The sequence below is a fragment of the Enterococcus faecalis genome (assembly GCF_029024925.1).
Classification (GTDB): Bacteria; Bacillota; Bacilli; order Lactobacillales; family Enterococcaceae; genus Enterococcus; species Enterococcus faecalis.
Map to the genome: position 1 here is coordinate 2,524,774 of NZ_CP118962.1, position 115,343 is coordinate 2,640,116.

The 115,343-nt window shown below is 38.4% G+C and carries 100 protein-coding genes, 1 pseudogene and 1 other annotated feature (2 of these 102 only partly in view); of the genes and pseudogenes, 25 read left to right on the plus strand and 76 right to left on the minus strand.

The genetic code is table 11. The features are described from left to right. Both PYW42_RS12570 and PYW42_RS12575 read right to left on the minus strand, forming a co-directional pair. Nucleotides 1-1,349 carry the 5' portion of an FAD-dependent oxidoreductase gene (locus tag PYW42_RS12570; protein WP_002410928.1) on the minus strand. The gene continues 301 nt to the left of window position 1, outside the view, so the window shows 1,349 of its 1,650 coding nt (coding positions 1-1,349); it begins with the start codon at nt 1,347-1,349; its stop codon lies beyond the left edge, outside the window. Next, nucleotides 1,350-1,664 carry a rhodanese-like domain-containing protein gene (locus PYW42_RS12575; RefSeq protein WP_002370047.1) on the minus strand — a complete coding sequence of 105 codons (315 nt, stop codon included), beginning with the start codon at nt 1,662-1,664 and terminating at the stop codon, nt 1,350-1,352. A 168-nt stretch (nt 1,665-1,832) separates the two neighbouring features. Here PYW42_RS12575 and PYW42_RS12580 point away from each other — a divergent pair, with 168 nt between their 5' ends. Then, complete coding sequence (locus PYW42_RS12580; protein WP_002355063.1) at nt 1,833-2,093, plus strand: metal-sensitive transcriptional regulator; 261 nt, start codon at nt 1,833-1,835, stop codon at nt 2,091-2,093. Nucleotides 2,094-2,138: 45 nt separating this feature from the next. Here the strand turns inward: PYW42_RS12580 and PYW42_RS12585 are convergent, their stop codons facing one another. Together PYW42_RS12585 and PYW42_RS12590 are read right to left on the minus strand one after the other, a co-directional pair. Then, entirely contained in the window at nt 2,139-3,398 is a 1,260-nt protein-coding gene (locus tag PYW42_RS12585) for an MFS transporter (protein ID WP_010709062.1), read from the minus strand. Nucleotides 3,399-3,495: 97 nt separating this feature from the next. Beyond that, nucleotides 3,496-4,704, minus strand: a complete 1,209-nt coding sequence (locus tag PYW42_RS12590) for a pyridoxal-phosphate-dependent aminotransferase family protein (protein WP_002355061.1) — start codon at nt 4,702-4,704, stop codon at nt 3,496-3,498. Between the two features lie 171 nt (nt 4,705-4,875). Between PYW42_RS12590 and PYW42_RS12595 the strand changes: the two genes are divergently transcribed. Further along, a complete protein-coding gene (locus PYW42_RS12595; RefSeq protein WP_002380909.1) occupies nt 4,876-6,501 on the plus strand; it encodes a PucR family transcriptional regulator in 1,626 nt (541 codons plus the stop codon). Between the two features lie 117 nt (nt 6,502-6,618). Here the strand turns inward: PYW42_RS12595 and allE are convergent, their stop codons facing one another. The 6 genes from allE to sylA all read right to left on the minus strand — a co-directional run bounded on the left by allE (nt 6,619) and on the right by sylA (nt 13,270). Further along, entirely contained in the window at nt 6,619-7,404 is a 786-nt protein-coding gene (gene allE, locus PYW42_RS12600) for a (S)-ureidoglycine aminohydrolase (RefSeq protein WP_002384779.1), read from the minus strand. 21 nt (nt 7,405-7,425) lie between these two features. Further along, a complete protein-coding gene (allC, locus tag PYW42_RS12605; RefSeq protein WP_002389333.1) occupies nt 7,426-8,649 on the minus strand; it encodes an allantoate deiminase in 1,224 nt (407 codons plus the stop codon). Nucleotides 8,650-8,830: 181 nt separating this feature from the next. After that, nucleotides 8,831-10,195 (minus strand): allantoinase AllB, encoded by a 1,365-nt coding sequence (gene allB, locus PYW42_RS12610; protein ID WP_002388999.1) that lies wholly within the window; start codon nt 10,193-10,195, stop codon nt 8,831-8,833. After that, complete coding sequence (gene allW / locus PYW42_RS12615) at nt 10,196-11,692, minus strand: allantoin permease (protein ID WP_002389278.1); 1,497 nt, start codon at nt 11,690-11,692, stop codon at nt 10,196-10,198. 594 nt (nt 11,693-12,286) lie between these two features. Further along, the gene (locus PYW42_RS12620) at nt 12,287-12,799 is read right to left on the minus strand and encodes a GNAT family N-acetyltransferase (RefSeq protein WP_002389138.1); all 513 of its coding nucleotides are present in this window, start codon (nt 12,797-12,799) and stop codon (nt 12,287-12,289) included. Nucleotides 12,800-12,817: 18 nt separating this feature from the next. Then, on the minus strand, nt 12,818-13,270 hold the full coding sequence (sylA, locus tag PYW42_RS12625) for a transcriptional regulator SylA (RefSeq protein WP_002383314.1): 453 nt from the start codon (nt 13,268-13,270) through the stop codon (nt 12,818-12,820). A gap of 192 nt (nt 13,271-13,462) precedes the next feature. Between sylA and PYW42_RS12630 the strand changes: the two genes are divergently transcribed. Continuing rightward, on the plus strand, nt 13,463-14,155 hold the full coding sequence (locus PYW42_RS12630) for a hypothetical protein (RefSeq protein ID WP_002389084.1): 693 nt from the start codon (nt 13,463-13,465) through the stop codon (nt 14,153-14,155). Nucleotides 14,156-14,318: 163 nt separating this feature from the next. On the opposite strand, the gene PYW42_RS12635 is transcribed toward PYW42_RS12630, so the two are convergent. Continuing rightward, nucleotides 14,319-15,980, minus strand: a complete 1,662-nt coding sequence (locus PYW42_RS12635) for a SulP family inorganic anion transporter (RefSeq protein ID WP_002410925.1) — start codon at nt 15,978-15,980, stop codon at nt 14,319-14,321. A 176-nt stretch (nt 15,981-16,156) separates the two neighbouring features. Between PYW42_RS12635 and PYW42_RS12640 the strand changes: the two genes are divergently transcribed. After that, the gene (locus PYW42_RS12640) at nt 16,157-17,224 is read left to right on the plus strand and encodes a choloylglycine hydrolase family protein (protein ID WP_002389236.1); all 1,068 of its coding nucleotides are present in this window, start codon (nt 16,157-16,159) and stop codon (nt 17,222-17,224) included. Between the two features lie 103 nt (nt 17,225-17,327). On the opposite strand, the gene PYW42_RS12645 is transcribed toward PYW42_RS12640, so the two are convergent. From PYW42_RS12645 to PYW42_RS12655, 3 genes are read right to left on the minus strand one after another with little or no spacing between them, the layout of a single operon-like run. Then, on the minus strand, nt 17,328-18,740 hold the full coding sequence (locus PYW42_RS12645) for a glycoside hydrolase family 1 protein (RefSeq protein ID WP_002389285.1): 1,413 nt from the start codon (nt 18,738-18,740) through the stop codon (nt 17,328-17,330). Beyond that, nucleotides 18,733-19,560, minus strand: a complete 828-nt coding sequence (locus tag PYW42_RS12650; protein WP_002410924.1) for a PTS transporter subunit EIIC — start codon at nt 19,558-19,560, stop codon at nt 18,733-18,735. Before PYW42_RS12650 ends, PYW42_RS12645 begins: the two co-directional genes overlap by 8 nt. A 9-nt stretch (nt 19,561-19,569) precedes the next feature. Continuing rightward, on the minus strand, nt 19,570-20,034 hold the full coding sequence (locus tag PYW42_RS12655) for a hypothetical protein (protein ID WP_002389032.1): 465 nt from the start codon (nt 20,032-20,034) through the stop codon (nt 19,570-19,572). 111 nt (nt 20,035-20,145) lie between these two features. Here PYW42_RS12655 and PYW42_RS12660 point away from each other — a divergent pair, with 111 nt between their 5' ends. Next, a complete protein-coding gene (locus PYW42_RS12660) occupies nt 20,146-20,898 on the plus strand; it encodes a helix-turn-helix domain-containing protein (RefSeq protein WP_010709058.1) in 753 nt (250 codons plus the stop codon). Nucleotides 20,899-20,944: 46 nt separating this feature from the next. Here PYW42_RS12660 and PYW42_RS12665 read toward each other — a convergent pair whose 3' ends face one another. Then, nucleotides 20,945-22,153, minus strand: coding sequence for a chloride channel protein (locus tag PYW42_RS12665; RefSeq protein WP_002389736.1), 1,209 nt, complete (start codon nt 22,151-22,153; stop codon nt 20,945-20,947). 205 nt (nt 22,154-22,358) lie between these two features. Between PYW42_RS12665 and PYW42_RS12670 the strand changes: the two genes are divergently transcribed. After that, entirely contained in the window at nt 22,359-23,534 is a 1,176-nt protein-coding gene (locus tag PYW42_RS12670; RefSeq protein ID WP_264526552.1) for a restriction endonuclease subunit S, read from the plus strand. Between the two features lie 37 nt (nt 23,535-23,571). Here PYW42_RS12670 and PYW42_RS12675 read toward each other — a convergent pair whose 3' ends face one another. From PYW42_RS12675 to PYW42_RS12700, 6 genes are all read right to left on the minus strand, one after another. Beyond that, nucleotides 23,572-24,501, minus strand: a complete 930-nt coding sequence (locus PYW42_RS12675) for a site-specific integrase (protein WP_002389366.1) — start codon at nt 24,499-24,501, stop codon at nt 23,572-23,574. 83 nt (nt 24,502-24,584) lie between these two features. Continuing rightward, nucleotides 24,585-25,778, minus strand: a complete 1,194-nt coding sequence (locus tag PYW42_RS12680; protein WP_142431025.1) for a restriction endonuclease subunit S — start codon at nt 25,776-25,778, stop codon at nt 24,585-24,587. An 8-nt stretch (nt 25,779-25,786) separates the two neighbouring features. Continuing rightward, nucleotides 25,787-27,379: a type I restriction-modification system subunit M gene (locus tag PYW42_RS12685; RefSeq protein ID WP_002365303.1), complete on the minus strand. Its 1,593-nt coding sequence runs from the start codon at nt 27,377-27,379 to the stop codon at nt 25,787-25,789. 22 nt (nt 27,380-27,401) lie between these two features. Beyond that, nucleotides 27,402-30,389: a DEAD/DEAH box helicase family protein gene (locus PYW42_RS12690; protein ID WP_002389370.1), complete on the minus strand. Its 2,988-nt coding sequence runs from the start codon at nt 30,387-30,389 to the stop codon at nt 27,402-27,404. A gap of 173 nt (nt 30,390-30,562) precedes the next feature. Next, nucleotides 30,563-31,468: an EcsC family protein gene (locus PYW42_RS12695; protein WP_002389386.1), complete on the minus strand. Its 906-nt coding sequence runs from the start codon at nt 31,466-31,468 to the stop codon at nt 30,563-30,565. A gap of 33 nt (nt 31,469-31,501) precedes the next feature. Then, nucleotides 31,502-33,175 carry a PucR family transcriptional regulator gene (locus tag PYW42_RS12700; RefSeq protein WP_002410920.1) on the minus strand — a complete coding sequence of 558 codons (1,674 nt, stop codon included), beginning with the start codon at nt 33,173-33,175 and terminating at the stop codon, nt 31,502-31,504. A gap of 127 nt (nt 33,176-33,302) precedes the next feature. On the opposite strand from PYW42_RS12700, the gene PYW42_RS12705 reads away from it, so the two are divergent. The 5 genes from PYW42_RS12705 (at nt 33,303) to mafR (ending at nt 39,870) form a co-directional block, all read left to right on the plus strand. Next, a complete protein-coding gene (locus tag PYW42_RS12705) occupies nt 33,303-34,169 on the plus strand; it encodes an oxamate carbamoyltransferase subunit AllH family protein (protein ID WP_002365307.1) in 867 nt (288 codons plus the stop codon). Further along, complete coding sequence (fdrA, locus tag PYW42_RS12710) at nt 34,147-35,694, plus strand: acyl-CoA synthetase FdrA (protein ID WP_002389423.1); 1,548 nt, start codon at nt 34,147-34,149, stop codon at nt 35,692-35,694. Before PYW42_RS12705 ends, fdrA begins: the two co-directional genes overlap by 23 nt. Further along, on the plus strand, nt 35,681-37,105 hold the full coding sequence (locus PYW42_RS12715) for a YlbE family protein (RefSeq protein WP_002355045.1): 1,425 nt from the start codon (nt 35,681-35,683) through the stop codon (nt 37,103-37,105). Before fdrA ends, PYW42_RS12715 begins: the two co-directional genes overlap by 14 nt. A gap of 43 nt (nt 37,106-37,148) precedes the next feature. Next, nucleotides 37,149-38,330 carry a hypothetical protein gene (locus tag PYW42_RS12720; protein ID WP_002359110.1) on the plus strand — a complete coding sequence of 394 codons (1,182 nt, stop codon included), beginning with the start codon at nt 37,149-37,151 and terminating at the stop codon, nt 38,328-38,330. A gap of 91 nt (nt 38,331-38,421) precedes the next feature. Next, on the plus strand, nt 38,422-39,870 hold the full coding sequence (gene mafR / locus PYW42_RS12725) for a global transcriptional activator MafR (RefSeq protein WP_002389485.1): 1,449 nt from the start codon (nt 38,422-38,424) through the stop codon (nt 39,868-39,870). A gap of 5 nt (nt 39,871-39,875) precedes the next feature. Here the strand turns inward: mafR and PYW42_RS12730 are convergent, their stop codons facing one another. The 8 genes from PYW42_RS12730 to gst all read right to left on the minus strand — a co-directional run bounded on the left by PYW42_RS12730 (nt 39,876) and on the right by gst (nt 49,282). Then, a complete protein-coding gene (locus PYW42_RS12730; RefSeq protein ID WP_002389393.1) occupies nt 39,876-42,428 on the minus strand; it encodes a cation-transporting P-type ATPase in 2,553 nt (850 codons plus the stop codon). Between the two features lie 149 nt (nt 42,429-42,577). Further along, a complete protein-coding gene (gene sstT / locus PYW42_RS12735) occupies nt 42,578-43,840 on the minus strand; it encodes a serine/threonine transporter SstT (protein WP_002389468.1) in 1,263 nt (420 codons plus the stop codon). 128 nt (nt 43,841-43,968) lie between these two features. Continuing rightward, nucleotides 43,969-44,352: a potassium channel family protein gene (locus PYW42_RS12740; RefSeq protein ID WP_002355036.1), complete on the minus strand. Its 384-nt coding sequence runs from the start codon at nt 44,350-44,352 to the stop codon at nt 43,969-43,971. 102 nt (nt 44,353-44,454) lie between these two features. Continuing rightward, nucleotides 44,455-45,195: a tRNA pseudouridine(38-40) synthase TruA gene (gene truA, locus PYW42_RS12745; protein WP_002367386.1), complete on the minus strand. Its 741-nt coding sequence runs from the start codon at nt 45,193-45,195 to the stop codon at nt 44,455-44,457. A 111-nt stretch (nt 45,196-45,306) separates the two neighbouring features. After that, nucleotides 45,307-47,088 (minus strand): hypothetical protein, encoded by a 1,782-nt coding sequence (locus PYW42_RS12750; RefSeq protein WP_002389438.1) that lies wholly within the window; start codon nt 47,086-47,088, stop codon nt 45,307-45,309. A 151-nt stretch (nt 47,089-47,239) separates the two neighbouring features. After that, complete coding sequence (locus PYW42_RS12755; RefSeq protein ID WP_002389466.1) at nt 47,240-48,166, minus strand: anti-sigma factor; 927 nt, start codon at nt 48,164-48,166, stop codon at nt 47,240-47,242. 2 nt (nt 48,167-48,168) lie between these two features. Further along, the gene (locus PYW42_RS12760) at nt 48,169-48,633 is read right to left on the minus strand and encodes an RNA polymerase sigma factor (RefSeq protein WP_002355030.1); all 465 of its coding nucleotides are present in this window, start codon (nt 48,631-48,633) and stop codon (nt 48,169-48,171) included. A 139-nt stretch (nt 48,634-48,772) separates the two neighbouring features. After that, nucleotides 48,773-49,282 (minus strand): DinB family glutathione transferase, encoded by a 510-nt coding sequence (gst, locus tag PYW42_RS12765; RefSeq protein WP_002389448.1) that lies wholly within the window; start codon nt 49,280-49,282, stop codon nt 48,773-48,775. Nucleotides 49,283-49,613: 331 nt separating this feature from the next. On the opposite strand from gst, the gene PYW42_RS12770 reads away from it, so the two are divergent. Next, a complete protein-coding gene (locus PYW42_RS12770; RefSeq protein WP_002410918.1) occupies nt 49,614-51,017 on the plus strand; it encodes a dicarboxylate/amino acid:cation symporter in 1,404 nt (467 codons plus the stop codon). Between the two features lie 70 nt (nt 51,018-51,087). On the opposite strand, the gene PYW42_RS12775 is transcribed toward PYW42_RS12770, so the two are convergent. Both PYW42_RS12775 and rlmH read right to left on the minus strand, forming a co-directional pair. Then, nucleotides 51,088-55,632 (minus strand): polysaccharide lyase family 8 super-sandwich domain-containing protein, encoded by a 4,545-nt coding sequence (locus PYW42_RS12775; RefSeq protein ID WP_080004761.1) that lies wholly within the window; start codon nt 55,630-55,632, stop codon nt 51,088-51,090. A 582-nt stretch (nt 55,633-56,214) separates the two neighbouring features. Then, nucleotides 56,215-56,694 carry a 23S rRNA (pseudouridine(1915)-N(3))-methyltransferase RlmH gene (rlmH, locus tag PYW42_RS12780; RefSeq protein WP_002355021.1) on the minus strand — a complete coding sequence of 160 codons (480 nt, stop codon included), beginning with the start codon at nt 56,692-56,694 and terminating at the stop codon, nt 56,215-56,217. A 400-nt stretch (nt 56,695-57,094) separates the two neighbouring features. On the opposite strand from rlmH, the gene PYW42_RS12785 reads away from it, so the two are divergent. After that, nucleotides 57,095-58,393, plus strand: coding sequence for a S1C family serine protease (locus PYW42_RS12785; RefSeq protein WP_010709051.1), 1,299 nt, complete (start codon nt 57,095-57,097; stop codon nt 58,391-58,393). Between the two features lie 46 nt (nt 58,394-58,439). Here the strand turns inward: PYW42_RS12785 and ytpR are convergent, their stop codons facing one another. From ytpR to pepA, 4 genes are all read right to left on the minus strand, one after another. Next, the gene (ytpR, locus tag PYW42_RS12790) at nt 58,440-59,060 is read right to left on the minus strand and encodes a YtpR family tRNA-binding protein (RefSeq protein WP_002361057.1); all 621 of its coding nucleotides are present in this window, start codon (nt 59,058-59,060) and stop codon (nt 58,440-58,442) included. Between the two features lie 210 nt (nt 59,061-59,270). Further along, nucleotides 59,271-59,726 carry a universal stress protein gene (locus tag PYW42_RS12795; RefSeq protein WP_002385249.1) on the minus strand — a complete coding sequence of 152 codons (456 nt, stop codon included), beginning with the start codon at nt 59,724-59,726 and terminating at the stop codon, nt 59,271-59,273. Between the two features lie 147 nt (nt 59,727-59,873). Further along, nucleotides 59,874-60,188: a thioredoxin family protein gene (locus PYW42_RS12800; protein WP_002355015.1), complete on the minus strand. Its 315-nt coding sequence runs from the start codon at nt 60,186-60,188 to the stop codon at nt 59,874-59,876. An 11-nt stretch (nt 60,189-60,199) separates the two neighbouring features. Further along, nucleotides 60,200-61,276, minus strand: coding sequence for a glutamyl aminopeptidase (gene pepA / locus PYW42_RS12805; protein ID WP_002389404.1), 1,077 nt, complete (start codon nt 61,274-61,276; stop codon nt 60,200-60,202). A 306-nt stretch (nt 61,277-61,582) separates the two neighbouring features. Here pepA and PYW42_RS12810 point away from each other — a divergent pair, with 306 nt between their 5' ends. Both PYW42_RS12810 and PYW42_RS12815 read left to right on the plus strand, forming a co-directional pair. Continuing rightward, complete coding sequence (locus tag PYW42_RS12810; RefSeq protein ID WP_002355012.1) at nt 61,583-61,924, plus strand: PepSY domain-containing protein; 342 nt, start codon at nt 61,583-61,585, stop codon at nt 61,922-61,924. Nucleotides 61,925-62,242: 318 nt separating this feature from the next. Further along, nucleotides 62,243-63,898, plus strand: a complete 1,656-nt coding sequence (locus PYW42_RS12815) for a peptide ABC transporter substrate-binding protein (protein ID WP_002389392.1) — start codon at nt 62,243-62,245, stop codon at nt 63,896-63,898. A gap of 66 nt (nt 63,899-63,964) precedes the next feature. On the opposite strand, the gene PYW42_RS12820 is transcribed toward PYW42_RS12815, so the two are convergent. The 7 genes from PYW42_RS12820 to PYW42_RS12850 form a co-directional block, all read right to left on the minus strand. Then, nucleotides 63,965-64,801 carry a PTS system mannose/fructose/sorbose family transporter subunit IID gene (locus PYW42_RS12820; protein ID WP_002396861.1) on the minus strand — a complete coding sequence of 279 codons (837 nt, stop codon included), beginning with the start codon at nt 64,799-64,801 and terminating at the stop codon, nt 63,965-63,967. Next, nucleotides 64,773-65,546: a PTS N-acetylgalactosamine transporter subunit IIC gene (gene agaW, locus PYW42_RS12825; RefSeq protein WP_002365326.1), complete on the minus strand. Its 774-nt coding sequence runs from the start codon at nt 65,544-65,546 to the stop codon at nt 64,773-64,775. Before agaW ends, PYW42_RS12820 begins: the two co-directional genes overlap by 29 nt. Nucleotides 65,547-65,570: 24 nt before the next feature. Next, entirely contained in the window at nt 65,571-66,722 is a 1,152-nt protein-coding gene (gene nagA, locus PYW42_RS12830) for an N-acetylglucosamine-6-phosphate deacetylase (RefSeq protein ID WP_002386286.1), read from the minus strand. Nucleotides 66,723-66,767: 45 nt separating this feature from the next. Continuing rightward, complete coding sequence (gene agaV, locus PYW42_RS12835; protein ID WP_002389436.1) at nt 66,768-67,244, minus strand: PTS N-acetylgalactosamine transporter subunit IIB; 477 nt, start codon at nt 67,242-67,244, stop codon at nt 66,768-66,770. Between the two features lie 26 nt (nt 67,245-67,270). After that, nucleotides 67,271-67,708: a PTS sugar transporter subunit IIA gene (locus tag PYW42_RS12840; RefSeq protein WP_002389445.1), complete on the minus strand. Its 438-nt coding sequence runs from the start codon at nt 67,706-67,708 to the stop codon at nt 67,271-67,273. A gap of 146 nt (nt 67,709-67,854) precedes the next feature. Beyond that, nucleotides 67,855-68,949, minus strand: coding sequence for an acyltransferase family protein (locus PYW42_RS12845; protein WP_002411426.1), 1,095 nt, complete (start codon nt 68,947-68,949; stop codon nt 67,855-67,857). 86 nt (nt 68,950-69,035) lie between these two features. Then, complete coding sequence (locus tag PYW42_RS12850) at nt 69,036-69,851, minus strand: carbohydrate deacetylase (RefSeq protein WP_002411425.1); 816 nt, start codon at nt 69,849-69,851, stop codon at nt 69,036-69,038. A gap of 144 nt (nt 69,852-69,995) precedes the next feature. On the opposite strand from PYW42_RS12850, the gene PYW42_RS12855 reads away from it, so the two are divergent. Then, complete coding sequence (locus PYW42_RS12855) at nt 69,996-70,748, plus strand: MurR/RpiR family transcriptional regulator (protein WP_002365331.1); 753 nt, start codon at nt 69,996-69,998, stop codon at nt 70,746-70,748. Nucleotides 70,749-70,816: 68 nt separating this feature from the next. On the opposite strand, the gene PYW42_RS12860 is transcribed toward PYW42_RS12855, so the two are convergent. Both PYW42_RS12860 and PYW42_RS12865 read right to left on the minus strand, forming a co-directional pair. After that, nucleotides 70,817-71,368, minus strand: coding sequence for a DNA-3-methyladenine glycosylase I (locus PYW42_RS12860; protein WP_002389459.1), 552 nt, complete (start codon nt 71,366-71,368; stop codon nt 70,817-70,819). 76 nt (nt 71,369-71,444) lie between these two features. Next, nucleotides 71,445-72,221 carry a peptidase C39 family protein gene (locus tag PYW42_RS12865; protein WP_002372856.1) on the minus strand — a complete coding sequence of 259 codons (777 nt, stop codon included), beginning with the start codon at nt 72,219-72,221 and terminating at the stop codon, nt 71,445-71,447. A 216-nt stretch (nt 72,222-72,437) separates the two neighbouring features. Here PYW42_RS12865 and PYW42_RS12870 point away from each other — a divergent pair, with 216 nt between their 5' ends. Further along, nucleotides 72,438-72,800, plus strand: a complete 363-nt coding sequence (locus PYW42_RS12870; RefSeq protein WP_002354999.1) for a hypothetical protein — start codon at nt 72,438-72,440, stop codon at nt 72,798-72,800. A 119-nt stretch (nt 72,801-72,919) separates the two neighbouring features. Here PYW42_RS12870 and thiT read toward each other — a convergent pair whose 3' ends face one another. The 3 genes and pseudogenes from thiT to PYW42_RS12885 form a co-directional block, all read right to left on the minus strand. Next, nucleotides 72,920-73,495 carry an energy-coupled thiamine transporter ThiT gene (gene thiT, locus PYW42_RS12875; protein ID WP_002354998.1) on the minus strand — a complete coding sequence of 192 codons (576 nt, stop codon included), beginning with the start codon at nt 73,493-73,495 and terminating at the stop codon, nt 72,920-72,922. 162 nt (nt 73,496-73,657) lie between these two features. Further along, entirely contained in the window at nt 73,658-74,311 is a 654-nt protein-coding gene (locus tag PYW42_RS12880; protein WP_002411424.1) for a PepSY domain-containing protein, read from the minus strand. A gap of 76 nt (nt 74,312-74,387) precedes the next feature. After that, nucleotides 74,388-75,172, minus strand: a pseudogene (locus PYW42_RS12885) (hypothetical protein). A gap of 233 nt (nt 75,173-75,405) precedes the next feature. Here PYW42_RS12885 and PYW42_RS12890 point away from each other — a divergent pair. Then, complete coding sequence (locus PYW42_RS12890; RefSeq protein ID WP_002354994.1) at nt 75,406-76,140, plus strand: class A sortase; 735 nt, start codon at nt 75,406-75,408, stop codon at nt 76,138-76,140. 47 nt (nt 76,141-76,187) lie between these two features. Here the strand turns inward: PYW42_RS12890 and PYW42_RS12895 are convergent, their stop codons facing one another. From PYW42_RS12895 to rpsO, 8 genes are all read right to left on the minus strand, one after another. After that, entirely contained in the window at nt 76,188-76,418 is a 231-nt protein-coding gene (locus PYW42_RS12895; protein ID WP_002385239.1) for a hypothetical protein, read from the minus strand. A gap of 88 nt (nt 76,419-76,506) precedes the next feature. Next, a complete protein-coding gene (locus PYW42_RS12900; RefSeq protein WP_002387365.1) occupies nt 76,507-76,977 on the minus strand; it encodes a low molecular weight protein-tyrosine-phosphatase in 471 nt (156 codons plus the stop codon). A 40-nt stretch (nt 76,978-77,017) separates the two neighbouring features. Continuing rightward, on the minus strand, nt 77,018-77,587 hold the full coding sequence (locus PYW42_RS12905) for a TetR/AcrR family transcriptional regulator (RefSeq protein ID WP_002354991.1): 570 nt from the start codon (nt 77,585-77,587) through the stop codon (nt 77,018-77,020). A gap of 177 nt (nt 77,588-77,764) precedes the next feature. Then, nucleotides 77,765-79,183, minus strand: a complete 1,419-nt coding sequence (locus PYW42_RS12910) for a CHAP domain-containing protein (protein ID WP_002411423.1) — start codon at nt 79,181-79,183, stop codon at nt 77,765-77,767. Nucleotides 79,184-79,514: 331 nt separating this feature from the next. Beyond that, nucleotides 79,515-80,024, minus strand: a complete 510-nt coding sequence (gene mreD, locus PYW42_RS12915) for a rod shape-determining protein MreD (protein WP_002354987.1) — start codon at nt 80,022-80,024, stop codon at nt 79,515-79,517. Next, nucleotides 80,021-80,881: a rod shape-determining protein MreC gene (gene mreC / locus PYW42_RS12920; RefSeq protein WP_002383273.1), complete on the minus strand. Its 861-nt coding sequence runs from the start codon at nt 80,879-80,881 to the stop codon at nt 80,021-80,023. Before mreC ends, mreD begins: the two co-directional genes overlap by 4 nt. A gap of 181 nt (nt 80,882-81,062) precedes the next feature. After that, complete coding sequence (pnp, locus tag PYW42_RS12925) at nt 81,063-83,177, minus strand: polyribonucleotide nucleotidyltransferase (RefSeq protein ID WP_002367402.1); 2,115 nt, start codon at nt 83,175-83,177, stop codon at nt 81,063-81,065. 186 nt (nt 83,178-83,363) lie between these two features. Next, nucleotides 83,364-83,633 (minus strand): 30S ribosomal protein S15, encoded by a 270-nt coding sequence (gene rpsO, locus PYW42_RS12930; RefSeq protein WP_002354983.1) that lies wholly within the window; start codon nt 83,631-83,633, stop codon nt 83,364-83,366. A 279-nt stretch (nt 83,634-83,912) separates the two neighbouring features. Between rpsO and def the strand changes: the two genes are divergently transcribed. After that, on the plus strand, nt 83,913-84,476 hold the full coding sequence (gene def / locus PYW42_RS12935) for a peptide deformylase (protein ID WP_002354981.1): 564 nt from the start codon (nt 83,913-83,915) through the stop codon (nt 84,474-84,476). Nucleotides 84,477-84,522: 46 nt separating this feature from the next. Here the strand turns inward: def and PYW42_RS12940 are convergent, their stop codons facing one another. From PYW42_RS12940 to PYW42_RS12950, 3 genes are all read right to left on the minus strand, one after another. Further along, complete coding sequence (locus PYW42_RS12940; RefSeq protein ID WP_002361040.1) at nt 84,523-85,299, minus strand: HAD family hydrolase; 777 nt, start codon at nt 85,297-85,299, stop codon at nt 84,523-84,525. A 9-nt stretch (nt 85,300-85,308) separates the two neighbouring features. Beyond that, on the minus strand, nt 85,309-85,962 hold the full coding sequence (locus tag PYW42_RS12945) for a DNA alkylation repair protein (RefSeq protein WP_002389498.1): 654 nt from the start codon (nt 85,960-85,962) through the stop codon (nt 85,309-85,311). A gap of 71 nt (nt 85,963-86,033) precedes the next feature. Continuing rightward, on the minus strand, nt 86,034-86,837 hold the full coding sequence (locus tag PYW42_RS12950; RefSeq protein ID WP_002365340.1) for a formate/nitrite transporter family protein: 804 nt from the start codon (nt 86,835-86,837) through the stop codon (nt 86,034-86,036). 323 nt (nt 86,838-87,160) lie between these two features. Between PYW42_RS12950 and rpsD the strand changes: the two genes are divergently transcribed. From rpsD to lepB, 3 genes are all read left to right on the plus strand, one after another. Continuing rightward, complete coding sequence (gene rpsD / locus PYW42_RS12955) at nt 87,161-87,772, plus strand: 30S ribosomal protein S4 (protein ID WP_002365342.1); 612 nt, start codon at nt 87,161-87,163, stop codon at nt 87,770-87,772. A gap of 159 nt (nt 87,773-87,931) precedes the next feature. Beyond that, nucleotides 87,932-88,480 carry a biotin transporter BioY gene (locus tag PYW42_RS12960; protein ID WP_002354975.1) on the plus strand — a complete coding sequence of 183 codons (549 nt, stop codon included), beginning with the start codon at nt 87,932-87,934 and terminating at the stop codon, nt 88,478-88,480. A 61-nt stretch (nt 88,481-88,541) separates the two neighbouring features. After that, the gene (gene lepB / locus PYW42_RS12965; protein ID WP_002385230.1) at nt 88,542-89,078 is read left to right on the plus strand and encodes a signal peptidase I; all 537 of its coding nucleotides are present in this window, start codon (nt 88,542-88,544) and stop codon (nt 89,076-89,078) included. 54 nt (nt 89,079-89,132) lie between these two features. On the opposite strand, the gene PYW42_RS12970 is transcribed toward lepB, so the two are convergent. The 11 genes from PYW42_RS12970 to PYW42_RS13020 form a co-directional block, all read right to left on the minus strand. After that, on the minus strand, nt 89,133-93,035 hold the full coding sequence (locus tag PYW42_RS12970) for a WxL domain-containing protein (RefSeq protein ID WP_002411422.1): 3,903 nt from the start codon (nt 93,033-93,035) through the stop codon (nt 89,133-89,135). A 494-nt stretch (nt 93,036-93,529) separates the two neighbouring features. Then, nucleotides 93,530-97,789 (minus strand): WxL domain-containing protein, encoded by a 4,260-nt coding sequence (locus tag PYW42_RS12975; protein WP_010731667.1) that lies wholly within the window; start codon nt 97,787-97,789, stop codon nt 93,530-93,532. Next, entirely contained in the window at nt 97,776-98,138 is a 363-nt protein-coding gene (locus tag PYW42_RS12980) for an LPXTG cell wall anchor domain-containing protein (RefSeq protein WP_002389481.1), read from the minus strand. Before PYW42_RS12980 ends, PYW42_RS12975 begins: the two co-directional genes overlap by 14 nt. Nucleotides 98,139-98,503: 365 nt before the next feature. Continuing rightward, complete coding sequence (locus PYW42_RS12985) at nt 98,504-99,115, minus strand: YktB family protein (protein ID WP_002359064.1); 612 nt, start codon at nt 99,113-99,115, stop codon at nt 98,504-98,506. Between the two features lie 34 nt (nt 99,116-99,149). Next, a complete protein-coding gene (locus tag PYW42_RS12990; protein WP_002386268.1) occupies nt 99,150-99,707 on the minus strand; it encodes a GNAT family N-acetyltransferase in 558 nt (185 codons plus the stop codon). Nucleotides 99,708-99,792: 85 nt separating this feature from the next. Further along, nucleotides 99,793-101,013 (minus strand): peptidase T, encoded by a 1,221-nt coding sequence (pepT, locus tag PYW42_RS12995; RefSeq protein ID WP_002410998.1) that lies wholly within the window; start codon nt 101,011-101,013, stop codon nt 99,793-99,795. A gap of 21 nt (nt 101,014-101,034) precedes the next feature. Continuing rightward, nucleotides 101,035-102,678 (minus strand): peptide ABC transporter substrate-binding protein, encoded by a 1,644-nt coding sequence (locus tag PYW42_RS13000; protein WP_002359061.1) that lies wholly within the window; start codon nt 102,676-102,678, stop codon nt 101,035-101,037. A 49-nt stretch (nt 102,679-102,727) separates the two neighbouring features. Next, nucleotides 102,728-102,973 (minus strand) — a binding site (T-box leader). Nucleotides 102,974-103,254: 281 nt separating this feature from the next. After that, nucleotides 103,255-104,208 (minus strand): siderophore ABC transporter substrate-binding protein, encoded by a 954-nt coding sequence (locus tag PYW42_RS13005; protein WP_002370087.1) that lies wholly within the window; start codon nt 104,206-104,208, stop codon nt 103,255-103,257. Nucleotides 104,209-104,246: 38 nt separating this feature from the next. Continuing rightward, on the minus strand, nt 104,247-105,002 hold the full coding sequence (locus PYW42_RS13010) for an iron ABC transporter ATP-binding protein (RefSeq protein WP_002354962.1): 756 nt from the start codon (nt 105,000-105,002) through the stop codon (nt 104,247-104,249). Beyond that, nucleotides 104,999-105,964 carry an iron chelate uptake ABC transporter family permease subunit gene (locus PYW42_RS13015; protein WP_002371665.1) on the minus strand — a complete coding sequence of 322 codons (966 nt, stop codon included), beginning with the start codon at nt 105,962-105,964 and terminating at the stop codon, nt 104,999-105,001. The genes PYW42_RS13010 and PYW42_RS13015 overlap by 4 nt, the downstream gene beginning before the upstream one ends. Then, the gene (locus PYW42_RS13020; protein WP_002354960.1) at nt 105,961-106,908 is read right to left on the minus strand and encodes an ABC transporter permease; all 948 of its coding nucleotides are present in this window, start codon (nt 106,906-106,908) and stop codon (nt 105,961-105,963) included. Before PYW42_RS13020 ends, PYW42_RS13015 begins: the two co-directional genes overlap by 4 nt. 184 nt (nt 106,909-107,092) lie before the next feature. On the opposite strand from PYW42_RS13020, the gene PYW42_RS13025 reads away from it, so the two are divergent. Then, the gene (locus tag PYW42_RS13025) at nt 107,093-107,545 is read left to right on the plus strand and encodes a YueI family protein (protein WP_002389410.1); all 453 of its coding nucleotides are present in this window, start codon (nt 107,093-107,095) and stop codon (nt 107,543-107,545) included. Nucleotides 107,546-107,726: 181 nt separating this feature from the next. Here the strand turns inward: PYW42_RS13025 and PYW42_RS13030 are convergent, their stop codons facing one another. From PYW42_RS13030 to gshAB, 3 genes are all read right to left on the minus strand, one after another. Next, nucleotides 107,727-107,828 carry a putative holin-like toxin gene (locus PYW42_RS13030; RefSeq protein WP_021164441.1) on the minus strand — a complete coding sequence of 34 codons (102 nt, stop codon included), beginning with the start codon at nt 107,826-107,828 and terminating at the stop codon, nt 107,727-107,729. 331 nt (nt 107,829-108,159) lie between these two features. After that, complete coding sequence (locus tag PYW42_RS13035) at nt 108,160-108,261, minus strand: putative holin-like toxin (protein WP_075551663.1); 102 nt, start codon at nt 108,259-108,261, stop codon at nt 108,160-108,162. Nucleotides 108,262-108,450: 189 nt separating this feature from the next. Then, nucleotides 108,451-110,721 carry a bifunctional glutamate--cysteine ligase/glutathione synthetase gene (gshAB, locus tag PYW42_RS13040; protein ID WP_002389492.1) on the minus strand — a complete coding sequence of 757 codons (2,271 nt, stop codon included), beginning with the start codon at nt 110,719-110,721 and terminating at the stop codon, nt 108,451-108,453. A 170-nt stretch (nt 110,722-110,891) separates the two neighbouring features. Here gshAB and PYW42_RS13045 point away from each other — a divergent pair, with 170 nt between their 5' ends. Together PYW42_RS13045 and PYW42_RS13050 are read left to right on the plus strand one after the other, a co-directional pair. Further along, entirely contained in the window at nt 110,892-111,392 is a 501-nt protein-coding gene (locus PYW42_RS13045) for a cysteine hydrolase family protein (RefSeq protein WP_002372831.1), read from the plus strand. Nucleotides 111,393-111,790: 398 nt separating this feature from the next. Next, nucleotides 111,791-112,687 carry a YitT family protein gene (locus PYW42_RS13050; RefSeq protein WP_002389477.1) on the plus strand — a complete coding sequence of 299 codons (897 nt, stop codon included), beginning with the start codon at nt 111,791-111,793 and terminating at the stop codon, nt 112,685-112,687. Between the two features lie 50 nt (nt 112,688-112,737). On the opposite strand, the gene PYW42_RS13055 is transcribed toward PYW42_RS13050, so the two are convergent. From PYW42_RS13055 to PYW42_RS13070, 4 genes are all read right to left on the minus strand, one after another. Then, complete coding sequence (locus PYW42_RS13055; protein ID WP_002354951.1) at nt 112,738-113,136, minus strand: VOC family protein; 399 nt, start codon at nt 113,134-113,136, stop codon at nt 112,738-112,740. 119 nt (nt 113,137-113,255) lie between these two features. Next, nucleotides 113,256-113,741 carry a cupin domain-containing protein gene (locus PYW42_RS13060; RefSeq protein WP_002381091.1) on the minus strand — a complete coding sequence of 162 codons (486 nt, stop codon included), beginning with the start codon at nt 113,739-113,741 and terminating at the stop codon, nt 113,256-113,258. A 159-nt stretch (nt 113,742-113,900) separates the two neighbouring features. Next, nucleotides 113,901-115,229, minus strand: a complete 1,329-nt coding sequence (gene ftsY, locus PYW42_RS13065) for a signal recognition particle-docking protein FtsY (protein WP_002385216.1) — start codon at nt 115,227-115,229, stop codon at nt 113,901-113,903. A 2-nt stretch (nt 115,230-115,231) separates the two neighbouring features. After that, nucleotides 115,232-115,343: the end of a Cof-type HAD-IIB family hydrolase gene (locus PYW42_RS13070; RefSeq protein ID WP_002354948.1), read on the minus strand. 716 nt of this gene lie beyond the right edge of the window; only the last 112 of its 828 coding nucleotides appear in the window; its start codon lies off the right edge, out of view — the gene reads right to left on this strand; the stop codon is at nt 115,232-115,234.

The following is a 115,343-nucleotide window of genomic DNA, read 5'->3' on the forward strand; positions in this document are numbered from 1 at the left end:
TTTTCACTCAATCCTTCTGCAAGGTTCATCGCTGCATAGCCTAACATGTTCACAGGATCTTTCGCTGAACCAAACGGCGGCGCATAGGTAAACTCTAATTCAGGCAAATCAAAAATAGTTAACTGTCCTTTAATAGCGGTCGCAAGAATATCAATCCGCTTATCTACGCCCTTGGCCCCAATTCCTTGTGCGCCATAAATTTCCCCTGTTGTAGGATGGAAAACTAATTTTAACTGAAGATCTGTTGCGCCAGGATAATACCCCGCATGGTCTTTTCCACTGATATGCACAACAGCTGTTGTTAGTCCAGCAGCTTTAGCAGCCCGTTCGCTTAAACCAGTTGAAGCGGCGGTTAAATCAAAGACTCGCACAATGGCGGTCCCAATGCTTCCTTGATTTTTTCTCTCTAACCCAGCAATCACATCCGCTACTTGACGTCCTTGGCGATTGGCGGGAGAAGCTAAAGAAATCAGCGCATCTTCTTGAGTGATTTGTTGTTTCACTACAATAGCATCCCCAACCGCATAAATATCGGGTTGATTCGTTTGATAGTGTTCATCAACAACAATACCGCCACGTAAACCAGTTGCTACACCTGCTTCAACTGCTAAGGTATTTTCTGGTTGGACCCCCACCGACAAAATGGTTAAATCAGAAGCTAATGTTTGACCGTCTTCTAAGCGAATCACTTGCCCTTCTTCTTCAAAAGCAACCGCAGATTGTCCCGTAATTACTTGAACATTGTTTTTGCTTAATTCAGCTTTGACAAAAGCGGCCATTTCTTCGTCTAATGGCGGTAAAACATGAGGCGCTTTTTCCACGAGAGTGACTTCTAATCCGCGTTTTTGCAAGTTTTCTGCCATTTCCAAGCCAATGAAGCCTGCGCCAATCACGACGGCTCGTTTTGTTTCTGGTGTCAAGGCTGTCATAATTTGATCTAAATCAGGAACATTTCTTAATGAAAAAACATTTTTGGCTTCTGCCAATCCTGTAATTGGTGGCACAAAAGGTTTCGCCCCTGGTGATAAAATTAATTTGTCATAGTGTTCTGTTAAAATTTCTGTTTCATGTTTCACTGTGATCACTTTTTCTATTGGATCAATCGCCACGACTTCATGGTGAGGACGAACATCTAAATTAAACCGTGCCTTTAACGCTTCGGGTGTTTGAACAAGCAGTTGCTCTCTTTCTGCGATTTCGCCAGAAACGTAGTAAGGCAAACCACAGTTTGCAAATGAAACAAAAGGGCCTTTTTCCATGACAACAATTTCAGTATCTTCCATTAAGCGACGTAAACGTGTCGCTGCTGACATGCCACCAGCCACGCCTCCGATAATTACAATTTTCATTTATTTTCCTCCTTTAATTTGACCAAACCATTGGGACATCCCGCCACGAACGTTAATCACGTGATAGTTTTTTCTCGCTAAAATTTTGGCCGCATTTTTACTGCGCATGCCGGACTGGCAAATCACATAGACTTCGTTAGCGGATTTGTTGTAGGCGGGAATTTTGTTAAGTGGGACATTAATCGCTTGTGGAATATGCCCTGCGCGGTATTCGCTAGGTGTCCGGACATCTAATAACGTTATCTCTTTAGATAAACGTGACTGCAATTCCTTTGTTGAAATACTTGGCGTTTTTTTAAACAATTGAAATAACATCTTTTTCTCCTTCTCTTATATACCTTACGGGGTATATTTAACATGAAAAAGTTAGACTTGTCAACTGAAGAGATTTCTGCCATTTTTAGATTCAAAGAAAAGATAGTTGACAAAAATACCTCGTGTAGGTATATTTTAAACCAATCACTACTCTTAAGGAGGAGCAAAATGACTGAAGAAAAAAAGAAAGTGCTGAATCGTTTACGCCGTACAGAAGGTCAAATTCGCGGGATTCAAAAAATGATTGATGAAGAAAAAGAATGTATCGATGTTATCACTCAGTTGAGTGCGGTCCGTTCTAGTATTGATCGCGTAATGGGGATGATAGTTGCGGAGAATTTAAAGCATTGCTTTGAAAATCCTGAAAAAGATCCTAAAGAACAAGAAGAGCGATTAGCACAAGCGATTAATATGATTGTCAAAAAGTAAAACAACGCAAACTTATTCAATGAAAGATAAGTTTGCGTTGTTTTTTTATTTATTAGACGAATCTGCCCCGCGTTTTTTTAAATTGACAAGCATAAAAAGAATCGTGCCAATTAGTAAAATCACAACGGCGATATAAAAGCCCATGACTTTCGAACCCGTTGTGTCAGAAATTTTCCCAGTCAAAGCTGGGGCGATCACAGATGACATCATGCCGAAAAAGTTAAACACGCCCAAAGTAGTGCCAATTCCAATTTTTGGTGCATTTTCACCTAGCCAAGAAATAATAATCGGTTCTACAGCTAATTTTCCTAAGAACCCATACATAATTAAAGCAATTAATAACAACGTCGCATTACTTACTTGTACAGTTAACAAGAGCATGGCTGTTGCTAAAAATTCTAAAACAACGATGAATTGAACTTTTTTATGCATGTACTTATCCGCCAACCGACTAAAAAATAACGCTCCTGGAATAGAGGCAAATGCGACCAGCGAAGAGGACAATCCAATTGCTGCTCCTTGGAAACCACGTTCGGTACTTAAAAAATTAGGTAACCAAGTCACAATCATATAATATGCATAACAAGTGCCAAAATATAAAATATACGCAAATAGCATATGTGGCGCAAACAGTTTTTTAAAGGGCACTTTTTCTTTTACCGCTCCGTTATCTTTTTCATCAACAACGGTTGGCTGAATCAAGGCCATGTCTTCTTTATGATTGCGAATAATCACTTGAAAAGCCACTAACATACAAATAATCATAAAGGCGGAAATGTACATCATCACTTGCCAAGGCAATCCTTTTTGGGCAACTAAATAACTAGATAAAATCATCCCTAAACCTGAACCAACGGCTGAACCACTGTTGACAATAGCTGTTGCAAAACTTTTTTTGGCTTGAGGAATGTTTTGCGACGTCAACGAGTAAGCCGAGCCATAGAAAGAACCACATCCTAAACCTGCCAATAAGCTACCTAAGTAAATTGTTCCAATCGTTCGGGCTTGGGCAATCAGTAATGCTGCCAGCGCAAACAAGATAAAGCCTGGAATTAATACACGTTTTTTCCCAATTTTGTCTACCAAGAAGCCTGCAGGAATCTGCATGACTACGTAACCGAGAAAATAAAAGCTAGAAATGGACCCTAGGGCCGTATCGGAAGCGTTACCATTTAGAGACGCGCGAATTTGTGGATAAACGGGAGAAAGCGCGGAACGATAAATCCAGATTGTTACCCAGCCCATACATAGTAAAATAACGATTTTTTTCCAATAAGCCAACGAACTTTTTGTCTTGTCTGTCATTTTCTTTTCCTCCACCAATCATTTTTTTGGTTAACGTTTCACAAGGAACAAAAGCACTACGCTTTTTTACGTAGTGACCTTTGTCCTACCTTCTTTTTTAGTTTAAATACTCAGCCAATGCATGAGTACTACCGCTACCGCCTTCAAATTGATAACCTTGGTGTTTCAATACAGTCTCAAAGGCACTTAAGAAATGCAACACATTGTCTTCGCGACTGCTGTAACCCATATTACCGACCCGCCAAATTTTTCCTTTTAAATCACCGAAGGAAGAGGCAATTTCAACTTTAAAATGATCCAATAATAAGCTCCGCACTTTTTCACCATCAATTCCTTCTGGAATGACCACAGGAATGACTGTTGGTGTTTTTGTGTCTAACTTCCCGAAAATTTCTAAGCCCATTTTTTGCAGACTTTCAACTAAAATACGATCGTTTTTCCGATGGCGTGCGTAGACATTTTCCATGCCTTCTTGAAGTAACAAGCGCAGCCCTTCATGTAGCCCATAAATCATTGTAGTCGCTTCTGTATGGTGATTTAAGCGCTCTGGTCCCCAATATTTTTCTAATTGCGATAAATCCAAGTAGTTACTTTGAATGAACCGTTCATTCCGCGCATCCGCGCCAAGCCCTAACTCTTTTTGGTAACGGCCCGCCAGATAATCGGCTACACGTTGGTTGTAGGTAATTAAAGAAAGGCCTGAAGGTACGCTGACACATTTTTGAGTGCCTGCTACCGCAATATCAATCTTCCAATCATCGACCTTTGTTTCAACACCGCCGTAAGTCGCCACCATATCTACTACAAAGAAAATTTCATTTTCCCGACAAAAGGCGCCAATTTGATCCAGTGGTTGCATTTGTGCATTCGCCGTTTCGCCGTGGACCATCGCAACAATTTTTGGTTGATGTTCTTTAATCGCTTCAATCACCGTTGTTTGTTCAAACGGTGCGAGCCAGTCCTTTTCTAAATAAATGACTTCGGCCCGGGCGCGTTCGCAAATTTCACCTAATAAATAAGCAAACCGGCCATACGCAGGCACAAGCACTTTGTCGCCTGGCTCAATCAACGCAAATAACCCCGCTTCCAAGCCTGAACGTGACGTGCCATCAATGGCAAAGGCTTGTTGATTCTTTGTGGCAAAAGGTACTTTAATCATTTCCCGAACTTCATCCATAATTTGTAGAAATTCTGGATCAAATTGCCCTAAAATTGGTTGACCCATTTGACGAAGTACCGATGGATGGGCTTCGACTGGTCCCGGCGTCATGATTGTTCGCCGTACAAAATTTGGTTGTTGATACATAGTAATCCCTCACTTCATTTTTAATTCTTCTCTTTTATTATCTTTGGAAAAACCCAGAAATTCATTGTTCAATTTGCACTATTTTGACTTTGTTTTTTAGACATATTCAATAACTATCTTTTGTACTCCTTTTTATTCTTCGCTATACTATAAAAAAAGGAGGTTGTTGTGATGAAAATATTAGCTGAGGTCTTGGCTTTACCAAGATTTTCTGACTTACAATTATTATCGTCTCACTCAAACTTAACACAGCCCTTGGAAAGTGTAGAAATCACGGAAACACCTGATGTGGCTGATTTTATCCCTAAAAATGTCATGATTTTAACAACGGCAATGATTTATAAAGATGATCAAGAAAAATTGAAACCTTTTATTGACTCGCTAAAACAAGCAGAGTGTACGGCTTTAGGAATCAAAGTTGGGCGGTTCCTTGACGAAATTTCACCAGAAATTGTTGCCTATGCCAGTGCCGTTGATTTGCCCCTGATTAAAATTCCTAGCACACAGCCACTAGGCGGGTTGTTGCATGAAATTGTTGGCTATCTTCGTGATAGCAAAACCGAGCAGATGTCTGTGGCATTTGACATCCAAAAGCGTTTTTCAACATTATTAATGCAAGATGTTGATGCTACGCGTTTCATCGCTGAATTTGCGAAAATTTTAAATGCGCCAATTATTTTATTAAGTCCTTGGCAACAGGTGATTGCCCACTCGAATTATTTTTATGGCAATCAAAAATCGGCGGAGTTTTTCATCGAACAATTATCAAAAGACCACTTTCAACAATTGGCACAAGAAAAGAAAATCTTTCGTTTACAGGATGAGCGACAAGAAAACATTCAAGTAGCTGGCTTTCCAATTCGTGTGAACGATTATTTTCCCTATTATCTATTGGTCTTATCTCCTGAACAGATTCCTTATCCTATTTCTGAATTTGCCATTGATCAGGCCATTTTAGTTTTGACTTTTATGTTATTTAAAAACCAGAAAATTGCTGAATCTTTTGAGCATCTCAAAACAGACTTTTTGGACCGCTTGCTTGATACACATCAAGAAGCGCTGAGTAAACATCAAAATTGGTTGGAACTTTGGAAAAATTATCGTTTAATCAACAGTGATTATTATCAATTAGCGATTGTCTACGGCGTGACTAAACCAGAAAATGAAACCCATATTCGTTATCAGCAAGCGGAAGGGCAACTAATTTTCCAATGGCTCAAAGAACAATTGCCGGAAATCCTGCCAGATGTCGCCTTGTTTAAATTAAAAAATCAAAATAAAAGTATCTTGATTTTTCAATCTAAAAAAAATGACCATTTGATGATTTTGCAAAACCTCGCTGAACGTTTGCAACAGGCTTTGCCTATTACCATTCGCTTTGCTTTAGGCAATGCTTATGAAAACCTAGAAGATTTGCCTAATTCTTATATTGAAGCTTCCTCGACATTAGAGGCTTCTTTACACGCTCAAAAACCAGCGACTGTGCAATTGTTCCATCCCAAAGGCCTAGCTGGACTTTTTGAAAAGATTGGCACTGAAGATGTTGAATACTTTTGCCAGCAACAATTGAAAGAGTTGGCCTATCCGACGGAACCGACGTTACAAGAATTACGAAAAACCTTGAAAGTTTTTTTAGATTTCAATTGCGAAATTACTAAAACGGCCAACGCTCTTTATCTTCACAGAAACACCATTAAATATCGCATGAATCAATGTGAAAAATTATTAGATACCTCTATTCAAGAGCCTGAGACGAGTTTACTCTTACGGGTAGCGCTAGAACTTTCAGGAAAATAATTAACAGGAAAATAGCCGAATAAAAGTAACGTCTACCAAGAAGAAGGACTCTACCGTTCACCACTGCGTGTTCAAATCCTATTGTTCCGAGGTCATTACTTTACATTCGGCTTTTCTTTATAATTCTGGTTCACGATTGGCATCTTTGGAATAAACGTACATTAGCGGTTCTTCACGACCAACCGCATAGGCTGCTTGTGGCACATAGGCACTCATGAAAATATAGTCCCCTTTTTCCACTGGATACCATTCATTGTCCAAATTGTACATCCCTTGGCCACTAATTAAATACGCACCATGCTCTTGGACATGCGTTTCAATATAGGCATGACTAGCGCCTGGTTCAAAAGATAAGATATGCATATTCATATCAAAGTCAAACTCTTTCGGCAATAAACTCCAAAGTAAAACGTCTGTCATTCCTTCATATTCTTCGGGTTGTTGGTCATGAATTGACCCAACCACTTTATAAGGTTGATGGCCTGCCAACGGCTGATAGCGTTTTTTATATAAGAAAACTTCTGTGTCCGCTTCCTGTGCGTTCGCTAAATACATTTTCATTTCAGGCGTAAAGTAGGCGTAGCCCCCGGCTTCAAGTTCATGAGTTTCTTGACCATCTGAAACGCGCAAACGACCGTCAATGACATAAACCAACGTTTGAATCCCGTCGCCACCAAAACCAGTTGTTTGTTGACCATTTTTATGAAACGTAGCAATGTAATCCACAAATGTCGCACCTAATTTAGGCGATCCCAAAATGGAAATATCGACATTTTCAAAACCAGGTACTGCATTTTGCACCAAACCATCATGGGGAATAATGGCGTAATTGTCTTTTTTTATCACAGCTCTTGATGTTAACAATTCTTTTTGGTAACCAACTCGATTATTTTTATAACCCATCACAATTCTTCCTTTTCTATCTTATTTATACGCTAATTCATATAAGGTATCTGCTAAAAGCTTGACGCCTTCAACCAAATCTGGAAATGCCGTTGCTTCTGCTGGATTATGACTAATCCCACCAATACTTGGCACAAATATCATCGCTGTCGGGTAATGGGGCGCAATAATTTGCGAATCATGCCCAGCACCACTATGCATCATACGATACTGATACTTGCCTTCTTTGGCTTTTTGTTCAATAACTTCTACAATTGCTTGATTCATCGGTACAGGGGCTTCATCCATCCAGCGGTCAATCGCAATCGTCAAGCCTAATTCTTGAGCAATTGTTTTCATCCGTTCTTCTAATTCACCGGTAAAATGTCGTAAAAAAGCAGCGTCGGTATGACGGCAGTCAATTGTAAATTCCACTTCTCCAGGCACCACGTTGACTGTATTGGGTTTCGGAATAACTTTGCCGAATGTTAAAACTAACGGATCCCCAATTTCGTTCGCACGATCAATGGCTTCTGCACAAATTTTAGCAAAGCCATATACCGCATCATGACGGTAACTCATTGGCGTAGTGCCTGCATGATTGGCTTGCCCTTTTAAGTTAACCGTGTAGCGACGTTGCCCTACAATACTATGAACAACACCGACTTGGAGCTTTTCGTTCTCTAAAATATTGCCTTGTTCAATATGAATTTCGACAAATGCTTCAATGTCCTCACGTCTAGTTTGCTCCTGCCGAAAATCAAAGCCTTGGCGATGCATCTCATCAACAAACTTTTTGCCTTCGTTGTCAGAGATGTCGACTACTTCTTCACATTTGGCTTCACCAACGACATTTTTGCTTCCCCAGAAAACCGTTGGAAAACGACTCCCTTCTTCTTCAGCCATGGAAAGCACTTCTAAAGAACGCCGTGGTTTCCCATATTTATCTAATAAATATTGAACAGCCGTCATGGAAGCAATGACACCATATTGACCATCTAATGTCCCACCATTAACTACTGTGTCGATATGTGACCCAGTTAAAATCGTTTCCTGAGGAAATTCCGTTCCTGCCACTCGACAAAACAGATTCCCGACTTCGTCAAATTGCGTTTCCAGTCCAAACGCCTCAGTTTGGCTTTGCACATACTTTTGTGCTGCCAACCACGAATCTGTATAAAGTAAGCGTGTCATCCCTCCTTCAGGATCACTCCCAATTGCTGACAACTCTTCGATTCTTTGTTTTAAAACTTTTTCCAAGTCCATCACAAAACCTCCTGACTGATTACACTCTGATTGTAAACGTTTCCCTAGTCATCTTCATTGTACTTATCAAACAAAATTAAGCCTTTTTTTGTGCAAAACAACCAACGAACATCCTCTAACTCGTGGACAGAGGCGCTAATTCAATCACGCTTCTGTCCCTTTCCATTTCTAAAATAGGTGTTTAATTTTTGATAAATACGCCGTTAAACGCCTCGGTTACCCCAGTTTCTTGTGCGTAAATTGTTTTGCCTCTTAAAATTGTTTGAATCACTTGGGCCCCAATTTCACGACCAATGTAAGGACTAATTTTATTTCGATATTCTAAATCTTCTGCTTTTAAGATATACGGCGCATTAGGTTTAATTAGTACAAAATCGGCATCCTTACCAATGCTGATGCGGCCCTTTTGTGCTAAGTGATAACGGTCAGCTGGGTTTGCTGCAATCATATCCGCGAATTGTTTCAAGGATAAACCACGTTTTTGGACGGCTTCATCGAATAACACATCGACGTTATTTTGAACACCAGAAATGCCGCCCCAAGCTTCAAAAGCATTGGTTGTATCTTTTAAGTCTGGCGTACAAGGAGAATGGTCAGAGGTTACAAACGCGATGCCGCCTGTTTGCACGTGGTTCCATAATGCGGCTTGTTGGTCCGCGTCACGAATCGGCGGCGAACATTTGACAACTGGACCAATGGCATCAAGTTCATCCGTGGTAAAATATAAATAATGCGTACATGTTTCACAAGTCACATCTACCCCTTCTGCTTGGGCTTTTAAAACTTCTTCCACGCCTTCTTGACAAGCCACATGACAAATATGAATCCGACAACCTGTTTCTTTGGCAAATAAAATGGCTTTTTGAATCGCTTCAACTTCGGTAAACACAGGACGTGTAGCTACATATGCCGCTAAAGTCGTTTCACCATTTTGATAAGCTAACGCGCCTAATTTATCCGTAATTGGCGCATTTTCTGCATGGATTGCTAGCACTTTACCAGTTTTGGCGACTTGTTTCATTCCTTCATATAGCGAATAATCGTCGACATTTTGAAAATCTCCTTCAATTGAACGATCGCCGCACGTTCCTAAAAAGCATTTATAGCCGGAAACGCCTCCTTCATCAAGTTCCTGAATCCCGCCAGCCAAGTTGGTCGGGACTACGCCGCCAAATGACCCTACATCTACTTTTAGTTTATTTTCTCCTACCTTGTATTTGATCTCAAGAGAGGTCTTATCCACGGTTGCTGGAATCTGATTTAAAGGCATTTCCATAAAGGTCGTCACGCCCCCTTTGGCACAAGCGGCCGTTCCTGTGACATACCCTTCCCATTCATCGCGGTAACCACCACCAGGATCGGTAATATGAACATGAGCATCCACCATCCCAGGACTAACGACCAAACCCGTCGCATCAATCACACGTTCTCCCGACAAGTCTTGCCCGATCGCTACGATTTTTCCTCCTTGAACGGCGACATCCGTAATGACTTCTCCAGTTTCTAAAATAACTAACCCGTTTTTAATCACTAACTCTGCTTGCATTTATTTTCCCTCCTGATAAGCTGTTTCTTTCACTTTTTTTGAATCCCAAGTCCATTTTTTTAACACTAAGTACAGCACAAAACCTGTGGCAAAGCCCACAAACCACGAAATATCAGCAATGATTTTAACCTGTGGAATAAATTGACCACTTAAGGAAAGAACCAACGCCAGAATAGTAGCGACATACGCCGGCTTGTTTAATCCGTAAAAAGGATTGGCTTCCTCTTTTTTGTGTTTATCTACGTATAAAGCATTTAAATTAATTTGTTGCTTTTGAACAAAATAATAATTCGCAATCATCACACCAGCGACTGGTCCTAAAACAGCCCCAATTGCGTTCAGAAAAATAAAAATACTATCGGCGTTTTCCATCAGTTTCCAAGGCATAATGAGAAAGCTGATAACACTGGCAATCATGACGCCTTTTTTATACGTCATTTTTTTAGGAAATAGCGCCGCCAATTGATAACCTGCCGGAATGATGTTCCCCGTTGCATTCGTTGAAATAGTCGTTAATAAGAAAACCGACATGGCTAAGACCACCACTGCCACATTATCTAAACGATCAATAATGTTTAAAATATTCCATTCCTGAATCCCAAAATACAACGAACCACCTAACAGAATAACCACACTGGAAAAAGCGAAAATCCCATAACCAACAACTAAACCTGCTGTTTGCCCCACAACCTGAGCACGGGTCGAGCGCGCATTCTTAGTAAAATCCGCCACACTCGCACCAGGCGCTGACCAAACGGCCACAACCGAGTTAAAAATAATCAGATACGCCACAAGTGGATTGACTGAACGAATCGCACCAGAAACTTGATAGGACAAAATTGGTGTTAAACCGCCCCCAGCTCGAATGGCCCAAATCGTTAATCCAATAATAACGACATAAATCAACGGACTTAAAATGGCGGTAAACCGGTTCAAAATTTTGCTACCACCGAAACCTATTGCCACATTTAAGAGCCAGAAAAGAGTAAACGCCATTAATTCAGGTAGCCTGAGACCAAAAAACTGGAATGATCCACCAATTTCTAAAAAGTTCGGCCAAAATTTCCCGAGAATAATTAATAAAGCCAGCGATCCTGTAAATGTTTGCAGACCAAACCAAGCAATCGCGGCCACACAACCTCTTAAGAACCCTGGCAGTTTTGCCCCGAGACTGCCGTAAGTAGACTGTAAGTGCATCGCAAAAGGAATGCCATATTTAGAGCCAGCCACGCCATTCAAATTCATGAAAGTTGCTACAATGAATGAGCTTAACACAACTGCCAGCATAACTTGCAGCGGCGATAAACCTAAGAAAATAAAGCCGCCCACTGCTGCATAATTCGGGATATTATGAATCGAACCCATCCATAATGTAAAAAAATTGCGCGCGCCCATTGTCCGTTGTTTCGGGCTACTTGGCAACAAATCCTCATTGTAGCCACGTGCTTTCATCGCTGTTTCTTCTTGAGCTGTTACTCGAGACACATTTTTCTCCACGACAAACTCTCCTTTTTATTAAAAATTTTTTTCTATTAAAACACCCTGCCTTCTCTTTTTTGTCACTTTTGCACAAACATGCGTACTACTCTCATCACACAAATTGTAAGCGCTTTTTATAACAAGAATCATTAGTTAACCCAACTAAATAACAAACGATTCTTTGTTCACTTTGAACGAAAAAATAGCAACCTTTTTTATATCGTCCTCTCACTCTAGAAAGTAAGAAACAAATCTTTTTATTCACATATTATGTACAAATTCTCTTTTCAAATGCTAAAATACGCTTATTATTAAAAATGACATAAATAAATTATACAGTTAAATGAAATCCAACACAACATTTTTTAATCAAAAACACACAAAACAGATAAACTGAAGTGGATTTTCAGGAAGAGACCCATCCTGAAAAAAGACACTGACAAAAGATTTTTCTCACAAGATTGACAATTTTTCACAGATTCAAAATCTTCTTTTTCAATTTTTACGTTTTAAAAAATAACATTTTGAAAATAAAAAAATGCTTAATTTTAATCAAAAAAATAAACAAAGATTTCTGATTTTATCAGAAATCTTTGTTTCTAAATTTTCTTGCTATAATTCCTTTAACAAAATAAAATCCGTCTGTTCATCGTCTCCCATAAAAAATGAATGTTGACTGTAATAGCGGTAGCCAATCGTTTTATAAAATGCCCGCGCCGCATCATTGTGTTCCCAGACACCTAGCCACAGTGCTTTTTTACCAAATTCACGAGCTTTCTCTTCCGCCAGTTCTAACAATTGTGTCCCCAGCTTCTTTCCTTTAAACGCAGGCAAAATATACAATCGCTCAACCTCGAGCTTTTCTGGCCCCATCGGTTCCGTTTGTGCCCTCTCACGATTTAATTTCATGTAGCCAGCTAATTGATTATCGACAAAGATAAAATAAAAGTCAGAGTAGGGATTAGCCAATTCCTTTTGTAATTTTTCTAAATTGTAGGCTTCTACTAAATAGGCTTGCATATTTTCTGGGGTATTATATGGTCCGAAAGTATCTGTATAAGTTTCAATGCTGATTTCTTGTAACGCTGGTGCATCTTCTATTGTTAATTGTTTTATTTCTCCCATCGACCAGTCGTCCTTTCCTTAATAATTTCGAGTGTTCCCTTTTTTGACAAATTCCCAATCTTCGCTGACATTTTTACGCATCCGGACTAAGTACTCTGCCAATTGTGAAATTTCCACTTCTGACAAGCCTTGCAAAGCAACTTGATTCGAGTGTTGATTTTCGCGCACAATGATTGGATAAACGTTTTTCCCTTTTTCTGTGGCATAAATCCGCTTAATTTTTTTGTTGCTTGCATCTTCTTGACGATAAATAAAGCCTTGTTCTTCCAAACGCTTAATCGCCCGCGCCGCTGTGGTTCGATCAACTTTAATCAGTTCGGCGATCTTTTCTTGGATAATTCCAGGATTTTCACAGACCCTGACCAAATAAAGATATTGTCCTCGTGTTAAAGATAATTCCTTAAATTCAATATTACTGATTGAATCTAAGGCCCGCGCAATCATGCCAATTTCTCTTAAAATATCTGTCACTAGGACACTTCCTTTCGCTAATATTTTATGATTGTCATTACTTTAACTTATTTTTGTTGCAAATGCAACAAAAATAAGTATAAAAACTACAGATTTAAACAATTTGAGCATTTGTGAAAATAAAATAATTATTCCTTTTGTTATATTAACAAGTAAGATAAAATTAGTTATAGCGTCTATAGGAGGAATAGTATGAAAAAATTATTTTGTGTTATTTTAGTTATTTTTTTAACAGGTTGTAGTTCTCAAAAAGCGAATGAACCTAAAAAACAAGAAAATTCTACCAATCATACAACATCAATGAAAAGCAGTACTAATCATTACAGTTCTAGCACAGAAACAAGCTCTAATAATAAACTAAAAAAAACTTCAGAAAGTGCCAGTACCGCTCAGGCTTCGGCAAAGTCTAAAAATGAAGTATCCACAAATGTCGAAGAAGCAAATTCTTTAGAAGCAACACCTTATGCTGTCGATCTTAGTAGCTTAAACAATCCACTAGTATTTAATTTTAAAGGAATGAATGTGCCAACTTCAATTACGTTAGAGAACTTAAATTCAACACCAACTGCTACCTTCCGAACTAAATTGTTTGGGGCTGAAAATGATCAAGTGAAAGAAGCCATTAATAAATATGAGCTATCTATAAATACAATTCCTACAAAAGAGATTAGAATATTTTCAGCGGCCGATAACAGTATTCGCACCGTTAAAGTAAATACAGAATTAATTTTAGGAACTAATATTTCTTCAAACGATGAACAAAATAGATCGGGTACTTTATACTTATTCAACAATAAAAATGGTTCGATATCTTTAATCACTCCTAACTACGCAGGCAATGTTACGGATGATCAAAAAGACGTTATGCTAGAAGTAATTCAATAAATAACCAAAAAAATAATAAAGAGAAAACTTCATACTTAGAAGTTTTCTCTTTATTATTTTTTAGGAACTCCTCTAGAAACTCGTTTTAGTCCCCACTTATTTTTCTTATTTCTTCATCCATTAAGCACGCAATAGAAGATAGAACATTTCATTTGAAAATGAATTATTGTTCTGCAACATGCACCGTTTGTAAAAATTCTGCGACTGAGAAATGGTATTCTTTCTCTTGATTTCCTTGAATGGTTCGAATCATTTTTTCAACTTCTGGTTGCAGAGCGGCAAATTGAACTTGTTGTCCACGACCTTCTGCTGCGAGACAAAACTCTTCTAAAATATCTAACGCCGTACTATCAATGCTAGGAACTCCTCGCATTGATAGTACTACACCACTTTTTGTTTCCAATTGCAGTAACGTTTGTTTCAAACGTTCAGAAGACATGAAAAATAACGGGCCACTCAAATAAACCACCACCCAATTTTCCGTACAATCGGTCGGTACTAGCCCCATTCTTGACCAATCAACTTCCTCAACATTAATCGTAATCACGGCACTTTTCGCAATGAAAAACAGGCAACCAGCTAAGACCCCTAAAACAATCGCTAAACTCAAGTCAAAAATAACGGTCGCTACCATCGTTAAGAAGAATAAACATAAGGCTGTGTGGAAACGTTTCTGGAAGAATTCTTTAATCACCGACCATTCATTCATTCGCCACGCTGTCACCACTAAAACACCAGCTAACGCAGGCATGGGAATTTTAGACATGACTGGCGATAAAAGCAACATCGATAACAATAAAAAGACTGCATGAAAAATACCCGCTAAACGTGTTTGCGCACCAGATTTAATCACTACGCTCGTGCGAGCAATCGCTGCTGTCGCAGGCACGCCACCGAAAAATGGCAAAATTAAGTTGCCAATTCCTTGTGCCACTAGTTCCTGATTACTGTCTAATGGTTTCCCTGTCATGCGACCAGCCGAAGCGCCACAAAGCAAACTTTCAATCATACCTAACATAGCAATGCTAATCGAAGGCACCAAAATATCCTGAAACGCACTTAATTGAAGCGAACCAAGTTCCAAACGTGTATCACTAAAAATACTTGTCGGAATTTTCCCTACAGTGGCCACTGGCAGTTGAAAAACCACTGTTGCTAAAGTAGCTAAAATAATCATCACCAATGAAGCTGGTATCATCGCATTCCACTTTTTCGGAAAGAACACTAATCCAAGCACCACTAAAATCGACATAACCGTCGTTGATATACTTAAATCAAAGCCCAATGAACGATAACTGCTGATTTTCTCAATTAAATTGTGTCCTTCTGAACGAACCCCAAAGAAATTATCAAGCTGCCCCAACGCAATAATAATAGCAATTCCTGAAGTAAACCCGGTAATGACCGGTGACGGAATAAAAGAAGTCAAGCTCCCTAAACGCAAAATCCCTGCCAAAAGCAAGAAAATTCCCGCCAAAAAGGTGGCCAACAAAATCCCTTGCATGCCATGCACTGCCGCAATTGACATTAAAATAGCTGCCATCGCACCTGTTGGTCCTGAAATTTGATAAAACCCACCTGAAAGGCTCCCAATCACAATTCCAGCGATAATCGCCGTGATCATGCCAGCTGCTGCAGTGGCGCCGCTGGAGACCCCAAACGCTAACGCTAACGGCAACGCGACGGCTGCGACAGTCAAACCTGCCAAGAAATCTTTTTTCAATTTTTTTTGATTATACCCTTTAAATTCATCCCTTATCATTTGTGTGTACTTTTTAAACATTCGCATCCTCTTCTCATGAAATTTCCATTCTAAAGATATCATATTTTCGGAAAGATAATAAGGTGTTTTGTGAAGGAAATCGCTAAAAAATTTTTTTCACCTCATTTAGACAAAATTGTCTAATATTTTAGGAATTTAGCCACCGCTGTTTCCTAGAGTATGATATGCTTAACTAGTAAACAGGCTTCACAAACTTACATTAATTGGGGGAAACTATTATGTGTACAGGCATCAAGATTATTTCCAAAACAAATGATATTTTTTATGGACGTACGATGGATTTTACGTTTGATTTTTTTGGCAACGAAGATCCAATTGCACCAAAAATCCCTACTCTAATTGCTCAATTTCCAAAAGGTACAGTTCTAAACAGCCAACTAAATCCTTGGACGGCAAAATATGCCTTTATGGGACTAGCAATGTCAGGCACAGATCAACCAGCGAACGATGGTAAAACCGTCAGCCTTGCTATCACAGATGGTATCAACGAAGCCGGCTTATCTGGTGATATTCAATATTTAATGGAATCTTCAACAGCACCTGCTGAAAGTTTAGCAGATCGTGGTTTAACACCTCATATTGCAGAAGAAGTTCTCGCTTATATTTTGAGTAATTTTGAAAGCGTTGACGAAGTAAAAGTAGCTTTTGAAAAAATCGGCCTGTTAGATCAAAAATTCCAACTTGATTCATTGGGGGAAGTTCATTTTACCTTACACTGGACCATTAATGATAAAAATAATAATAGTATCGTTTTGCAACCAACAGATAACGGAGCGTTCGTCATTTATGATTCGATTGGCGTAGTCACAAACAGCCCAGAATACAATTATCATTTAACCAATGCACGAAACTATATCGGAATGCGCAACTACGCTATTAAAGAACCTTACACTTTAAAATCAGGCGCAACACTTGAACCAATTGAAGGTGGGACTTCTTACGGACTATTAGGAATCCCAGGAGACTTCACTTCGCCGTCACGCTTCATTCGTGCGTTATACTATTCTGACAATCTCCAAGAATTTGATAGCTCTGAAGGGATTATGCAACTCTATCGCGCCTTCCAAACAGTGATGATTCCTCGGGGAATTGGCCATTTAGGTCAAAGTAATTCTCTGTCTGATTTCACACATTATTGGTCAGGGTATGATGTGACTAATCTAACCATGTATGTCCAACCAGAAAGTACTACCTCATTTACAAAATACACTTTGGATCCAGCTTTAACAGAAGTTACTACTTTTGCTGTTTCTAACGAGCTACTACTAACAGATTTAAATCAATAAAAACACAAACAACGTCTCTGACCAGGTAATTGGTCAGAGACGTTGTTTCGTTCATGCGTTTAGTTGTTCAGTTATTTTATCATACCACTCCGGAAAATAGAGCTTACAACTCTGCACCATTGGACTCAATGATCTTTTGATACCAATAAAAAGAGGCTTTCTTTTTTCGAGCCAGCGTCCCCTGACCTTCATCATCTAAATCTACATAAATCAAACCATACCTTTTACCAATTTCTCCAGTTGAAGCACTAATTGAGTCGATGGCACTCCAGACGGTAAAACCAATTACTGGCACACCATCTAAGACAATCGCTTGTTTCACTGCCAGCAAATGTTGTTGTAAATAATCAATGCGATAATCGTCATAAATTTCACCATTTTCTGAACAATGATCAACTGCTCCTAAGCCATTTTCAACAATCATAATTTCTTTCTCATATCGTTGATACAAACGATTTAAACTAATCCGCAGTCCTAGTGGATCCACTTGCCAGCCCCATTCAGATTGCTCTAAAAAGGGATTTTTCCCTCCTGTTGCCATATTTCCTGCTGCTGTTTCTGGTGCAGTAGTCCAACTCATATAATAACTTATACTAACAAAGTCCACTACACCTTCTCGTAAGTCTTGTTCATCTTCTTCTGTAATAGCTAGTTGGACACCCAGTTGCTCCAACATTTTTTTAGCCCACGGAGAATAATATCCTCGAATCTGAATATCACCAAAATAATAGGTTTCCTCATCATCCATCATTGCTTGAAAAACAGATTCAGGGTGACAATTGTGCGGATAAGTCGGGCCATACATAAGCATTGTTGCAAAACGATAGTTACTTGAATATTTCCGACCTAATTGAACCGCTTTTGCACTTGCTACTAACTGATGATGCGCCATTTGGAAAATTTCTTGATAATTTTCTGTATGAATCCCAGTAGAAAAATAAGGCATATACGTAATAACATTAATCTCATTAAACGGAATCCAATAGCGGACACGATCACTGAATCGTTGAAATAGCGCTTCACAAAAGCGTAAATAGAACGTAATGACTTGGCGATTTTTCCACGAACCATATTTTGTCACTAAATTTTCTGGTAAATCAAAATGTGAAATCGTTATAATTGGTTCGATTCGATGACGCTCTAACTCGTCCAAAATTTTTTCATAAAATAATAAACCTACTTCATTAGGCCGTTCCTCTTCTCCAGTTGGAAAAATGCGTGACCATTGGATTGAAAATCGAAGACTTTTAAATCCCATATCAGCGAACAGTTGGATATCTTTTTGATAACTTTCATAAAAGCCAATCGCTCGATGAGAAGGATAGTATTGATTTACATCCACTTGTTGAGTTATTTGACGTTTCTCCCCTTTTTTACAACGCAAAGCCAAATCTAAATTACTCAAGCCTTTTCCGTCACGGTTATAGGCACCTTCTACTTGAGTAGCAGAAATTGCACCACCCCACAAAAAATCATTTGGCATACTGCTCAATTGTTTTTTTTCTCTGCTACTCATTTTCTTGTTCTCCTGTCGCTAAGGTCTGCTCTTCTTTCACTGCTCGTTCATCAGCCATACGGAAAAACGGATAATATAACAACGTCAGAGCAATTACCACAGCAATCATTGCCAACCCAAAGCGAATGCCGCCATAGAAAGTTTCTGCAACAACTGGTGGTGTCACCCAAGGTAATTCAACCGTTGGATTATAGTAATTTAAGAAACCAACTTTATAGAATAAATGTAACACCAAACCACCGACAGCTGTTGAACTTACCAACGGAATAAAGAAAATAGGGTTCAGCATAATCGGAACACCGAAAATCAATGGCTCATTAATATTGAAAATACTTGGTACAACACCTAATTTACCAAGGGATTTGTATCGTTCTGATTTTGCTCTTAACATACAAAAGGCTAAACCAATCGTATTCCCAGTTCCGCCAACCATAATAATACTAGAGAAAAACATAATTTCTGGATAAGGCAACGCTTGACCAGCAATAAATGCATTAATATTAGCTAAAAAGACTGGCGCCATCACAGCAAAGAAAATATTAATAATTGGACTTGGATGAATACCAAAAAACCATAATAGATTTGCTAGTGTAAAGACTACAATAACCGTCATTGGTGATTGACCTAATGATGCAATTGGTTTACTCACTAACTCGGTTAAAAAGCTCATCGCATCCCCCGAACCAGTATATGTGAAAATAGCTTTGACTAATAAAGCTACCACAAAAATTATCATGGCTACAAAGGTTGGACTTAACGAATCTGTCACCATCGTAGGAACGGAATCAGGTAATTTAATTCGTAAAAATTCTTTTTTCATTAAATAACTTTATAACATAGTTACACCTAAACCGACTAGAATAGCTACAAAAATCCCGTCAGTCCCAATTGATGCTGTTTTAATGACAATTGTTTCTTCTCCTCCTAATTTAACGGCAAACTGTGGTACCAAGATCAAGAAAAATGCCAAAGATAAAATAACACTAGTGATGGGATTTTGTTTTTCCATCTTCGCAGTTTCATACGCAATGGTACAAACAATGTAAACAGCGTACAAGTCACTGGTCATAGCAATGACTTCTTGAATGATTGGAGCTAACCCAATGGATGTTAAAAATTCTTGCCAAATTGGAATAGGAAAATTCCCTACAATTGCGATAAAAGCAACCCCTAAAGAAACGGGTAAAACAGCCATCATCCCATTAGTTAGTGCTTGAATGACCTTACTTTTTTGCATTCTTTCAGCGATTGGACCAATAAACTTTTCTAAAAAACGTTGAAACTTATCAAACATACAATTCTCTCCTCTTTCTAATTTACGTTGAGTATACACCTTAAAGTTACTTCAAGGTAAAGCGGTTTTATAAACTAATTTTGTGTTATACTAAAATTGAGGTGAATGCTGATGAACCAAGACCATCTTTACTCGCTAGAAACGATTGCTTCCTTGTTGAAAATTCCTAAGTCCACATTGCGCTATTGGGAAAAAGAACGGTTGATTCATTCTGTTCGAGGCGATACAAATGATTATCGACAATACACAACAGAACAGCTGATTGCTATCTGTGAAATCAAGTTTTATCGCGACTTAAATTTTTCCATTAAAGAAATTAAAAACTTATATACCAATCCATTATCAGATACCCAGAAATTACTAGAAAATGCACGTCAAGATTTAGAAGAACGCATTACACAGTTAAAACAAATTCACAGAAACTTAATCACTTATCAACAAAAATATGAAGAAGTCAGCCAACTACAAGAGGAAGTCTTGAAAGAAGAAATACCGCCGTTTAAAACTCTTTACTATTTCCACCCTGCAAAAGCAGAAAATCTTTTGCTTTACTTGAATGATCCAAGTATTTTAGGCTTTGTTTTATCACCAGATGAACAAACTATTGAACATTTTTCAACGACTAATAAAGACAGCGCCGCTTTCCCTTTAGCCTTACATTGGGAATTCGATGCTTCTAAAAGCTACTATAGTCAACTGATTCGTATAGAAGAAAGTAGCAATCAGTTGCAGCCACAACAAATTCAGAAAAATCTAATTTACTTAAAAGAACAAGGCTATCAAGTCCATCAACTATTGGGCCGCTATCTGCTTTCAAAAAAACATCAAGATTACTATCAACTATGGTTTGAGTGTTCTAATTAGAAAAACGTCAAATCGGCTTAATCCCCTAAGTCGATTTGACGTTTTTCTAGTTACTCTTAATAATTTTATTTTTCAATAGCCATTGTAAAAATAACACAAGAACTACAACTGGCCAAAGCGTGATTGGGAAAAAGAGCCCCACAAAAATGCCTGGTACAAGAATCGTCCCTAAAATCTGGGTTGTTAAACTCGTAGCAAAAATTGCGACAACAAAAAGCGAGTCAATTGTTGGGAAAAATTGTGCGACCGCAAACCCGATTAAAATAGCTGAAAAAACGACGGGAAAAATATCGCCACCTATCCAACCTGTCTGTAAACAAACTTGTAAAAATACTAGTTTCATTATCGCAGCGATTACCAAGATATACCAGGCTTGTTGACTACCAAAACTAGGAACTAAATGCATAAAAGATTGTCCTGAAAATAGTAATCTTGGCATTAAAATAACAAAAAGAAAAATACAGGCTGCGCCTAAACTTACCAGTATGTTTTGCTTTTCTTCAAAAGGTTGGCATATTTTAGCCAGAGCAGCTTGCAACCATTGATAGGCGTTACCAATCACAAAAGCAGTTAATAAAGCGGGTAAAATCAGCCATAACGAAGCCATTTCAACTTTTCCAGTTCCTAACTTCGTAATAAACGATGGTTGTCCCACCAATTTCATTAAAAAGGTAAACACCACCAACCCGTTCACAATAAATAACCCGTTCATCACTTGTTTCAGTTTCTTTTTATCTACAGGAGCGAGCATCGTATCGTAGCGCTGAACAAACTGTTGCGGATGCAGCAAGCGCTGGATTTTTGTCCAAAATGTTTGCTGTTCTTGCTCGTCATAATGAAAATAAAGGTACCGTAACTTATCAGATTGCCAGACTGACAACGAAATAATCGCTCCCAACAATGCGGCTTCAGGACCGACACCAGCCCCGAAAATTAAAATTACCAAGGCGGCCAATAAATTTCTAAACACACCTGAATAATCGACCGATTGTTTCGCCTTCAATTCTGTCAGAGCCTCATGCGCCGTTTGTGGTATTTGCCCGAAGCGTTTCTTCAGATAACTCAATACCAACGCTCCTAGCACACACAAGACAAAATAATAGAGAATTGGCCATTTCATTTGCGCTGGCAACACCTCCCAGAGCAGAGTCGTTAGCTCTCCTTCAATGATTAAAAACGCTCCTGAAATTCCCGCGATGATACTACTTAAAAATAACCCACTGACGATAATTGTCCACATTTTTCTGTTACGCATACTTCCTCCAAATGATAGTTGTTTCTTTTATAGTAGCAGATAGTTAGTGGTTTGTGTTTGAAGATTTTGGGAAGGATTTATTTTTTTGAAAAAATTGAGGTTATGAAAAGTTATCGTTTTACATTATTATTATTTGAATTTGTTGTTTGTATTTACGCTGATAGGTGTTTGGGAACTGTGTAAGCTTTCTGGTGTTATTGAGAAATTGTCTGGTGGTGCATCTATCAAACCAACAGACTATCTCGAAGATGGGATTCGTACGATTCCAAAGGGAGCTGTTAATGCAACTGGGATTGCAGATTTATCTGGCAGCAAATACATTAGTGAAGACTTCTTTGAAAAGAATATAACTAGCCACGTTCACACAAACAATCTCGTAACTTCTTTAAGAGACCTAGTTCCATCGGCTCCGAATATGGGGAGAATCGTTCGTATTGAAGGAGATGAAGAACAATTTTTGATGCCACAAGGTGTGTATAAATTGGAGTTATTTGAAGGCATGGATGGAGATTTTCTTATCTCATTCTCCAATAGCGATAAGTATAGAAAGATCATTTCAGCAGAAAAAAACGGCTCAACGCAAGTCCATATTCGTAATGGAGAGTTTCTAAATATTGATATTAATCTTCCTTCAAAGTATGAGCAAAAAAAAATTGGTGCTTTCTTCAAACAACTAGATGATACTATCACTCTTCATCAGCGTAAATTAGAACAGCTAAAAGAGTTGAAGAAAACATATCTGCAAGTAATGTTCCCAAGAAAAGATGAACGAGTGCCGAAGTTACGGTTTGCTGATTTTGAGGGGGAGTGGGCGCAGCGTAAGTTAGGGGAAATATCTACTCACCGTAGTGGAACAGCAATCGAAAGGTACTTTACTGAAGATGGAAAGTATAAGGTTATTTCTATTGGAAGTTATGGAACTGATAGTAAATATGTTGATCAAGGTATTAGAGCTATATCAAATGAGATAACGAATGCTAGAGTAGTTCATAAAGGTGAACTGACAATGGTGCTTAATGATAAAACATCAGATGGAGCAATTATAGGCCGATCATTGCTTATAGAAAGTGAAGAAGAATATGTGATCAATCAACGTACTGAGATTATTTCCCCAAAGGATGATTTTAATGTTAATTTTGCATATACGACTTTAAATAATACGTTTCGTCAAAAGGTAAAAAAAATTGTACAAGGCGGAACACAAATTTATGTAAACTATCCAGCTGTAAAAAATCTAATGTTAGACTTTCCAAGCTATAAAGAACAAACAAAAATTGGAACTTTTTTCAAACAGTTCGACGATACAATCACACTTCATCAAAATAAATTAGACCAATTAAAAACTTTGAAAAAGACTTACCTTCAAAACATGTTCATCTAAAAAATAACTCCCCGCAATCCGCGAGGAGTTGTTTGTCTTACATCAACATCGCCAAATGGCGCATAATTTTATCGTTATCCTGATTCTCTAATTCCTGAATAATATGCAAATAAGTTTCTTGCGTAGTTGTCATACTAGAGTGGCCTAACCGAGTTGCTACACTGGCAATTGAAACACCAGCAAATAATAATAGCGAGGCATGTGTGTGGCGTAAACTATGGACAGTAATCACTGGAATCTGCGCACGTTTACATAAGACTTTTAAGCGACTATTAATCGTAGAATTAAAGACACGTCCTCTCACAAAAATTGGTTCCATTGGTGGCATATTTCTTATCAATTGAGAAAATTGCATTGCCGTTTGCCAGTCAATTTGTACTTTGCGTTTAGAAGATTCATTTTTTGTTGATTGGAAAAAACCAGTGGGGTTCTTATAATTCCATGTTTTTTCAATAGTTATTTTTTGTTTAGAAAAATCAAAATCTTTTGGCGTTAGCGCCAATGCTTCGGAAAAGCGTAGGCCCGTTTTAACTACCAATAAAATAAACCAATCCCAGTTTAGTCGCTCGCCTAACTCTAATTCTTTCAAAAGAGCTTGAACTTCAAACTGGTTTAAAAATTTTGATTTTTTAGGACGTGGTGCTTTTCCTTTAATGACAATTTTTCGTGTTGGATTTTTTGAAATAAGTCCTTCATCGACTGCATCTAAAATTGCTCCTTTTAATTGATGATGAAAATCCATGGTTGTCTGCCGTTCGTGGGTTAACGCGTAGTCATTTAATAACTGCTGATACCGTTGCCGATCCAAATGTTTTACTTTTAAACCAGGTGCCAACTCAGCAAGCCGCTGTTCCGCAATATAATATTTTTGCAACGAGATATCCCGAATCGCTCCTACCTTATATAGCTCCACCCATTCACTAAAATACTCATGAAATAACTGCTCTGTTCTCTTTCTCTTAACCAAAATAAAACCTCCTTGATAATTGTTGATGAACGAATCATCTTTTTTATTATCTCGGAGGTAGGAAAGTGTGTAAATATTCAGTTTTATATGAACATATTTTGGAGATAGGATTTTTTTAGGGATTTTAGTTGGTTGAGTTTATTTTGATTAAGAATAATGGCATCGTCTAAATGTGTAAATAAATCACCTATTTTTTGTTGTTCGTCTTTATTTGGGATATTAATTAAAGCTTCTTTAATATCGTTTGAATTAATGCTTTCAAATGTTGATCCAGTACTATACCTAGTCCAATAACCACTATCTTTCATTTTTCTGAGTTGTTGAAAAATAAAATCATTTCCTTTAACTGCTGCCACCCCACGTCCTAAAACTACATTATAGTCAGTTTTCCCAATTTCTCCTACTGGAGCACGAACGCTTAAAATTAAATCACCTTTTTCTGCTTTTTTTGTAACTTGAGTAGTCCAAATTCTTGGGACAACTTTATTATTTTTCATATCTGAATTTCCTTGTACTAAAATGTAGTCATCTGGATTTTCTGTATAATTTTCGGAGTTTGGAGATTGTCCCATGATTATTGAAAATGTTTCCCCTAACTTACACAGTTGCCAATCATCCTCAAAATCAGCAAATCTCACCCGAGGAACAGTCTCATCTTTCTTTGGAAACATCAGTTGTAGATACGCTTTCTTCAACTCTTTCAACTGATCCAACTTACGCTGATGAAGAGTGATAAGGTCATCAATATCTTTGAAAAATTGACCAACTTTGCGTTGCTCATCAATATTTGGCACTGGTATTTCTATATCCATGACTCTGTTTTTTGAAATGTTGTATCGTGAAATACCTTGTGCAAGAAATATGAATTTTTTACGAACGTTAGGCGAACGTAGCATGAAGGCCATGTAGTATGGAGCCAATTCTGTAACTGGACGATAGCCAAAACAGAAGCTATTCAAGTACACATTCGCTTCATTACCAAGCCATACAGACGACATCCCTACCTCTTCAGGCGTTTCCGACGATGTGGTAAAGAATATGTCACCATACTCCACCTGGTTTTGCTTAGCGTCTATTTCAACACTCTCAGTCATTTTCAAGTCAGTTATTGGATTACTAAAAACATTGATATAAGTTACGAACGTAGCATCACCGTGCCCAAAGTCCTCTTTCGTTTTTCCGGTCAGCCCAGTGAATGTGTCCCCCAATTCTTCAACCTTACGATGTTCCCAATCTTCACTAAACCCACGAAACCGGAGCCGAGGGACTTTTTTCATCTCGTCCCTCATCCTCCAAACACCTCTTTCGTAGCATCTATCAGCGCTTGGGTTTCTTCCGTTACCACTAGATCATCAAGCATAGCTAATAACTCAGCTTCTACTTTTTTTATTTCCTCGTTAGTATTTTTAATATCGTTGTTTAGCGCCACTAAATCAACAGGTGGCTCTTCTTCGTATGTGTCAACATATCTAGGGATATTCAAATTATAGTCATTTTCTTTGATTTCATCTAACGTTGCGAGATGTGAATATTTCTCTATTTCTTTGCGCTGAACAACAGTATCGACAATTTTATCGACATCTTCTGGGCGCAAATGATTTTGTTTTTTTAATTTTTCAAATTCTCGACTTGCATCAACAAATAAAATATCAGAAGCCGTACGATTTTTTCTTAAAATCAAGACACAAACTGGAATAGATGTATTCAAGAATAATTTATCTGGGAATCCAATCACTGTTTCAATTTGGTGTTTGTCAATCAACGCTTTTCGAATACGACCTTCTGCGGCTCCTCTAAATAATACGCCGTGAGGTAAAATAATCGCCATTCGGCCATTGTCTTCTAAATGGTATAAACAATGGAGTAAAAACGCATAATCCGCTTTGGTTTTCGGCGCAATACCATATTCACGCCAACGAGGATCATCTTCACGATCTTTATTGTTCCAATGAGCTGAGTAGGGCGGATTTGCCATAACCGCATCAAACATTCTTGGATTATCTTTCCCATCTACTACGCCATCTGGCCAGTCACTTTCAAGTGTATCCGCATGATTAATACTAATATCATTGTACTCTACACCATGCATCATTAAGTTCATTCTCGATAAGCGATACGGTGTGGCATCTTTTTCTTGCCCAAAATATTTAATCATACCTCGCTTATGTGAATTTTTCATATAGCTAGCTGTTGTTAACAACAACGACCCCGAACCAACCGTTGGATCATAAATTGAAAAACTTTCCTCTTCCTCACGACCAGATGTTAAAATTCGTGCCATTACGTTAGAGATTTCTTTCGGTGTATAGTATTGACCCATATCAGAAGCCAAGACTGTTGCAAATTGAGCAACTAAATATTCATAGATATCTGATACTGTATCATCACTACCTGACAAATCAAATTCTGGTGAAGAAAGCAGCTCAATCATTGAAATCATGACACTAGCACGAGCTTGTGCATTCGCGCCTAAATCGGCACTATCAAAGCGCATACCATCAAAAATCCCTTCAAAATCGCCTTTTGCTTCAAAGGCAATTTGCTGATTGAAATGACCAAATGTATCAGTCATCATCCCAATATTAAAACGATCTTCATCGATTGCTTTTTTCCAATCATCAAAAAAATCATTTGGTTGAATCGCATAACCTAAGTTTTTTTGCATATATTCTAATGCTTTTGAGGGATTCTGTGCATAAATGTTTTCCCAAGTTTCTCCCCGTGTGACATCATCTAGCCAACGTGTTGCTTTTTCTGATAGGTATTTATAAAATAAAATACCAAAAATATAATCTTTATATGCTGTCAAACCAATTTGTCCACGTGTTTGATTCAACATCGCCCACATCTTCGTTTGTTGTTCTTGTGATAAAGCCATCGTATTCTGTCCTTCTTTCTAATTATAATGAATTGAAAAATTTCATTAGGGCTTCTTCAAACTCGGCGGCACCAAAAAAGTCAATATTTTCTTCTTTTTCGATTTCACGAACTAAATCTGCCAAATTAGGATTATCAATGAGTGTGTGACCAGGTAAAAATAAATCAAATGCCTCAACTACTCGATTTCCATTTACATCTTGGTCAGCCGCCCATCGCCGAATTTTCAATTCTCGAAGATTTGTCCGTCTTTTCTTACGCTCTTGTTGAAGCGTTTCAGTAGTGAAGTGTTCCGTAATTTCACCAGATTCAATATCATCGACAATTTCATTAATTTCTTGACGACTTTCATCATCCATTGGAGTAATATGTTTATCAATCGCTTCTCGATTATGCTCTGTTTTTTCATCCATAAAGTTATTTAACAATTCAACTAACATATCATAGTCAATAATTTCATGGTCAAAAAATTCAATTCCTATTTTAATTTCAGTTAAATCGGGTCGTTCTGATTCAGGTAGTTTTTCTTTAGTATCATATAATCTCGCTTGTAACGCGCCAAATTCGTCAGTATTGGCAATATCTAAGCGAATCATTTCACCAGTTGGTTCATTGTTATCATCTAAAACATCAATCTCGGTTCCTAACTCATATCCTTGCTGAATCAATTGTTGAATCTTACTCTGCGCTGGAAAAGCCAAGTTGACAAATTCTCTGATATCATTAGTTCCACGAGGCACTTGGCTAAAATCATCCCCTGCTAGTTCTTTTAAACGAGCAATTGTTCCTTCTAATTCTTGGATTTGATGACTTTGTGGTTTAGCTAAAATATCATCATTTTCTAAATCTTTAAGTTCTTGATTTCCAGCTTCTTCTTCCGCTTCTTGTAATGTATCGTTTCCGCCTCGTGTATAGATACGCAATGCATTTTCTACATATTCTTTCATTGCATCGCCTTGGCGATAGAAGCGAACTTTTCCATGTGGTTTACTGTCACGGTTCAGCGTCCGATTGGTGCGCGACATCGCTTGAATCAGCATACCTTCTTTAAGCATTTTATCCATATAAATCATGTTAATAAATTTTGAATCAAAACCTGTGAGCAGTTGATCTGAAACAATCACTAAATCTAAACGCTCTTCTTCTTTTCCTTGATTGTATGGTTTCTTACGAGCTAGTCGTTTAGTAATATCAATCATATACGCACGTGCTGGGTCTTTCGCAGAAAGAATACTTGGTACATTGAATTTTTCTGTGTAAGCCTTAATTGCTTTTTTTAAAGCTTCATTTTGCTCTTTTGTACCATTTTTATTTGATTCATCCGTTGAAAAAGTCATGGTTACATTTAAGTGCGGTGCTTTTTCTTTAAAAATATTGTAGTAATGTACTACTGCTTGTTTACCAGAGACTGCTAACATTGCTTGAAAAGTATTTTCTTTTCGGATCCCACCTATTAACGGTCCGCTAGAGGTTTTTTTCCAATTGTCCAAAATGTCTTGAACGACTTGACGACGGTAAACATCACTTTGATAGACTTCTTTTTCATATTCTTGTTCAGAAAAATCACTTTCTGCATTTTCAACGACCCAATGAGGCTTGAAATAAGTGACGTCAAAGCCTAGAACATTGCCATCACCAATTGCATCTTTAATGGTATAGGTATGCAATCGTTTCCCAAAAATATCATGTGTTGAAATGTCTCTTGATGTTGTCACATCGTTAATTTCATCACTATAAAAATTGGGCGTTCCAGTAAAGCCAAACCATGTTGTTTTCTTAAATGCTTTTTTTATTAACTGAACAGATTCACCGCTGGCACTTCGATGCGCTTCATCCATGATAATGACATTCCACTCATCATTTGTTAGACCATTTTTCACCGCTTTTGTTAAACCTTGAACAGAAATTAGTAAAATTTGTGAAGCACCTTTATGTTTTAGTTCTCGTTTAAGTTCACGGCCATTAACTTTTTTGATTCGTTTTTTAAAGTGCATATACGCAAAGTCTTTAAAGTTTTCTAATGTCTGGTCAATTAAATCGACACGATCAACAATAAACAAAACGTTGCGAACTCTTGGCGCAGAAGCTAATAATTGAGCAACTTTAAAAGAGGTCACCGTTTTACCTGAACCCGTCGTATGCCAAATATAACCGCCTTCTTTTTCAATTAGGCCACTGGATTCCATTTCTTTCATACGTTGTAAAATGCCTCGTGTTGCTTGAATTTGATAGCTACGCATAACCATCAAATTATCATTTGATGCATCTGGAATCATATTGACAGTGACTAACCGATGTAATGCAGGAATCCCCATGACTTGGTGAGCAAATTCAAAAGCATCTGTAATATCTTTATTTCTTTCATCACGCCAGCCAAAAACAAATGTTTTATTATAATGTTCAAAGGCATTAGGTCGTGCAAAATAATGCGCTGAGTGTTGACTTAAAATAAATTGGACTTGTACAAAAGCAAATAAGCCCTCATATAATCCATCGCCATGATAGCCTTTCAATTGTTCAAATGCATGCCATTGATTTTGTAAATGTTCATCTTTTTCTTCGATATGCGCAACAGGAATTCCATTAATCAATAACGCTAAATCAATAATTCTCTTGGATGTTAAACCTTTAGGTAAATTATTAAACATTACTTGGCTAACAACCTCATAACGTGAACGACCACCAGCCACATCATCTGAATAAAAAATTTCAATTTCTAAACTTGATCCATCATCCCGAACAAGCGGAATTGAGCCAACACCACCTGCTCCAACCAATAATAATTGAGCATCGTAAGGTGTTCGAATACGTTGTAATTCTTGGAGAATCATTTTGAATTCATTATCAGATAACGGTGTACCATTTAATTTATGTGCATTTGTTTCATTTAATACATCGTGCCAATGCTGCTCTAACTTTTTAATACTTACATTCGATAAGTCTTTACGATAAGTCCAACCCTCAGACTCAAGCTTTTTTATTAACGCTTCTTCAAATTTTGCTTCTGCCAATTAAATACTTCCTCTCGCTTTTAATGAGAACAAATTCTGTAAATAAAGCCTTTTCTCTCGCTCTAACAACAAGAACTTACGCTGTCATACAGTGTAAGTGTAATGAATTACCCCAACTTTTTCAATAAAAAATGGAATCTTTATTGAAAAGATTCCATTTTTTATTGATTAAATTATCCTTCTTGTATAATCGTTTCTTTTAGCTTTATATATTCGGCTTCTGTCAAAATCTTTTTCTCAAATAAGGCATGTGCTCGCTCTAGTTTACTAAAAATATCGTCCGCATGTTTAGTTGTTTCTGTTTCAGGTTGTTCTGAAATAACTTCAAAATCGGCTTCTAAAATTTCTAGATCTTTTTCTGCATCTTCTTGAGTATAGCCTATGTTTTTACTTAATTCATCCTTTAACCTCATAGCCATTGGTTTCATAGAGGCATAATTAATGCCGCCGGAAACAACGCCGCCTAAAACGGGAATTGCTTTAGAAACACCTTTCGCAAAAGTTGCTTTTGTTAATTTCGTCCCAAAAACAGCTAATATTTTTTTCAATATTGGATAATAGAAAGTTTTCATTAGCGCCTTCTGCGGGATTTTCTTTACAGCTTGGATAGATAAACGTTTAGACAAAATCCGAACGACCGAACCAGCTGACGTTACCCCTAACATGATTCCCAAGTATAAAATCAGTGTATTTTTGGCTTCTTCTGTCAATTCATCTTGATTGTTCCATAAATCATGGTAGCCATAAATATAAGAAATTTCTTGCGCTAATTTCAAAGAATAGCCATAGAATTGCGCAATATCTGCGGGAATGGTAGCTGCCATAGCCAGACCACCTGGAATTCCTGTCGCAAATGAAATTGCGCTCGACTGCATAACTGCTTGGTTAATACATTTTTGGGCAGCTCGGTCTAGTTCTTTTTTTGATAAGACTTTTTCTGGTCCGTCATCAAATAATTCTTGTACATTGTCCACTTTATCTTGAAACATTTTTGTCAAAAAAGCATTTCGATTCACTTTGACACCAGGTAATTTTAACGACTCATTCACTACTTTCAACGCTAATACTTCTTCTTCCAACTGTAGGCCTCCTATTTTTACGCATAAATTCTCTTACAGTGTACTCCTTTTATCTTTCAAAAACAACGCCACTTCCAGCGCCAACAAGTCCACTTCCTTATCAAAATCCAACAGCACTAGCTGTTCAATTTTCTCCAATCGTTGTAACAAAGTATTACGATGAATAAAGAGCTTTTTGGCTGTTTGAGACAAGTTTCGTTTTGATTGAAAATAGACATTCAGTGTATGGACAAAGTCTGTATGTTGCTGTTGATCACTTTTCAGCAATGGTTGAAGATATTTTTTTCTGAGGGTTGCTTGTCCTTCTGCTAAAAAATAACGTTGCAATGTCTGTCTAAGATGAAAATTCGCGTAGGAAGCAATCCTCATTTCAGGTTTTTCTGCAACGAATTGGCGTTGAAAGGCTAAAACGTCAATCGCTTGTTGATACGATTCATGAATCTGGGTCAGACCTTGAATCTTAGGTCCTATTGTTAGGAAAAGTTCCACATCTTCTTGTACTTTCATTAACTGATTTATACTACTTTGTGCTAGGCGTTGCATCATTTTCAGATAATCGCCTTCTTTTTCAGGTGGATTTTCAACTAATAAGACAAAGGAACTGTCAATTTCAATACAAACAATTTTTTGTTTGTCCCCTAAAATAACTTGGTTTAACTGGTTACCTAAAATAGACATTCTTTCTTGCCTTTGGCGTTCATTTAAAGTTAATGAAATTAGCAAAATAGCATAGGGCTTATCTATTGCCAAGCGATAATATTGTTGAAATTGTTGGAAAACAGCTTGATCCCTCTTTTCATGCGCAATCAGCTTAAAAAATAATTCGTTTCGTTGTTGGTATTCTTCAAATTTCCGTGAGTATTCCAATTGCAATTGTAAAAGTAAGTAATGAGCTGTGATTTTAAAATGAGCCACGTCGACTGGTCGTAATGGGGCCAAGGTGTTCCAGACGAGCAAATAATATAAAATAACATTTTTCTTTTTAATTGGATAAATTTCAATTGGCACCACTTGGTTCTGGAGTTTCAACTGTAAATGAATCGGTTCTTGATAAAAGCGTAATGATGGATGACTTTGTTCAAGTAATTGTTTTTGGAACTCTGAGGTTTCTTGTCTATCTTCTAAAATGCTAGAAATACGAATTGGATTTTTAGGCAAGTCAAAAAAATTAACTCCTTCAAAGTGGTCATTCAATAACAAGACAGGATTTTGAATGGTTTCTGCTAGATCCTGCAGCAAATGAAAACTGCTACTTCCCGTTTCTAAGATTTGGTAAATTTTATTATGCAATGCGGTTTCTTGCGCATTCATGTCAAATTGTTCTAACGTGACACGACTTTTCAACACGTCAGCAATTTGCGAAAAGGTGTAATTGTAAGGAATTGCTAAAATAGGAACGTTCATTTCATCTGCTAATTTGATTAGGTCTGGTGGAACTTCTTCAAAATAACGTTGGGTTTTAAATCCTAAGGCAGCACAATGGTGTTTGGCTAGTTCTTTCAAAAAATTTTTCTGTAATTTCCGATCATCTTTAAATATGTACCCTGTCGTTAACAGCAGCTCACCTGCTGTTAACCAATCTAAAATATCAGGATTTTCTAAAATATTGACTTTTAAAATCGGTTGGTCCTGATTTTTATGTCCTGCCACTAAGGTAATGCCAGGCAATTCTTCTAACGTTAATAAATCACTCACTTTTAACATCATTTATCCTCCCAATGTACAAATTGTCCATTCAAACTTGTAAATCAATGTCATTTTTAGCAATTGTTTAGCGTGCTGGATTCTTTTATTATGAAGTCGTGAAAGCGCTATTAAAAAGGAGGTCGTTGGAATGACAAAAATTTTAGCTTATGACCAAACGATTTTATCGAAACTCCCTCATCAAACATTGACTAGTTTGCAATGTTTTACGCACGCTATTAATTATGGTCATGTAGACACCCAAGAAATTCTCTTGACCATTTCAACGCATCCCGAACATATAGCACCTAACACGATTATACTCGATGAAAAAAAACTTAGCCATTTCGCTGATTTACCTGTCCAAATTGAGCCCCTGTTTATCCGGTTAGGCCGACGACAATTAACCCTAGCCGATGCCCAAATTTGGCAACCAACGCCACTTTATTTAACACCCAGTAAAACAAAAATAGCTATTTTTTTAACGTATATTCAGCAAACTCGTTTCAATCCTTGGCAAGCGCTTTTTCCTGCTTCGTCGTCAACCTTTCTTTTTGATTCTTATAGTCGGACCCAGATTCAAAAAGAAATGATTCATTTTCAACAGGCTTGGGAGCAAAAATCTTTTAAAATAGCTCTTGATTGTTTAACGAAGATTTTGGGATTGGGGATTGGTTTAACTCCCACTGGCGATGATTTTATCACAGGATTACTTGCTAGTTTTTCTGCATTACAGCAACTTCCCTCGAATTTCCAACAGCTGGCTGTGCTAGCCAAGGAACGAACGAATGCGGTCAGTTATGCGGAAATCCATGAAGCAGTGAACGAACGGTTTTCTCAACTAGTTCAGCGTGTTTTTTTATCAATTGAAAGTGGAAATACAAACGAAATGGCTCAAGCGGTTTCAGCTTTAGAGGAGGTGGGCTCAACTTCAGGAAGCGACATACTTTGCGGCATTATTTTTGGTTTAAAACTATTTTGTGAGGAGAATAATCATGACAATTCAAACAGTAATTAAAGAGAACGCCTATTTTGATTCAGTTACTTTAATGACCATTTCAACACGAGCCAATGAACTGGCTGGAGTTAAAACTGCAATGATTGGGATGGGAACCGACATGAATCTTGAAGTGATTCGGAATGTTGGTTTATATACACCCGCCTTGGATCATGTTACAACGGGTGATTTATTAATTGTTTTAGATCTTGATGACCAAGCGAACTCAGAAGAAATTTTACAGCAAGTCGACGAGTTATTTACAAAGAAAAAGAAAACCGCTTCTTCTGAAGTAACCTATAAGACGTTAGATTCAGCCCTTTATGAAGAGCCTGATGCCAACTTAGTTGTAATTTCTGTCAATGGAAAATTTGCTGCACGAGAAGCGCATAAAGCTTTAGATCAGCAAAAACACGTCATGCTCTTTAGTGATAACGTGACGGTTGACGAGGAATTAGCGTTAAAACAAAAAGCACACGAAAAAGAACTGTTTGTGATGGGCCCTGATTGTGGAACAGCGATTATTAATGGCGTCGGGTTATGTTTTGCTAACGAGGTACGTTCAGGAGATATTGGAATTGTCGGCGCTTCTGGTACAGGCAGCCAAGAAGTTAGTGTCCAAATCCATAAATATGGTTATGGGATTTCACAATTAATTGGTACTGGCGGCCGTGATTTGTCTGCTGAAATTGGTGGGCTGATGATGCTTGACGGACTGGATGCTTTAATGGCTGACGAACAAACTAAGGCAATTTTGCTTATTTCTAAACCGCCTGCTCCAGAAGTAACAGAGAAAATTTTAAAAAAATTAGCTGTTTCAACTAAACCAGTTGTTATTTATTTTATCGGCAGTGAACAAACGGAACGAAAAATAGACAACGTCACTTTTGCTACTTCTTCTCTGGATGCAGTTCAAAAGGTGATTCAATTTAGTCAAACACAGGAAGCGGAACCCAGCCTCTATCAAAATCCGACAGGCGCAACGTTAACAGCTATCCAACAGCAACAAACCCCTTCTCAAAAATTTGTTCGTGGGTTGTTCTGTGGTGGCACTCTTTGTGATGAACTTTTATATGCTTTAACAGAAGTCTCTGATGATGTTTATAGTAATATTCATAAAATTCCTGAACGACAATTAGCAAATCCTGACCACAGCCAAGCACATACATTGATTGATTTCGGTGATGATCGTTTCACAGAAGGCCGCCCACATCCAATGATCGATCCGACTTCTCGGATTACTCGCATTCTTCAAGAAGCCAAAGATCCTGAAGTGGCAGTTTTAGCGTTAGATTTTGAATTAGGTTATGGTTCTCACGAAAATCCCGTTGGTGTGTTAGAAGAGGCGTTAAAGGAAGCCAAAGCAGATGGTCGTGAGTTAGCCATTATTGGCTATGTTTTAGGGACCGAAGAAGATCCACAAGATATTCATGAACAGCGGAAAATTTTAGAAGATTTAGAGGTTCTCGTTGTCGACAGCAGTCATCAACTTTGCGAAGCCACCAAAACTTTTGTAAAAGGAGCGAACGAACATGAGCAGAAATGATCTTTTTAAACAGCCTTTAGATACGATCAATGTAGGCATTGACTTTATTCATGAAGATATGAAAAAACAAGGGATTCCTTCACATCAAGTAAATTGGGCACCGCCAGCCAATGGTGACCCAGAGCTATTAAAATTATTGGATCAATTAAAAAATCCAACACTTTATGAAAAAATCCAACAAGCCAACGAAGAAGCGGTTACCCGCATTATTCAATCAAAACCTATTTTAGTAGGATTTGATAAAGCAATTAATGTCATGCCCGATATGACTGAAACGACCATTTTACATGCTGGGCCACCCATTACTTATGAAAATATGTGCGGACCGATGAAAGGTGCCGTTCAAGGAGCGCTTGTTTTTGAAGGATTAGCAAAAGATCTAGCTGATGCCGATCGGGTTGCTCGTTCTGGCGCAATTACGTTTTCTCCTTGTCATGAACATGATGCCGTTGGTTCCATGGCTGGCGTGACTTCTCCGAACATGTACGTTCATATTATCAAAAATGAAACGTACGGCAACACGGCTTTTACTAATTTAAGTGAACAATTGGCGAAAGTTTTACGATTTGGTGCAAATGATCAATCCGTCGTGGATCGCCTGATTTGGATGCGCGATGTTTTAGGTCCATTACTTCATGATGCCATGACTTTTTGTCCAGAAGGCATTGATTTACGCTTAATGCTTTCGCAAGCCTTGCATATGGGCGATGAGTGTCATAATCGCAATGTAGCTGGAAGTACGTTGTTAGTCCAAGCATTAACACCTTACATGGTTCAAACTGATTTTTCTCGTGAACAATTAAAAGAAGTATTTGAATTTCTTGGCAGTTCTGACTATTTTTCTGGTCCAACTTGGATGGGTGCCGCTAAATGTGCGTTAGATGCTGGGCATAATGTGGAGAATAGTACAATTGTCACCACCATGTGTCGCAATGGGGTCGAATTTGGAATTCGTGTCAGTGGGATTGGTGGAAATCACTGGTTTACGGGGCCTGCCCAACGGGTGATTGGTCCGATGTTTGCTGGTTACACACAAGAAGATGCTGGTTTGGATATGGGCGATAGTGCTATTACAGAAACGTATGGTGTTGGCGGATTTGCTATGGCAGCTGCACCAGCAATTGTCCCATTAGTTGGCGGAACAGTGGCAGAAGCATTGAATTATTCAAAAGAAATGCTGGAAATTACTACGAAAGAAAATCCCAATGTCACGATTCCTGTTTTAGATTTTATGGGGATTCCTTCAGGCATCGATGTCTTAAAAGTCTTAGAAACAGGGATGCTGCCTGTCATTAATACTGCTATTGCTCATAAAGAACCGGGGATTGGTATGATTGGCGCTGGATTGACTAATCCGCCAGCAAATGTCTTTAACGAGGCACTAAAAGCTTTAGTAGCTAAAATAAACTAATTTCAAAAACTTAGTAAAATGTCATTTTTTTTGGAGCGATCATATGAAAAATAAATCGATCAATTACGAAGCCGTTTTAGCTCTTGTTGTAAAAATTTTTTTGGGAATGTTCCTGTATTGGATCATGAATGGCTTTCGACATGTGTCTAACTTTTTTCCTTACAATGACGTAGTTACCAAAGTGAATCAGCAGGGATTTTACAAATTTATCTATTTTGTTATGAACTTCACGGAAGGGGAATTTTACGGTGGACTTTTTACAACGCTTTTCTTACTAATCGGCGGTCTGATTGCTTGGCAACTTTATCGGAAAAATTCAAAATGGCAGGGATTTGCAATTGCTGGTGGTTCTGGTGCTTGGCCTTGGGTACTTGCTTCTCAGCTACTTTCCCTCTTTTTAACTATTTATGTTTTTGATTTTACACGCTTTTTTACAAAAGAAGTGTTGTGGTTACCAACGTTTATTGTGGTGGTCGGCACGCCGCCAGCTTTAACGCTCGTTTATGGTCCTGGCTGGAAAAAATTAGGAACGATTTCTCTGTTGAGTGCGCTTTTCACCTTTCCGTTTGCCAATTGGCTGAATGCGCAATTGATGCCCCTTTTAAATGTACCTGGGACAGTTTCCAACGTTACCACAATGGCTTTTGTTGGCTGGATTGTTTCAGCCATCTGTCATCAACTTCCTTGGATGGTTCCTTCTGTTGCACCAATCGCTCAGAAGCGGCAAAAACAACCTAAAATTGAAAATACGCAAACCTTTCAATGGTCAATACGACGCACTTTTGCTGACTTCTCCGAAGCTTGGTTTTATGGAAATGAGTTAGTTGGAGGTTTGGTAATTCTAGGCGTTTTAACAGATTGGTTTGTCAATATTAATCATATTACAAATGGTTCTGGCTTGGTTCCTGACATTTTAATGGGACAAATGATTGCTTCGGCTGTTGGTGTTTTTCTTTATCGAAAACATTTCGCTGAAGAAGGTTGGTATCCAACGTTTATGCCACTGGTCAGCATTGTTCCTGGTGTGATTTTAATGATGGGTGGTGGCTTTTGGCTTTCCCTGACCATCGCCGTTTTAGCAGGAATTAGTGCGGCCCCTGTCGGTAGCTATATTGCTAAACGATTACCTCCGTTTGTTCCTGGTGCTGTCGGCTTTGTATCAGGAATGGCTGTTGTAACCATTTTATTGTCAGCCGTTTTGCATACATTTGATATTTTTGTATAGTGGATAAAAAGAAGCGAATGACGATTCGCTTCTTTTTTTAATTGACCAATCCCCTTTTTATCCGTATTCTTAAGCAAAAGGAGGTTTTGCCATGTACTCCATGTTAAAACGTGTGATAACGGAAAAAGATTTGCTTCGGCAAATTCGTTTGTTGGAACAGTTGTTAAATGTTCCTCAGCTGACAGCCAAGCGTTTAGCCACGCAAATCCAAACGACAGAGCGAACCGTTTTTTCGGATTTACAGTATATTCGCAGTCAATTACCCGCCGACTGGTCCATTGAAACCGATAGCAGTGGTATTCGGTTACGTAATCAGGGGAATGCGCAAACCAATGAGCTTTGGTCATTATTTTTACCTCAATCCATTAGTATTCAGCTATTAAAAGAACTACTATTTACGAAAGAGTTAGTGACAACTTCTTTTTTGAGCACTAGTGGTGTTTCTTATGAAACTTTGAAGCGACATATCAAAAAAATGAATCTGGCCTTACGTGATTTTCATTTAACGATTCAACTAACCACGACGACCATTCAGCTAATCGGGGCAGAAAGCAATATTCGGATTTTTTATCACCGTTTGTTGGTGCCTTTTACTCATAATAATTATTTTTTTGACGATTATTCTATTCATGAGGAGCATTATTTTCAATTTTTGAAACAAGTTTACAGTAGTGAGTTGACGGTGGAAACGGAAGAAATTTTTGGCGCTTGTTGGTTTTTTATTAACACGATTCGCAACAAAACCAATTGCCGAGTGAGTCAATTTTCTTTTGATTCAAAAGATGTCTTGTTTCAACTTTATCAACCGTCCTTGGCAAAGCTTTATGCTTCTGAAGGCATCTATTTGCAAGGAGAGGAAAGTTTTTTCGCCTTCTTTTGTTTCTTAGAAAGCTGGAATTACGATAATGTCTATGGCGAAACGTTGGCTTCTGCGCTCCACACTCATTACAGTCAGCTGCGAAAGTCGTTACAGCAGTTTGTCACTAATTTGTCCACTGAAGAAGCCCGGCCTGATTTAATCCAAACAAATTTATTGGATAATCTGTTATTGTTATTCATTAAATATACCGAGTCCCCAACACTTTCTGAGCAATTTCAATTGGAATATCAAGAATTAATGACTGAACAAGCCGCGGAGGACCTTGCGTTATCAAAGAGCAACCAAGAACTTTTGGAGATTTTATCTCGCTACACCACGATTGAAGAACCAACTTATTTTCTTAGTTTGGCTTCTTTGTTAGAAAAACAAGCCAGTTATTCTATTCAGGCGCAAACGATGACTGCCTATTTCCTCTTTCAAGGGGAACCTGCTTGGAAAGCTTTTTTACAACAAGAATTAGCTGCTTATTTAGGTACTCGTGTGAAATTACAAGCTATTGAATATGTGGAACTAAGCCAGTTGACGTTAAATGAAGCCGACATAATTATTTCCAATTTCCCCTTGGATCATCTTGATCTTCCTGTCTTTTATCTCTCTTTAATTCCAACAAAAAATGAACTCCGCCGACTAGCAGAGCTCACTCTTCATTCTTATTTTTAAAGGAACTAGCGAGGACATTCGCTAGTTTTTTGGCTTTCTTTCGTCATGAATCGTTTGGTTATATATTTTTCCCCTTCAACAAGGAAAAACAGACTCACAACATGGACGAAAATCATTGCTAATTGAAGGCCATTTAAAGAAGTTGTGCCAATTAATTGCTGCGCTACTGGCCAGTAAACTACTAGCGCTTGCAGTAAAAAGAGGATTCCTAATGAAGCAAACAACACTTTATTTTGGAAAAAGCCTGTGCTTAACGACGGATCAACCAACTTACGACAGTTGATCATATACGCTGCTTGCGCTAAGACGATACTTTGTAAGAGGAACGTTTGCTGTAAGGCTTGGCCCTCAAATTGTAACGCCATGAGGTAACCTGGCACCATAATGAGTACCGACACATAGACGATTCTAAAAATACTGTACTTTGTTAAAATGCCTTCGTTGACATCTCTTGGTGGTCGTTTCATGGTATCAGCACTCGCTTTTTCAAAACCTAATGCATAAGACAAAGTAATCGTAGTTACCATGTTTACCCATAATATCTGGACAGGTGTCAACGGTAGAGGATGATTCATTAAAAGCGCCCAGACAACAATTAAACCTTGTGCTAAAGAGGTTGGCAAGAAGAAGGTAATCGTCTTTTTCAAGTTATCAAAAATGCGGCGTCCTTCTTTCACGGCTTTAGCAATCGTATGGAAATTATCATCTGCCAAAACCATATCTGCGGCTTGTTTGGTTACTTCACTTCCTTTAATTCCCATGGCAATTCCGACATCGGCTTTCTTTAGTGCTGGCGCATCGTTCACGCCATCGCCGGTCATCCCGACAATTTCACCATTGTTTTGTAAAGCCGTGACAATTCGTAATTTATGTTCTGGCGTCGTTCGTGCAAATACATCAACTTTTTGAACGTGCTGAGCTAATTCTTCATCTGACATAGCATCAATTTCTAATCCTTCAAGGACTTTTTTCGTATGCTTTAAACCAACTTGCTCGCCAATGGCTTGCGCTGTATCTTTATGGTCTCCGGTAATCATTTTGACGGAAATACCTGCTTCTTGAGATTCTTTGACGGCTTGAATGGCACTTTCTTTTGGCGGATCGATGATGCCTGCCAGTCCAGCAAACGTCAATCCTGACAATGTTTCATGTGTCAGTTCCTGTTGTGACGTAACTGTCTTATAAGCGAAACCTAATACCCGTTGTCCTTTTTGCGCTAATTGCGCAGCTTGTGCTTGCCAAGCACCTTTTTGATTATCAGATAACGTAGAAAGTTGTAACAATACTTCTGGCGCACCTTTGACATAAATAATTGAACCTTCTGCTTGCGGATGGCGAGTGGCCATGTATTTATAACTTGAACTAAACGGAATTTTCTTTTCTACAGGGCGTAAAGACAGTTGATCCTGATCGACATATTGTAGTAAAGCTAACTCGGTAGGATTCCCCTGCAAGTCGGCGATTTTTTGTTGGTCTTGTAATTTCAATTCTTGACAGTTGGCCATAATCTCTTTGACAATGGTCATTTCTTCAGTCACTACATCCATTACCGTCATTTCATTTTTAGTTAGCGTTCCTGTTTTGTCTGAACAGATAACTGTCATTGAGCCTAATGTTTCAACGGAAGGCATGCCTTTAATAATCGCATTTTCTCTAGCCATCTCATGAACACCCATCGATAAAATCATCGTTAACACAGCAGGTAAGCCTTCTGGAATCATTGCTACAATTAATGCAATCATCGCAGAAAATAAGAGGCTCCATTCCATGCCATGACGAAAAGTGGTAAAGAAAATTAGGAACAAGATCAAGACCATAATCCCTTGGAAAATTTGCTTGTTTAATTGGTGCATTTTCCGCACGAGCGGCGTTGTTTTTTGATCTACTGACTGCAACGCGTGATTAATTTTTCCAACTTCAGTGGAATCTCCTGTTTCTACTACAACACCTAAGGCCGAACCTGCTTGGACAAGTGTTCCTGAAAAAGCCAAATTCTTTTGATCGCCTGTTGGCAATTCCTCATTCAAGAAACCGGTAATTTTCTCCACGGCTTCTGATTCGCCTGTCAAAATTGATTCTTCAATCATCAGATTATGAACATCAAATAAGCGCAAATCTGCTGGGACTACATCGCCAGCTTGTAACGTGACTACATCTCCCAGAACCAATGTTTCAGAAGAAACGGTTGTTTTTTGTCCATCAATTAGAACGACTGCCTCTTGGCCCATCATCTGTTTCAGGCCGTCTAATGATTCTTCTGCTTTACGCTCTTGCCAATAACCGACAAAGCCATTGACAAGTACCACTAGAAAAATGATACTTCCTTCGACCACTTCGCCTGTGGCAAATTTTAGAATTGCGGCAGCGAGTAAGACCACCATTAGTAAATCTGTAAAATGTTTGGCTAGCTTTTGCCACGTTTTCAGTTGTTGTTTTTCTTCAATTTTATTTGGACCATTCGTTTGTAAACGTTGCTGACGTTCTTCGCTAGAAAGACCCGTTTGCTTCGTCTTAGTCTGCTCGATTACTTTTGTTGAGGAAAGTTGATACCATTTCATTTCGTGTACCTCCTATTTACTTGATACCTTTATTATAGAGAGGATTTTCTTCACAAAATGGTCGATAATTTCAGTGGCCCCTGAAAAAAATGGGGCCGAGATTATTAAAGAAAGGAACAACCCGCATTTTAGCGGGTTGTTCCTTTCTTTTAAATATTTTCTTGTTCGACCACCAATTGACTTTTGCCAATTAACGCTTTGACATCAATAATTTCACCATTTTTACGTCGGTCTGCTAACTCAACTGAGGTGGTAAACAACAAGTCACTAGAAGAGTTCAACGCTGTTTCAATGGAATCTTGGACTACGCCGACGATAAAGCCAACGCCGACGACTTGCATGGCAATATCATTGGAAATGCCAAACAAACTACATGCAAGCGGAATTAACAACAAGGAACCACCAGCAATTCCTGAAGCCCCACAAGCAGAAACAGCGGCGATGATACTCAACAATAATGCTAAATAGATTGGCACGGACATGCCTAATGTGTGGACTGTCGCCAATGTCATAATGGTAATCGTAATGGCTGCGCCGCCCATATTAATCGTTGCGCCTAGCGGAATAGAGACCGCATAAGATTCTTCATTTAAATCCATTGCTTTCGCTAATTCCATATTAATGGGAATATTGGCCGCAGAACTGCGTGTAAAGAATGCGGGAATCGCACTTTCCTTTAATACAAAAAAGACTAACGGATACGGATTTTGCCGAATATTCCAAAAAACAATCGCTGGATAAACGACTAAAGCAACCACGGCCATCGTACCAATTAACAATAATAGTAACTGACCATACTTGGCTAACCCTGCAATGCCTGTTGTTGCCACCGAATGAAACACCAAACCTAGAATTCCAATTGGCGCAATGCCGATAATCATTTGAACGACCGTGGTAATCCCTGTTGAAAGATTGGCAATCACATCCTTGGTAGCGACCGAACTTTGACGTAACCCAATACCGATTAATGAGGACCAAAATAAAACAGATAAATAATTGCCTTCAATCATCGCTTGAATCGGATTTTGGACAACGCTTGTTAACACATTGCTTAAAACATCACTAAGTTGCGTTGGGGCTGCTTGCGCTTCCTGCGCCGCCTCCAAGACAATCTTAACGGGAAACAGATAGCTTGCCGTCACGGCAACAACAGCTGCCAAAAATGTCGCTAACAGATACACAACTAAAATTGATCCAACATATGTTTTCGCCCCAGCCTTTTGTTGGGCTAGCGACGCAATAATTAAGACAAAAACTAAAATCGGCGCAATTGCTTTTAAGGCGCCCACAAACAATTCACCAAGAACGCTGATGAAGGTCCATTCTGGCACCAAGAAACCCAAGGTGGTTCCAATCACAATCCCTATCATGATTTTTTGAATTAACGATAATTTCCGAATCGCTTTGACCATTCACTTCACGCTCCTTTAAAATAAAATACAGTTTGGGACATACTACCATAATTATTAAGATAAAAAAAGAGTGTTTCTCAAAAAACTTTCATTTTTCGAGAAACACTTGGTCAACTCATCAATTTCGTCTATTTTTCTGAAGACTTTTCCGCTGAATGTTCTTTGTTTTTATGGTGATGGTGGTGATGACTTTGTTTAGAATACAAGTAGGATTTTGCTACGACCGAAATAAACATAGCCATAATCCCCAAGCCTACTGTAGCATAAACCATGGTGAAAATTTTTCCCAAGTCAGTAACTGGATGCACATCTCCATAACCAATCGTGGTTAACGTCATGAAACTTAAATATAACGAATCTAATGGCGACAATTTTTCCACTGTTGAATAAAAAATGGTCCCACTCAACAACGTGGTTGCCAGTAAAAAGAACAAGGCACGAGTGTCTTCTTTTTTTAAGATACCTAAAAAAGATGAAAATAATTTTTTGACAGAAATAAGTAAAGATAGCAAAAAAATGACCTCTTTCTATTGTTAATCTCTTCTTAACGTTAGCACTTTTTAGATGAAGTTCAACTTTTTAATTGGTGTGGTTAAAGAAAATTTATTTTTTTGTTATTTATAATACACTTCATCTAAAAACAATCCTTGTGCAGGAGCCGTTTCACCTGCGCCTTCTCGGACTTTTGTTGCGAATAATTCGTCAATTATCGCTAATTCTTTGGTGCCTGCACCAATTTCTAAAAGTGTCCCAACGAGGATGCGGACCATTTTATGCAAGAAACCATTGCCCACAAAAGTGAACTGTAACATTTCGCCGTTTCTTTCAATCGTAATCTTTTCAATCGTTCGAGTAGTCGATTTTTTTGTTTTTTTCAATGCTGAAAAACCAATAAAATCATGGGTCCCTATTAATTTTTGGCAAGCTTGTTCCATTTTTTCTTGATCCAACGCTTTGGGAAAGTGAAAACTATGATACCGTTCAAAGGCATTAGGAATTGGGCTATTCCAAACATAGTAGCTGTATTGTTTGCCTGTGGCGTTATACCGTGCATGAAAACGTTCAGGCATTTCTGTAACTTCTTTAACAACAATATCGCCAGGTAAATATCGATTTAAAAAGGATAACATTTCAGTTGTTGTTAGTGAACTAGTCGTTTTAAAATTCGCTACTTGACCACGTGCATGTGTGCCGGCATCCGTTCTGCCTGAGCCAATAATTTCAATCGGTTCACCCGTCATTTGTGTTAAAATACTTTCAATTTTCCCTTGAATCGTTTTCTCTGAATTACCTAGTCGTTGCCAACCTAAGTATCTTTTACCATCGTATTCAATGGTTAATTTTATGTTGCGCATGGGCGAAGCTCCTTCGTATTCTTTTTCTCTCTTATCATAGCAGAAATAAGTGGATTTTTCTTCTTTTCCAAGAATAAAACACCTCTTTTCTATAGAAAAGAGGTGTTTTATTTAGTTTAATCCTGCAATTTTCAATTCTTCAACATTCGCTGCTTTAGCATTTTCAGTCACTACGGCTTTAAATGTCACTTGGTCGCCCTCTTTTAAGAATAGCGCCAGCGGACTGTTATTAGTTGTTACGCTAAAAATGGTTTTTTCATCTTCTAGTAAAAATGAAACTACCGTTTGCGCTTCCCCAGCTACTACTGAGACACGAGCTACTTTACCTTGCATCGTTTTCAAGTTGGCTTTGTCTGTATTTTCATTGTTACTTCCTTTGGTTACTAACTCAATTCGATAAGCGTCTAATGCGCCTTGTGCCGTGTCTGCATCAATCACAATATCATTATCTACGGCGTTTATATAGACATATTTTTTGAAAATCCCTTTACTGTCCATTAACGAAACAATCCACGTTGGCACGCCATCAATGTTATAAAGGACTGGCATACTAGCTTTCCATTTCTTTTCTGGATAAATTTTTGAAGCGATAGAAATGGCGCCATCACTATCCATAATGCCGACTTTAGTATCACGATAATACGTAACTTGACCTGTTCGGGCATTGATTAAGGAGTAACCTAAAGCGGAATCTTGGTCTTTTTCACTACTTGTAAAGTCCGTAAAATAAAGCAACTGGTTCCCTTCCTTGTTCATCATCGGCGTAATTTGTCCTGATGCATAAATACCATTTTCAGTTGGAATTTTGACATCTTTTTTGGCACCAAACATTGTCTGGTTCCACCAGCCTTGACTGTAACGACCAAAGAATTCATTTAAGCTATTCGCCGCTGAACTAGTAATCGGCGCATCAACGAAACTTGGGGCTTTTTGACTGTCATAAACGTTAACTTCTCCTGTTGTAGCATTCAATACTGCCGTTTTAAATTCATTATAGTGCATGCGACCAGAAACCCCATACTCTTTGTAAAGCGTTTGAATATAGTAAGGATTCCCTTGGTCGTCCAGCTCTAAATTGATTGTGCCAGTTGCTGCATAACCTGGATAAGCGGAATAAATTTTTCGTGCGGCATCTTTGCCAAAGTAAGCTGAAGGAGTATAAACAATTGGTTTTTCTACAAATTCTGGCTGTGCGTTGATATCTGTCGCACTAATGATGAAATAGCCAGGTACTTCCCCCAGTTTTAGCCATTTAAAGAAGCCATTAAATTCGACTGTTGCTACATAAACATACTCGCCATTGACAACTTGTGCCGTTATACCATCCAAAGTAAACATATTGGAATTGGGAATGACGGAAAATTTTTGTAACATTTTTCGTTTCGCCGTTTGTGGTGCAATCGCAATGGGTGTTTCTTTCGCCGAAGTTAAAACTTCAGCTTTTTCTTCCGTTTTTAAAGGAATCGTTTGATAAATTTCATCAATAGAAGAGATTTTGGTAATACTACTGACAATAGTCAACAAAATCATTGCCAAAACGGCAACACCCAAAATTTTGCCAGACCAGTCTTTGTTAGCCGTTTTGTTGGTATTCTTTCCTACTTCTTTGCGGCCCTTTTGGATACCAAGAACTTCGACTTTACTAGCTAAGCGTGTACTTAATAACACCCCACTAGCAATCACTGCGCCAATCAGATTAATCCATAACACGGTTGAAAGATTTTTACTTGGCAAAGTCACAAATAAAAAGATACCTAACAAGAGCAATTCCATCGCCATTAATAGAATGGTCCCCTTACTCTTTTTCCCTTTATTCGCTACAATTTTGGCGCCATTCGCAACTAAGATCCCGATACCAAAAAATAACGTTAACCCAATAAAATTAAAAAACATTCACTTGCCCTCCTCATAGATAAGTAAAAAAAGTGCTCCCACGCATTGTAGAAGCACTTCCTGTGATCCATTCTATTATAACGTTTTCTATTTTTACTGACAATATCGTTGAAGCAAAATCAGTCGGAAGGCTTAGAGTTCTGAAAAACGTTTATTTCTCTGGCTGAATATAGGGAACGATAGGTGCCGTTACGCCAATTGAAGCACCACGAACAAAAGGTTCATTTTGTAAGGCTTTGAAATTTTTGGTTTGTCCGGTAAGCATGACTCCCCAAATAGGTAATTTTTCGACTTTTTTATTTTTATTTTGTTGGATAAACTTTTGGCCTTCTTGGTTGTCAGCAAACATGGGGGATTTTTCTAAGGTTTCAAAAAAGTGTTGCTTGTCGTTTTCAGGATCAAATATTTCGTTGTGATCGTCCATGCTTAATTGAAAACCATAAGGCAGCGTACCAGAAGGACCTTCTGCTTCATTAACCGTTTCGGAGTAAACATAGAGCCAAACTAAGTTGACATTGCTCGGTAACATTTTGCGGACTTCTTCATATGGATAAGGTTTATCAAAAGAAATCGCCACTTCCGCTACTTGGTTTTCCATTTTATCTAATTCACTTAATTCGTTTTTGATACCACCATAGTAATTGGTAATCGCTGGGTTATAAAAAGATGCTACTTTCTGCTTGGTTTGTCGGTTGTATTCATAAAAATTCTTAGAAGAATAATAGCTACCAGGATAGACTTCATTCCAGTCAATCGAATTTCTGAAAAAGCTATATCTGCTACGTAAATTACTCCACTCCACCGTGTAACCATCAATATTTTTTGAACGATTGGTCACAACTTCGCCCCCAAAAGGCGAACTATTAGCAATTACTTGGGAATCTAATTGAGTGTTTGGTGAAGCAATCATTTCTTGATCATTAATTACTTCTAGTAGGGTATGATAGTTTTTCGTCGAAAGTTTATCCATTCCCACAAAAAAACCGACAAACAATACAGCAAAACTAACAACGGTTATGGCACCAATCACGATAAATTGTTTTCTTTTCGCTTTACGAATACTTTTTTTTAAATCCACTTCTATTCCTCCAGTTCTTTTTTTAATTTTTGACGTGTGCGATACAATTTTTTGCGAACATTTTCAACAGATAATTCTAAAATCAACGCAATCTCGGCATACGATAATTGATAATAATATTTCAAAAGTACTAGTTCTTGTTCCTCATCTTTTAAGGAATCGATCAATAATAATAACTCTTGCCCTTCCATTTTTTCTATTGATTGCACAGGATGGCTGTTTGCCACAAAAGTGCGTTCTCGTTTCTTTTTTCGATACATCGTAATGTAGTAATTAAATGTTACTCGGAAAAACCACGGGCGTAGATTTTCTGATGTAATTTCAGGTAATATTGAAAAAATCGTTGTATACGTTTGCGACACTGCATCTTGTGCATCTTCAAGACTTGCTCCTCGGCGAATCAAGACTTGGATGACTTCTTGCCCCAAAGAAAATAGTACTTCGTCAAAATTTGCCTCCTTTTTCATCTGATTTCTCCTTTCACTTATACAACGTTTCAACTAGGGAAAAAGTGGACAGTCCTTCGTTCATTATTTTTATGTATTTTTTCTCTCAATAAAAAATACTCCTGCTTAGGCAGAAGCATTTTTTGTTTTTGCTTATTTATCATTTTCCAATGACTAATCTTCGTGTATAAACGGCTTGCCCAGAATGCATCACTGCATCATCAATCACTGAAACTAAACGCACTTGTCTAGTCACCGGCGGGGTCCAATTTTTATCAATCACGTCTGACAATTGTTCTTCTTTGATTTGGTCTAAATAGCTTTTGGTAAGTGCCACACTGGCAGCCAAATAGTCACTAAGCAATTGCTTTTCTGCCACCACGACTTTCGCCGCTTCCTCTGGTGTGTGATGCCAGTCTTCTGTTTCATCTGGCAAATCCAAGGCAAATTTTTCTGTCCAGTGTTGACTAAGCCATAACGGATCACTATGATTAAGTGCGGAAATTTGTAGGTCTAATTCTCTGGCTGTGTGCCACATCAGCCAAGTAACAGACTTGATTAATGGTGCGGGCATCGTGTTTGCTTCGGCAACGGTCATTTGCGCAAGTGTTTCTTCAAAACGTTCGTGCGCTCGGTCAAGGGTTTCACTAGAAAGTTGAGTGACTTTCATAAAAATACCTCCTTTGTGTTGGTGCCTGTTCTTTCGTTTCTATTTTCTATTATACTGCAAAAGAATACGTTGTAGTTCTTTTTTGGCTGCGGTATCTGCGGAAAGGGTAAAGATCACTTTCTTTCTTCAAAATAACACCCCCCTAAGTAAAAAAGAATTGACAATTCTCGTAGTTTCCCTTAGTATGTGGAAAAGTACCTTTAAGATAGTCCGAGAGGCTAACAAGGCAAAGTTCTGTAAAATTCTGTATTTTTGTATAGTGAATGATACGAGATGTCTTGCCCTTTTTTTGTGTGCAAGGCTTTTTTTGCGCGGTGCTTAATCAATTTATTTGGGAGGCAACAAAGTGGAAAAGAAAAAACGTGAAGTGAAAGGTATCTCATTTACCAAAAAAATGGTGATTTCATTGGTGGGAGGGTTAATCGTTGGGCTCGGCTTTTTATTTTTAAGAGAGCACCTTGTTCGCAGCAATCAAGGCGCTGTGTGGCAGACAATCAATCAGATTCTTTTCCAAGATATTTCAGACCCTGAAAAAGGACAATCTGCGATTGGGCTTTTCTATATTATTGGTCAACTATTTATCAACGGCCTACAATTAGTGATTTTGCCGATGGTCTTTACTTCAATTACTTTAGCCATTTGTCATATTACCGATACGCAAAAATTAGGACGAATTTCCTATAAAACAATTTTTGGCTTTTTATCGATGTCACTGATTGCTCTATTAACGGCAGGAATTGTGGGCTATAGCGTATATTTAACTGGCGCTTTTAATGTGTCGTTATCTGAAACGCTAGCTCCTGTCGAAGTAAGTACGAGCGGCAACCCATTAATGGTGATAGTCAATGCTGTCACGAAAAATATCGGTTCTGCATTTAGCGACAATGGTGCGATTTTAGCTGTTGTTGTGTTGGCAGTGATTACTGGTTTATGTATTAATGCATTAGGGGATAAAATTCGTGTTTTCAAAAAATTAATTGAAGAAGTCAATGCGATGGTCACGTTATTTTTAACCTTTGTAATTACTAAATTTGCTCCTATTGCCGTCTTTATGTTGTTAGTTCGGACGTTTGCTTCTTACGGGATTGATTATTTAAAACCAGCGTTAGTCTACGTCGTAACAACGACAGCGACGCTCTTAGCCTTTTTGATGATCGGTTACCCATTATTTATCTTATTTGCGACAAAATTAAATCCTGTTCCTTTTATTAAAAAGATTATGAAAGTTGTGGTCTTTGGATTTTCTACTTCTTCTTCGGCAGCCACTTTACCGTTAAATACAAAAACAACGGTTGAAGAGTTAGGTGTCGACAGCGATGTTGCCGCCTTTGTCTTGCCGTTAGGAATGACTATTAATATGAACGGCACAGCGATTATGCAAGTAATTGCGGCTATTTTTGTGGCGGGCGTAGCTGGTTATGAAGTGACACCAGCTAATATTGCCTTGATTGCCATTTTAGCTTTAATGTCATCTATTGGTACACCGGCGGCACCTGGCGCTGGCGGAATTATCCTTTTCACTATTTTAACTGGTTTAAACTATAACAATGAGATTGCGATTGCGACGTATTCATTGATTTTAGCCATTAATCGTCCAATCGAAATGCTCGTTACTAGCCTAAACGTGGTTGGTGATAGCGCCACTGCGATTTATGTCGCACATTCGGAAGATTTGTTGGATGAAGCCACTTATCTGACTGATGTCGCTGACTTGCAAAATGCGGAAGCGGAGTAATTAATGAAAAAGCAGACTTCTTGTATGGAAGTCTGCTTTTTTATTATGTTTTTAGTGAATCCGTAATTTTTTACTTCTTCGATTTACTTTTACGAAAAACTAAAAGACACCCACTGGCGATAACTAGAAGACCAATAATCACAAGCGCGATTGATTTCTTTTCTCCTGTGCTCGGTAAAAATTGGCTAGCTTTTCTGAAACCACCTTGGCTTGATGGCTTAACTTGTTTCGTACCAGTTTGATCAACTCCTGTACTAGTATTTAAGTGTCCATTATTCCCCCCATTTTTTTGCTCCTTTTTATTTTCCCCACTATTTTTCAATGTTAATTGCTTCACTGCCGAACGTAACTCTGTTTCTGCTTGGTCTACTTCTGCTTGCGTTGCTGTTGTTTGATCTGCCACAGTTTGTGCTTGTTTCAATGCTTCGCTGTAGACTTTCCAGCTGCTTGCGGTGTAGTCTTTTTCTTGGTGTTTCTCGTTTTCTTTGATGATTTTCAACAAGTTGGTTTTATCTACTTCTTTAGTTGGCACTTTTACCAATTGCTTCACTGCCGAGCGTAGTTTTGCTTCTGCTTGGTCTACTTCTGCTTGCGTTGCTGTTGCTTGATCTACCACAGTTTGTGCTTGTTTCAATGCTTCGCTGTAGGCTTTCCAGCTACTTGCGGTGTAGTCTTTTTCTTGGTTTTTCTCGTTTTCTTTGATGATTTTCAACAAGTCGGTTTTATCTACTTCTTTAGTTGGCACTTTTACCAATTGCTTCACTGCCGAACGTAACTCTGTTTCTGCTTGGTCTACTTCTGCTTGTGTCGCTGTTGTTTGATCTGCCACAGTTTGCGCTTGTTTCAGTGCTTCGCTGTAGGCTTTCCAGCTACTTGCGGTGTAGTCTTTTTCTTGGTGTTTCTCGTTTTCTTTGATGATTTTCAACAAGTTGGTTTTATCTACTTCTTTGGTTGGTACTTTTACCAATTGCTTCACTGCCGAGCGTAGTTTTGCTTCTGCTTGGTCTACTTCTGCTTGCGTTGCTGTTGTTTGATCTGCCACAGTTTGTGCTTGTTTCAATGCTTCGCTGTAGACTTTCCAGCTGCTTGCGGTGTAGTCTTTTTCTTGGTGTTTCTCGTTTTCTTTGATGATTTTCAACAAGTTGGTTTTATCTACTTCTTTAGTTGGCACTTTTACCAATTGCTTCACTGCCGAGCGTAGTTTTGCTTCTGCTTGGTCTACTTCTGCTTGCGTTGCTGTTGCTTGATCTACCACAGTTTGTGCTTGTTTCAATGCTTCGCTGTAGACTTTCCAGCTGCTTGCGGTGTAGTCTTTTTCTTGGTGTTTCTCGTTTTCTTTGATGATTTTCAACAAGTTGGTTTTATCTACTTCTTTAGTTGGCACTTTTACCAATTGCTTCACTGCCGAACGTAACTCTGTTTCTGCTTGGTCTACTTCTGCTTGTGTCGCTGTTGTTTGATCTGCCACAGTTTGCGCTTGTTTCAGTGCTTCGCTGTAGGCTTTCCAGCTGCTTGCGGTGTAATCTTTTTCTTGGTGTTCTTTTTGTTCCTGAATTAATTTTTCTAACGCTTCTTTCGTTACTTCAGGAGTTGTTTTAACAGTGATTGAACGCGAGCTGCCATTTAACCCCGCACTATTTAAAGTGATAATATTTTGGTCAACAGAAATTTCTGGGTCCGCTGCGACTACTTCAAGAATGCCCTTATCAAATTCAATAGAAACGGATGCATTATTTTGTAAAGGATTCGCAAGAGTTAAGCGATAAGCACCGTTATCAATTTTTTCTGAAATAACCGACATTGGATCATACGCATACAGTCCTGCAATTTCTTGGTCATTATTCCATGTATTCATCATGACATAATTACCTGCTTCAATGGCTTGTAAGTTTGCTGTATTTTCTAGAACAGTATAGCCTTTGTTTTTAGAAAGAGCTGCGATTTCTTCATTCGTTTTCCCAACCACTGTTAAATATTCGTAAGTACCATTTTCAACAGTCTTGCCATAATTTTTACTAATTTTAGCAAATGTATTTGTATAGGTTTTATAATTAACAAAGTATTCGTTAATATCTCCGTAGCGACCAGAGCGTTCTTCTATTTGAACATCAAGCGTATTCATTGAATTAGGAAAAACATAGCCAATGTTATTCAATGGATTCGCTGCGCTTAAACTAATCCAAGAATTATCTTTGTCTGAACCTTGGTTAAGCTTCACTTCCTGTGGATGAATCATCCGATTATCGAGGATTGTTTCAATCGAAGCATCTGTCGTACCAGTAATGCCACTTCCCAAATTAATGATTTGACCATCTAATAAGAACCAAGATTTTTTAGCAACTAAGTTCATTCCTTCATTACTTTTATCTAAAAACATTCCTATAGAGGCAACCTGTCCATTATTTGAGCCACCTACCCATGACTGGGGACTGCGTTTCCCTGTATAAGCACCATTTGCCAATTCTCTTGTGTCAACTGTCGTTCCTGGTAATCGATATGGATCGATCGTTGCCCAGTATCCTTCATCAAACTGAGCAAAGTCTTGATTGTATAAATAAAGCATGCCGTCTGCTGTATGCCAGCCTTTTTTATTTTCCGTATTCCCAAATTCATAGTTTCCGACACGTTGTGAATACATACTAATACCCACCGCATATTCGTTATTTTTCTGTAGAACTCGATCCATCGAACCATATACATTTAAAGATTGCATTGGTGTCGCTTGGGCAGGTGACGCACTATTCACTACATTTTTCAAGTCAATTAACGCTTCAAAATCTCTTGGTTTTTTAAAGAAATGATAGTATGACCCACTTTGTTGAAGCCATGTTTGGATAGATGTATAAATGTCATTTCTTAAATTTTCTGGTGCAAATTTTGCAATTAAGGTTAAATTAGCTATTGTTTCTTTACCCGATTCAAACTCTGTAGTAAAAGGATTCGTTTCTGGCGCTCTGGAAATACTTCTACCAGAAACCATCGATGGCATTTTTCCATTTACCATTAATTGTAAGTAACCTTTATCAACAACATTAAATAAATTACTAATGTTAGGGTCATTCATCTCCCAGTCGGAACCTTGTAAAATAGTCTGAATTCGTCCAAACCCTTTTAGCAACTCATTCCCGTAACTGCCGTTGTACGGAAAATAACCATGTTGAATCAAGGAACCATCAGGATATAAGCCATCACCAGAGGAAACACTTTTTAAAACGGACGGAACAGCTTCTTGTACTTGTACTAGGCGTTGATTATCTTCTAACAAAAGTCCAGTACCTAAAACGGTGATTGAAATATCTGTTAAGTTAGCCCCTGTTGCACGATAAATTGGCCATTGTATGTTTGGATCTTTTGCATACAGCATCAGCGGAGCAGTAAATTTATTTAATTTTTCTGCATCTGTATTCAATAGGTCATCATGTAATAAAATCAATGTATCTGTTAGCGGCTGCGCGGAACCAATTTGCCAATCCCACCAGTTACCTGTGTAATACGTTCCATTGTATTTTTTTGTATCAATCATAAATTCAATGCCTTTAACAATCGCATCATAAACTTCCGGTTTTTCAAAAAGCTCACTTGATGGTTCATAGTAGCCTAACGCTAATTTTTTAATATTGGTAAATTGAGTCGTGTAATCAGCAGACACTGTATCCGATGGTTTTCGTTCCCACAGATACCCACGATCTGCTGCTTGATTAAGCGTTTGCCACAATGCTAAACTCTCCGTAGCAATCTGGGCACGATACTGTTGCACATCTGCATCGTTATCATACTGCGTTGTACCTAACAATCGCATTTTCCATTTTGCTCGCATTTCCGCATATTGTTTATTTTCTGCTACAACAGTCACAGGAATTGTATCACTAATTTCTGTTCCTTTAATTTTGACTGTTACCTTCGCTTCACCACTCTTAACTGCTGTTAAATTACCCGTTTGGTCAACCGTCACAATAGTAGGATCACTACTTGACCACTCAATCTGATCTTCTGTAATATCTACTCCAGCTGGTGACACTTCAAAGGCTAGCTGTTGCTTTCTTTTTTCACTAATAGTCAGGTTCTCTGTTAAAAGTTTAATCGCTTCTGGCAGTCGTTTTTTTTCATATGCTTCAAACGAAATAATACTTGAACTGTAAAATTGCTTATTTGTGTGTTGCCACATTTTCATCTGCTGATATTTTACAAAACGTGCTTGTACATTATTGCCATCAATATATTTTTTAGTAGGTTGGCCACCTTGCCCATTCTCTTCTTTAAAGATAGATTGATAGCTTTCACCATCTGTTGAAACTAAGATTTCATACACAGGACTTTCTGCATGCAACTGTAAAACGAGTTCGCCAATGTTTTTTACTTCACCCAAATCAACAATTAACCATTGTTCATCTTGCTTATCAGCGGACCAGCGTGTTGTTTCATCGCCATCGACAGCTTTTTCGCCAACAAATTGAGGGTATTTCCAATTCTCTCCAATTTTTCCTCCTTCTACACCAGAATATGTCACTTCTTTTTGTAAAAATAAATCAGTTATTTCTTCTGCAGATGCACTCATCGCAGTTAGCGAGAAGCCTGTAAGCATGAAAGCAACAACGACTATTATTTTTTTAATCATATTTTTCCCCATATCTTTCTATTTTTAAGCAACCAATCCGACTTTTCCAAACACTTTTTTCTGATAATTTAATCAACTTCCTCCTCTACTAAGTATTCTATATAAAAATTAGGCATGAAAAGACAACCTAAAGTAATTACTTCAGACAGACTTTTCATGCCTAGTTTTCCCTAGTCACATGAAATATTATACATGTTTACGCTTTCACTTTAAGGTAATTTTTGGTTACTGTCAATAGCGTTTTCTTCATTAAAGAGCTTATTCAACTTTTCACGTTAAAAATATTGATTTTTATGATAATCCCTTAATTTTTTCTCATTTTAAAATAATAATTATGGGTGCTGAACCTGTTTCTGAGGCACAACAATCGGACAATTTTTTTGAAAAAACGAGAGGAATGACCATTGTTTTTTGCCATTCCTCTCATTTTTATTTATTGTTTGAACGGTAACGTTGCTCTCAAACCAGTTTGATTGAATTTTTTTATTTTCTATCAGACAAACAGACTAAAGATATTTTACTTCATATATTTTTCAAGTAATGACTTGATTCATAGAACTTACTGAGCAACCAGCCTACTTCCTATTTATGATACGGTTCCCCTTTCATAATCCGAAAACCACGATAAATTTGTTCAACTAATACCAAACGCATTAACTGATGTGGATAAGTTAAGCGGCCAAAAGAAATTTGTTGGTTACTTCGCTGAAGGACTGAATCACTGAGACCTAAGGAGCCACCAATGACAAAGGTTAGATTACTTTTGCCACTAATCCCTAATTGTTCAATTTCTTTTGAAAATTCTTCACTAGATAATTGTTTGCCATTAATGGCTAAAACAAAGACGTATTCGTTGTCATTAATTTTCCCCAAAATACGTTGGCCTTCTTTTTCTTTGACTTGAAGCATTTCAGCGTCACTGAGTTTTTCTGGGGCTTTTTCATCTGGTACTTCAATGATTTCCATCTTGGCATAGCTATTTAAACGTTTCAGATATTCATTAATGCCTTGAATCAGGTATTTTTCTTTCAGTTTTCCGACTGTTACTAGTTTAATTTTCACCTATTCCACTACTTTCTCGTTTTCTCTTCTTTCTTATTTTAGCACGAAGTTTGGCTACTTTCCACAACGTTTCCACATACTTATACACATATACACAGAGTTATCCACAGAACAAACTAAAAAATTACTTTATTTAACAGCTTTTTCAATACAAACACATATTCGCCACTGATTTGTCCACATTATCCACATTCTGTGGATAACTTTTCTGAAAACTGTACACAGAGTTATTCCCGATTTGTTCACATTTTTCTGTGTATAACTTTTTCATTCGTATTTTTTCTGTAATTTTTCCCTAAGTTGTTCATAAAAAATTCAAAGCTATTCGATAGACTAAAGGAGTAGGAAACAGATATACTTAATATAGAAAATTCAGATGCACTTATTGGGAGGTTATTTTATGCAACGAAAAGATGTTACACCTAATTCAGATAAAAAAAGTTTATTGCAAAAATTTGGGATTGGTTTAGCTGGCGGCTTACTTGGTGGCGCCCTTATTCTAGGAGGCGCTTATTCTGGGATTATTCCCACACCCAACGGCGGAAATAATGCGGCGACGACGACATCCACTAATCACGGCGACACAAAAGTCAGCAATGTAAGTTACAATGTGTCTAGCGATGTCACAAAAGCCGTGAAAAAAGTTCAAAATTCTGTGGTTTCTGTCATTAATATGCAAAGTGCTAGCAACAATTCTTCGGCAGATGATCCTTTTGGGGGATTGTTCGGTGGGAATGAAGGTACTCAAGACTCTTCCGGCAACAATGGTAACGATTTAGAAGCAGCCAGTGAAGGTAGTGGGGTTATTTATAAGAAAGATGGTAAAACGGCTTATGTCGTGACAAATAACCACGTCGTAGATAAAGCGCAAGGATTGGAAGTTGTTTTATCTGATGGTACCAAAGTGAAAGGCGAATTAGTCGGAACCGATGCTTACACGGATTTAGCCGTGATTAAAATTTCTTCCGACAAAGTTGATCAAGTCGCTGAGTTTGGAAATTCTAGTAAAATCACAGTCGGTGAGCCTGCTATTGCAATTGGTTCCCCTCTAGGCTCTGATTATGCTAACTCTGTCACACAAGGAATCATCTCTTCTGTGAATAGAAATATTACCAATAAAAACGAGTCTGGTGAAACCATCAATATTAATGCCATTCAAACCGATGCTGCCATCAATCCAGGAAACTCTGGTGGTCCACTAATCAATATTCAAGGACAAGTCATTGGAATTAACTCAGTAAAAATTGTGCAATCAACTAGTCAAGTGAGCGTTGAAGGGATGGGCTTTGCCATTCCAAGTAATGACGTAGTCAACATTATCAACCAATTAGAAAAAGATGGTAAAGTGACGCGGCCAGCTCTCGGGATTACGATGTCTGATTTAACAGGTATCTCTTCACAACAACAAGAACAAATTTTAAAAATTCCAGCTTCTGTAAAAACTGGCGTAGTGGTTCGTGGTGTTGAAGCAGCGACCCCTGCTGAAAAGGCTGGATTGGAAAAATACGATGTTATCACGAAAGTTGACGGCCAAGACGTAAGCTCTACTACAGATTTACAAAGCGCGCTTTACAAGAAAAAAGTTGGCGACAAAATGGAAGTGACTTATTATCGTGGTTCTAAAGAAATGAAAGCAACTATCGATTTAACCATTGATAAATCAGCTTTAACACAACAAAATAATCGCAGCAATCAATAAAAGAAAGAAACGACCTGTTGTTCAAACAACAGGTCGTTTCTTTCTTTTATTCTCCTACCGCAAATGCAGAACCAACTTCTGCATCAAAAGGCAATTCTAAGATTCCTTTTTTAGCTGGTGCATTTGGTAAACGTAATTCTTTTGCTGAACAAATCATTCCAAAACTTTCTTCACCACGTAAAACCCCTGGCCAAATCATTAAACCATCAGGCATCATTGCGCCTGGTTTGGCCACAACTACTTTTTGTCCTGCTTTGATGTTCGGTGCGCCACAAACAATTTGTAAGATTTCGCCGTTGTCTACTTCTGTTTGTGTGATAGATAAATGATCTGAATCTGGGTGTTTTTTACATGATTTGACAAAGCCAACCACAATTTTAGGGGTGTCGTCTTTTTCAAGGGTTTCTGAAAATCCCGCATCTTTAATCGCTGTATTGACTTTTTCGATTTGTTCGTCTGTTAAAGTCACTTGGCCGGTGCCATTAATGTCACCTAGAAGCGCTGAAGCATTGAAAATATTCCAAGCTACCACTGTTTCTGGCGCCTCAACTAAACTTACACGTGCCACATCGCCGACACGTTTTACTTGGTTTTCCGCACCTTGATCGTCCGCAACGATGACAAGTAAGACATCGCCAACGTGTTCTTTGTTATATGCAAAAATCATTTCTGTTCCTCCTCTGTCGTTTTCCTGTCTTATCTTATCAAAAATTGACCCCTTGTGCATACTTTTTTGTCGAAAAACTAAAAGACTTGGAAAATATGTCGCTACGACTTATTCTCCAAGTCCTCAATTTTGAGTGACAAGCCGCTGATCCTTTGAAAAAACAAAAGAAACGTAGGGTCAACTCTCTATTCAATCAATAACTTTTTTTGCTTATTTTTCTTCAGAGTGAACAATTAAGACATCGCAAGGGGCTTGACGAATAATGTAGCTACTGACGCTTCCCATGACCACACGTTCGACTGCGTTTAATCCTGATTGTCCCACCATAATTAAATCAACATTGTATTTTTCAGGTAATTCATGACTCATGACTTCTTTGGGTGAACCAAACATGGTAACTGTTTCAACATTATGAAAATCAACGCTTTCAGCATACTTTTTACAATCGGCCATTAATTCTTCCGCAGCGGCTGTTTCTTGATCAATTAATTGATCATTTAACGTCGAATACCCCATCATTGTATACACTTGATTTTCTAAAATATTTGCAACAATGACTCGGCTTCCGTTTCGACGAGCAACCTCAATTGCACGTTCATAAGCTAAATTAGCTTGATCACTACCGTCTACGCCGACAAGAATATTTTTATACATTTGTTCTTCCATTTTCGTCACCTTCCCGATGGAGGCTGATCTAAAAGGCTTCTTTGACTAAGAATCTAGAGTCAAAAATGAATTTAGGACCCTTGCGCAGAACGCCCTTTTGTCCAGCTGATTCTCTCTTAATTTAATGGTTCCTCTGGTTCATGAAAATTAGCCTAAGCTAGTTAAAAATGCACTGATTTCTTCTTTTGTTTTTCGATCTTTATTTACTAAGCGTCCTAACTCTTGACCGTTTTCAATTACGACAAAACTCGGAATACCAAAAATATTCCACTCGGCAGCCACGTCAATAAACTGATCACGGTCGACTTCGATAAATTGAAACGCTGGAAATGCTTCTTCAATTTCAGGCATGACTGGTTTAATGAAACGACAGTCTCCGCACCAATCAGCAGTAAAGAAGAAAACATTTTTACCTTTTTCAACATAAGTTGCTAGTTCTTCTAATGAATTGGGATAAATCATTTAAACATCCTCTACTTTCCGTAAACAATTGTATTAACTGTTGATTTATCCAAGCCACGTAATGCTTGTAACAACATTTCCCGCGCTGCTTCATAATCCGCAATACTAAACATTGTTTGATGCGTATGGATGTAACGACCACAAACGCCGATGACTGTACTTGGTACACCATTATTAGTTGTGTGCGCTGCCCCAGCATCCGTTCCGCCTTTAGAAACAAAATATTGATACGGAATATTGTGTGTCGCTGCTGTATCCAATAAATATTCACGCAAGCGAGGCAATGTGATTAAACCTGGGTCGAAAATCCGTAATAACGTTCCTTCACCTAAATGACCATATGTCCCTTTTTTCGTGTGAATATCATCTGCCGCTGAACAATCCACCGCAAAGAAGATATCTGGATTAAATTTATGAACAGATGGTTTAGAACCACGTAAACCGACTTCTTCTTGTACGTTTGCTCCAGCAATTAATGTGTGGCCTAATTCTTCATTTTGTAACGTTTCCAATGCATCTAATACCAACGTACAACCATAGCGGTTATCCCATGATTTACTGATAATATTTTTGCCATTAGCTGTTTTAATCGTTTCTGTTTGTGGAACAATGGAATCCCCTGGACGAACGCCAAAGCTTTTAGCTTCTTCTTTTGAAGAGAATCCTGCATCAAATAACACATCAGAGACTTCTAATTGTTTTTGACCACTCGTACCACGCAACAAGTGTGGCGGAATAGATGAAGAAATACATGGATAGTTCCCTTTACTTGTTTTTAACGTAAAACGTTGTGCTGAAACAACATAGGGATTCCAGCCACCTAAAGGAACCACTTGGAATAAACCATTATCGTTAATTTGAGTTAACATGAAGCCAACTTCGTCCATGTGGGCTGCTACCATTACGCGTGGCGCTGCTTCCACTTTTGAACGTTTAATCCCAAAAATACCACCTAAACCATCATATTGAACATCGTCCACTAACGGGGTGATATGTTCTTTCATGTACGCGCGAATGTCGTCTTCAAATCCGCTGGTTCCTTGTAATTCAGTTAATTCCTTGATTCGTTGAAATGTTTTTTCTTCCATAGATGTATGTCCTATTGCTTTTGATTTGTTGGAAATTACGCCAACCAAGCGTCACTTTTTCTCTAAAAAGTCACTTTATCCTGTCGATAAAAATAGGTACTCCTTTCATATGATTTCACTCTTATTATAACGCAAATACTAGAAAATGCACATCGCTTTCTCTTTTTAAACGTGACAATGAGAATGCCCTAAAAGAATGATTGAAAAACTTTTTTTATTTCTCAGCGGCCCCTTCTCTATGGTAAAATAAGAGTGATACTGACAAAAGTAATAGTAAGCAGAAACCGACCAAGGGAGGTCATACAAATGAACGAAGAAAATGAGTTGACATACTTTAAAGGCGGCTTAGCGCTAGGCGTTGGTCTTGGTTTAGTAGGAGGCATTGCCTCAACCTTGTTCTACCATAAGAAAAAAACAATCTCCGCTGATCTCGTCTTAGAAAATGTAAAAGCTGCTTTTTTAAAAGAAGGACCGATTGAAGGTTCGTGGATTGAGTTTGAGAAAAAGCCCTTGCGGAAATTCGCCATCCACTCCAAAACGTATACTGGAGGAATTTGCCGCATTGAAGACGACGGCATTGTTCAATACGAATTCACTGCAGATGCCTACACAGGAACTGTCATTGACATCCAACGATTAAAAGATTAAAAAGATTGTTACAAAAGCACTTATTTGCTTTTGTAACAATCTTTTTTTCTTCTCATTTGTTTTTTGTAAAAGGGATGTTTATTTTATGTCAAAAAAATCAAATCAATGATGAATAAATACTCAAAAATCGAATGTTTTCTGCATGGAAATCACCTCAAATCTTTACTTATCAACGTTTGTCCACTTTTTTCATAAAAAAGATTAGACATTTTTTAAAAATTGATAAAAGAATAATCATTTCTAACGATTTTTTAATTTCTCCTTTTCATTTTTACATTATACTGAGAGTATTGCTAAAAATGAAAAGGAGCGTGTCAAATGAAGAAATCTGTTTTATTTACTTCATTACTTGTATTATCAAGCTTAGCTTTAGCGGCCTGCGGCGGTGGCAGTGACGATAAAGGAGCTAGCAACGGCGGCAGCAACAACCAAGTATACACAATGGTTGAATCCCAAGAAATGCCTAGTGCCGATCCGTCCCTTGCGACAGATGAAGTGAGTTTTACCACTTTAAATAATGTCTACGAAGGAATCTATCGTTTAGATAAAGACAACAAACCCGCGCCTGCTGGTGCAGCCGAAAAAGCGACTGTTTCAGAAGACGGTTTAGTTTACAAAGTTAAATTACGTGAAGAATCAAAATGGTCTGATGGCAAACCAGTTACTGCTGCAGATTACGTTTACGGTTGGCAACGAACAGTGGATCCTGCCACTGCTTCAGAATATGCCTACATGTTTGAACCAGTAAAAAATGCTGAAAAAATTTCTAAAGGGGAACTACCTAAAGAAGAATTGGGCATTAAAGCAATCAATGATCATGAATTAGAAATCACTCTAGAAACAGCAACACCATATTTTGACGATTTATTGGCTTTCCCTTCTTTCTTGCCGCAACGTCAAGATATCGTTGAACGTTTTGGTAAAGATTATACAAAGAGTAGCGATAAAGCAGTCTACAATGGTCCCTTTACGCTAACTGAGTTTGATGGTCCCGGAACAGATACTAAATGGTCTCTAACTAAAAATGAAGAATATTGGGACAAAGAGACGGTCAAGTTAGATAAAGTCGCTATCAACGTGGTGAAAGAAGCCCCAACTGCCTTAAATCTTTATGAAACTGGTGAAGTGGATGATACGTATTTATCTGGCGAACTGGCTCAACAAATGCAAAACTCGCCTGACTTGGTCCAATTAAAAGCCGCTTCTTCTTTCTATTTAGAAATGAATCAAGCAGATGAAAAATCACCATTGACTAATGCAAACTTACGTCGTGCTATGTCTTATGCCATCGATCGCGATTCATTAGCTAAAAATATTTTAGCTAATGGCTCTCTTCCTTCACAAGGCTTCGTTCCTGTGGATGTCGCGAAATCACCAAAAACGGGTGAAGACTTTGTTAAAGAAGCCGGCAGCGACAAATTAGTCAAATACGACAAGAAAAAAGCTGTGGAATACTGGAACAAAGCGAAACAAGAACTTGGTGTTTCCAACTTAACGGTTGATTTAATGGTAGACGACTCTGAAGGCGCTAAAAAAATGGGCGAATATCTTCAAGGATCACTATCTGATACTTTGGAAGGCTTAAAAGTAACTGTGACGCCTGTCCCTATGGCTGTTCGCTTAGATCGTACCTTAAAAGGGGATTTCCAAATCGCTGTTCGTGGTTGGAGTGCCGACTATTCAGACCCAATTAACTTCTTAGATTTATTAGAAAGCTCAACTTCTAATAACCGTGGACGTTACAGCAATCCTGAATACGATAAATTCATTGCTGCGTCCAAAACCACAGATGTTAACGATCCTGAAAAACGCTGGGAAGATCTAATCAACGCTGAAAAAACAGTAATTGCTGATATGGGTGTTGTGCCAATTTACCAAAAAGCAGAATCACACTTACGTGCACCAAACGTGAAAGAAATTATTTATCATCCAACAGGTGCTAAATACGACTTCAAGTGGGCGTATAAAGAATAATCACTCGATTAAATTTAGAAAAAGATTTGGAACAATAGCGATTTTGGCTATTGTTCCAAATCTTTTTTATATAATCCCGATTAAAGAACCTAACAACCCAAAAATCACAGTAAAAATAATTAAAGCAATCGGCGTGCGTCCTTTTTTCAACATAATAAAACAAAACAGCGTAAACACTAAAGGTAATAAATTGGGCATGATTGTATCAAACAATTGTGTTTGAAGGTCTAACTTAGTGTCTTTCAAGCGAAAAACAAAAGTTGTCGTTAATTGTACACTCTTCGGAATCAACGCGCCCACCACGGAAATTCCTACAATTGTTGCTGAACGAGATAATTTTTTAGTACTTTCGCTTAAAACTGAAATTGCTTTGACACCCATTTTATAACCTAGATTAATTAACCCAATTTTGGCAGCCATATACGGAATATTAAATAACAACAAGAAAACAATTGGTCCTAAGATATTGCCTTCTAATGATAGTTGTGAACCAATCGCTGCTGCAATCGGCAAAACGGTTAAATAAAATAGCGCATCCCCAATTCCGCCTAACGGGCCCATCAACGCTGTTTTAATCGCTTGAATGGATTTTGGTGATTCTTTTGACTCTTCCATTGCAATAATCACACCATGCATGAACGTCACTAATTGTGGATTCGTGTTCATAAATTGTAAATGATTTTCCAAAGAAAGAGCTAAGTCTTCTTTATCACGATGAATCTTTTTCAATCCTGGAATTAATGAGTAGGTCCAGCCGCCTGCTTGCATTCTTTCATAATTAAATGAAGATTGTAGCAGATACGAACGGAACATTATTTTTTTTAACTCTTTTTTTGTTATTACTTTTTCGGATATCGTATCATTATATGTTTCTTCAGATGCCATCTTCTTCAAACCCTCCATTATTATTTGATGCAGTGACTGTATTATTTCTTTGTGCGTAAAATTCATATAAAGCAATTGCGACAGCTAAACCTGCAACCGCTAATGTATCTAATCCTAAATAGGCAGCCATAACAAACCCAAAAATAAAGAACGGTACGTAGGATGTTTCCCACATCGTTTTTAATAACATGGCGAAACCTACTGCTGGCATCATACCACCTGCAACGCTCAAGCCATGAATACTCCATTCGGGTAGAATAGAAATGAAACTAGATGCTTTATCAGCACCAAAGAAAATACATAAAAATACTACAAAAAAATAACAAATGAATAAAACGATTGGTAAAAAACTAGACATTCTTTCGATGCCTCTTGTATCTGCTTTTTTTGCATAAGCATCAAATTTATGCATAATTGGTGACATCGCTGTATATAACAAGGTAATTAACGCTTGCGCTGCAACTGCGAAAGGAACAGCCAACCCTACGGTCACTTGTGGATCAGATTTTGTGATAATTGCTAACGCTGTTCCAATAACTCCCCCAATTACTACGTTGGGTGGTTGCGCACCGCCGATTGCTACTGCACCAATCCAAACTAACTCTAGCGTTGCTCCAGTGATTAACCCTGTGTTGACATCTCCCAATATTAAACCAACAATCAGCCCTGTAACAATCGGACGATGAATATGTGTCTGTAAGACAAGCTTATCGACCCCTGCTATCCCAGCCCAAATTCCTACCAAAATTGCCTGTACTAACATTTTTTTCCTCCTATTAGACTTCGTCTACTTTTTATAAACTGTTTCACCATTTACTAAGGTTTCTAGCACTTCGTATTTCTCATCAATAATTGTAAAATTACCTAAAAGCCCTAGTTTGATTTCTCCCATAGATTCGTTCACATTCAACAAACGAGCTGGATTTTTCGTGACTGAATTAATAGCAATCACTTCTGGAAGTAATGCTTTTTCAACAAGGTTGCGAACCATATTATTTAAATGGTTCGTACTTCCAGCTAACTTGCCATTCGCTAAACGGACCACATTTTGTTCATCAATAACCATTTCAATCCCTTTTTCTGGTTTTGGATAAACGCCTGGTTGACACCCTTTGGCCCAGATAGAATCTGTCACAGCAATTAAATAGTCCTTGCCTTTTAGTTTGGCTAACACACGTACTAATGAATAATCAACATGTACCCCATCAGCAATAATTTCAGCAAACGTTTCCTCACTATCCAAAGCAGCAACTACTGCGGTTGGTTTCCGGTGACTGATATCTTCCATTCCATTAAACGTATGGGTAAAACTTTTTGCACCTGCTTCGACAGCTGCCATTGCTTGTTCATAGGTTGCAGCCGTATGGCCAATTGAAATGACTACATCATGTTCATGACAATATGTAGTCAAGGCATTCTCTACATCATTTTCTGGTGCCAACGTCATTAATTTTATGTGCCCTTTTGCCAACTCTTGCCATTTTTTAAATGTCTCAACGGATGGTTTTACTAATAACTCTGGATTATGAGAGCCACGAAATTCTTCAGAAATCATTGGTCCTTCCGCATGAATCCCTAAGATTTGTGCTCCGTTGGTTCCTTGGTCTTCCTCAATAAATGAACCAATCACTTCAAATGAATGTTCCAAGTCTTTTGGAAATGTTGTTGACGTTGTTGGTAAAAAAGCTGTAATCCCTTCTTCTGGAAGGTAAGCTTGCCACTCTTTGATAAATTCATGATTGGCATGATTGGCATCCCCACCATGCCAACCATGATCATGAATATCAATAAATCCTGGAAGAATGCGCTTTTCTCCGTATTCTTTGTCGACAGCTTTTTCATTGTACGGTAGAATTGCAACAATTCGTTGTTCTGACACTTCAACTTGAGCTGGTTGAAATTGTTCGTTAATCCATACGTTTTTACTTTGAATAATCATTCTTCCCACTTCTTCTCTTCAAAATTATTGTCCAACATTACTTTTTTATGAAAATAATGCATCTAAACTTTCTTCTGGCGTTGACGGTACACGTTGAATCGAAAGTTTAACACCTAATTCTTGTAGCTTTTTAAAGGCGTCTACATCTGTTTTATTAACGGCAACAGCGGTAGCTACTTGTTTTTTGCCTTCTTCCATATGCATATTACCAATGTTTAATTTTTCAATTGGCACACCACCGTCTACCAAGCGCAATGCATCAACAGGATTATCAACTAACAGAAAAATCTTTTGTCTTTCTGAGGCTTTATGAATGACCTCAATCGTTTTCTTAATGGAAAAAAAACGGGTTTGTACTTCTGCAGGGGCCGCCATGTTTAACAATTGTTGGCGCATTGTATCCTCAGAAATTGCATCATTTGCGACTAAAATTAAGTTGGCGCCTAAAGAACCGTTCCATTGTGTTGCGACTTGACCATGAATCAAGCGATTATCAATTCTTGTTAATAAAATATTCGGCATAGTGCTTCCTCCTCTTTTCTAATTGGTTAAATTCCGTCTGCTTCTTCTTGAGTATTTGCTTGTGGTTGTTCTAGTTTTTTATGAACAATCCCATCTCTGGCTGAATCTGTGACCATTGAAACAAAATCTTCTACGTTCGTGCTGATTGTGCGTAATGCAAATCCTTCAAGAACCATCGGTAAATTTGTTCCTGCTAACACTTCAACATTTTGATAATTACTTGCGACAGTCATTGAAATTCTAAACGGTGTACCCCCTAAAAGATCAGTTAAAATGACCACTGCTGGACACGTCTCCAGCATAGAGTCAACGGCTTTACGAATGTTTGACTCTAATACATCAAGCCCTGTATCATTGAAAAAAGGGACCGCCTGAATATTTGGTTGTTCTCCTGCAATCATACTAACTGATTGATGCATTCCAGTTGAAAATACTCCATGTCCCGTTAAAATAAGACCTATCATTTATTCTTTCTCCCCTAACTATTTACTGAGCTTACTATTTAATTGGATAAGCAGAACTTATTCCTCAAAGAGTGTAACAATTCTTGTAACAATTGAGTATGCTTTCCCATGATTTTGGACGATGATTTCTATTTAAGAACATGTCCCTATACAGATACAAGGCGTCCCAACTTAAATATGCTTTTGAAAAAATGCTCGATTACAACCGTTAACCCAAACGAGCCAACAAATGTACCCATATACAACACAAGAATAACCAAGCTGACTGGTTGATTGGTTAAAAACGGATGGACCAGTTTCAAGACCAATTGAAAAACAAAAACATTCGCTAAATAACTACGATACGCATAAGTGGCTATCCATTTAACCATTGGTAAAAGACGAATCTTTTTGGCTATTCCTTGTGTTCCCAAATAAAAAACCAACCCGATAATCAGTAAACTATAGGCACTTTGAAGAAGCTCCAAATAAGGTAGATCGTTCGGTGTCATCTGTGTTCCATCAAATAAATTCCCTTGGACTGCCTGCCAAAAAATAAAAAGAAATAACAAAAATAGCGCCACCCTCGTCTTTTTTAAGAAAGTAAAAATTGCCCCCTGATACTTCGCTGCGATGACCCCGAAAATACCATAAATGAGATAACTAAGCCCTGAACGATCTATTAAGTACCAAAGAGAAGTTTCTGCATATGGAAAAATCATTTTCTGGTACCAGAAGCACCAAAGGATATGCGCACCGATTGTAAAAAAGACAATTGGTAAAATCACTTTTTTGTTTTTTGTAATTCTGGTTGCCAACCAAATAAAATACGGCATAAATAATTGGAATTGCAACATCATTACGGCATACCATAGATGTGCCGCGCCATCACCACTGAGAACTTTTCCTAGAAATCCTAGGGGCGTTTCATAGGGCATTCGTTGTTGTAAACTAGGAAAAGCGTATAGATAGAGACTGGACCAGACCACATAAGGAAGCACCAATTCATAAAATTTTTCCTTTAAAAATTCAAGATACGATTCAGCTTGACTCTTTAACACCATGTTGTAAATAATTGCAAAAATAAACATGGGTGCCGAATATTTAGACATTCGGTAAAAACTACCGATTGAATTCATTGCTTCCGTTTGCGGAGAATGTGTCAACACATATGATAAAACCGTTTGTAAAATAACTGATGCTACAGCGAAAACTTTTAAAAAATCGCTGATATTCAGATTTATTGGTTGTTCTTTACTCATGTACGTCCTCTTTCTTTCAATAATTTAGCGTGTAAGTAAGCGCTCGGATTAAGAACTTACTCACACGCTATTCACGCTTCTTTGATTTACATTGCTAGCGATTCATAATTGGCTAACAAGATGCCGCGTTCTTCAATCGCTTCTTTGACTTCTTGGGACGTTAATATTTCCACTTCACGAATTCGAGGCATACAATACCCTGATTGCTTTTGTAAAATAGTATCGATAAACGCAGGATGACAATTGATTTCAAAGACCTCTCCTTCACTACAAACAACCATATCAAGCAATTGCAAGATGGTTTCAGTTGAAATCGCCTTGTCATAAAATTGGTACAACATTTCATCTGGCGTGCGAACATCCTGATATAACTCTAAATAGTCTTTTGTTTCAATACTTCTTGAAGCGTTACGTAAAGGTAATTGATATTTGCGAGCAAGTGCCAAAGCCACACCTAATAACTTTTCATTTTTTCCATGAACGTTATGATGAGAATCAATATGATCAGGGCGTCTACCACTTTTCATAAATGAAATAATTTGAGCATCCCATTCGTTATAAACCTCTTCTAAATTGACTTTTTCTTCAAAAATCGATTGATGCCAAAAATAACCAGCTTCATCTACTAAGGAAGTAACCATTTCTCGAGGTAAAATAGGTTTTGCTTGGTTCAATGTCAATGTTAAATGGACACCGATAGCTAAAGTCGGTGCACTGATTCGAGCACTCTCCATGGCCTCTAAAAAATAAGGAGAAGTTGGTAATGCAGTTGTTGAAGTAACCACGCCACGTTTGTGTGCTTCAATGATTCCTTGCGTTACCGCTGGCGTGTAACCAAAATCATCAGCGTTGATAATTAATTTTTTATTGCTCATTTTTCCCCACTCTCTCTTCTGTTTCATGAATTTTTAGTTGTTTCTCTAATTGATTGTAGCTAAGTAGCGCCTTTTTTTATAGCTAGTTTTCTGATTGAGTGCTATAATCTACAAATAAGACCATGTCCCTAAAAAAGGACATTACGTTCACAAACGACAGGAGGGATCAGCATGCTGTTTTTAACCTATGATCCACAATTAAATCCAACAGAATTAGAGATTTACAAGTATATTAGCCACAATATTGAAAAAGTTCCTTATATGACAATTCGAGAATTAGCAGATGAAATTCATTTCAGTAAAACGGCAATCTGGCGTTTTTGTCAAAAATTCGAGTGTGAAGGCTATACAGATTTTAAATTTAAATTGAAGAATTATCTAAGCGAACGAAAAAAAACAGCCCAACCAAAATCTTTAGATGAAACAATGCTGATTCATTTTTTACAACGCTCATCAGAAGAATTATTAGAAGGACGGATTGTTCAAGCCGCGGAATTGCTGGCAAAAAAAGAATTTGTTCTTTTTATTGGCGAAGGAACGTCCAAAGTCCTAGCTGAATTTGGTGAAATTTATTTTTCCAGTATCTATAATTTATCTGCTTCTGTATCCCACCTTTTTTCCCATCCCGTTAGCAAATTATCCGAAGAAACGGCTAAAAAAGTGGGTGTTATCGCCTTATCAGTTTCGGGTGAAACACAAAAAGTCCGGCAAAATATTGATTATTTTATCGAAATGGGGATTGATGTAATTGCTATTACAAATAGTGAAAAAAGTACGATTGCTCAACTTTCAACAGTCACGATCCCCTACTATATAACAACCGAGAAAAGTTCCATTGCAGACGTAACGTCCCAACTACCTGCACTATTCTTAATAGAAAAGTTGGCGAAAACTGTTTCAACGATGTTAAATGAGTGTCCATAATCACTGCAAAAAAAGGAAGGAACTAGCCATTCGTTTTGCTAGTTCCTTCCTTTTTAATTCTTCTATACTTATTTATACTGACACGTTTCTAAATGATCATTCACCAATCCCGCCGCCTGTAAAAAGGAATAGACTGTCGTGGCACCTAAAAATTTAAATCCTCGTTTTTTTAACGCTCGACTAATCTGTTGCGATAATTCCGTGGAGGCTGGAACCTCTTCTGGGTGCTGCCAGTGATTAACGATTGGTTGCTGATCGATAAAGTTCCAGAGGTAGCGATCAAAGGAGCCAAATTCTGCCTGAATTTCTTGAAAAACTTGCGCATTCGTAATGGTCGCTTGAATTTTTAAACGATGACGAATCACACCAGGATTTGCTAGTAAAGCTAAAATTTTTTCCTCATCATATCGCGCAATTTTCCGATAATCAAACGCATCATAAGCTGCTCTAAGCGTTTCTCGTTTATTCAAAATAATCGCCCAGCTTAAGCCTGCTTGCATACTTTCCAAGGTCAATAACTCAAATAACTGTTGCTCTTCATGAACTGGACGTCCCCATTCATCATCATGATAGGCTTGCATCTCTTCAGTTGTATCCGTTGCCCAAGTACATCGCTCCATTGTCCTGCCTCCTTTTATTTGCTAAGAAAGATGCGAACAAAGGGTACTGCCTGTTGTTCCACACCTTTTCTTATTCCTAATAAAATGCCCAGAAGTTTAACGCTTCATTCATCACTTCTTCGGCTGTAAATGTCCGTTTTGAATGGCCCTTTTCTTCTGAATCGTTTGGATCATTAATCCAGAAATCGCCTTTTTCATCCACACCACTCATCACCATAATGTGACCAGTTGTAGTGAAATAGCCCGGTTTTACAGAAATAATGACTGGATGACCTTCCTTCAAGAAAGCTGCCACTGTTTCAATATCCCCAATTTCTTGACAGTTATAGCCTTTCATTTCAGCATATGCACTAAAAATAGACCACGCCGTCCCTTGCCCTTCCATAAAGAAGTCATTTTTTGCCCAAGCTAACACATCCAGAGGGGTAACTTCTTGGTGATCCATGTATGAACCAACCATTGCAAGCGATACAATCGCACAGCCATTAATTTCGATTGTATTCGGCTTATCCACATTGCCAAATCCGTATGCGGTGTCTTTCCATTTAGCATCTGTCTGCAATTCTAACGGCAAATCCAGATGTCCATCATATTGCTTCTTTTCAATTTCTTGATTGACCTGTTGTCCATAGCTTAAAGGTTTGACTTTTTTCTCAATTTTAACTGGTGCTGGTTCTTTTGTTTTACTTGATTCAGCACTAGCTTTGACATATGAATCATCAAACCAACTTGAAAACCCACCTGATTTCATCGGCGAAAACTGCGCTAACAACCCGCCAAAGCCAAACGATACCAACAACACCGTGAGAACTTTTTTTTGGTAACCTGATGGTTTTTTTGACATACTATTCATCCTTTTCTATCTATTGACTACATCCGATAATCTTATGTATTTCTTATATGCTCACACATTATACTACTTTCTTTTTCGAAAAACAGAAACGTTGGTAAATTCTCATAATTATTGAAGGCGAACATATTTTCTTGAATTTTATCACAAAATTAGGTAAAATACAGGTAATTAGTCATTTGAGTTTTATTCTATTTTATTCGTAAAGGAGGCAGAAGAATGGATCAACATAAAGCTACCATCAAGAGCATTTCTAAACTGATTACGCTCTCTTCCCAACATTTCTTTTCGGCATTTTTAGAAGATTCTCAAGATCAAAAGAATAAAGAAAAGGAACGCAGTGCGCTTTTACAAGAGCTCCAAGTCGCTGCCGCCCAAAAATCCTTAGTGGTCTTACAATTGAAAGAAGTCCCTACAGCGCATAAATTCGAAACGGTGATCGGCTGGATTGTCTCAAAAAATATTTCGGACAATATCGTTGTTCGTTTACAAACGGATGAACAACAGTTGCGCATGATTCCTGTTGCTTCTGTCATGAAAGTCAGCACGTTAGCCAATCGTCACCAACGTCAAATTCACTAGAATATTGAAGTCTTTATAAAATAAATGGAAACCACCAACCCTGGCGATTGCAGGTTGGTGGTTTCTTTTATTTATGACTTTAGTCAAAATCCCATGAAACTTCTGACTTAGGACTCAACTTATTTCTTAGGAACAAATAATTGCGGTGCTACTTTTGCCAATAAGCCTAGAACTAGACTTACATATAAACAATTGACGACGGTACTTGTACCGTTTAGAACAAAGGAATAGAGATATGGGCTCATTCCTTCTGGTGCATACATGCCCCAAACCAATACACCCGCCCAAAAATGCCAAAACCAGCGGGCGAAGACTGCGACAACACTTCCTAAAATAATCGTACGAATGGCTGATTTTAAACGATTCGCTTGAAAATACAGTTGAATTTTTCTAGCGAATACGCCACCCATTCCTCCAAACGCAAAAGCAAAGGGATATTCAAAAATAATCTGCGGAACGGACAAGAAATTTTTCATGGCTGTACCGAGAATAATATTTAACATGCCCCAAACAAAGCCTGCTGCAACTCCAGGAAGCAACCCACGACGAAACGAATAAAGAACTAATGGGACCATTCCCAACGATAGGTCCAAGCCACTATTGGCAAATTCAATCGGTAAAAAAGAGAGGGCCATTGCCATTGCTGCGACGACTGTTCCTTCTACCCAAATACGTAAATCCATTTTTCTAGCCAAACAAATTTCCTCCTATGTTCTGACGCTCTCAACCACTAATACATCGTTATTTTACCATAGGGACTTTAGAAAAACACGTTTGTCGAACAAGCAAAAAAATAGCTGATCAGCATTTAAGGGAATCAACTCCTACTCAAACGCATGCCAGCTACTTTTTATCCATTAATCGTCCCGCTCAGTTGTCAAAATTTTACCAGAATGAGCATCGATTTTTACCTCTATTTTTTGTTGGCCCTCTTTCACTTTCACTTCCCAATAGGTGATTCCTAATTCTTTCTCTAACTTCCAATCTGTTGCCTGGCCGACTTTCGCTTCTTTTTCAGCCAAGGTTGTGGCTTGTTCTCTGGAAATGATATTTGTTAAATCAAGTGCCTCTTCTTGCATTTTAACGCCATTTTGTTCATCGGCATCCAAGGTTTCGACTTTTTCTTTTGTGAATTCGCCTGTTTCTGCGTTCACTTCAACTTGATATTCTTTTTGCTGATCCACGCCTTCTATTTCATAAAAATAACGTCCAAAATCTGTATCTAACTGCAGACTTGTTATTTTAGCTTCTGGATATTTTTTCTCAAATGCTGTCGTTACTTTTTCTAAAGAGACAGCCACCGCACTTGTCTTCTCTGATGTCGTCGTTGCTTCTTGTTGTACGGATGAACTTGTTTCACTAGTTGATATTGCTGTTTCTTTTTGTTCATTTGTTGATGAAACAGCAGTAGGCGTTTTGGGTGTACAGCCAGCTACCAAAAAGAGTGCCAAGCCAGTCATAGAGCCATAGAGTATTTTTTTCATTAAACAACCTTCTTTCCTTTTTATCATTTTATTATACTTGATTTCTCATCCAAATCATAGCTACAAAAAAAGCCCTACTTTAGTTGATAAAGTTAGAGCTCTCTCAGCCTTCATGGGCCAACATAAAAATTTCACCGAAATCATTCTCTTGTTCAATGTGCCAAATGCGTTTTTCACTATTATAGACAAGCGTTGCCAAAATTTCTTCTTTTTGGTAAGAGGTATTTTTCATCTTGCTAAGTGAATCTTCCACCAAGTAAATAGGAATCCGATATTCTTCTTTATCCACTTCCGTTTGTTGGAAGCAAAAAATAACACCTTCTTGCAAGATACCTTTCATATTTTTAAGTAATTCAGGACTTAATTTTTCGACAGGCGTATTCGTTTAAAGAAGGCCTTTTTCTGGTTGACTTTCTCTAAAACAACACGTGTAATTTTATCAGCAAAGATTCGATAAAATTCATCAATATAACGATAATAGACACGCGTCATCTGATCTGCAAATTCAAAAAAGACAAAATCATTTTGTAGCTTATAAAAGAAAGGCGAATGCAAACTATTCTTCATGTGTCCAAAATAAAGAAGTTCCGAAATTTCTAATGGCGTTAGCTCTTTTAGCATCGTCACATCGGAAAAGTCAATCCATTTAATCTCTTCAGTCATCCAACGACGTTGTAGCGATTGAAAATAGCGATTGACGCTTTCTTCTCCGCGAATAATTTTCAAGCCTGAATGCATATCGTATTCGCCAGCTTCGGCAGAAGGATCTAATAATAGTAAGTTCTGTGGATGATGCACAATTGAACGAACAAAATCGGAATGGGTAATTCCTTTAGATAAAACCGCGTTGCTGGTTACATCTATATGTACATAAATTAAATCAAGCAAATTCCCATCTCCCCTCTACTAGCCTCCTTACCATTTTACAATATTTTCAAAAGAAAAGCTTGTTTCTTTTACTTTAAAATTCCATTACAAAATGAGGATTTTTTTGAAAAATCAATCGATTCAGTTGTTTTTTATTAAATTAAGGTCCGGCCAGCTTACCTATTCCCCAAAGAAAATAAATAGGTTTTTCAAATAAATTGTGGTAAACTTGATACATTAAAAGGAGGGAAAATATGCGCCCAAAAGAGAAAAAAAGAGGAAAAAATTGGTTAATCAACAGTTTATTAGTTTTACTATTTATCATTGGCTTAGCCTTAATTTTTAACAATCAGATACGTAGTTGGGTGGTTCAACAAAATAGCCGCTCGTACGCCGTTAGCAAGTTGAAACCAGCTGATGTGAAGAAAAATATGGCTCGTGAAACAACGTTTGACTTTGATTCAGTTGAGTCCTTGAGCACAGAAGCGGTGATGAAAGCCCAATTTGAAAACAAAAACTTACCTGTGATTGGTGCCATTGCGATACCAAGTGTCGAAATTAATTTGCCCATTTTTAAAGGATTGTCCAATGTCGCTTTATTAACTGGTGCCGGGACCATGAAAGAAGATCAAGTCATGGGGAAAAACAATTATGCCTTGGCTAGTCATCGAACGGAAGATGGCGTTTCCTTATTTTCACCTTTAGAAAGAACCAAAAAAGACGAACTCATTTATATCACTGATTTATCTACTGTTTATACATACAAAATAACTTCTGTAGAAAAAATCGAACCAACCCGTGTTGAGTTAATTGATGACGTTCCTGGTCAAAATATGATTACCTTAATTACCTGTGGCGATTTACAAGCAACGACGCGAATTGCTGTTCAAGGAACATTAGCAGCAACGACGCCTATTAAAGACGCCAACGACGATATGTTAAAGGCTTTCCAATTGGAGCAAAAAACCTTAGCCGATTGGGTGGCTTAATAAAAAAATCCTTGAAAAGTTTTGACACTTTTCAAGGATTTTTTGCTTTATTTCATCACTTGGCGTTCTTGCTGTTTCAGACGAGCAAAACCATAACGAATACCTGCAAATAATAAAACTAACGGAGATAAGAAAACAGAGATCATTAACCATTCACTTGTATACATACTACTAAAAGATAAATGATACGTGACAGCATACACTAGCGGCAGACTCATTATCAACAATAAATAATACAAACTCAATTCAAAAACATAGGATAAATAACTACTGTTCATCTTACTTCCCTCCTGTCTCTTTTTCCCTGAACAATTTGTTAACACTATTGTACCAAGGGGAAACAGAAAGTACTATCGGACTATAGTCCTAATCTTTCAGCTGTGCTTTTATTTTTTTCAACCATTCTGAGGTACCTGCTTCCACTAAGCGGTAAGTTTCCTCAAAATCTCCAGTATAATAAGGATCAGGTACGTCCATGGTTTCTTTACCAGCCACAACTTCCATAAATAAATGAATCCGCGGTTGCTCTTCTTGAGGAGCTAATGCTTTTAAATCGGCCACATTATTCGTATCCATCCCAATGATATAGTCATATTTTTTAAAATCACTTGGCTGGATTTGTGTTGCCCGCATTCCTTGATAGGAAATTCCTTGTTGCTCCAAAATTTTTCTGGTTCCCTTATGTGGCTGACTGCCAACTTCCCAGTGGCTAGTAGCTGCTGAAAACACTTGAATAGTCGATTCTAAACCAGCTTGTTGGACTTTCTGACGAAAAATCGCTTCTGCCATTGGCGAGCGACAAATATTGCCTAAACAAACAAATAACACAGTTACCACAACATTTCACTCCTTCATAAGACTTTTTATCCGTCACACATTACTCATTGGCTTCTTGTTCATACAAATGATAAGCCATAAATTCTGTATCTTTCGCTAAACGGAATAATTGCGTCGCCATTTCCAAAGGAGTCTGAGGATATTCCTCAAGAATCCATTTCGTTAAGACTCCACTACATCCATAGGAAAAGAAATTCGCATAAAATTGTTTGTCTTTATCTGTTAAATGATTCTCAACATCGACTTGTTCAAATAATGATATAAATAAGCGATTGGTCGAAGCGGAAAAAACATTAAGAAGAACTTCTGAATCTGAGGTCACCGTTGTATAGTAGAAATGGCTCTTCTCTTTAATCGCTTTTAATAACTTCAGGGCTTGTTCCTCCCAGTTTTCCAAACAAATATCTGTTTCTAAGTAAATCAATGCATCGTGACGATAAATCCAACGTAATAAATCATATTTATCTGTAAAGTGATAATAAAATGTTTGACGATTCAAGCCCACTTTTTTGGTAATATCTTGGACACTTATTTTACGAAAATCCTTTTGTTCACATAATTCTATTAAAGCTGAAGCGATTGCTTGTTTTGTATCGTGCGTTCCGCTCATGCTGATTCCTCCGCTCCTAATATGTATATACCTCTATAATTGCAAAAAAACGGCCAGATTACAATATTTTCAGATACATTTTATGCATATATTTAAAATTAAATGAATAAAAAAAGCGGCAACTAACGATTTTTGTTAGTTACCACTCCTTGTTATCAATTATTAATAGATGACTATTTAGCCTGGAAAACGCCATACAACAGCGCGGAATCCTGCTGGTGGTGCTGGTGACCAGTTAGAGTTAGAAGAAACATAACCAGAACCTCCTGGGTTGTTCGCTTCAACGATTTGAACACTTCCACCACTTACACCTGTAACTAAGACAGTATGCACGCCACCAATCCAGCTATCTGGACTATAGGCACTTTCATATTGAACAACATCACCTGGTTGCACGTTACTCCAGCTAACTTGTGTTGCACCAGAAGCAACATAGCCACTGTTTGGACCACCATAACCGAAGTTAATACCGCCTGCCGCTAACCAGCGACGAACAGATACTAAACATTCGCCTGGTTGATTCCAACCTGTTGCATAAGAATTACCAACATCTGCTAAAGCTGCATTAATTGCGGCTTGTTTTCCTGAAGTCACGCCACCATTCCCTGGTTTTGCTTCATTACCTTTTTCAGGAGTCGTTGGGTTAGTTACAGGAACTTCTTTTTCTTTTTCAGGTGCTGCTGCAGGTGTTGTTACAACACTTTCTGTTTCAGTACTTGAAGTTGTTGTTTCTTGCGTTGTGGTACTTTCAGTAGTTGTTGATGATTCTACTACTGGTGTTCCGGCTTTTTCTTCAGCAGCAGATGCTGCTGCCTCATTGGCTGCTTTTGTTGCTTGCGCTTGCTCTGCTGCCGCTTTTTGTGCTGCGGCTTGTGCTTGCGCTGCCGCTTGTTCTTCTGCTTTTTTAGCAGCTGCACGTTGGCGTGCTTGTTCTTCTGCTAAACGTTTTTCCGCTTCTTTTTTCTGTTTAATGAAGCCGTCTTTTTTCCCTTGTTCTTCAGAACGTTGTGCTTCTAAATCATTTTTAGCCACTTCTTGTTGAATCTTCAATGTTTTTAATGATTCTGTTTTATCATTTAATTCTTTTGTTGCTGCTTCTAATTCAGCAATTTGTTTTTCAACATTCTTTGTTTTCTTTTCAACAGTCGCTTTGTCTTCTTTTTGTTGTTCTAGTAATTCATTGTTGGCGCTCATCATTGTTGAGACCGCTTGAACGCGACCAATTGCATCTGCTACTGAATCTGCATCTAAGACAGCATCAATAATTGAATCACTTTGACCATTCACTTGGACATCGCGTGCTTGTTTTGTCATTTGTACTTCACGTTTTTGAATACGGACATTCAAATCAGAAATTTCACTATATAATTTAGATACTTCTGATGATAGCTTGTTCTTTTTAGCTGTTAATGTATCGATTTGTTTGGCCGTTTCAACCATATCATTTTCAATCGCGGCAACTTTTGCTTCTGCATCTGACATTTGGCTAGTTAACGCATTAATTTTTTGATCTTGTTGTTGAATCTTTGTATCGTATTCATCTGCAAATGCTGCGGATGGCAACGCTACGCTTGTTAAGGTAATGGAACATACCATTAGAGCCGATAATACACTTTTCTTCAATCTGTTGTCCTCCGAAAATCCTTTTTTGTTAAGCTTTTTTATTATTTATTAAAATTTGAATAAATTTCTCTTTTTCAATGATAGAGCAATTGTAGCATAGCTGTATGTCACTGAGATAATATGGATGTTACAGTAATATTTCAATTTTCTTCTTGTAAATGACAAAAAAAAGCTTCACTTTTTTCACAACTTTCTTCAAGGCTCCAGGGTAAGCTTCTCATCGTTTTGTTATTTAAAGAAAATAAAAAAAGCGAAAAACGCTAACAAATGAGCATTTTTCGCAAACGAACAAAATTTTCAATTTTTATTTTACGGAAAACAGTTTTTTCAGCGGATAAGATAAAATAACATACCACACCATGTTCAATAGCAATGTAGGGCCCAACACACGTGTAATAAATAAAATCGGGCTGACATCCGCTAAATGAAAGGCCACTTGAATCAGTACCGCAATCAGTTCATACAACGTGGTAAAAATAACGATCCCAAAAAAACCAGTTAGTAAATTTGTTTGAATTACTTCTTTAAATGTATACATCAACATAACCGAAAGTGTCAGTGCGACTGTATAAATCCCGATAATGCCAATGTAGTAGCTATCGCAAATAAAGCCTAAAATTAACGAAGTAATTAATAAATAACGTTTAGAAAAATTAGGAACGGCAAACATAAACGCAAGTAATAACAGATGAGAACTGGCGAAGTAAACATTACTTGTCCACGTTTCAAAAGACTTTGTTAAATGAGCATCAATTAACATTAAGAAAAACAAGAGAATAGGCGTGACGTATTTTAAATACTCTTTCCGAATCATTCGCTTTCCCCTGCCGATCTTTTCACGACCGTCACAACGGAGATCCCATAGACATCCGCATAAGGTTTCACATACACTTCACGATCTAAACCAAAACTATCTGGTTTCACTTTAATAACTGTCCCTACCGCTAAATCGGCTGGGGAATTACCACCTAAGCCAGAAGTCTGAACGACATCGCCTTCTTTCAGAGTGGCATCGCCAGTTAATTGTGACACAATTAATGCATTCGTCTTATTGTCGTAATTTTTAAGTAAACCAAATGATTCGCCATTTGCGGAAGTTACTCGCACAGGGAAATGGTTCGAGTTAACATTTTTAGACGTTAGTAGTTCCACTTTTGCAGTCGTTGCATTGACTTCAATAACACGCCCCACTAACCCTTTTTGCGCCATGACCGCCATGCCCGCTTCAATGCCGTCATTGGTTCCTTTATCGATAATTAATAAGTCTTGCCAAGTATCCGGCGAACGCGTAATGACATTCGCAGTTACTTTTTCATAGTTGGCTAACGTTTCGTTCAGATTCAATTCTTGTTTTAAACTATCAATTTCGCGTTTATAGTTATTGTTTTGGACAGCTAATTCATTATAGCTATCAATTTTTTCTTTTAGACGTTCGTTTTCTTTAAACGTGTTAATTAAATTGCCCATTGAAGACAAGCCATTTTCCACCACACGAGCTGGAAAAGAAATCACACGGTCCACCATACTAACGCTATTATTGACGCCACCTTGAACGACATTGGTTTTGCCTTTTTCAGAACGTTGCGCAGCAGTTAAACTAATAATGGTTACTAAAATAATGACTAAAATTAAGGTAATGATTATATTTTTATTTGGATTAAATTTTTTCACAAAGACACCCCAGATATTCTTCAGACTGATAGTATTAATTTTACCACTAATTGACTATAAACAAAAGAGTTGGCGATCGTCTTTAGCTTTTTTTATCATTTCTTTTTTAGGGCTTGTTTTCAACGAAAAAACCAACGAAAAGAAAGGAAGCTTCCTTGGTTTTCGTTGGTTTAAAAAGAAATTATTTTTCTTTGTTTTCTTCGTTTAATAATGCTTTTCTTGACACGTTGACACGGCCTTGTTTGTCAATTTCAGTTACTTTGACAAGGACTTCGTCGCCTAATTTCACGACATCTTCAACGTTGTTCACACGTTCGTTTGCTAATTGAGAAATATGGATCAAGCCATCTTTGCCTTTAATTAGGTTAACAAACGCACCAAATTTTTCAATGCGGACAACTTTTGCTAAGTAAACTTGACCGACTTCGACTTCTTTGGTTAATTCTTCAATAATCTTGATGGCTTTTTTAATCATTTCAGCATCTGATGAAGCAATACTTACGTTACCGTCTTGATCGATATCAATCTTAACGCCGGTTTCATCAATAATGCTGTTGATTGTTTCGCCACCTTTACCAATGACATCTTTAATTTTCGCTGGTTTAATTTGAATCATTTCAATTTTCGGTGCATATTGACTTAATTCTTCACGAGGAGCAGCAATCGTTGTTGTTAATTCTTCTAGAATTTCCATCCGTGCTTTCTTCGCTTGGTCTAATGCTTCCGTTAAAATTTGTTCTGTAATTCCTTGGATTTTGATGTCCATTTGTAAAGCAGTGATTCCGTCTTTCGTTCCCGCTACTTTAAAGTCCATATCGCCAAGGTGGTCTTCTAAACCTTGAATATCTGTTAAGATTGTATAGTTTTCGCCATCACTAACAAGACCCATTGCAATACCTGCAACTGGCGCTTTAATTGGCACACCCGCATCCATTAATGCTAATGTTCCCGCGCAAATACTTGCTTGTGAAGAAGAACCATTTGATTCTAACACTTCTGCTACTAAGCGGATTGTGTAAGGGAAGTCTTCTTCTGATGGAATAATTTGTGCTAAGGCACGTTCACCTAACGCACCGTGACCGATTTCACGACGACCTGGTGAGCCCGCGCGTCCTGTTGAACCAACAGAGAATTGTGGGAAGTTATAATGATGGATGAAACGTTTGCTATCTTGGACACCCAACCCATCGATAATTTGATGTTCCCCTAAAGGCGCTAATGTACAAACGGATAAAGCTTGTGTTTGACCCCGAGTAAATAAGCCAGAACCATGCACACGTGGTAAAATACTTACTTCTGATGATAAATGACGAATTTCGTCTAATTTACGGCCATCCGGGCGAATCTTATCGATCGTAATTAACTCACGTACGACATCTTTTTCAAGATCTTCCGCAATTTGTTTCACTTCTTTTAGTAATTGCGCTTCTTCTTCGTGTTCCGCAAATTTTTCAGCGTAAACTTCTTTGACTGTATCTTTTACTTTGTCAATTTCAACTTCACGTGCTAATTTTTCTTCCGTCATTACGGCTGTTTTCATTGTATTGTAGTATGCATCAAAAATTTCTTTTTTAAGATCAGCGTCCACTTGTAATAAGTCCACGTCCATTTTTGGTTTACCTACAGCGGCAACGATTTCTTCTTGGAACGCCACTAGTTCTTTAATGGCATCAAAACCGAAAAGTAAGGCACCTAACATATCTTCTTCTGATACTTCTTTAGCACCACTTTCAACCATGTTGATGGCTTCTTTTGTTCCAGCAACAGTTAATTCAATATCTGTTTGTTCCGCTTGTTCTACCGTTGGGTTTAAGACATATTCGCCATTAATACGACCAACGTCAACACCAGCAATTGGTCCATCAAACGGAATATCTGAAATTGCTAACGCTAAGGAAGACCCAAACATTGCAGCCATTTCTGGTGTACAATCTTGATCAACACTCATAACGATGTTCGTGATTTGGACTTCGTTACGGAAGCCTTCTGAGAACATTGGACGAATGGGACGATCGATTAAACGAGCGGTTAATGTCGCACGTTCACTTGGACGACCTTCACGTTTAATGAAGCCGCCAGGAATTTTTCCTACCGCATACATTTTTTCTTCATAGTTTACAGTTAATGGGAAAAAGTCTACATCTTTTGCTTCTTTAGAGGCAACAGCAGCACTTAAAACGACCGTATCGCCGTAACGTACTAAGACAGCTCCATTGGCTTGTTTGGCTAATTGGCCGATTTCTACTTCTAGTGGGCGGCCGCCCCAAGTTGTTTTAAAGACTTGTTTTTCTGTCATAATTCTTCTCCTTTACTCTTGCTCTTTGGAAAAGTCAGACGGCTACTAAACAAATGAAAAAGTAACAAGTCGTTGCTGCTCTTTCATTTGGTTAGTAGTTCCTAAAAACTTTCCAAAGAGGACCTTCAATAGTGACAATAAGATAAAAAGCGAGATTCTGATTGAACCTCGCTTTATACGTAATGATTAACGACGTAATCCTAAACGTTGGATCAATTCGCGGTAACGTTGGATGTCAGTTTTACGTAAGTAAGCTAACAAGTTACGACGGTGACCGATTTTTTTCATTAAACCACGGTAAGAATGGTGATCTTTTTTGTGTGTACGCGCATGTTCGTTCAATTGGTTAATGTCTTCAGTTAAGACAGCAATTTGTACTTCTGGAGAACCAGTATCTCCTTCATGACGTGCGTATTCTTTAATGATTTCGTTTTTTCTTTCTTGTGAAATTGCCATTTGTTCCACCTCTTTCTCTATTATTCGTCTGATCACTGAGTGAAGCGTTGGTGACTCGCTAAACCAAGTGATAGATGGTGTGTTTCCACACAAGCTTACTTTACAGGAAACACCGCTAAAATGCAAGCTTAATCTCTATTATTCGATAGTTTTTTTAAACAATCTAGCCCCTTTTTTGGTGATTTTGTGATACACTAAATGGTGGTAAACAACTGATTATTTCAGCGCATGAATAAATAAAAGAAGAATTTTTTTATGTTTCAAAGGAGGAACCATTGAATGATTACAATGAAAGATATTATTCGTGAAGGGAATCCCACACTTCGTGCTGTGGCAGAAGAAGTGCCTGTCCCTATCACTGAGGAAGACCGACAATTAGGCGAAGACATGTTGACTTTCTTAAAAAATAGTCAAGATCCAGTCAAAGCCGAAGAATTACAATTACGTGGTGGCGTTGGTTTAGCTGCACCACAATTAGATATTTCTAAACGAATTATTGCTGTCCATGTTCCTAGTAACGACCCAGAAAACGAAACGCCTTCATTAAGTACGGTAATGTACAACCCTAAAATTTTGAGCCATTCTGTGCAAGATGTATGTTTAGGTGAAGGGGAAGGCTGCTTATCTGTCGATCGGGATGTACCTGGGTATGTCGTTCGCCATAACAAAATTACCGTCAGTTATTTTGACATGGCTGGCGAAAAACACAAAGTTCGTTTAAAAAACTACGAAGCGATTGTGGTTCAACATGAAATTGATCATATTAATGGCATCATGTTCTACGATCATATTAACAAAGAAAATCCATTTGCTTTAAAAGAGGGCGTTTTAGTCATCGAATAAAGAAAAAACTGGGCCGTTTGTTTTCAGACAAACGGCCCAGTTTTTTTTAAATGGCCTTCATTTCTTTTAAGGCTTTCCAAATCCCATCATTATCATTTGTATCTGTGACCATTGTGGCCACTTTTTGAATGGAAGGACTCGCGTTGCCCATTGCGACGCCAATCCCTGCATGGCTTAACATTTCTCGGTCATTTTCGCCGTCCCCAAAGGCAATGATATTTTTTGCATCAATACCCACACGTTTAGCTAAATACGTTAACGTAGCTGATTTTGAGCCATCTTTAGGCACAACATCTACGCTATGTTGATGCCAGCGAATAAAGCGAAATTCTGGGTATTCTTCTTCAAACGTACACTGATCTTCTGCGTCATAAAAAGCCAGCGCTTGGTAAATATCATTTTGACGATAAAAGTGTTCATCATAAGCAGGTGAATGAAAATGAAAAGAGTTCATCGCAATTTCCATTTTTTCAGCACGGTGCTGGTTGCTCTTCTTAATATCATCTAAGCCCACACAAGCAAATCCTAAGCCGCGTTGATCACTGTCTTGTGCCAAACGTTCCAACGCTTCAGCGTGCAATAAATTTTGATAATATTGCTCATGATCCACAAAAGCCGCGGCGCCATTACATAATACGTAATTGGTAAAATCTAAATCCCAAATCACCTCTTGCGCCATATAACGACTTCTGCCAGTTGCCAGCGTAACTAAGTGTCCTTGCTCCCGCAATTTTGCTAGCGCTTCTCTCGTGCTATCCAATGCTTTCTTCTCCGAATTTAACAACGTCCCATCAATATCAAATGCAAAAAGTTTTCTTTCCATCATTTCTCCTTATTCGCTCGCTTTCGCTAAATATTTACTGCCTTCTCGTTGTGCTAAAGGACTCAACACTAATTCTTTCATCAATTCCTCGACCCATTGCGGATTCGTTTTACTATATTGGCGTAATGACCAGCCAATCGCTTTTTGAATGAAGAACTCCTCTGTAGTTCTATCATAAATAATCGCCTTTTTCAACAGGTCCTGATTGGTCTTTTCTTTCAACATCAACTGTAAATTCAGCGCAACACGCCGATTCCAGAAATTTTCAGCGCCATAAAAAAGGGCAAAAATCGTTGGCAATTCAGTCAGATGCAACGCCACCCACGACCCAAAAAATTTTCGCCAAGCATCCACACTGTCCCACCACGCTTTTTGTGGAACATAGGCTTTAAACGCTACGACCTCTTCTAATGAAAATCTCCGAACATTTTGAAGGGCTAAATCAATAGCGATATACTGATATTCTCGTTCTGTTTTTTGATAATAAGCCTCAATCTCTTGGCATAATTTTTCCTTTGGCCACGTATGACTTTCTTTTAAAAGTTGTTTACTTAACGCTTGACGTTCTGGGGCGGGGATGCCTACAAAAACAAATTGGTGTTTCATATAAGCAGACATTTTTGCTGCTGTTTCTGGGTTCTTCTGAAATTGAAGTGTGTCCATTCCTTCGCTCCTTATAATAAAAAAACTATACTAAAACAGTGTACCATGTTTTAGTATAGTTGGTTGGTCAATTAATCAAAATACGTTAAGTTTTTGTTGTCTTTATCTAACCAGGCATAGCCGAGACCCATAATTAAGCCACCACCGATAAAGTTACCGATAAAGGCCCAGAACAGATTATGAACAACATTACCAGCTGTGAAAGCTTCAATTGCGCCGTTCGAAGCAAAGTAAGCTAAACTGAAGGCTGGGAAGTTGGCAATCACGTGTTCAAAACCAAGGAACGCAAAGATAAAGATAATGAAAATAATGGCCGCGACTTTGCCGGCGTCATCTTTCATTCGCATACTCACTAATACGGCTGTATTAACTACAATATTGGCGAACATAGCTTCAACTAAAATCTGTAGAGTGGTTTTTTCTAATTTTCCAGCAATCGACGTAAAGAAGAAACTATCTTTTGGTAAATCTTGGAACGGCACCGTAAGTGATACCAAGAAACCAAATAAGACGCCACCAATTAAATTGAATAAGATACAGGTAAATAAAATTTTTGCAGCTAAGGAAAAGTTGACTTTTTTACGATAGACCCCAACAGTCATGTACAACATATTCGAGGTACCAAGTTCGGCATTCATATATAAAATCATCACAAGTGACCAACTGAACATGAAGGCATAAAGCATTTTCCCTAAACCATGAGAAATTCCTTCTCCTTTAATTGCGATTGCAAAAGCAACGGCTGTTCCCAACGTTAAAAATAGACAAGCAAGCATTGCACGAACAGCGTAGCGGGAAAAGCTGTTTGAGAATAAATTCACTTTCTTGTCGATGGATTTATCAATTTGTTCAAACAATGGTGAACCAGACTTCATTGTAAACTCCCTTTCATTCCGTTTTCAACTTATATTTTCAAAACATCTCCCCTTATTCTAATGAGGAAAAGTGTTTTTGTCTACCTTTTTTTCATATTTCACTTTAAAACCTTGACGTTTCCTATCCTATTAAGTATACTAGATTTTGTGTAAAATAATTGCAGCAGAAGAATAATAACTCGTCAACAGTTCATTGCCAAACTTGGTTCAACTGCGTAACCGCGGCTGCAAAGGCGAAGGTTGAAGAATGAACTGAACGAATATGAATTTTTCATCTAATTATTTTACTCCAAAAAAACATTTATTTATTGGAGGAATTTTTAATGTCTCGTTATACTGGACCATCATGGAAAGTATCTCGTCGTCTAGGTATCTCTTTATCAGGTACTGGTAAAGAACTAGCTCGTCGCCCTTACAAACCAGGACAACACGGACCTAACAGCCGTGGTAAAGTTTCTGAATACGGAATGCAATTAACTGAAAAACAAAAATTACGTCATATGTATGGCATGAACGAACGTCAATTCCGTACGTTGTTCATTAAAGCAAGCAAAATCAAAGAAGGTAAACACGGTGTTAACTTCATGGTTTTACTAGAACAACGCTTAGATAACGTTGTTTACCGTTTAGGTCTTGCAACTACTCGTCGTCAAGCACGTCAATTAGTTAACCATGGTCACATCACTGTAGACGGCAAACGTGTTGATATTCCATCATACCACGTTGAAGTTGGTCAAGTGATCGGTGTTCGTGAAAAATCTCAAAACATCTCAACAATTAAAGAAGCGGTTGAAGCAACTGTTGGACGTCCAGCATTCGTAAGCTTTGACACTGAAAAATTAGAAGGTAGCTTCACTCGTTTACCAGAACGTGATGAACTTTACCCAGAAATCGACGAAGCACTTGTCGTTGAATACTACAACCAAAAACTTTAAGATTTCAAAAGGTCGAACTACGTTTCTTACCTTTTTTCAAAACCTTGCCTTTCTTGGCAAGGTTTTTTTCTTTGCCCTCTTTACAAAATGGTTCACTTCCGCTAAACTATTGTTAACCAAATAAAAATAATTGGTTAACAATAGAAAGTGAGGCTTCTTATGAATAAAGCATCGTTACGCTCTTTAATTTTAGCAGCAGAATTCGCTGTGATTATTGCTGTACTTTCACAATTTACAATTCCATTGGGGATTGTCCCACTAACCGGACAAACATTTGCCATCGGCTTAACCGCTACCGTTTTGGGCAAGCGAACGGGGACCTACGCTATTTTAATTTACTTCTTATTAGGATTAATTGGTTTACCCGTTTACGCTGGGATGTCTAGTGGGTTCGGTGTACTCTTTGGACCAACTGGCGGCTATTTAATCGGATTTATCTTTAACGGCTTATTAACTGGTTATATTTTAGAAAAAACAACCTTTAACTATACTTGGGCCATTATCGCAAATATTGCCGGTGCCTTAGTTACCTTAGTTTTCGGCATGATTTGGTTGAAGTATTCCGCAAATCTGCCGTGGCCAAACGCTTTCGCTGGCGGGTTTGCTCCGTTTATTATTCCTGGTATCATCAAGGCTGTCGCAGCTGCTTATGTTGGTATTTTAATTCGCCAACGCTTTATGAAACGTTTTTTAGCACATCTTTCTTAAGGGGAAAACTTTTTTCTTTTCCTTGTCTGTAGTACACTAAAAGGACAAAGGAGTGAAGTCCATGTCCTCATTATTAAAACGATTGGTTCAGTTGGTTTTGTTAGTCGTCGCTGTCTTGCTAATTCGACACTATGTTTTCTCCCCTGCTGCGGTGAACGGCTCTTCAATGGAACCAACACTTCATAACAACGACCGTTTATGGGTGACCTCGATTAAAAAACCACAGCGCTTTGATATTATCGCTTTTCCCAGTCCTCGCAACGGCCAACGAGTAGCCAAACGTTTAATTGGTTTACCTGGCGAAACAGTCGAGTATCGCGATGATACCCTTTATATTAATGGTGTATCACTCAGTGAAGATTACTTAGCAAGTGCTAAACGAAATGTCTCTAAAAATGAAAATTATACCCAAGATTTTACGCTAGAGACCTTAGAAGCCACCCAATCCCTGACCGTTCCAGAAGGCATGTATTTTGTCTTGGGGGATAATCGCCCGCGCTCAGATGACAGTCGTTACTTTGGCTTTGTTAAACAAGCGAGCGTGGAAGGTGTTTTGACTTTTCGTTATTATCCATTAGATAAAATTGGCTTTCCATAAAATAGTAAACCGCCCCCAAAAAGTCTAACTTTTTGGGGGCGGTTTACTATTTTTTTAAGGTCCAGTGACTAAGTTCCACGTCACCGTTCCTTGATATTTCTCATTTATTTTCCCTTGATTGGCAGGGACTTCTAATTTCACATTGGCAAAATCAAAATCTAATTGATAGACATCATTACCTGTAAATTGGTTATTAAGAATTACTGGTGTAGATGTACCGTCACTCGTCAAAGTTAAGGCTTTCGTAACCCCAACTTTATTTGTTAACTCTGTGACTTGATTATAGTTTTCGATTGCTATAACATCCGCACTTCCTAATAATAAACGCGTACTAGTTGGCAAACTATCAGCTGACGCTGTTAACTGTGACAATTGTGCTGTTAACTGCCAATTAGGTTGGCTTGTCTTTATTCGTAGATATGGATTACGTGTGCCGTTGCCATAGTAATCAGCTGCTTTTTTCAGTCCGTACTGCTTAGTGCTACTGTTAATCGTAATTTTCCCAAAATCAAACGTTGGTGTACTAATGAAACCTTCTTCTACTGGTGTTGGCGTAATCGTTTGATCTTCTCCTTGAATACGTACAAAGTTACTAGCTGTCACTGCAGAAAAGTTTCCACTAGCTGTCATTTCTGCGGTTAAAAGTTGTCTTGGTTCTCCCGTGATTTTCGCTGTACCCACTGTCACTAAGGCTTCACCGTTCACAGGAATCTCTATATCCAAATTAACCCCTGCTTGCCATTGTTCTGCCGTCACTGGAATAATTTTATTTGGTGTATTACCAATGCGAACAGCTAATTGTGTCGGTACCGAAATACCTGCCGCCCATTTGGCAGTTGGGGCTAGTTTAACGTTGGTCAATGGAACTTCACTGGTGTTTTTTAGTCTAACTGTCCAAACCATAGAAGCTTCATTTGGGATCACTTCTAGTAACCGACTAACCGTCATTTCTGCTGTTGGTTGGACTTCCTCATAGACCGCTGTCATGTCATCTTTATCGTCGTAAGTCACGGCGTAACTTGGTGTTTTAGTCGTTGTCAAGGTGCCTGGTTTGGTTTTACCTTTGTACCAGCCTCTGAACTTATAGAATTTGTCTCCTGTTGTATAAGTGTCTGGTAAGGCTTTCGTACTAGCGTAAGTGAAATTATCACTATCAATCACTGTTTGTTTTCCTTGCGTGAAGCCTGTTGGCGGTGTAATTTTAGCGCCGCTTGGATCCACAAAGTTTTCAGTGACTCGGCGATTTTCTAAATAATAGTAGATTGTTCCCTCTGGAGAAGCTAGGTTATAGTTTTTTCCGACTGTCCCTGAATAAATTCCCATAGCATACAACGTGTTATTCGGGTCCCATGTCCAAAAAGCTCGTCTGGTTCTAAAAAAAGTTCCAGCGTCAGTTAATTTGAAGGCTTCTGCTCCGTCAGCTTGAGAAACAACCGTATATGGCGCTTCTATATTTTTCCGGATCTCTTTGCTCATAGGATACTTTGTTTTGTCTCCCGTATAAGTAGCTAGCGGTGTAATCGACATTGTCTTATATTGTTTAGGAATCGTATGATTAACAGACCTTGCACCGTATGTCTTAAGCTTCTCTATCGGGAAATCATATGACTTGCCAGGAATCGATAATTTTTTTAATTTACTCATCACTTCATCAGTTCCTTGGATTTTCCCTAATACTGTTGATTCAGTTTCGTCACTTTCACCTAATTCGGCTTCTACAGAAAAGCCTGCTGTATTCAATAGGTTACCTGCCTCATCAACATAACCAAAGTACACATCTTTGGCTGGTAAATTATACGTTTTCATCACGACTTCTTCATAGACTACCGTCAAATCATCATCATCATTATAAGTGACTGGATAACTGGGAGCTTTGGTCGTCGTCAAGGTGTCTGGTTTGTTTTTACCTTTGTACCAGCCTTTGAACTGATAGGTTTTCGTGCCGACTTTATAGGTATCTGGCAAATCTCCGCTTTGCTTAAAGGTGTACGAATCACTAGTAATTACTGTTTTTTTCCCTTGGGCGAAACCTGACGGTGCGGTGATTTTAGTACCATTGGTATCTACGAAGTTTTCCGTAACACGACGATTTTCTAGGTAAAGATACATACGTGCATTTTCATCTAGTGTATAGACACTCGGTTCTACTCCTTTACCAGTAATAGTCGCACTTAATAGTGTTGCAAGTCTAACATTTGTAGGCATTGATGACCAGTATATACCGCTCATCGTAAACTTTTGTGGATCTGTTGTCGGGTCAAGACCAATTCGCCATCCAGTTGTATCGATGTCACTTTTGACACCACTTCTTAAACTAAGACGATACGTTTCTGGAATAGAGTAGGCTGTACCTGTATAATTTGGGCCAGGTTGATACGTTACGGTTTTATACATTTTGGGCAACGTAAAGGTTGCATTGCGAACTCCATATTGCAACGGCGTAGGTCTTTCTGTATCGAAAGCTCGACCTGGTATAGTGATTTCTTTTACTGCGCTATTATTGTTAGTCGGGACTGGGCCAATTGGCGTCACTTTGCCATCCGCAACTTCAACTAATTCTCCAGTAAAGCCATAACGATCAGCAAATGTCAGCCCCCCTGTTTCATTGATAAATAGGACACGATACATGCGATCAGGCAAAGTCACTGGATTCTGAATCGCCTTATTCATCACCTGAACAGATGACATTCCTTTTCCTTCTTGAAAAGTCACAGGATTTTGAATCGCCTCATATACCACCGTCAAATCGTCATTCCCATCATAGGTCACCGCATAGCTTGGCGCTTTGGTCGTGGTCAAGGTATTTGGCTTGGTTTTGCCTTTGTACCAGCCTTTGAATTTGTAGGTTTTGCCGTCTGCTTGATAGGTGTCCGGCAAAGTACTAGCTTGTTTGAAGGTGAAGTCATTGCTGGTCATTGGTGTTTTCTTGTTTTGGGTAAAACCTGTTGGCGGCGTGATAGCTACGCCGTTAGCATCTACGAACTTCTCGGTGACTTGTTTCCGAGTGACTACGTAATTAAGTGTTTCTCGGTACGTTGCAGTGCCATCAAATCCGTATAATACTGGTTCTACTGGAGTGCCAATGGGGGCGACACTCAGGATTCTTAAAAATTCATTACCATCCGTGTTTAGAGAGAAAACATTTTCACTGCTTTTAGAAAACACGCTATCTCTTGTGCGTAATACAAAAGGAGTCATATGATTTCCAAACTGCGGTAACTCAGTTGTTTGTTGTGCACTATATCTGGTCATCCTCAGTGTAGAATTGGGCACAGCAACAATACTGTCGACATACTTTAGCGTGTTATCAATCTTTAATTGTTCAACCGCGTATATATTCATCCTATAATTTGCTGGTAAATCTGTAAAAAAATCGTATGGTAAAGGAACCGTTGCATTGACAGCTACTCGATATTGACCGCCTTCTGCATTAGAAGAAGTAATTGGATAATTAACCGCATACGATCGCCATAAACTAGTTGCGTTTTCATATCCAAATTTAGTATACGTCCCTGATAACGTTAAGTTTTCATCAGTAAAAGCTTGCCCTGATTCATTAGTGAAAGCCAAGGTTATTCTCGGATAAATCACTTGATTATTCGGCACCCAACGTGGCGAAATACTCGTTTGTCGGTCATTTTCACTACTATTTTCTGCAGGTTGTGCTGTTGTGTTTGTTTTTATCTCTGGTGTTTCCAGTGGCGCTTTTGTCTCTGCTTGTTTCGCTGTTTCCTGTGTTACTTTTTCCCGACTCGTTTCAGTCGTTTCTTGACTGCTTTCCGTACTTTCTTGCGTTGTGCTACTTGCTGGTGTTGCTTCCTTAATACTATTTGCCACTGTCGGGCTACTTTCACTCGTGACTGTTTCCGCAATGGCTGTTACGCCAGAAAAGGCGTTAATCACTAAAGAACTACACAAGCCAATGGTTGCTAAGCGTTGCCAGTTAATTCTCTTCATGTCGTCCCTTCTTTCTATGTACCATTCCCGCCAAGCCGATTAAGGCTAAGCTGGGAATGCTAAAATTTGCTTGCCCCTTGTCCCTTCGTACAGGGCGCAAGGGTCAGTCGTGATAGCTTGTGCTGAACCACCTCTTAGGTGAGTTCCTGTTGGAAGTAACTTTTGCCATTTTTGATTCATGCTATTCTCCTTTTTTATGTATTGATTTATTGTTCATTGGTATATGTACAGCTTTTAATTTTCTCCATTATTCTATCAAAAAAAAGGTGGCCCTGAAATTTTAAATTTTGCTACAGCTAAGCTACTTTTCTGATGATTCCTATTATACCAAGGCGGAAGAGCACTTTTTCACTGGAAAAACACTCGAAAATTAAGAGAATCTGCCATTTTGCTACTGATTTTCAGCCAAATTCCTTAATTTACATAAACAAAAGCTCAAAATGTTAGTGTTTGATACTAACATTTTGAGCTTTCCTCATGATAACTTAACTATTTTAAGGACCTGTCACTAAGTTCCACGTAATTGCGGCTTGGTATTGTTGCCCCTTGACCCCTTGGTTGGCTGGCACTTCAAGTTTGACATTGTTGAAGGTGAAGTCCAACTGATAAATATTACTCCCAGTGAATTGCTGGTTGGCAATAATCCTAGTGGCCGTGTTGTTGGCATTCAAGCTAATGGCACTCGTAGTACCGACCGCATTTTTCAACTCGGTAGGTTGGTTGTAATTTGAGAAACTCGAAACAGGAGCCGCCCCTAACAATAAGCGGGTCGCTGTAGGCAAGCTGTCTGTCGCTGATTTTGGTTGTGACAGATGCGCCGTTAGGCTCCAATTCGGTTGGGTTTTCTTGATCCGCAGATAGGGATTGCGTGTGCCGTTGCCATAGTAATCAGCGGCTTTTTTCAGGCCATGCTGTTGCGTGCTTCCCGCTACCCCAACTTGACCAAAATTGAAGGTTGGAACACTGATGAAGCCTTCAGCCGTTGGTGTTACAATTGCTTGATCATTGTCTTTCACACGTACGGTGGCCGAAGTAGAAACACCACTGTAATTCCCACTGGTGGTAATCCCAGCGCGCAAGACTTGCCCCGCTGTCCCCGTCGCTTTCGTAGTGAACTGAACCGTGGCAGATTTTCCTACGGGAATGTCAGTGCCTAAGCTAACACCATTGGTCCACGTAGTCGCTGTGACGGGAACTGTTTTTGCGGTTCCGCCAGCTGGCGTGACAATCATGGCGGTTGGTGCTGCTAAGCCGGTTGTCCAAGCGGTTGATTTCTTGATGGTCGCCGTGGTTAGTGGCGCTTGGCTTGTATTGGTAATTGTGGCACGCCAGGTGACATTGCCGCCGCTAGTCACGGTTTCAGCGGTAGTGCGAGTTAAAGCGACACTTGCTTTCGGTACTTCTTCCTTATACATCGCCGTCATGTCGTCATTGCCATCAAAAGTTGTATTGTATGTTGGCGTAGTACTTGTTGTTAAAGTATTAGGCTTCGTTTTACCTTTGTACCAGCCTTGGAAAATGTAAGTTTTACCGCCTGTTGTATAACTAGCTGGTAAGGCTTTTGCGCTCGTATACTTGAAGGTGTTGCTCGTCATGGGAATCTGGTTCCCTTGCGTAAAGCCTGTTGGTGGCGTGATTTTAGTGCCGTTGGTGTCTACGAAATTTTCGGTGACTTTACGATTGGTTAGATAGTAATAGACTGGTTTATCAATTGTAAGATAGGTTGCTACCCCCGATCCCAAATTAGGATTGTGGACAACCTTTCGCAAATAACTGGGTACCTGAATATCTATCGGAGTAGCCGTGGTTGTTCGATTAAAGATAAACGATTGACTCCCGTTATTCTTTAACTCAAAGTTTCTAGAAAGTAGCTTATTCTCACCTTCGACAAATGGCTCTGAATAATCATTACCTTGAATATTAGGAAACGGGTAAGCTATATCAAAAGTACCACTCTTGTTATAAACACTTATTTTTTCATAGTAATTGGGTAGTGTAAAGGTTAAATTAGCCGCACTATATTGTGTACTTCGATCACTCAGTATTTCAAGAGATTGCGCAGGATAAGCAATTTCCTTCAAATTGTTTTTGGTTGGTGCAACTTTACCTTTTTCAAGACTGACTGTTTTCCAGTAATCAGGTTTATTTGAATCAGCTGAATTGGTTGCTAATCCTTCTCCATGCCAATTGTCATAGGTTAGTTTAATCGTTGAAGCATCTACTCGTTTGCCAGACTCGTCTACGAACCCGAATTGATAGGTCAGCGCTGGAAAATCAAAAACCTTAATCTCCTCATACACCACATTCAAATCATCATTATCATCATAAGTCACTGGATAACTAGGTGCTTTGGTGGTGGTCAAGGTGTTTGGCTTGGTTTTGCCTTTGTACCAACCTTTGAACTTATAGGTTTTGCCGTTGCTTGCTTTGTAAGTCTCTGGCAAGGTGCCACTTTGTTTAAAGGTGTATGGGTCACTGTTAATTACTGTTTGTTTTCCTTGCGTAAAGCCTGTTGGTGGCGTGATTTTAGTGCCGTTGGCGTCCACGAAGTTCTCGGTGACACGGCGGTTGGTTAGATAGTAATAGATTGGACCTTGAATCGTATAGTACATTGCTCTCCCCGTAAGAAAACTCGATACATATCTTAAATAAAATGGAAGCTGAACATTTTCGGGAGCGGCGGCTGTTGTTCTATTGAACACAAACTCCTGTCCTCCATTATTCTTTAATTCAAAATATTGAGGAGTATTATTTATTTCCGCACCTGATGGGTTTAGTATACTTGGATAAGGATATGCGGCATCAAAACCACCTTGTTGATTTTGTATACTGATGGATTTATAAATTCTTGGAAGCTGATATCTTAAGTTTACTGCACTAAATTGAAATGAATCTTTACTATTCGTTTCAAGAGATTGAACTGGGTACGTAATTTCTTTAAGATTATTTTTTGTATTTGCCTTAATTCCTGTTTCTATTTTAGTAGTTGCCCATGCTGATGGGATATTGTTGGGTGGTTCAGTACCAATACCGTACCAATTATCATATGTCAAATCAATCGTGGAGGCATCTACTCGCTTACCTGATTCATCAACAAACCCAAATTGATATGTACGACTAGGAAATTCCAAAACCTTAATCTCCTCATACACCACATTCAAATCATCATTATCATCATAAGTCACTGGATAACTAGGTGTTTTGGTGGTGGTCAAGGTGTTTGGCTTGGTTTTGCCTTTGTACCAACCTTTGAACTTATAGGTTTTGCCGTCTGCTTGATAGGTATCTGGCAAGGTGCCACTTTGTTTAAAAGTGTACGCTTCACTATTAATAACCGTTCGCTTTCCTTGTGTGAATCCTGATGGTGGTGTAATTTTTTGTCCGTTACTATTAACAAAATTCTCATAAAGCTTTTTGTAATAAATATAATAATTAATAGTAGCACCAGAATTCCCTTTATTGAACTGTCCTGTTGTTCCTACAAGATTGTCACTAAACATAATATTGGTGCTTACTCCGCTATTAGAACTACGATTCGTTATACGCCATGTCTTACCAGTCGCTTTAGTAAAGTTATATGTTGAAATATCATAGTTACTTCTCGTATAAGTTGTTGATGTGTACGCTCTGGAAGTCATCACACCTGTTCGGCTGTCTGGAAGTGTTGCTTTAGGTGGTGCTAACACAATTTTATCAATTCTATTGGTGGTAGCTGTAGCAAAATTAATCGCAATATCGTTACTAAAGAAAAACCACGAACCCCCGTTACTAGTACCTATATTTTTTAGTCCTGTATCAAACCTATAAAGCCCACTACCAGCATTTGTCATAGTTAAAGGATATCTTAACAGCGTCCCTTCTACTCTCGAATTGGTTGATTTAAATAATACTGGGTTTATGGAAAGACTCATTTGTTCCTTACTAGCCACTCCATCCTCATCGTAAAATTTTAAATTCCCTTTCAAACCTAAGTTACCAGAAAATCTATCCACATACGTCATTTCATTTCGTCTATTCACTGCGCCAAATCCATTAAATCGAATCGTGGAATCGATATATTTTTTTTCGTTGTGTGTACCCGAAGTAATTCTTGTCTGAAAATACAATGTTTTGATATACCCAGTATTTCCAGAAGTTCGCCCGTGTAGACGATTGATAAATGCAGTGACCGTCCTAGTCGACTCTGTCCAAACAAAATATTCGCCACCACTATTGGCATTATGAGAGCCTTCTCCTATAACTACATTTTGTTCCTCGGGGCCAACTTTGATAATAACTGACGTTGGTCTAGTCATTCCAGCTGCCAATTTTGATTCAATTCGAATCGGACCAACAATATCTGAATTTGTATCATCTGTTGTAATATTTTCCAGTTTCATTCGATAATCAACTACATCGTTAAGACGAACCGTGGTTCTATTCGTGGTTCCTGTAGCTGCCCAGACAAATGCTCTAGGCATAATTTTCGCTTGAATACCAGATGGTTCCAGCAGATTTTCTTCTTGAGCTATTTCCGTTGTATCTTCTTGTTCCACTGTTTCCTGTGTTACTTCTTCCCGACTCGTTTCAGTCGTTTCTTGACTGCTTTCCGTACTTTCTGGCGTTGCGCTACTTGCTGATGTTGCTTCCTTAGCGCTACTTGCTACTGTCGGACTACTTTCTTCCGCAACTGCGGTCGCGCCAGAAAAGGCGTTAATCACTAAAGAACTACACAAGCCAATGGTTGCTAATCGTTGCCACTTAGTTTGCTTCATGTCGTCCCTTCTTTCTCTGGACCATTCCGACAAGACCAATCAAGACAAGACCAAGGATGCTAAGATTTGCCTGACTCTTGCTCCCTGTACGAGGGAGCTGCGAGCCAGTTGTGGTGGTCTGTGTCGAACCACCACTTCGTTGATCTCCTTGCGGAGGACCAGCTGGTTCCTTGGGATCAGCAGCTGGCGCATCTGTTTTCGGTGGGGCATCTTTAGGAGCGAGTGTTCTCGGATTTTGGTAAAATTCAATCCCCACCGAACTAGAACCACCATCAGACGCTTCAACATTTATAAAAAAACTAGGGGAAAATAGCAAACACGCAATTATTAAATAACGCTTTTTTTTCATTTAAAAACCTCCTTTTAACTCATTCACATTCTTCTATACAAAGAATGCGTAAACAACCTTTATCATACCTTTATAATAGCAAAGAACTCTTTGTTCAAAACATCATTTTTTTTCATTTGACAACATCTATTCGCGAAAATCCCTTATTAAGCAAGGGTTGCTACTCTTGTTATTTAAACAAAAAAGGCTATCAAAACGTACTTTTCCATAGAAATCAGCCAGTCATCCCTTAATTTTTTTCAAAAAAACTACAGAAAAGCTCACAATGTTAGTAATTAAAACTAACATTGTGAGCTTTTCTCATTTTTGACGATTGGATAATTCGATAAAATAACACTAAAACACAAAATAACTGTCTGTTTCTCTTATTGGGCAACAGCTAATTGATACAATGGCAGGAGTTGTTGATAGGTTGCCAACATATAAGCTCGTGCTTTTTCAGGGTTTTGCCACAAGTCACTATCTTTGGGAATGATGCGCCCAATTTCAAACTCACCTTTTTTTACATCTCTAAAACGAGTTAAGGCTTTCTCTAAATCCGTTTCTGGCAGCGGAGTAATTTGAGGAACCGTATGATCCAAGGAAACATACGTATCTTCTGGTAATGCTTGGAATAATTGCTGATTCTCTAAAAAGGCTTGCGCAATCTGCTTTTCATTTTTAGGATTATCAATGAATGACAACCACATAAACACATAGTCGCCCCAAATGCCTAATTGAAAATGCGGCTGCATTTTATACCCGCGCTTATTCGGACTAAGTGCTGACCAAGTATTTTCTGGTGGATACACGGTGCGACGGCGATGTTGCGCAATATGGACAAACAACTCCGTTCCTAGTTCAGGCGCTAGTTGTTCGGCAAAATACGTGTCTAATTCTTGAAAAATAGGTTGAATTTGCGCACGGATAACCGCCATTCGTTCATCTAATCCAGCAACTTCAAAGGCTGCGAATTCTTTTTCTGTAAACATCAACATTTCTCTAATTCCTCTCTTAACTTGTCTTCCGCTTCTATTTTTGTCGATTTTGCCATGTTTCCAGTGTCATCCCACGATAAACATCTGTGACAATTTTCCCTTTACTAATTCGAGCATTGGGTAGTGTTCCTTCGTAGGTAAAACCAATTTTCTCCATGACACGACCAGAAGCTGGATTGTCTTGATCATGTAAAGCAAAGATTCTCATGAGTTTCATTTTTGCAAAACCCAGTTCAACTAACGCCGTCGCGGCTTCAGGCATGTAGCCATTGCCCCAAAAGGCACGGTTCAAGACATAGCCTAATTCTCCAATATTATTGGTTTCATTGACCCGCAAATCAATCGTGCCAATCATTTTACCTGTTTCTTTCACTTCGATCCCATATTTTCCTAAAGGTTCCCCCATAAAAAATTTAGCAATGTTTTGTCTTGTCTCAGCGATTGTTTGATTTTTCAAAAACACATAGCGGACCGTTTCCTCATCTGAAGCATATTCGTACATATCTTCTGCATCGGCTAATGTGACAGGTCTTAAAATCAAGCGTTCGGTTTCAATTCGTTGGTTTTCTGCAAAAATCAATGGATAATTCATGAGCAAAACTCCCTACTTTTCTACATACTTTACCGAAAAACAGCGAAACACGCAAGGAAAATCGGCATTTCCCTCGCGTGTTTCTTTAATTGGCGTTTAAGCGAATGATGGCAATGATCGTCTGAACAGCTTTGGCCATTGATTCAACGGTAATGAATTCATATTGCCCATGAAAATTCTCGCCACCTGTAAATAGATTAGGCGTGGGAATGCCCATGAAAGAAATCTTAGAACCATCTGTCCCGCCACGAAATGGTGTGATGATTGGTTCAATGTCACAACTTTCCATTGCTTGGACGGCCAATTCTACAGGAGTCCAATCTTTTTCGATGATTTCCTTCATATTATAGTATTGGTCTTGGAAAGTAATTGTTAGTCTGGGTTTATCCGCCAGCGCATTTAAACGTTGGACTTGTTTTTCCAAAAATTGCTTTCTCGCTTGAAAGTTTTCTTGATCATGATCCCGAATGATATAGACAAGTTCTGCTTTTTCAATACTTCCTGTAAATTTATTGAGTAAATAAAATCCTTCATTTCCACGTGTTTGTTCTGGCACTTCCTTTTGCGGTAGTGATTGATCAAGTTGTTCGCCTAATTTAATGGCATTTACTAACGAACCATAGGCCGTTCCCGGATGGACACTGGTTCCCTCAATTGTTATCACAGCTTGAGCAGCGTTAAACGTTTCATACTCGAAATGCCCCACGCGGCCACTGTCAATCGTATACGCAAAAGCGACTGGGAAGTTCGGCGCATCAAATTGATCGGCCCCGCGTCCAATCTCTTCATCTGGACCGAAGGCGAGCCAAACATCCCCCCGCGCTACTTCTGGATGTGCCAAAAAATACTCAACAGTAGCTAATATCTCGACAATTCCCGCTTTGTCATCTGCTCCTAAAAGTGTGGTTCCGTCTGTAGTAATCAACGTTTCCCCTTGATACTCTTTTAAATTGGGAAATTCAGCAACCGATAAAACGATGCCTTGTTCTTGATTCAAGAGGACATCTTGGCCATCATAATTAGTGATGACTTGGGGACGGATATTTTCTGCTGAAAAATCCGCCGTATCCAGATGTGCAATCAACCCAATACTCTTCGCTGCAGGTTGGTTACCAGGCAACCGTGCCGTTAAAAAGCCGTTTTGTTCGTTATAATGCACATCGGCCAAGCCTAATTCATGAAGTTCTGTTTCAATCATTTTGGCTAAAACCACTTGACCGACCGTCGTCGGTGTGGTTTGACTGTTGGCATCTGAACGGGTGTTAACTTTCACGTAAGTTAAAAATCGTTCGACTAATTTTTCCATTTTTTACTCCTTCTTCCTGAATCATTCTGTTAAATAAGCATTGCGCAAGTGGAAATAATCCCCATACAAGTGATAACTAATGCCTTTCAATTTAGGATTGATTAGATAATTTGAGGCACTTTGATACAGCGGTACTTGGGCAGCATCTTGGTTCAACAAGATGTCTTCCGCTTCTTTGTATTCTGCAAACTGTTTCTCTGGATTATTGGCATTAATCGTTCGTGCATCTTCTACCAGTTGGTCGTATTTGGCATTATGATAATTGCCATAATTGTAACTTGATTCTCCTGCATATAAGTTAAAGTAAGAGTCTAATTCACTACTGCCGGCAATCCATCCTGAAAGAGACAACTCATAATTTTTTTCACGTCGCGATTGGTTCACATTATTACTTGGTTGCGATGAAATGGTAATTTCTAAACCTGGCAGATTTTCTTGCAACTGACTTTGAACATATTCAGCAATTCGTTTTCCTTGATCTGTATCTGCCGCCAGCAATGAAAGTTTCACTTTTTTACCGACATCCGCTTGGGCTTTCGTCCATTCAGCTTGAGCTTTTTTGACGTCATTTTTCAAATATTCGCCACTGTATGCTCGGAAATCTTCATCTGTTTCTGGATTCGCATAAAGTTTACTTGGAATCAATCCGTTGAGGGGTTTTGACCCATCGTTTAAGACACTTTGTGTTAAGGCTTCTTTATCAATTGCTTGGCCAATCGCTTTTCGTAAATGAACATTCGCTAATGGCGTTCCTTCTTTTTTGTTGAAATCTAAGAAGTAGTTGGCCACATCTGGATGACTGACATAGCCTGGATCATCTTGATATTGTTGAACATATTGTCCGTTAATGCGAACTAAGTCTAGTTCATTCGCTTGATATAAGTTAATCCCAGTATTATCTTCTTTGATTGTACTAACCGCAACTTCTTCCAGTTTCACTTGATCCGCATCATAGTATTCTGGATTTTTTTTCAATGTCCAAGTATCTGAAGTCGCATCCCAATTGGCTAGCGTAAATGGCCCGCTATAAAGTAAATGTTCACTATCCAAGGCGTAATCTTTGCCTTGCGCTTCGACAAATTTTTGATTTTGTGGCGCTAACCAAGCAATCGAAACGACTGCTAAGAAGGAAGGTTGGGCCTGTTTTAATTCAACAATGAATTCTTTGTCATTAGGGGCTGAAATCCCTAATTCATCGACTGACTTTTCACCGTTGCGTATTTCAAAACTATTTTTAACACTGTCTAGTAAATAAGCATTCGGTCCAATCGTCGCTGGTGTCACCAGTTTTTTCCAAGAATAAACAAAATCTTGGGCCGTAATTGGCTCGCCATTGCTCCACTTAATCCCCTCCCGCAAGGTAAAGTGGTACTTGCGCCCATCGTCACTAATCTTGACATCTTTAGCTAGAGCTGGCACCGTGGCACTATCATCATCAAACCGATAAAGGCCTTCAAATAAATGTTGTGCCATTGTAAAGGTATTTTTATCTGTTGTTTGTGTTGTATCCAATGTTGAGATTGGTGCAGGTGAACTAATACTGATTTTTTGTTCAGCTGCTAAATTTCCCGAATCTACTTTCTCTGCCGCTTCTTTGGTTCCGCCACATGCGGCTAAAAGAAACCCTGTTGCAATCAAACCTACTACTTTTTTCCCCAATTTCATGTTGTTGCCCCCTCATATTTTTTAAACAAATAAAAAAAGCATTCGTCCTAAAAAGGACGAATGCTTATGCAATCGCGGTACCACCTTTGTTGATCTCTTCGCTAAAAAAGATCCGCTCGTTTCCAGTACAATCATACTGTAGCGCTATAACAGGCGCACCTGAATTGGTTTAAGCGAACGGCTTCAACCAACCTGTTCAAAGGCCATTTTCCCCTTTAACGTCACTACCTCTTCTCACCAAACGAGGCTCTCTGCAAGCTATTTTAAAAAGTACTTTCCTTCTCATCACATTTTGTTCTTTTATTTGTTTCATCAATCATACTGATTTACGGATAGTTTAGCAAACATTCTCGAGGTCGTCAACCACATTTTTAATTTAAAACTTTTTTGTTTTTCATCAAGAAGGTCGGGACAGAAGTGTTTAGCTCCGAGAAATAAGAAGAAATTTCCGAAAATTGTTCTTTAATTTTTGGAGAATTTCAGCTTATTTCCGAAGGAGTTGCTTTTGTTCCCGCCGTTTATCAGCTTTTAAGCCTAGGACAAAAATCCAAAGTGATTTTTGTCCTAGGCTTTTTTTTACTCTAATCCTTTTTTAACATCTTCTATCATCAAATGCATTGATTCTAATCCACCACCGCTTAGATACCAAACATCTGGTTGAAGCATAATGACTTTATCATTTTTACCAGCATCGGTTTTTTGAATCAATTCGTTTGCAGCGACGTTATCTTTTGAATCGTCGCCACCAATTGCTTTGGTGCGATCTACCACAAAGAGAATCCCAGGATTTTTTTCTAAAACATATTCGTAAGAAACACTTTGCCCATGAGTGGAAGCTTCAATCTTATCGTCTGCTGCTTTGAAGCCAAATGTATCATGAATTAAACCGAAACGAGAGCCTTTTCCGTAAGCGGAAAGTTGTCCTTCGTTAACTAACACAACAAGCGCATTATTCGCGCTAGCTTCTGCTTGTTTTTTCACGTCAGCAATTTCTTTTTCTAAGCCAGTTATTTTTTCTTTAGCTACCTCTTCTTTATCAAAAATAGTGCCTAACGTTTCGATATTTTGTTTCGTTGATGCCCAAGGATTTTTGGCATCTACAGCTAAGTAAATGGTTGGCGCAATGGCTTTTAATTGTTCTTGATAATCTTGTTGACGACCAGAAATAATAATTAAGTCTGGTTTTAGTTGATTGATTTTTTCTAAATCTGGTTCTTTAATGCCGCCTGCTGATTCAACTTTTTGGTATTTTTTCAAATACGCAGGGATATTTTTAGTTGGCGCACCTACCACGCGGTCACCGACACCTAGTGCATCCATTGTATCCAAGGAACCATTATCAAAAACAACGACTTTCTTAGGATTTTTGGGAACGGTTAATTGACCATTGGTGTCTTTGACTGTGACTTCCGTTTTAGCTGTTGTTTCTGTTGTTGCAGAATCTGCTGTTTTTTTATTTGTTTGACAAGCACTTAACATTAACAGTCCCATCATTGAAACTGCCATCATTGCTAAAAATTTCTTTTTCATTCTTTTCCTCCAAAAACGTTATTTTTAAATTGCCCGATTTAGTGATAAAGACAAAAGCGTTTTCCTTCAATTTCACAAATCCGGATATTCATTTCATAAAGATCATTTAAAATACTTGTTTGAATAACTTCTTCTGTTGCGCCATGCGCATAGAGCTTTCCGCCTTTCATGGCGACAATTTCATCTGCATAGCTTGCGGCAAAATTAATATCATGTAGAACAATCAGAATCGTTTTTCCTAGTTCATCCACTAAGCGTTTAAGAATCTGCATCATTTGAACCGCATAATTCATGTCGAGGTTATTTAAGGGCTCATCCAATAAAATATAATCGGTATCTTGGGCTAAAATCATGGCAATATACGCCCTTTGTAATTGGCCCCCAGAAAGGGTATCAATGTATTCTTCTGCCATTTCAGTTAAGCCCAATTGTTCCAGTGCTTCTGTTACTTTTTCGTGGTCAGCGCTTTTTAAGCGACCTTTGGAATAAGGAAAACGACCAAAATTGACCAGTTCTCGCACAGTTAATTTAAGTTGTACACCGTTGGCTTGTTTTAAAAGGGCAATTTTTTGTGAAAAAGCCGATTGCTTCCAGGTTTTTACTTCTTGCTTGTCCAGATAAATTTCCCCGGTATCTTTGGGAATTAAGCGACTCATCATGGCTAGCAGCGTGCTTTTCCCAGCGCCATTTGGTCCAATAAAGGCCGTTAATTTGCCTTCAGAAATAGGTAAATCAATGTCTGAAACGACAAATTTATCGCCATATTTTTTTGATACATCACTCATCTGGATCATGTGCGTTGCTTCCTTTCTGCAATAATTTTCCATATAAAATAAACGCCCCCAACAAATTGAATCACCACACTGAGCGGGGTATTCAAATGAAAGACCTGTTCAACCATCAATTGACCGAATACCAGTAAAAAGACTGCTATTAAACTCCCTGCCACAAACAGTTCTCGGTGGCGATAGGTTTTCATGAATTGATAACTCATATTGGCCACGATAAAACCTAAAAATGTAATCGGTCCCACTAATGCTGTTGATAAGCCGACCAGACTACTGATCAAACACAACAACACTAATTGAAACTGATTCACAGCAATCCCCAAATTCTGGGCTTGATGGTTCCCTAAATGTAAAACGTCTAAACGGTAACTTTCCCGCCAAAGTATCCCACAAATCATGAGTACCGCCACACCAACGAAAACGAGATACTGACTATTGACGTTACCAAAACTGGCAAACAACTTTCCTTGGAGTAAGTCGTATTCGTTAGGATCCATAATCACTTGTAAAAACGTACTAATACTACTGAAAAAAGTACCTAAAATCATGCCAATCATCAATAATAAAAATAAATCGGATTGATTTTTGCGTAATAGAAAATACGATAAACTAGTACTTAAAAACACCATTAAAAAGACGTTCATCAAAAACGACCCAAGACTTACTTGACCTAACGCTTGTGCGCCTCCTAAAAGAAAAAATAACACCGTCTGCACAAAGACATACAAGGAATCCATCCCTAAAATGTTTGGCGTTAGGAAATGATTTTGCGTGACTGTTTGAAAACTAATAGTTGAAAAAGCCGCAGCGATTCCGACAAATATAAAAGCCAATAACTTTTTCCCTCGTAACGCCAAAGCAAAGGACCAATTGCCATACGTGTTATAAGTTAAATAACAAAGGCTCACAATTACTACGGCAGCTAAAAGCAAAAGTAATGAAAGCCATTTTTTTAAAGGCCGTTTCATTGTTTGCGCCCCCTTAGTAATAATAAAATGAACAAAATGCTCCCTAATGTTCCGACAACCACGCTGACAGGAATTTCATAGGGGGCAATCAATACTCGTGCTAAAATATCACAGATTAACAAGAACAAACTCCCGCAAATCCCAGTTAACCACAAGGTATTTTTCATATGATCGCCATAACGTAAAGACACGAGATTAGGAATCACAACCCCTAAAAACGGAATATTCCCCACCATCAATAAAACGATGGCACTTGCTAAAGCAACCAGCGTCAAACCTAAAAACTGAATTCGCTGGTAATGGACGCCAAGACTATTTGCAAATGCTTCACCCATACCAACGACAGTGAAATGATAAGCAAATAAATAAATAACAAACCACAAAGGAATCATTAAGAATAACCATTCATAATTCCCTTTCATAACTGTGGAAAAATTTCCTTGTAACCAAGCAGACATATTTTGAACCAATTGGTATTGATAGGCAAAAAATGTGGCAATTGAACCTAGAATGTTACCAAACATCACGCCCACCAAAGGGACCATCACTTGATTCTTACTTGGTAATAATCGAATGAGCGCTAAGAATAACAAGGTCCCGCTTAGCGCAAAAATAAAAGCAATTGCCGTTCGATAGAGAAACGGAGCTGTTGGGAAAAATAACATTGCGACTAAAATACCCAACCTTGCACTATCGGTTGTTCCAGCGACACTAGGAGCGACAAATTTATTTTGTGTGAGTTGCTGCATAATCAATCCAGAAATACTCATCGTACTACCAGCAATGATTAAACTCAACGTGCGGGGAACACGGGTGGTAAATAAAACAAATTGTTGCTGCGCATCTAATTGAAACAACTGAGAAAGTGCAATGTCCTTCACCCCTATCACTAATGACAATAAGCTGAAAAGTAATAGTAGAACAAACAAACCAATCTTTTTCATGAGAAAACTCCATTTTTATTTAATTGAGAATGATTCTCATTCTTAGTTACAGTGTATGAGAAAACCATCACAAATGCAACCACTTTTTTTCCTTTATTAAAAACTTCTTCTCAAGCCGACTGACCAACGACTTATCTAAGATATGCTATAATGGAGGGAAACGTTAGGAAAGGAGTGTTACTGAATGGCGAATGATGACTTACAACAACGTCTGGATAAAGGAATGTACGGTACGCCCCTCGTTAATCCTGAAGAACAACACAAATACATGGGCACATTTCGTGAACGCTGCCGTCTCTCCATGACCGTCGCTGAAATGAAAGATGCACAGAACCAAAAACATTTATTAGAAGAATTAGCGAAGCATCCTGAAGTTACAGTACTTTTAAATGGCGAAATCTCTTCTGACCTGCAAAGTACCTATATTAAATTATTAAATCAGCATGGCGCAACCTTTAAGATTGTTAACAATTTTGTGGAGAACAACCCTGACTCTCTCGGCTTACTGTTAGCTGAAAAACATGCAGTCGATGAACCTGTGATTGACGTTACAGAAAAATATCCTCAAGCAACAGAAACGCCAAAAGAAGAGCCAACAGCTAAAAAAGGCTTTTGGCAAAAACTATTTCAATCATAAAAAGCTCAAGGAAAGTTATGAGCGCTTCCATTTATAATAGAATTATGCTATTATAAAGATGAAAAAGAGAGGTATGCGGGTACATACCTCTCCTTTTATACCAACACCAGTTATAAGAACTGGTGGCTTACTGAGTTAAGTTTTGAATCTTAACCGTTCGGCCTACGAAGCTTGTGAACGGTTATTTTTTATTGTTTTTCGTTGCTTCAAGGATACCGAAAATCAGTAGTGCAACAAACGCTGCAAAACTAATCATCAATTCCAATGCCGCTTCGATTGACAAAAAATGCTCCTTTCGTTAAAGTGCATCGGATACACATAGGCATCACCTGCCTCTCTAACTCAGAGCCACCGTCATACAACTTTCATTGGTAATAGTTTTAGTATAACCTATTGGGTGCACCAAGAAAACGTTTTTATAGGAATTTTCTATAAAATGCTATAAGTTATGAGCGCTTCCATTTTAAATAGAATTATGCTATTATGAAAATGAAAAGAGAGATATGCTACTACATACCTCTCCTTTATACCAACACCAGTTATAAGAACTGGTGGCTTACTGAGTTAAGTTTTTGTTGTTCTTTAACCGTTCAGCCGTCTAAGCTTATGAACGGTTATTTTTTATCGTTTTTCGTTGCTTCAAGGATACCGAAAATCAGTAGTGCAACAAACGCTGCAAAACTAATCATCAATTCCAATGCCGCTTCGATTGACAAAAAAATGCTCCTTTCGTTAAAGTGCATCGGATACACATAGGCATCACCTGCCTCTCTAACTAAGAGCCACCGTCATACAACTTTCATTGGTAATAGTTTTAGTATAACCTATTGGGTGCACCAAGAAAACGTTTTTATAAAGAATACCGCCAAAAAATCTATTATGAATTTTTTGGCGGTATTCTTTTTTTATTGAACCACTTCTGGGTATAAAAGTTTTAAAACGTCCATTGTCAAGCGTCTACCCTGTCCAGCGTATGGATACACATGCATGTGCATGGCTGGATTAAAGTTTGCTTCGATAATCCCGTACGTTAAGCTATCACGTGTGCCTTTTACGTCTTTGTCAGGAATGATTAAATCAATGCCACAAATTTTGGCTCCTAAAGCAGCTACGGCCTCAATGGCGATTTGTTTATAACTATCATCAATGACATCGGTCATATCAATCGAATCCCCGCCCGTGCTAACATTAGAATTTTCTCGCAAGTACACGATTTGCTCTTTTTCTGGCACAGAATAGATAGTTAAACCTTGTTCTTTCAACATTAGTTTTTCTAAATCATTTAACTGGATTAATTCTAGTGGTGCACGGTGATTGGTCCCCCGCAATGGATCACTATTTTTAGCGGCCACCAATTCTTCTACAGTGTGTTTGCCATCTCCGGTAACATTGGCTGGCACGCGCAACATGATGGCTTTTACATCATTATCTAACACAAAGAACCGATATTCTGTTCCAGGTAAAAACTCTTCAATTAAAACCGCTGTGTCCTCTTTAAAAGCAATCCGTAACGCTTCCGTAAAGTCTTCCAACGAAGCGCCTTCTTTAAAAATGGTAATTCCTAAACCGTAATTCGTTGATTTTGGTTTCACGACAAACGCTTTATTGGCGTAGCGTAAATGTGCTTCTTGTGCCTCAATAAAAGATGAAAATTCTTCACCGCCAGGCACATGGAACCCTGCTGCAGACAAAATTTTCTTTGTCACGGTTTTGTTTTCCATAATCAATGGTACCACGTAGTTATCTTTGCTAGTCATGTTGGCATTTTTGACGTATTCAATGTGCTCGCCATGTTGCAGTTTCAAAAATTGCTCTTGTTCATCTAAAATTTCGATTTCCAAACCTTTTTGAATCGCATCAAACAAGAAAATTTGTGTGGATAATTCCATCTCACGGAAACCAGCTAATTGATAAGGGCGTTCAAAGGCCATACTTTGATATTGGTTTCCAAAAATATTTCCCAGTTCACTGTTGGAGTTTTCTTGAATAATCGTCCACATTTTGCCAGAAACGGTGTCTTGTGGATTCCGCAGTTGTTGATAATACTTACCGACAACTTCTTTGCCTTTACGAATGCCTAGAGCATCTAACATATCAATCATTTCTGAAAAAATCCGATCGCCTTCTGCAATTAACTTAATCGTTTCATGAGGATGACCAAGAGCCACTTGTTCATTTAAAATATCGCCAGTTTTTACCCATTCATCCGCTTCTTCTTTTTCATCTGTCCACAATAAATACAACATGAAATAATGTAAGAAATCCACAGTATCTTCCACAATGCCTAAACGTGAAAAAGGATTTAAGTCTAAATTACGCAACTCGATATAGCGAATACCTGTTTTAGGCAGATCAGACATTTGTTTCCCACCACGTAAGCGCACAGGCGCATAAAATTCTTTTTCTTCAGAAAGTAAACCATTTTCCACCATGCGATGAATATCTTCTAAATAGCGTTCCAATGAGGCATACGATACTTTCACATTGTCATGATTTCTGTAGCCATACGTACTATTCCGAATACTGCGAATGGGTTCTTGCGGTTGGTCGTCATAGACTCTAAAGTAGCCGTCTTCACTAACTGGCGAAGCCCCAAAAAGATACGTAATTAACCAACGATAACGTAAAAAGTTACGGGCAACTTTCATGTACACTTTCGTTTTAAATTGTTTGCAATCTGTCACTTCGGATTGTTCATCATATAATTGCTGAATCAGGGCTTGGTCATATTCAAAATTAAAATGAATTCCGCTGACCATTTGTTTTCGTTTGCCATACTCTTTTGCCAAATAACGACGATATAACACTGCATCATATTGATCTAATTTAGCAATTTTAATCTCTTCATCTTTTGTTGGTAATTGTGGCGGCATACTTAATGGCCACAGCATTTCATCTTCTGGAATCGAACGACGAGCCACATCGTGAATGGCATCTAAAAAACGAAGCATTTCTGTGCCGCTATTTGCTACAGGCGTGATTAGTTCTAATTGTGTTTCACTAAAATCTGTTTGAATATATGGATGATAAGAACGGTTACCAAAAACCGTGGGATGATCAGTTGTCGCTAAAAGCCCTTCTCGTGTACTACGTTGGTTTTCTTTTTCTAAACCAAAACGAGCCATCAATACGTAAGGACGAACATTTTTCTTTTGCATTAATTCTCTATAATTCATCTTGTCGCCTTTCTTTCTACAAACTATCTGTTTCTCTTACTATTATATAGGAAAACGAGTAAATATGCTGTTTTTTTGAACGTTCACTTGGGAATTTTCGAGACACTTTTAGAGAGCGCCTTTTTCCGTTAGACTGAAAACAACTAGTTTATAGAAAGTGGGGATTGCTCATGAAAAATCGTGCATTACTTTTAATTGACTTTCAAAAAGGCATCGAAAGTCCGACGCAGCAATTGTACCGTCTGCCAGCAGTGTTGGAAAAGGTCAATCAGCGTATTGCTGTCTACCGCCAACACCATGCGCCCATTATTTTTGTTCAACATGAAGAAACCGAATTAGCTTTTGGCTCAGACTCTTGGCAACTTTTTGAAAAACTGGATGCACAACCCACAGATTTTTTCATCCGCAAAACACATGCGAATGCCTTTTACCAAACAAATTTAAATGATTTATTGACGGAACACGACATTCAAACGTTAGAAATCGCTGGTGTCCAAACCGAGTTTTGTGTGGACACTACAATTCGGATGGCTCATGGTTTAGGCTATACGTGTTTGATGACACCGAAAACCACTTCCACCTTGGATAATGGACATTTAACCGCGGCACAAATTATCCAACATCATGAAGCTATTTGGGCTGGCCGCTTTTTGACTTTTTTGAGCCTGTGACAAAAATCACTTTGGATTTTTGTTCCGGGCTCAAAACCTGATAAACGGCGGGAACAGAACCAACTCCTTCGGAAATAAGCCGAAATTGTTGAGAATCACGAAGAACGTAGTGATTCGATGATGAACAATACCTACTTGGTCTCCAAAAATTAAAGAGCAATTTTCGGAAATTTCTTCTTATTTCTCGGAGCTAAACGGTTCTGTCCCGACCTCTTTTCCAAAAAATTGTTTGTTCACTATGTTTTCTTGTCGTATTTCATGTTAGTATAAGGAAAAAGTGTTCAGTTGATTAGTTGAAGATTTAGAGTGTGGGACATAAGTCGATTAGGCTTGTCTCTCATGTTCTGTCTTTTTTTATGTCATCATTCACTAAACTAATAAATAATTGGAGGTATTTTATGAACAAATTTTTTACAGCCCAACGTTTAAAAGACACCGCCTATGTAACAGTCGGTGCATTCATTTTGGCCATTTCAATCAATGCGGTCTTATTGCCAAATAAACTTGTCGCAGGCGGAGCCAATGGCATTAGTATTGTTATTAATTATGTTTTCGGGATTAGTCCCGCCATTGTTCTTTACGCCATCAATATTCCTCTTTTAGTGCTTTGTTTCTTACTTCTTGGGAAAGAGGTCGGTGTCAAAACCATTTATGGCAGTCTTATTTATCCATTTTTTGTAGGAATTACTTCGGGGATGCCTGTTTTAACACATAATATTTTTCTAGCAACATTATTTGGCGGTATTATTACAGGTGCTGGCCTAGGCTTGGTTTTCCGTGGCAATGCCTCAACTGGTGGGACAGCAATCATTTCACAAATTGTCAATAAATACTTCAAAGTTTCCTTAGGTATTGCTATTTTATTCGTCGATGGTTTAGTCATTTTATCAGCAATGTACGCTTTTAATGCAGATATTGTGTTATTCTCTTTAATTTGTTTATTTACAATTGGTCGAGTCGTTGACATGATTCAAGTTGGTCTGGTTCGCTCGAAGAATGTGATGATTATTTCACCAAAATATGTCGCTATTCAAGAACGCTTATTACGTGAACTAGATAAAGGTGTGACCTTGGTGCCAATCGAAGGCGGTTATCGAAGCGCGAAAGGCATGCTCTTAATGACTGTCATTCGTGAAAAAGATTTTCCCCGCTTAAAAGAAGCCATTCTTGAGATTGATGAAGAAGCTTTTTTGATTTCAATGAGTGCGAGTGAAGTCTACGGAAAAGGATTTAGCTTGAAAAAAGTAGCTGATTCTTATGGCGTTGAAGCTACTAATGCCAATAATTTACAATAGTTTTTTGTAGGAAAAGAGCCGCAAAATCTGTAGAGATTTTGCGGCTCTTTTTACATCTTCATCCAGACAGGTTCTAAGCTATTGCCATCCAAATCTTGCACCTCTAAGCCATACATTTGCTCTTCTGGTATTCCCATATCAACTCGGTAACAGTTGCCTCCGTTAGCTTTGGCGGTTTCGCCAAACTGTTTTACGGCTTCGGCACTCTCTAAACTAAAGGAAATTAATGCTCCACTGGTTGTTTGCGCATCAATAATTTGCTTTTCTTGGATAAATTTTCCATAAAAGTCATGGTTCAACAACATAATCCAAAATTGATCATCCCACATCATCGAACTAGCTTCCTCTGTTGAAAATTCCTCGTTCTTTTTGAATCCAAGTTTTTCATAAAAGGCTGTAGAACGTTGGACATCCGCTACTGGGAAGTTAACAAAAACCATTGTGCCCATGTGATTCATCCCTTTCTTTTAATCATCTACGACAGCTAACTGTGCGTTGCGACAAAATCAACAAGCTTGTTTGATTTATACTAGCATATTCATAAAAGAAATGTTACTAAAACGTTTTCTTAAGGTAATTCTCGATAAGCCAAGTGCTGAATGATTTCACTATGTTGTGGATAATCGTTTAACAATTCCGCTTGAGTAAATAACTCGAAGTCTTCAAACTCAAAGCCTGGTGTAACTACACAACTGACTAACGCAAATCCTGTCGCTACTGTAGAACCAAAGATTGTACCGGCAGGAACTGAGAACGAAAGCTGTTGTCCTTGAACTAAGTCTTTCCCTAACTGAACAGCTTGATACGTTCCATCAGGAAAAATACAGTGAACGGTTAACGGCTGACCATCGTGAAAAAACCATAATTCATCCGCTTTTAAACGATGAAAATGTGACGGACTTTCTGTATTTAATAGAAACAAAATCGCTGTATGCAACGCCCGTTCGCCTCGTTTGGTCGGAATCAATTGTTCACTTTTATTGGTTTGTTTAAAATAACCGCCCTCAGGATGCGCTTCTAATCCTAACTTCTCAATCCACATTTGTTCTGTCATCTTCTCCCTCACTCCTTCATTTTTTTCAGAAACAATTTAGAAAGAACTTAGAACATCCGTCCTAATCCTAAAATAAACGGCGGGACAGGAGTAGCTTCTTCATTCTTGAAGCTAAATACTCCTGTCCCACGTTCTTCCCAAACCTGTTATTTTCTACAACTAAACATCTTTTAATAAGCCTTTAAATAAGCCCATTGCGAAATCGTTGGCATTAAATGGTTCTAAATCGTTAATGCCTTCACCTAGACCAACTAATTTCACTGGCAAGTGTAATTCATTCCGAATAGCAATGACAATACCACCTTTGGCTGTTCCGTCTAGTTTGGTTAAAACTAAGCCAGTGACATCGGTTGTTTCTTTGAACTGTTTGGCTTGTGTCATCGCATTTTGCCCAGTAGTTGCGTCCACGACTAAGAGAACTTCGTGAGGCGCATCTGGAATTTCTCGTTGGATGACTCGTTTGATTTTTTCTAATTCTTTCATTAAGTTGACTTTATTTTGTAAACGACCTGCTGTATCCACTAGCAAAACATCGGCCTGTTCTGCTTTGGCACGTTCCACTGCATCGAAAACGACCGCTGCTGGATCGCCGCCAGCATTCCCACGCACAACTTCAACGCCAGCCCGTTCACCCCAAACAACTAATTGATCGATGGCGCCCGCTCGGAACGTATCGGCAGCGGCCATTAAAACTTTCTTTCCTTCCAACTTGTATTGATGGGCTAATTTACCAATGCTGGTTGTTTTACCAACTCCATTAACACCAACAAATAAAATCACGGTTAAGCCATTTGGCTGTAAGTTAATCGCATTATTTTCATTAATTCCTGCTTCTTCATACAAATCAACCATTTTTTCAATGATGGTATTTTGAACTTGAGCTGGTTTTTTCACATTTCGCAGTTTCACTTCTTGTCGCAAGGCTTCTGTAATTTTTAAGGATGTATCAAAGCCTACGTCTGCACCAATTAACGTTTCTTCTAATTCTTCAAAGAAATCTTCATCAACGCTCCGGAAATTAGCAAACAATTCGTTCAACCGTTGACCAAATGTCTTACGTGTTTTTTCCAAACCTTTTTCATATTTTTCTTGGACTTGTTCTTCTTTCGACTCTTCAATTTCTTCTGAAACCTGCGTGTCTGTTGGTTCTGCCAACGGAGTTACGACACTACTTTCTTCCTCAGGCGCTTCCACAACAACTTCTTGTGTTTCCTCTGTCAAGATTTCTTCTGGCTCTTCTTCTAACGCTTCTTCTACGCCAGCTAATTTTTCCATTTCAGCGTTGTCTGTTAAATCGGCTGTTTCTGTGACTTCTTCCGCTGTCGTTTCTGGCGTTGTTTGCGCCTCTTCTGCTGCGGTTTCTTTTGATTCAGCAGGCGCTGATTCATCACTAGGTGTTTCGTCTACTGTTTCTTCAATTATCTCTTGTTTTTCTTCTTCCTTTTTTTCAGCGGAAAAAGCTTTTTTAATTTTATCAAAAAATCCCATTCTTATTGGCCTCCTTCCAACGGCGTTAAAATATATTTTTCGACCGCTTTGGCAACGCCATCTTGGTCATTCGTGTCTGTAACGACATCTGCGGCTTCTTTAACTAATGGAATC

Bases quoted from the DNA above. Each gene is read 5' to 3' on its own strand.
- PYW42_RS12575 (WP_002370047.1), bottom strand. From the start codon at position 1,664: ATGTTATTTCAATTGTTTAAAAAAACGCCAAGTATTTCAACAAAGGAA.
- PYW42_RS12580 (WP_002355063.1), top strand. From the start codon at position 1,833: ATGACTGAAGAAAAAAAGAAAGTGCTGAATCGTTTACGCCGTACAGAA.
- PYW42_RS12585 (WP_010709062.1), bottom strand. From the start codon at position 3,398: ATGACAGACAAGACAAAAAGTTCGTTGGCTTATTGGAAAAAAATCGTT.
- PYW42_RS12590 (WP_002355061.1), bottom strand. From the start codon at position 4,704: ATGTATCAACAACCAAATTTTGTACGGCGAACAATCATGACGCCGGGA.
- PYW42_RS12595 (WP_002380909.1), top strand. From the start codon at position 4,876: ATGAAAATATTAGCTGAGGTCTTGGCTTTACCAAGATTTTCTGACTTA.
- allE (WP_002384779.1), bottom strand. From the start codon at position 7,404: ATGGGTTATAAAAATAATCGAGTTGGTTACCAAAAAGAATTGTTAACA.
- allC (WP_002389333.1), bottom strand. From the start codon at position 8,649: ATGGACTTGGAAAAAGTTTTAAAACAAAGAATCGAAGAGTTGTCAGCA.
- allB (WP_002388999.1), bottom strand. From the start codon at position 10,195: ATGCAAGCAGAGTTAGTGATTAAAAACGGGTTAGTTATTTTAGAAACT.
- PYW42_RS12620 (WP_002389138.1), bottom strand. From the start codon at position 12,799: ATGGGAGAAATAAAACAATTAACAATAGAAGATGCACCAGCGTTACAA.
- PYW42_RS12630 (WP_002389084.1), top strand. From the start codon at position 13,463: ATGAAAAAATTATTTTGTGTTATTTTAGTTATTTTTTTAACAGGTTGT.
- PYW42_RS12635 (WP_002410925.1), bottom strand. From the start codon at position 15,980: ATGATATCTTTAGAATGGAAATTTCATGAGAAGAGGATGCGAATGTTT.
- PYW42_RS12640 (WP_002389236.1), top strand. From the start codon at position 16,157: ATGTGTACAGGCATCAAGATTATTTCCAAAACAAATGATATTTTTTAT.
- PYW42_RS12645 (WP_002389285.1), bottom strand. From the start codon at position 18,740: ATGAGTAGCAGAGAAAAAAAACAATTGAGCAGTATGCCAAATGATTTT.
- PYW42_RS12650 (WP_002410924.1), bottom strand. From the start codon at position 19,560: ATGAAAAAAGAATTTTTACGAATTAAATTACCTGATTCCGTTCCTACG.
- PYW42_RS12655 (WP_002389032.1), bottom strand. From the start codon at position 20,034: ATGTTTGATAAGTTTCAACGTTTTTTAGAAAAGTTTATTGGTCCAATC.
- PYW42_RS12660 (WP_010709058.1), top strand. From the start codon at position 20,146: ATGAACCAAGACCATCTTTACTCGCTAGAAACGATTGCTTCCTTGTTG.
- PYW42_RS12665 (WP_002389736.1), bottom strand. From the start codon at position 22,153: ATGCGTAACAGAAAAATGTGGACAATTATCGTCAGTGGGTTATTTTTA.
- PYW42_RS12680 (WP_142431025.1), bottom strand. From the start codon at position 25,778: ATGAAAAAAGTCCCTCGGCTCCGGTTTCGTGGGTTTAGTGAAGATTGG.
- PYW42_RS12685 (WP_002365303.1), bottom strand. From the start codon at position 27,379: ATGGCTTTATCACAAGAACAACAAACGAAGATGTGGGCGATGTTGAAT.
- PYW42_RS12700 (WP_002410920.1), bottom strand. From the start codon at position 33,175: ATGATGTTAAAAGTGAGTGATTTATTAACGTTAGAAGAATTGCCTGGC.
- PYW42_RS12705 (WP_002365307.1), top strand. From the start codon at position 33,303: ATGACAAAAATTTTAGCTTATGACCAAACGATTTTATCGAAACTCCCT.
- fdrA (WP_002389423.1), top strand. From the start codon at position 34,147: ATGACAATTCAAACAGTAATTAAAGAGAACGCCTATTTTGATTCAGTT.
- PYW42_RS12715 (WP_002355045.1), top strand. From the start codon at position 35,681: ATGAGCAGAAATGATCTTTTTAAACAGCCTTTAGATACGATCAATGTA.
- PYW42_RS12720 (WP_002359110.1), top strand. From the start codon at position 37,149: ATGAAAAATAAATCGATCAATTACGAAGCCGTTTTAGCTCTTGTTGTA.
- mafR (WP_002389485.1), top strand. From the start codon at position 38,422: ATGTACTCCATGTTAAAACGTGTGATAACGGAAAAAGATTTGCTTCGG.
- PYW42_RS12730 (WP_002389393.1), bottom strand. From the start codon at position 42,428: ATGAAATGGTATCAACTTTCCTCAACAAAAGTAATCGAGCAGACTAAG.
- sstT (WP_002389468.1), bottom strand. From the start codon at position 43,840: ATGGTCAAAGCGATTCGGAAATTATCGTTAATTCAAAAAATCATGATA.
- truA (WP_002367386.1), bottom strand. From the start codon at position 45,195: ATGCGCAACATAAAATTAACCATTGAATACGATGGTAAAAGATACTTA.
- PYW42_RS12750 (WP_002389438.1), bottom strand. From the start codon at position 47,088: ATGTTTTTTAATTTTATTGGGTTAACGTTATTTTTTGGTATCGGGATC.
- PYW42_RS12760 (WP_002355030.1), bottom strand. From the start codon at position 48,633: ATGAAAAAGGAGGCAAATTTTGACGAAGTACTATTTTCTTTGGGGCAA.
- gst (WP_002389448.1), bottom strand. From the start codon at position 49,282: ATGAAAGTCACTCAACTTTCTAGTGAAACCCTTGACCGAGCGCACGAA.
- PYW42_RS12775 (WP_080004761.1), bottom strand. From the start codon at position 55,632: ATGATTAAAAAAATAATAGTCGTTGTTGCTTTCATGCTTACAGGCTTC.
- PYW42_RS12785 (WP_010709051.1), top strand. From the start codon at position 57,095: ATGCAACGAAAAGATGTTACACCTAATTCAGATAAAAAAAGTTTATTG.
- ytpR (WP_002361057.1), bottom strand. From the start codon at position 59,060: ATGATTTTTGCATATAACAAAGAACACGTTGGCGATGTCTTACTTGTC.
- PYW42_RS12795 (WP_002385249.1), bottom strand. From the start codon at position 59,726: ATGGAAGAACAAATGTATAAAAATATTCTTGTCGGCGTAGACGGTAGT.
- PYW42_RS12800 (WP_002355015.1), bottom strand. From the start codon at position 60,188: ATGATTTATCCCAATTCATTAGAAGAACTAGCAACTTATGTTGAAAAA.
- pepA (WP_002389404.1), bottom strand. From the start codon at position 61,276: ATGGAAGAAAAAACATTTCAACGAATCAAGGAATTAACTGAATTACAA.
- PYW42_RS12810 (WP_002355012.1), top strand. From the start codon at position 61,583: ATGAACGAAGAAAATGAGTTGACATACTTTAAAGGCGGCTTAGCGCTA.
- PYW42_RS12815 (WP_002389392.1), top strand. From the start codon at position 62,243: ATGAAGAAATCTGTTTTATTTACTTCATTACTTGTATTATCAAGCTTA.
- PYW42_RS12820 (WP_002396861.1), bottom strand. From the start codon at position 64,801: ATGGAGGGTTTGAAGAAGATGGCATCTGAAGAAACATATAATGATACG.
- agaW (WP_002365326.1), bottom strand. From the start codon at position 65,546: ATGTTAGTACAGGCAATTTTGGTAGGAATTTGGGCTGGGATAGCAGGG.
- nagA (WP_002386286.1), bottom strand. From the start codon at position 66,722: ATGATTATTCAAAGTAAAAACGTATGGATTAACGAACAATTTCAACCA.
- agaV (WP_002389436.1), bottom strand. From the start codon at position 67,244: ATGCCGAATATTTTATTAACAAGAATTGATAATCGCTTGATTCATGGT.
- PYW42_RS12840 (WP_002389445.1), bottom strand. From the start codon at position 67,708: ATGATAGGTCTTATTTTAACGGGACATGGAGTATTTTCAACTGGAATG.
- PYW42_RS12845 (WP_002411426.1), bottom strand. From the start codon at position 68,949: ATGAGTAAAGAACAACCAATAAATCTGAATATCAGCGATTTTTTAAAA.
- PYW42_RS12850 (WP_002411425.1), bottom strand. From the start codon at position 69,851: ATGAAACAGAAGAGAGAGTGGGGAAAAATGAGCAATAAAAAATTAATT.
- PYW42_RS12855 (WP_002365331.1), top strand. From the start codon at position 69,996: ATGCTGTTTTTAACCTATGATCCACAATTAAATCCAACAGAATTAGAG.
- PYW42_RS12860 (WP_002389459.1), bottom strand. From the start codon at position 71,368: ATGGAGCGATGTACTTGGGCAACGGATACAACTGAAGAGATGCAAGCC.
- PYW42_RS12865 (WP_002372856.1), bottom strand. From the start codon at position 72,221: ATGAATAGTATGTCAAAAAAACCATCAGGTTACCAAAAAAAAGTTCTC.
- PYW42_RS12870 (WP_002354999.1), top strand. From the start codon at position 72,438: ATGGATCAACATAAAGCTACCATCAAGAGCATTTCTAAACTGATTACG.
- PYW42_RS12880 (WP_002411424.1), bottom strand. From the start codon at position 74,311: ATGATAAAAAGGAAAGAAGGTTGTTTAATGAAAAAAATACTCTATGGC.
- PYW42_RS12890 (WP_002354994.1), top strand. From the start codon at position 75,406: ATGCGCCCAAAAGAGAAAAAAAGAGGAAAAAATTGGTTAATCAACAGT.
- PYW42_RS12895 (WP_002385239.1), bottom strand. From the start codon at position 76,418: ATGAACAGTAGTTATTTATCCTATGTTTTTGAATTGAGTTTGTATTAT.
- PYW42_RS12905 (WP_002354991.1), bottom strand. From the start codon at position 77,587: ATGAGCGGAACGCACGATACAAAACAAGCAATCGCTTCAGCTTTAATA.
- PYW42_RS12910 (WP_002411423.1), bottom strand. From the start codon at position 79,183: ATGGTATGTTCCATTACCTTAACAAGCGTAGCGTTGCCATCCGCAGCA.
- mreD (WP_002354987.1), bottom strand. From the start codon at position 80,024: ATGATTCGGAAAGAGTATTTAAAATACGTCACGCCTATTCTCTTGTTT.
- pnp (WP_002367402.1), bottom strand. From the start codon at position 83,177: ATGACAGAAAAACAAGTCTTTAAAACAACTTGGGGCGGCCGCCCACTA.
- rpsO (WP_002354983.1), bottom strand. From the start codon at position 83,633: ATGGCAATTTCACAAGAAAGAAAAAACGAAATCATTAAAGAATACGCA.
- def (WP_002354981.1), top strand. From the start codon at position 83,913: ATGATTACAATGAAAGATATTATTCGTGAAGGGAATCCCACACTTCGT.
- PYW42_RS12940 (WP_002361040.1), bottom strand. From the start codon at position 85,299: ATGGAAAGAAAACTTTTTGCATTTGATATTGATGGGACGTTGTTAAAT.
- PYW42_RS12945 (WP_002389498.1), bottom strand. From the start codon at position 85,962: ATGGACACACTTCAATTTCAGAAGAACCCAGAAACAGCAGCAAAAATG.
- PYW42_RS12950 (WP_002365340.1), bottom strand. From the start codon at position 86,837: ATGAAGTCTGGTTCACCATTGTTTGAACAAATTGATAAATCCATCGAC.
- rpsD (WP_002365342.1), top strand. From the start codon at position 87,161: ATGTCTCGTTATACTGGACCATCATGGAAAGTATCTCGTCGTCTAGGT.
- PYW42_RS12960 (WP_002354975.1), top strand. From the start codon at position 87,932: ATGAATAAAGCATCGTTACGCTCTTTAATTTTAGCAGCAGAATTCGCT.
- lepB (WP_002385230.1), top strand. From the start codon at position 88,542: ATGTCCTCATTATTAAAACGATTGGTTCAGTTGGTTTTGTTAGTCGTC.
- PYW42_RS12970 (WP_002411422.1), bottom strand. From the start codon at position 93,035: ATGAAGAGAATTAACTGGCAACGCTTAGCAACCATTGGCTTGTGTAGT.
- PYW42_RS12975 (WP_010731667.1), bottom strand. From the start codon at position 97,789: ATGAAGCAAACTAAGTGGCAACGATTAGCAACCATTGGCTTGTGTAGT.
- PYW42_RS12980 (WP_002389481.1), bottom strand. From the start codon at position 98,138: ATGAAAAAAAAGCGTTATTTAATAATTGCGTGTTTGCTATTTTCCCCT.
- PYW42_RS12985 (WP_002359064.1), bottom strand. From the start codon at position 99,115: ATGTTGATGTTTACAGAAAAAGAATTCGCAGCCTTTGAAGTTGCTGGA.
- PYW42_RS12990 (WP_002386268.1), bottom strand. From the start codon at position 99,707: ATGAATTATCCATTGATTTTTGCAGAAAACCAACGAATTGAAACCGAA.
- pepT (WP_002410998.1), bottom strand. From the start codon at position 101,013: ATGGAAAAATTAGTCGAACGATTTTTAACTTACGTGAAAGTTAACACC.
- PYW42_RS13000 (WP_002359061.1), bottom strand. From the start codon at position 102,678: ATGAAATTGGGGAAAAAAGTAGTAGGTTTGATTGCAACAGGGTTTCTT.
- PYW42_RS13005 (WP_002370087.1), bottom strand. From the start codon at position 104,208: ATGAAAAAGAAATTTTTAGCAATGATGGCAGTTTCAATGATGGGACTG.
- PYW42_RS13010 (WP_002354962.1), bottom strand. From the start codon at position 105,002: ATGATCCAGATGAGTGATGTATCAAAAAAATATGGCGATAAATTTGTC.
- PYW42_RS13015 (WP_002371665.1), bottom strand. From the start codon at position 105,964: ATGAAACGGCCTTTAAAAAAATGGCTTTCATTACTTTTGCTTTTAGCT.
- PYW42_RS13020 (WP_002354960.1), bottom strand. From the start codon at position 106,908: ATGAAAAAGATTGGTTTGTTTGTTCTACTATTACTTTTCAGCTTATTG.
- PYW42_RS13025 (WP_002389410.1), top strand. From the start codon at position 107,093: ATGGCGAATGATGACTTACAACAACGTCTGGATAAAGGAATGTACGGT.
- gshAB (WP_002389492.1), bottom strand. From the start codon at position 110,721: ATGAATTATAGAGAATTAATGCAAAAGAAAAATGTTCGTCCTTACGTA.
- PYW42_RS13045 (WP_002372831.1), top strand. From the start codon at position 110,892: ATGAAAAATCGTGCATTACTTTTAATTGACTTTCAAAAAGGCATCGAA.
- PYW42_RS13050 (WP_002389477.1), top strand. From the start codon at position 111,791: ATGAACAAATTTTTTACAGCCCAACGTTTAAAAGACACCGCCTATGTA.
- PYW42_RS13055 (WP_002354951.1), bottom strand. From the start codon at position 113,136: ATGGGCACAATGGTTTTTGTTAACTTCCCAGTAGCGGATGTCCAACGT.
- PYW42_RS13060 (WP_002381091.1), bottom strand. From the start codon at position 113,741: ATGACAGAACAAATGTGGATTGAGAAGTTAGGATTAGAAGCGCATCCT.
- ftsY (WP_002385216.1), bottom strand. From the start codon at position 115,229: ATGGGATTTTTTGATAAAATTAAAAAAGCTTTTTCCGCTGAAAAAAAG.